Genomic DNA, 99,140 nt, shown 5'->3' with positions numbered 1-99,140 from the left:
CCGCCGGCCTGCGCCCGCGTCCCGGCGCCCTGCCCGCGGCCACCGCGGCCACCGGCTGCGGCGCCCGCACCGGCGCCCGTACCGCTCTGGGCGCGCTCGCCCTGCGTACGGCCGCCGCTCTGCGCACGGGTGCCGGCGCCCGAGCCGCCCCCGGCTCCGCCGCGGCCCGCGCCGGCGCGTCCCGCGCCCGCGCCGCGCCCGCCGCTGCCCTGCGGACGCCGCTTCGGCTTCGCGGACGCCTGCTGCTGCTGCGGGACCTCGATCACGATGGCGACCCCGGAGGGCTCGCGCGCACCGGTGATCCGGGTGAGCTCGTCGTCGCTGGACTTGACCCGCGCGGTCTGCGGCACGATGCCGGCGGCCGACATGAGCTGCGTCATCTCCCGCTTCTCGTCGGGGAGTACGAGCGTGACGACGCTGCCGGACTCGCCCGCGCGGGCGGTACGGCCGCCCCGGTGCAGGTAGTCCTTGTGGTCGGTCGGCGGGTCGACGTTCACGACCAGGTCGAGGTCGTCGACGTGGATGCCGCGGGCCGCCACGTTCGTCGCGACCAGCGCGGTGACCTGGCCGGTCTTGAACTGGTCGAGCGTCCGGTTGCGCTGCGGCTGCGAACGGCCGCCGTGCAGCGCCGCCGCGTACACACCGCTGGCGAGCAGCCGCTTGGCGAAACGGTCCGCCGCGCGCTTGGTGTCGACGAAGAGGATCACCCGGCCGTCGCGGGCCGCGATGCGCGTGGCGACGGCCTTCTTGTCGGTCTCGTCGGCGACGTACAGCACGTGGTGCTCCATCGTCGTCACCGCGCCCGCCGACGGGTCGACGGAGTGGACCACCGGGTCGGTCAGGAACATCCGCACGAGCCGGTCGACGTTGCGGTCGAGCGTGGCGGAGAACAGCATCCGCTGCCCGTCCGGCTCGACCTGCTTCAGCAGCGCCGTGACCTGCGGGAGGAAGCCCATGTCGGCCATCTGGTCGGCCTCGTCGAGAACCGTGATCGACACCTGGCCGAGGTCGGCGTCACCGCGCTCGATGAGGTCCTTGAGCCGGCCGGGGGTGGCGACGAGCACCTCCGCGCCGCGGCGCAGCGTGTTGGCCTGCTTGGTGATCGACATGCCGCCGACGACCGTGGCCATCCGCAGGTTCACGGCCGTGGCGTACGGCGTGAGCGCGTCGGTGACCTGCTGCGCCAGTTCGCGGGTGGGCACCAGGACCAGCGCGAGCGGTGCGCGCGGCTCGGAACGGCGGCCCGCGGTGCGGGCCAGCAGCGCGAGGCCGAACGCGAGCGTCTTGCCGGAGCCGGTCCTGCCGCGGCCGAGGATGTCGCGGCCGGCGAGCGAGTTCGGCAGGGTCGCGCCCTGAATGGGGAAGGGCTCCGTCACACCCTGTGCCGCCAGGGTCTTGAGCAGGGCCGCGGGCATGTCGAGAGCGGCGAAGGCCTCGACGGCCGGCAGCGCCGGAGTGATGGTCTCCGGCATCGCGAATTCGCCCTGCACGGGTGTGGCCCGGCGGGCGGGGCCCTTCGCGGGGGCCTTGCCGCGAGCGCCCTGCGCGGAACGGGTGCGGGCGGGGCGCGCGGAGCGGGTGGTGGCGGCGGGGCGTTCGGAGCGGGTCATTCAGGTTTTGCCTTCCTGGGAACAAGCACAAGCCGGGGCCCGCACCTTCTCGGTGCGGGCCCCGGCTGGCGAGGTATCGCGTCGGCGAATTAGGCCGGGACGATGTTCTCCGCCTGCGGGCCCTTCTGGCCCTGCGTGACGTCGAAGGAGACCTTCTGGCCCTCCTGGAGCTCACGGAAGCCCTGGGTGGCGATGTTGGAGTAGTGGGCGAAGACGTCAGCGCCGCCGCCGTCCTGCTCGATGAAGCCGAAGCCCTTTTCCGAGTTGAACCACTTCACGGTTCCAGTAGCCATGTCATTCTCCTAAAAAACTGGGGCAGATCCGGAAATCCGCACTTCACGGATTCCACGTCGCCGCAATGAGCCCCATCCGGAGAACCGGAAAACAAAATGCGCCTGAGGAAGCATTCCCGTCAGGCGCACATAATGTTTATGGGTACCAAAACTGCAACTCCTCCACCCTAACACGATGCCGCCGGAGCACCACCCCTGACAGGCACGGAGATCGCCGTACGGGTGACGTGCCGGTCCGGCCGTTCACAGGCGTTCGATGATGGTGACGTTCGCCTGGCCGCCGCCCTCGCACATCGTCTGGAGGCCGAACCGGCCTCCCGTCCGCTCCAGTTCGTGGAGCAGCGTCGTCATCAGCTTGACGCCGGTGGCTCCCAGGGGGTGCCCCAGGGCGATGGCGCCGCCGTTGACGTTCACCCGGTCGGGGTCGGCGCCCGTCTCCTTCAGCCACGCGAGCACGACGGGCGCGAACGCCTCGTTGATCTCGACCAGGTCGATGTCGTCGATCGTCATGCCCGCCTTCGCGAGCGCGTACGCCGTCGCGGGGACGGGCGCGGACAGCATGCGGATCGGGTCCTCCCCGCGTACGGACAGGTGGTGGACGCGGGCGCGCGGGGTGAGGCCGTGGTCCGCGACCGCCCGTTCGCTGGCGATCAGCATCGCGGCCGCGCCGTCCGAGACCTGCGACGAGCAGGCGGCCGTGATCGTGCCGCCTTCGACGACCGGCTTGAGCGCGGCCATCTTCGCCGGCGTGGTGTCCCGGCGGGGCCCCTCGTCGACCGTGACGTTCCCGTACGCCACCGTCTCGCGCGCGAAGCGGCCCTCGTCGATCGCGCGCACCGCCCGCCGGTGCGACCGGAGGGCGTACTCCTCCATGTCGAGCCGCGAGATGCCCCACTTCTCGGCGATCAGCTGCGCGCCGTGGAACTGGTCGACCGGCAGGGACCCGTACCGCGCGCGCCAGCCGATCGAGCCGGCGAACGGGCCCTCGGTGAGGCCGAGGGGCTCCGCGGCCCGCCGGGACGCGAAGGCGATCGGGACCTGCGTCATGTTCTGGACGCCCCCGGCGACCACCAGGTCCTGCGTGCCCGACAGCACGCCCTGGGCCGCGAAGTGCACCGCCTGCTGCGAGGAACCGCACTGCCGGTCGACGGTGACGCCGGGTACCTCCTCGGGCAGCCCCGCCGCGAGCCACGCCGTACGGGCGATGTCGCCGGCCTGCGGGCCGACCGCGTCCAGGCAGCCGAACACGACGTCCTCGACCGCCGAGGGGTCGATTCCGGCGCGCGTGAGGAGGGCCCGCAGGACGTGCGCGCCCAGGTCGGCGGGGTGGGCGTCCGCTAGCCCTCCGCCGCGCCGGCCGACGGGGGTACGTACGGCTTCGACGATGTAGGCCTCGGCCATGGCTGCTGCTCCTTCGTATGACGAACGTCCGACAAGCGGTTCACGTACGCAGAGCGATGCCGTCCAGGACCATGGAGAGGTACTGGCGGGCGATCTCCTCGGGGCTGTGCAGGCCGCCCGGCCGGTACCAGGACGCGGCGACCCAGACGGTGTCGCGGACGAAGCGGTAGGTGAGCCGGACGTCGAGGTCCGCGCGGAACACCCGCGCCTCGACGCCGCGCTCCAGCGTCCCGAGCCACGCCTTCTCGAACTTCCGCTGGGAGTCGGCGAGGTACTGGAAGCGGGGCTGGGCGGACAGGTGCCGGGACTCCTTCTGGTAGATCGCGACGGCGGCGCGGTGCCGGTCGATCTCCCGGAAGGACTCGGTGACGAGCGCTTCGATGGTCTCCCTCGGCCCGAGCCCGGCGGCGAGCACGGCGTCGTACCCCTCCCACAGCTCGTCGAGGAAGGTGGAGAGGATCTCGTCGAGCATCGATTCCTTGGAATCGAAGTGGTAGTAGAGGCTGCCGGCGAGCATGCCGGCGGCATCCGCGATCTTGCGGACGGTCGTGGCGTTGTAGCCCTGGGCGGCGAACACCTCGGCTGCGGTGCCGAGGAGTTCGCTGCGCCGCTCGGGCGCGGCGGTCACCTGGTTCTTCTTCGTCTGGGGCACGCTGCCATTGTCCGCCCGGGCGCGGTCCCGCTAGGCACGCCGGCTGCTGACGGAGACCGTCTCGCCGGTCATGTACGAGGAGTAGCCGCTCGCCAGGAAGACCACGACGTTCGCGACCTCCCACGGCTCGGCGTACCGTCCGAACGCCTCGCGCCCGGTGAGTTCCGCGAGCAGTTCGGCGGAGGTCACCTTCACCAGGTGCGGATGCATGGCGAGGCTGGGGGCGACGGCGTTGACGCGCACGCCGTACGCCGCCGCCTCGACGGCCGCGCAGCGGGTGAGCGCCATGACACCGGCCTTGGCGGCGGCGTAGTGGGCCTGGCCCGCCTGGGCGCGCCAGCCGACGACGGAGGCGTTGTTGACGACGACGCCGCCCCGGCCGCCCGCCTTCATGGAGCGCAGAGCGGCCCTGGTGCAGCGGAAGGTGCCGTTCAGGGTGACGTCGAGGACCTTGGTCCACTGGTCGTCGCTCATGTCGACAAGTTCGGCCGTGCCGCCGAGGCCGGCGTTGTTGAAGACGATGTCCAGGCCGCCGTGCTCCTGTACGGCGAGGTCGAACAGGGCGCGCACCTGCGCTTCGTCGGTGACGTCGCACGGCAGGGAGGCGACGTTCGCGGCGCCGTACTCCCCGGCGAGCGCCTCCTCGGTCTCCTTCAGGCGGCGGGCGTGCGCGTCGCCCAGCAGGACGCGCGCTCCCTCTTCGAGGAACCGGCGGGCCGTGGCGCCCCCGATGCCGGCGCCGGCGGCGGCGGTGACGACGGCGGTGCGGCCGTGCAGCAGGCCGTGCCCGGGAACGTACGCGGGGCGCGGGGCGCGGGAGTCCTCGACGCTGCTCATGGCCGTACGTTAACCTACCAAACACTTGTTAGGGAAGGATGTGCCCGATGCCCACGCCCCCCGCCCACGAGCCTCCCGTCCGCTACGAGCGACGCGGGCCCCTCGCGTACGTCACCCTCAACCGCCCGCGCTACCGCAACGCCCAGAACTCCGCGACGACCTACGCCCTGGACGCCGCCTTCTACCGCGCGGCCGACGACGCCGAGGTCAAGGTGGTCGTGCTGGGCGGGGCGGGCGAGCACTTCTGCGCCGGCCACGACATCGGCACGCCGGAACGCGACGCCCACCTGCCCTTCGAGCGCAGGGCGGGCCTCTGGTGGGACCACAGCGACAAGCAGGGCGCCGAGTCGCGGTTCGCGCGCGAGTCCGAGGTGTACCTGGGGATGTGCCGGCGCTGGCGCGAACTGCCGAAGCCGGTCGTCGCGTCCGTCCAGGGGGCGTGCGTCGCGGGCGGGCTGATGCTCGCCTGGATCTGCGATCTGATCGTCGCCTCCGAGGACGCGTTCTTCGCCGATCCGGTGGTGCGGATGGGCATACCCGGCGTCGAGTACTTCGCGCACCCCTGGGTGATGCCGCCGCGGATCGCCAAGGAGTTCCTCTACACGGGCGACCGGATGCCCGCGCGGCGGGCGTACGAGATCGGCATGGTCAACCGTGTCGTGGAACGGTCCGAACTGGCGGAGCGCACCGAGGAACTCGCTCTGCGGATCGCGCGCATGCCGCGCCTGGGACTGGCGCTCACCAAGCGGGCGGTCAACCAGGCGGAGGACCTCCAGGGCATGCACGCCGGCATGGACTCCGTCTTCGGGCTGCACCACCTCGCGCACGCCCACAACGCCGAGACGGCCGCCGACCCGCTCGGCGGGATGGACGTCTCCGCGATGAAGAGGGCGAGCTCCTGATGGACCTCCGGCACACCCCCGAGGCGGACGCCCTGCGCGCCGAGGCACGCGCGTGGCTGGCCGCGCACGTGCCCTCGCGGCCGCTGCCCTCCCTGGAGACGGCGGAGGGGTTCGCCGCACACCGCGCCTGGGAGGCACGACTGCACGCGGACCGCTGGTCGGTCGTGTCGTGGCCGCCCGAGTACGGCGGCCGGGGCGCCGACATCTTCGGGTGGCTGGTCTTCGAGGAGGAGTACTTCGCCGCGGGCGCCCCGGGCCGGGTCTCGCAGAACGGCATCAACCTGCTCGCTCCGACGCTCTTCGACCATGCCACGCAGGAGCAGCGCGCCCGGGTGCTGCCGTCCATGGCGAGCGGCGAGGTGATCTGGGCGCAGGCGTGGTCCGAACCCGAGGCGGGATCGGACCTGGCGTCCCTCACGTCCCGCGCGGTACGGACGGACGGGGGGTGGCTGCTGTCCGGACAGAAGACGTGGTCGTCGCGCGCCGCCTTCGCGGACCGCGCCTTCGGGATCTTCCGCACGGACCCCGGCGCGGCGAAGCCGCACCACGGTCTGACGTACCTGATGTTCGACCTGCGGGCGCCGGGGGTCACGGTCCGGCCCGTCGCCCGGCTCGACGGCAGGCCGGCGTTCGCGGAGCTGTTCCTGGACGACGTGTTCGTACCGGACGAGGACGTCGTCGGGGAGCCGGGGCAGGGCTGGCGGATCGCGATGTCCACGACCGGGAACGAGCGGGGGCTGACCCTGCGCTCCCCCGGCCGTTTCCTCGCCGCCGCACAGCGGCTCGTACGGCACTGGCGCGCGGCGGCGGACCCCTCGGACACCGCACTGAGCGACCGGGTGGCGGACTCGGTGGTGGGGGCGCGCGCCTACCAGTTGTTCACGTACGCCAACGCGTCGCGTCGCGCGGCGGGCGCGTCCGCCGGGGCGGAGTCCAGCCTCAACAAGGTCTTCTGGTCGGAGTACGACATCGCCCTGCACGAGACCGCGCTCGACCTCCTGGGCCCGGACGGTGAACTGGCGGACGGCGCATGGGCCGAGGGGCACCTGTTCTCGCTCGCCGGGCCGATCTACGCGGGAACGAACGAGATCCAGCGCGACATCATCGCCGAGCGGCTGCTCGGCCTGCCGAAGGGCCGTCGCTGATGAGATTCCTGCTGACCGGCGAGCAGGCCGCTTTCGGCCGTTCCCTGGACGCGATGCTGACGGCGGCGGACACGCCGTCGGCCGTACGGGCGTGGGCGGCGGGAAACGCCGTTCCCGGGAACGCGCTGTGGGCGCGTCTGGGTGCGGCGGGCGTCTTCGCACTGGCCGTTCCCGAGCAGTACGAGGGGGTGGGGCCGCTGCCGGTCGAACTGGCCGTGGCGTACGCCGAACTCGGCCGGCACGCCGTGCCCGGCCCGGTGGTGGAGACCGCGGCGGCCGCCGCGCTGCTGGCGCGCCTGGCGGAGCACGGTGAGACGGGTCCCGCGAAGCGGCTGCTTCCGGCGCTGGCCGGCGGCCGGGCGAGCGCCACGCTGACGCTGCCCGGGGGCGGCCCGTACGCGCTGGACGCGGACACGGCGACGTACGTCCTCACCGTGCACGGCGGCGAGCTGCGGCTCGCTCCCGGGTACGGCGTGCTGCACGCGTCCTCGGACCCGGCGCGGCGGCTGTACCGGCCGGAGCCGGGTGGCGAGCGGCTGGCCTCGGGGCCCGCGGTGGCGGCCGCCGCCGCGTACGCGGCCGACTGGGCGGCCTTCGCCACGGCGGCGCAGGCCCTGGGCACCGGGCTGGCCCTGCTGGAGCGGACGGTGGCGTACACCCGGCAGCGGACGCAGTTCGGCACGCCCATCGGCGGGTTCCAGGCGGTCAAGCACCGGCTGGCCGACACCCTGACCGGGCTGGAGTTCGCCCGGCCGCTGCTCTTCGGCGCGGCGCTGTCCATGACGAGCGCCGACATCGCGGCCGCGAAGCTCACGGCCGGCGAGGCCGCGTACGCCGCTGCCCGTACGGCACTGCAACTGCACGGGGCGGTCGGCTACACGCAGGAGCTCGACCTGTCCCTCTGGCTGCGCAAGGCGCGGCCGCTGCGGGACGCGTGGGGGACGCCGTCCCAGTGCCGGCGCCGGGTGCTCGCCGCTTCATGACTCCTCGCGGGGAGCCTCCTCCCCGTTGCCCCGGCGGATCGTCCGCACCGGGCCGCCGGGGCGCCAGGCACGTACGACGAGTTCCTCGCCCTCGACGGAGGTCGCGACCACTTCGGTGGGCCGGACCCGGAACAGGTGGAACGGCTCGGGCGGCGCGACCTCGCCGGAGAACCGGGCGATCTCCCCGGGATCGGTGACCTCCACCGCCAGGCCGCTGATCCGCACGTCCCCGTCGCGCATGTCGTCGCCCGGTCCGGGGTTCGCCTGGAGGGCGAAGCGCGGGTCGCGCCGCAGGTCCTGGGCCTTGCGCGAGTTCGGCATCATGCCGAGCCACAACTCGCCGTTCGAGAAGGTCGCTTCGAGTCCCGTCACCCGGGGCGATCCGTCCTTGCGGATCGTCGCGACGACGTGGTGCCTGTACTGCTGGAACCGGCGGCGCACGGCCTGCTCGAACTCCGGTTGCGCGGCGTGGAAGTCTGCCCAGTTGCTGTCGGCCATGCCGCCATTGAAGCCGGAATACCGGACATCTTCTGTCGCACATCGACGGCGTCCATGTGGATCAACACTTGTAGGCCAACAGACGTTGACACGCTCGCGCGACCCGCCCTACATTGACAACACACGTTGACCAACAACCGTTGGCACTTGGAGGGTTCGTCATGAGCGGCACGAGCGGTACAACTCCTCAGCGCCACGTCGTCGTAGTGGGCGCGGGCCCCACCGGGCTGCTGGTCGCCGGTGATCTGGCGGCGGCGGGCGTGCCCGTCACAGTGGTGGAGCGACGGCCGGCGGGCGTCAGCAATCTGACCCGCGCCTTCGGGGTGCACGCCCGCACCCTGGAGCAGCTGGACGCGCGCGGCCTCGCCGACGAGCTGCTGACCACCGGCCGGACGGTCACCCGGCCGCGGCTCTTCGGCTCCCTCGAAGCCGACCTGTCCGCACTCCCCTCACGCTTCCCCTTCCTGCTGGTGACCCCGCAGTACGAGGTGGAGAAGCTTCTGCTGCGCAGGGCGCAGGAGAACGGCGCCGCGTTCCTGTACGGAACGGAGGTCACCGGGATGGTGCAGGACGGCACGGGGGTGTCACTCGACGTGCGGCGCGAGGACGGCGCGACCGAGACGCTGCGCGCCGCCTACGCGGTGGGCGCCGACGGGGTGCGCAGCGCGGTCCGCGAGGCGCTGGGCATGCCCTTTCCCGGCCGTGCGGTCATCAAGTCGATCGTGCTGGCCGACGTACGACTCGCCGAGGAGCCCGGCCGCAAGGTCGCGATCGACAGCCGGGGAACGGCGTTCGGTTTCTACGTCCCGTTCGGGGACGGGTACTGGCGCGTGGGCGGGTGGGACCGTGCGCGCGGCGAGGTTCCCGACACCGCGCCGGTCGAGCTGGACGAGCTGCGCGCGATCGTGCGGCAGGTGTTCGGCAGTGACTTCGGTATGCACGACGCCCGTTGGCTCTCCCGCTTCCACAGCGACGAACGGCAGGTGCCGCGGTACCGGGTCGGCCGCGTCCTGCTCGCCGGCGACGCGGCGCACACGCACTCCCCGGCCGGGGGCCAGGGCATGAACACCGGGCTCCAGGACGCGGCCAACCTCGGCTGGAAGCTGGCCGCGGTGGTGAACGGGCAGGCGCCGGACGAGCTGCTGGACTCGTACCACGACGAACGGCACCCCGTCGGCCGGGCGGTGGTGCGCAGCAGTGGCGCCCTCGTCCGCCTCGCCATGGCGCAGGGTCCGCTCCGGCGCGGTCGGCGCGCCCTGCTGACGGCCGCCGTCGCTCATGTGCCGCCCGTGACCCGCAGGGCGGTCGGCCGGATCACCGGCATCGGTTACGCGTACGGCGCTCCGCGCGGCACCCACCCGCTCACCGGCAGGCGGGTGCCGGACCTCTCGCTCGTGGAGGGCCGCCTGTACGAACTGCTGCGCGCGGGCCGGTTCGTGCTGATCACCCCGCGCGGTACGGACACCGTCCACGGGCAGGAACTCACCGTGGCGCACTGGGCGAGCGACCGCCGTACGACGCTGCTCGTACGCCCGGACGGACACGCGGCCTGGGCATCGGAGACCGCTGTGAACCCGGGTGGCGGTGGCGTCGCGGTGACGGTCGCCGGGATGCGGGTCTCCTGGAGGTCCGGTACACGCACGCCGGTACCGCGCGGCTGACGGGCGGGACCACCGCCCGTCCGGGCCCCGCCGCACGACGCCGCCTCACCGCGCCCCGCCGCCTCACCGCGCCCCGCGCCGCACCCGCCGGCCGGCCGGCCGGACGGGGGTGGCTGCACCGGAAGTCGATGCCCCTCGGGGCGGCGGCGCAGCCGCAGTAGGCTCAACCAGCAGTCGGTTCGCCGGAGGGCGTCAGCGTGACGACCGCCGCGTGGCCGGTGGTGGACAGGGCGCCCGGTGAGGCGGTCACCACGGCGTCGTAGCGGGCGAGGGTGACGCCGTCGAACGTCGCCGTTCCGTCCAGGGCGACGATCACGAGGGTCCCGTCCGGCGGGACCGCCACGTCCAGGCCGCCGCGCAGCGACGCGACCCGGGCGGCGGTCCGGCCCCGGCGGTGCATGACATTGAGGTTCACGACCCGCCCGCCGAGCAGCCGGCAGTCGGTGGCGGCGTCCCCGGCGAAGTGCTGGGGGACGTACCGCTCGTCGACGAGCCGTCGCGTCCCACCCACCGTGAGGTCCATGCCCGTGCCCTCGGTCATCGTCAGAATCCGGTCCACCTCCGGAAACTCCGAGAACGGGCCGTCGCCTTCCACCTCCGCCAGACTGATCCGCCAGTCGAAGCCCGCCGTTCCGCCGCCCGCGGGGAAAGCGGCGATCTCCCGGGTGAGCCCGCCGCCGTTCTTCCACGCCACGGCCTCCCGGCCGGCCGCCCTGAGCACGTCGCGCGTCATCGCGCGATGCCCTGCGCCCGCGCCGCCGCGAGCCAGGCCGGGAACTCCCCGACCAGCCGGTCGTACAGCTCCGCGTCCGGGACCTCGCGCGGGTCGAGTCCGGCGTGGAAGTAACCCGCGTTGTCGACCGGACGCCTGGCGGGGACGGCCAGTTCGTCGAGTTTGCGCAGGAAGTCGAACTGCGTGCTGCGCGTATTGCCGAAGCCCACGAACTGCCAGAACAACGGCAGCTTCGCGGCCTTGCAGACGTACCGCTCGGCCGCCAGCTTGTTGATCGGCCCCCCGTCGGTCTGGAAGACGACCAGGGCGGGCGCCGTCGATCCGCTGTCGAGGTAGTGGTCGATCACGGCGTCCATGGCCAGGTGGTAGCTCGTCTTGCCCATGTGACCGAGCCCGGCGACGATCTCGTCGATCCGGCCCCGGTGGTTGTCGAGGGCGATGTCCGTGGTCGCGTCGACGTCCGTGGAGAAGAAGACGAGGGGCACGCTGCCGTCGTCGTCCAGGTTGGCCGAGAGCCCGAGGACCCGGTCGGCGAGGGCCTGCACGCTGCCGTCCCGGTAGTACGGCTTCATGGAACCCGAGTAGTCGAGGACCAGGTAGACGGCGGCGCGCTGCCCGCTCAGCCCGTGCTTGCGCAGGGACACCCCCGCACTCTTGTAGAAGCTGACGATCGCGGGCGCGGTCTCCTCGACCTTGTGGAGGCTTATCGCCACGTCGGGTCTCTCCGTTCCGTACAGGCGGGGGTGAACAGGCGTCAGGGGCAGGGCTGCTGAGATTACGCGACCGACGCCGGGGGCCACCGGGAGTTCCGCCCCAGCGCTGCCCCGGGACCGCTACGGGCCGGTACGTTATGTTGATCGGCGCCGACCCCCACCGGCCCTCCCGTCAGCCCGGAAGTGCAAGGAGTCGGCCGTGGAAGCCGCTGTCACGACGTGTTACCGCCACCCCAAGTACGAGACGTACGTGAGCTGCGCGCGCTGCGAGCGGCCCATCTGTCCGGACTGCATGCGTGAGGCGGCCGTCGGTCACCAGTGCCCCGAGTGCGTGAAGGAGGGCCACAGATCGGTGCGCCGGGCGCGCACGGTCTTCGGCGGCCCGGTGGCGGGCGCGGCCGCGCCCGTGGTGACGTACGCGCTGATCGCCCTGAACGTCCTCGCCTACCTGACGGAACTGGCGGATCCCGGCGTCGTCCACCGGTTCGGCATGCTCGGCCGGGGCCTGCTGGGCCCGGAGAGCGGGGCCTACCCGGGCCCGACCGTCGTGGGCGTCGCGGAGGGCGAGTGGTACCGGCTGCTCACCGGCGCCTTCCTCCACCTGTCCCCGGCCGGCGGCAGCTTCGGGATCATGCACATCGTCATGAACATGCTCTGCCTGTGGAACATCGGCAGGGCGGTCGAGGACCAGCTGGGCCGGGCGCGCTACGCCGGGCTGTACGTGCTGTCCGCGCTCGGCGGTTCGGTGCTGGTCCACCTGCTCGCGCCGCACAGCCTCGTCGTGGGCGCCTCGGGAGCCGTCTTCGGCGTCTCGGCCTCGTACTACGTGATCTCCCGCCGCCTCGGCCATGACATGGGGGCCGTGAACCGCTTCCTCGCCGGGCTCATGATCTGGATGGTCGTGTCCGCCCTGTTCACCTCCTGGGAGGCCCATCTGGGCGGCCTGCTCACCGGCGGCCTGGTCGCCCTGGCGCTGGCGTACGCGCCCCGGAAGAACCGCACCGTGATCCAGGCGGCGGCGGGGGCCGGGGTGCTGGTCCTGCTGGTCGCCCTCGTGCTGCTGAAGAACCAGTCGCTGACCTCGTTCACGGGCTGAATGCGCGCACGGGCGGCCCCCGGCGGGTACACGCAACGGCCCACGGGCCGACCCCGGCGGGCACACGCAACGGCGCCCGCCCAGTGTCCGGTCGGGGACAGGGCGGGCGCCGCATTCAGTTCCGTACGCCGTTGTACGGGACGTTCTGGGGGCGTGCGTCAGACGGTCAGTGCGCGGTCCGTCGGCTTCACCGGGGCGGGCAGCTCGCTCGTCCCGGTCAGGAACCGGTCCACACCACGGGCCGCCGAGCGGCCCTCGGCGATCGCCCACACGATGAGCGACTGGCCTCGGCCCGCGTCACCGGCGACGAAGACACCGTCGACGTTGGTCGCGTACTGCGCGTCCCGAGCGATATTACCCCGTGCGTCGAGCTCCAGGCCGAACTGCTGCACCAGGCCGTTCGCCTGGTCCGTGCCGGTGAAGCCCATCGCCAGGGTGACCAGCTGCGCGGGGATCTTCCGCTCGGTGCCCGGCTTCTGCTCCAGCTTGCCGTCCTTGAACTCCACCTCCACGAGGTGCAGGAACTGGACGTTGCCGTCCTCGTCGCCCTCGAAGTGGGTCGTCGAGACGGAGTAGACCCGCTCGCCGCCCTCCTCGTGCGCGGAGGTGACCTTGTAGAGCATCGGGAAGGTCGGCCACGGCTGGTTGGCGTTACGGTCCTCGCCCGGCTTCGGCATGATCTCCAGCTGCGTGACGGAGGCCGCGCCCTGGCGGTGGGCGGTGCCCACGCAGTCCGCGCCGGTGTCGCCGCCGCCGATGACCACGACGTGCTTGCCCTCGGCGGTGATCGGGGAGACCGTCAGGTCGCCCTCCTGCACCTTGTTCGCGAGCGGCAGGTACTCCATCGCGAAGTGGATGCCGTTCAGCTCGCGGCCCGGGACCGGCAGGTCGCGGGAGACCGTCGCACCGGCGGCGATGACCACCGCGTCGTACCGGCGCCGCAGCTTCTCGGCGTCGATGTCACGGCCGATCTCGACCTCGGTACGGAACTTGGTGCCCTCCGCGCGCATCTGCTCGATGCGGCGGTTGATGTGCACCTTCTCCATCTTGAACTCGGGGATGCCGTAGCGCAGCAGACCGCCGATGCGGTCGGCGCGCTCGTACACCGCGACCGTGTGGCCGGCCCGGGTCAGCTGCTGGGCGGCGGCGAGACCCGCCGGGCCCGAGCCGATGACGGCGACGGTCTTGCCCGAGAGGCGCTCCGGCGGCTGCGGCGTGACGTCGCCGTTGCCCCACGCCTTGTCGATGATCGAGACCTCGACGTTCTTGATGGTGACGGCCGGCTGGTTGATGCCGAGCACGCACGCCGACTCGCAGGGAGCCGGGCACAGCCGCCCGGTGAACTCCGGGAAGTTGTTCGTGGCGTGCAGCCGCTCGGAGGCGGCCGCCCAGTCCTCGCGGTAGGCGTAGTCGTTCCACTCGGGGATGAGGTTTCCGAGCGGACAGCCGTTGTGGCAGAACGGGATGCCGCAGTCCATGCAGCGCCCGGCCTGCTTGCTGATGATCGGCAGCAGGGAGCCGGGAACGTAGACCTCGTTCCAGTCCTTGACGCGCTCGCCGGCGGGACGGGTCTTGGCGACCTCGCGGCCGGTGGTCAGGAAGCCCTTGGGGTCAGCCATTGGTCGCCGCCTCCATCATCTTCTCGGTGGTCTCCTGCTCGGAGAGACCGGCGAGCTCAGCGGCGTCCTTGGCGGCGAGCACTGCCTTGTACGTGGACGGGATGATCTTGCTGAAGCGGGTCACCGCGGTGTCCCACTCGGCCAGCAGCTTCGAGGCGACCGTGGAGCCGGTCTCCTCCTCGTGGCGGCGCACCACATCGTGCAGCCACAGCTTGTCGGTGTCGTCGAGGGCCTCGACCGCCCCGGCGTTGCCGGAGTTGACGTTGTCCGGGTCGAGGTCGATGACGTACGCGACGCCGCCGGACATGCCGGCCGCGAAGTTGCGCCCGGTCTCGCCCAGGACGACCGCGCGGCCGCCGGTCATGTACTCGCAGCCGTGGTCGCCCACGCCCTCCGAGACGACGGTGGCGCCGGAGTTGCGGACGCAGAAGCGCTCGCCCGTCCTGCCGCGCAGGAAGAGCTCACCGCTGGTGGCGCCGTACGCGATCGTGTTGCCGGCGATCGTCGAGTACTCGGCGAGGTGGTCGGCGCCCCGGTCGGGCCGGACGATGATCCGGCCGCCCGACAGCCCCTTGCCGACGTAGTCGTTCGCGTCGCCCTCCAGCCGCAGCGTGACCCCGCGCGGCACGAACGCGCCGAAGGACTGGCCCGCGGAACCGGTGAAGGTGATGTCGATGGTGTCGTCGGGCAGACCGGCCCCGCCGAACTTCTTCGTCACCTCGTGACCGAGCATCGTGCCCACGGTCCGGTTGATGTTGCGGATCGCGACCTGCGCGCGGACCGGACCGGCCGCCTCGGCGCTGTCCACGGCCAGGGCGTCGGCGGCGAGCTTGATCAGCTCGTTGTCGAGCGCCTTCTCCAGCGCGTGGTCCTGGGTCGTGATCTGGTGGCGCACCGCGCCTTCCGGCAGGTCGGGCACGTGGAAGAGCGGCTCCAGGTCGAGCCCCTGCGTCTTCCAGTGGTCCACGGCCGCGTCGGTGTCGAGCAGCTCGGCGTGGCCGACGGCCTCTTCGAGCGTACGGAAACCGAGCTCGGCCAGCAGCTCGCGCACTTCCTCGGCGATGAACTGGAAGAAGTTGACGATGTACTCGGCCTTGCCGGAGAACCGCTCGCGCAGGACCGGGTTCTGCGTGGCGATGCCGACCGGGCAGGTGTCCAGGTGGCAGACGCGCATCATGACGCAGCCGGACACGACGAGCGGCGCGGTCGCGAAACCGAACTCCTCGGCGCCGAGGAGCGCGGCGATGACGACGTCGCGGCCGGTCTTCAGCTGGCCGTCGGTCTGCACGACGATACGGTCGCGCAGCCCGTTGAGCAGCAGCGTCTGCTGGGTCTCGGCGAGGCCGAGCTCCCAGGGACCGCCCGCGTGCTTGAGCGAGGTGAGCGGCGAGGCGCCCGTGCCGCCGTCGTGGCCGGAGATCAGCACGACGTCGGCGTGCGCCTTCGACACACCGGCGGCGACCGTGCCGACGCCGACCTCCGACACCAGCTTCACGTGGATGCGGGCGGCCGGGTTGGCGTTCTTGAGGTCGTGGATCAGCTGAGCCAGGTCCTCGATGGAGTAGATGTCGTGGTGCGGCGGCGGCGAGATGAGACCCACGCCGGGCGTCGAGTGCCGCGTCTTGGCGACCCACGGGTAGACCTTGTGGCCGGGCAGCTGGCCGCCCTCGCCGGGCTTGGCGCCCTGCGCCATCTTGATCTGGATGTCGTCGGCGTTGACCAGGTACTCGCTCGTCACACCGAAGCGGCCGGAGGCGACCTGCTTGATGCTGGAGCGCCGTGCCGGGTCGTACAGCCGCTCGGCGTCCTCGCCGCCCTCACCGGTGTTGGACTTGCCGCCCAGCTGGTTCATGGCGATGGCGAGGGTCTCGTGCGCCTCCTGGGAGATGGAGCCGTACGACATGGCGCCGGTGGAGAAGCGCTTGACGATCTCGGACGCCGGCTCGACCTCGTCGATGGAGATCGGCGCACGGCCGCTCTTGAAGGCGAACAGGCCGCGCAGGGTCATCAGCCGCTCGGACTGCTCGTTCACGCGGTCCGTGTACTGCTTGAAGATGTCGTACCGGCGGTTGCGCGTGGCGTGCTGGAGGCGGAAGACCGTCTCCGGGTCGAACAGGTGCGGCTCGCCCTCGCGGCGCCACTGGTACTCGCCGCCGATGTCCAGCGCGCGGTGCGACGCGGCGATGCCGGAGGCGGGGTACGCCTTGGCGTGCCGGGCGGCGACCTCCTTGGCGATGACGTCGAGACCGGCGCCGCCGATCTTGGTCGCCGTGCCGTTGAAGTACTTCTCGACGAACGCCTCGTCCAGGCCGACGGCCTCGAAGACCTGCGCGCCGCGGTAGGAGGCGACGGTCGAGATGCCCATCTTGGACATGACCTTCAGGACGCCCTTGCCGAGGGCGTAGATCAGGTTCCGGATGGCCTGCTCGGGCTCGGCGCCCTCGATGAACGTACCGGCGCGGACGAGGTCCTCGACGGACTCCATGGCCAGGTACGGGTTGACGGCGGCGGCGCCGAAACCGATCAGCAGCGCGACGTGGTGCACCTCGCGCACGTCGCCGGCCTCGACGAGCAGCCCCACCTGGGTGCGCTGCTTCGTACGGATGAGGTGGTGGTGCACGGCGGAGGTGAGCAGCAGCGACGGGATCGGCGCGTGCTCGGCGTCCGAGTGCCGGTCCGAGAGCACGATCAGGCGGGCGCCGGCCTCGATGGCGGCGTCGGCCTCGGCGCACATCTCCTCGAGACGGGCGGCCAGCGCGTCGCCGCCGCCGCTGACGCGGTAGAGGCCGGACAGCGTGGCGGCCGTCATGCCGGGCATGTCACCGTCGGCGTTGATGTGTATGAGCTTGGCCAGCTCGTCGTTGTCGATCACCGGGAACGGCAGCGTGACGTTGCGGCACGTCGCGGCGGTCGGCTCCAGGATGTTGCCCTGCGGGCCGAGCGAGGAGCGCAGCGAGGTGACGAGCTCCTCGCGGATGGCGTCCAGCGGCGGGTTGGTGACCTGCGCGAAGAGCTGGGTGAAGTAGTCGAAGAGCAGCCGGGGCCGCTCGGACAGCGCTGCGATGGGCGAGTCCGTGCCCATGGAGCCGAGCGGCTCGCCGCCGGTGCGGGCCATCGGCGCGAGGATGACGCGCAGCTCTTCCTCGGTGTAGCCGAAGGTCTGCTGGCGACGGGTGACCGAGGCGTGCGTGTGCACGATGTGCTCACGCTCGGGCAGGTCCTCCAGCTCGATCTCGCCGGCTTCCAGCCACTCCTGGTAGGGCGCCTCGGCGGCGAGGCCGGCCTTGATCTCGTCGTCCTCGACGATCCGGTGCTCGGCGGTGTCGACGAGGAACATCTTGCCGGGCTGGAGGCGGCCCTTGCGGACGACCTTCGCCGGGTCGATGTCCAGCACGCCCACCTCGGACGACAGCACGACGAGCCCGTCGTCCGTCACCCAGTAGCGGCCGGGACGCAGACCGTTGCGGTCGAGCACGGCGCCGACCTGGGTGCCGTCGGTGAAGGTGACGCAGGCCGGTCCGTCCCAGGGCTCCATCATCGTGGCGTGGTACTGGTAGAACGCGCGGCGGGCCGGGTCCATGGAGTCGTGGTTCTCCCACGCCTCGGGGACCATCATCAGCACGGAGTGCGGCAGCGAGCGCCCGCCCAGGTGCAGCAGCTCCAGAACCTCGTCGAAGGACGCGGAGTCGGAGGCGTCGGGCGTGCAGACGGGGAAGATCCGCTCCAGCTTGTCCGCGCCGAACAGGTCGGAGGCGAGCTGGGACTCGCGGGCCTTCATCCAGTTGCGGTTGCCCTTGACCGTGTTGATCTCGCCGTTGTGCGCGACGAAGCGGTACGGGTGGGCGAGCGGCCAGCTGGGGAACGTGTTCGTCGAGAACCGCGAGTGCACGAGCGCGACGGCGGTCGCGCAGCGCCGGTCGGACAGGTCCGGGAAGAACGGCTCCAGCTGCCCGGTGGTGAGCATGCCCTTGTAGACGATGGTGCGCGCGGAGAGCGACGGGAAGTAGACACCGGCCTCACGCTCGGCGCGCTTGCGCAGGACGAAGGCCTTGCGGTCCAGCCGCAGGCCGGTCGACGTGCCGTCCGCGACGAAGATCTGGGAGAACGCGGGCATGGTGGCCCGGGCGCCCTTGCCGAGCAGCGAGGGAGTGACGGGAACCTCACGCCATCCCAGGACGTCGAGGCCCTCCTCGGCGGCGATCGCCTCGATCCGCTCGACGGCCTGTGCGGGGCCGTCGGCGGGCAGGAAGGCGATGCCGACGGCGTACGCCCCGGCCTCGGGAAGGTCGAAGTCCGTGACCTCGCGCAGGAAGGCGTCCGGGACCTGGAGCAGGATGCCGGCGCCGTCGCCGGAGTCGGGCTCGGATCCGGTGGCACCGCGGTGTTCGAGATTGCGCAGTACGGTCAGCGCCTGCTCGACCAGCTCATGGCTGGCCACACCGGTGAGGGTGGCCACAAAGCCGACGCCGCAGGCGTCGTGCTCGTTACGGGGGTCGTACATCCCCTGCTGGGCGGGGCGACCGTCCATGGGCGACCAGGCGTCGGAACGCATCGGCACTCCCGTCGTCGTCGTGGCATATGCAACTACCGAGGGACGACGTTGGCCCTCCGTGAAATTTCGTGCAGGTTACATGATGGCTGGCTTCTCGCTAAGTGGATAGCGCATTCCAACATGCGGACACCGCTCAGCGGTGCGGGTGACTCGAAGGCGGACGAACCGGTGTCGATCCGGCCGTCGCGGCGCAGGCTTCATTGCCTGCGGGTGTCGTGGGGTCTTGCCCGCATATTACGTAGGCGAAACCATCCGGCAACAGATTACTTATGTGGAGACCCGCATAGCGCCTCACCCTACGGCTGTTCCGAACAGAGCGCCCAGGGCGTACGTCACACCCGCGGCGCAGCCGCCGAGCGCGAGCTGCCGCAGACCGCTGAACCACCAGGTCCGCGCGGTCACCTTCGCGACGAGCGCCCCGCACGCGAAGAGCCCGGCGAGCGCCAGCAGCACCGCGGGCCACAGCGTCGAGGCCCCGAGCAGGTACGGCAGCACGGGCAGCAGGGCGCCCAGCGCGAACGCCCCGAACGACGATACGGCGGCGACCAGGGGCGAGGGAAGGTCGCCGGGGTCGATGCCCAGCTCCTCACGGGCGTGGATCTCCAGCGCCTGCTCCGGGTCCCTGGACAACTGCGTGGCGACCTCACGGGCCAGCCCCGCGTCGACGCCCCGCGAGACGTAGAGCGCGGCGAGCTCCTCCAGCTCGTCCTTCGGGTGCTTGCGCAACTCACGCCGCTCGACGTCGAGTTCCGCCTCCACGAGCTCGCGCTGCGAGGCCACCGACGTGTACTCGCCGGCCGCCATGGAGAAGGCGCCCGCGGCAAGACCCGCGAGCCCGGTGATGACGATGGTCTGCTGGCCCACGGACCCGCCCGCCACACCGGTCATCAGCGCCAGGTTCGAGACCAGGCCGTCCATGGCCCCGAACACCGCCGGGCGCAGCCAACCGCCATTCACGTCACGGTGCGTGTGGTTGTCGCGGTGCGCCTCGTGGAGCGTCGCCTCGGTCTCGATGATGGCCATTCCGCCCGTTCCCCTCTCGCCGGAGGCGGGGCCGTATGCGGCCCGCTCACCCCCTCAACACCATCGAAAGTACGCACGATTCGAGCGCCCCGCCAGCAAGGAAGGCCGTACTTACCCGCAGCTCAGACCCCACGCCGACTGGGTGACGCTGGCGATTCGGAGCCTTCGCCGGGCCCGCGCGTGGCACAGATCCCAGAACGAGCCCAGGGAGTTGATTGCATGCAGTCCCGCACCGATCACGGCCGCGCGCTGGAGGCCCTGCGCGAACTTCACGCCGTACGCGCCCTCCGTGACAGGGGGCGGGGCGCCCTGCTCGGCCTGGCGGTGGGCGACGCCCTCGGAGCCCCCGCCGAGAACATGAAACCCTCCGAGATCCGCCGCCGTTGGGGCCGTATCGAAGGCTTCGTGTCCGCCGACCCCGCCGGTACGGACGACACGGAGTACGCCATCTTCTCCGGGCTCCTCCTGGCCCGCCACGGATCGGCGCTCACCGTGGCCCACGTCGAGAACGCCTGGCACCTGTGGATCGCCGACCTGGACGAAGGCCCGTTCCGCGGCGCGGGCTTCAGCGAGCGCGGCACGCTGGAGAACCTCCGCCGCGGGCTGGCCGCCCCGATCTCCGCCCAGCACCGCCACGCGTGGAGCGACGGCCTGGCCATGCGGGCCGCCCCGTTCGGCGTCTTCGCGGCGGGCCGCCCCGCGGAGGCGGCGCGGCTGGTGGCCATCGACGGCTGTGTGAGCCACGAGGGCGAGGGCATCTACGGCGGGCAGGCGGTGGCGGCGGGCGTCGCGGCGGCCATGACGGGCGGCTCCCCGTCCGCGATCACCGCCGCCGCCCTGTCCGTCGTCCCGGCCGACTCCTGGACGGCCCGCTCCCTGCGCCGCGCGGTGGCCGCGGCCCCGGACGGCGAAAGGGCGGTGCGCTCGGCGGTGGTGATCGGCGGCTACCCGTGGACGGACCTGGCCCCCGAGGCGGTGGGGCTGGCCTTCGGGGCGTTCGCGGCGGCGCTGGGCGACTTCCGGGGCTCGGTGCTGACCGCCGTCAACATGGGCCGCGACGCCGACACGACGGCGGCGGTGGCGGGCGCCCTGGCCGGGGCGATGTGCGGGGCGGGGGCGATCCCGCCGGCCTGGGCGTCGGTGATCGCCCCGGCGCGGGGCAGCTGCCTCCCGTCCATGCGCGGCCACCACGTCCTGGACGTGGCCGACCTGCTCACCCCGGACGACGACGAACCCCCGGACCACCGGGCGGCCGGCCGTCGGACCGCGTCATGACGCCCGCCGACTTCCCCCACGAAGCGGTCACCGTAGTCCTGCTGCCGACCGCCACCGCCTCCCGCCGGATCGAGGGGCTGCTCCTCGGCCTGGCCGCGGGGGACGCCGCAGGATGGCCCGCCGCGCGCCACCGCGCCGCCCGGATGCCCGACTGGACCCGCCGCCTCACCCGCGAGCTGGACACCTTCGCCGAGCAGAACGCCACCACCACCCTCCCCGTCCCCATCGCCCTCAACCAGCCGCCCGAGCCCCTGCGCCTCGGCCCCTCGGACGACGCGGAATGGGCGGCGTTCACCGCCGGCACGATCCTCGCCGCCGCCCCCGGGAAGATCCACGCGGCGGTCGACCGCGCCTGGACGGCGCTGGCCGCCGAGGTCGCCGCCGCGGCCGACCGCGCCCCCGAGGTGGAATCCGCCGTACTGCCCCTGCGCGCCCGGATCTCCGTACGCGCCGGTCTCGGCAACCTCGCCACCGGCCTGCGCCCGCCCGCGACCGGTCACGACAACCCGCACTACTTCGACGACGCCGCCTGCATCCGGGCCGCCGTCCTCGCCGTCGTCCACCCGGGCGACCCGGCCGCCGCCGCCGAGCTGGCCGAGTTCGACGCCCGCTACACCCAGGACGGCGACGGCGTTCACGGCGCCCGGGCGACGGCCGCCGCGGTGGCGGCGGCCCTCGGCGGCGCCGGGGTCGACGAGGCCGTGGACGCCGCCCTGGCCCAGCTCCCGGAGGCCACCGAGATCGGCCGCAACGCGGCCCACGCCGTCCGCCTCGCCAGACAGGCCCGCCCGGACGCCTCCATCGGCGCCTTCGCCCTGGTCCCCACCCTGGAACACCAGATCGTCGACCACGTCTACAGCTACGGCATCGCCGCCGCCGAAACCGTCCCGGTGGCCCTGGCCCTGGCCACCGCGGCCCGCGGCCGCGTCACCGAGGCCGTACCCGCCGCCGCCTGCCTGTCGCGCGTCGCGGACTCCGCCCCGGCCCTCGCCGGAGCGCTGACCGGCGCGCTGTGCGGCGGCGACGCCCTCCCGGCCGGCTGGCGCGACACCTGCCGCACCCTGGTCGGCTGCGCACTCCCCCGCCTGGCCGGCACCGACCTGGTCGAACTGGCCGCACACCTCACCACGCACCTCTCGAAGGGATGACTCCATGGCGACGTTCCCCCCGCTCACCCTGGAAGACCGGACCACCGGCAGCCTGATCGGCGCGGCCGTGGGCGACGCGCTGGGCGGCCCGGTCGAGGGCTGGTCCCCGGACCAGATCAGCGAACGCCACGGCGGCCGGATCCACGGCATCGTCGGCCCGTTCCACGAGAACTGGCGTACGGCGCGCCCGATCGCCCCGTACCACAAGGGCGACGGCCACATCACCGACGACACCCTCATGACGCACGCCCTGGTCCGCGTCTACGACGTCGTACGCGACCACCTCGACGCCTACTCCGTCGCCGAGCACCTGGTCCCCGAGCTCATCGAATCGCCCGTATGGGTACCGGAGTTGGAGGCCGAGGCGCTTCCCCTCCAGCGCGTCTTCCTCGCCGAGAAGTGGATCGTCGCCCGCCTCCACTACGGCCATGTGGACCCGCGCGAGGCCGGCGCCGGCAACATCGTCAACTGCGGCGCGGCGATGTACATGGCCCCGGTCGGCCTCGTCAACGCGGGCAACCCGGCCGCCGCGTACGCCGAGGCGATCGACGTGGCGGGCGCGCACCAGTCGTCGTACGGGCGCGAGGCGGCCGGCGTCTTCGCCGCCGCCGTGGCCGCGGCCTGCTCGCCCGACGCGACGCCGGCCACCGTCGTCGACACCTGCCTCGCCCTCGCCAAGGACGGCACGCGCTCGGCGATCGAGGCGGTGGCCGAAGCCGCCGTGCGCCACCACGACTTCGAATCCGCGCTCGCCCCGCTGCGCGCCGCCGTGGCGCCGTTCGACACGGTGGGCCCGGACTACCGCAAACCGTCCCTGGCAGCCCGGCGCCCCTCCCGCCTGCACTCCATCGAGGAACTGCCCATCGCCCTCGGCATGCTCCTGGTGGCCGGCGGCGACTACCGCCACGCCGTCCTCGGCTCGGTCAACTACGGCCGCGACTGCGACTCGATCGCCACGATGAGCGGCGCGATCTCCGGTGCGCTGTACGGCGAACCGGCCGTCCCGCCGGACTGGGCGAAGACGGTCGCGGAGGCCAGCCGCACCGACCTGCACGCCCCGGCCCGCACCCTGGCCGCCGTGACCCGCGAGGTCTACGCCCGCGACACCGAACGCCGCCGGGCCCACGAAGCGGCCTTCGCCGCGCTCACGTCATGACCCGCCTGACCTGGGTGCAACCGGAGGACCTGCTCACCCACGAACTGCGCCAGGCGGCGGAGGACGGCCGCGACGCCTCGGCGATCCGCACCCGCTGGCAGAAGGCGGGCGGCCCCCCGACCCCACCCGCCACGGGCGCGTCCCCCACCCCCGCACCCCCGCACCTGCGCGCCCTGGCGGAAGAACTCCTGACCGCCCTCTCCGCACTCCCCACCCCCACGGACCTCACAGAACCCACCCCCCTGAAGGCAATCAAAGCCACCTGCCCCACCTGGCCGACACACCCCCCAGCAACAACGCCCCACACCACGCCCGCAGAAACCACAACAACCGGACCCACAACCACCCGCAGCACAAACACCGGACCCACGCCCACCAGCGCCACGACCATCGGCGCCACGACCACCCGCACCACGCCCACCAGCGCCACGACCATCGGCGCCACGACCACCCGCACCACGCCCACCAGCGCCACGACCATCAGCGCCACGACCACCCGCACCACGCCCACCAGCACCACGACCATCGGCGCCACCACAACCATCGGCGCCACCACAACCACCGCGAGACATGTCACGCTGCCAGGAGGGGACGTGCCGGGGCGCTCCCCGCAGGGCGTTGAACGCAACCACGCCCCAGGGACCGCAGCGGTGGCCGAACGTTCGACGCCCGAGGAGACGCCCCGGCGCGTCACCGACCCCAACGCCCCAGCGAAAGCCCCGCACACCACCCCCGCAGAACGCGCGCACGCCGCGAACCGCCCCGCAGCCCCCGCAGAACGCACGCACGCCCCAGATCACCCCGCAGCCACCCCCCTGCTCAACCGCCTGCACGCGGCCTGGCTGGGCCGAGCGGCCGGCTGCCTCCTGGGCAAGCCGGTGGAGAAGCTCCCCCTCCCCGCCATCCGCCGACTCGCCGCCGCCACCGGCAACTGGCCCCTCAACACCTGGTTCACCGCAAACGGCGTCCCCCACCACCTCCTGACCCGCCACCCCTGGAACCGCCGCTCCGCCGCCACCTCCCTGGCCGAGAACATCAACGGAATGCCCGAGGACGACGACCTCAACCACCCCGTCCTCGGCCTGCTCCTCCTCCAGCGCCACACCAAGGCGTTCACCACCGCCGACCTGGCGACGCTGTGGCTGGACGAACTCCCGGCCGGCCGCGCGTTCACCGCCGAACGCATCGCGTACCGCAACCTCCTCCTCGGCCTGACGCCCCCTCACACCGCCCGCCACCACAACCCGTTCCGCGAGTGGATCGGCGCCCTGATCCGCGCCGACATCCACGGCTGGACGCACCCCGGCAACCCGGCGGCCGCCGCCGAACAGGCCCACCGCGACGCCACCCTCACCCATACGGCCAACGGCGTGTACGGCGCCATGTTCATCGCCGCGACGATCGCCGAAGCCGCCGCCGGCACCACCGACGTACACCGGTGCCTGCGCACGGGCCTGACCGTCGTCCCCCCGAAGTCCCGCCTCTCCCAGGCGGTCCGCCACGGCATCAACGCGGCCACGAAGGCGTCCAGAGCCTCGTTCGACACCGTGGTGGACGATCTGCACGCCGCCTACGGCCACCACCACTGGGTGCATGTGCTGCCGAACGCCGCCCTCATCGCGGCGGCCCTCACGCACGCCGACGGCGACTTCACCGGCTCCATCTGCCGCGCCGTGTCCGGCGGCTGGGACACCGACTCCAACGGCGCCACGGCCGGCAGCATCGCCGGCCTCCTCGCAGGCTCCCCCGAAGCCCTCCCCAGCCGGTGGACGGCGCCCCTCCGCAACCGCCTGGCGACCTCTGTCACCGGCTTCGACGGCATCGGCTTCGACACCCTGGCCCACCTCACCCACACGGAGGCGCTCCGCCCATGACCGCTCCGACCAGCGAACCCACACCCACCACCCGCACTGCACCCACCGAACCCACCACACCCACTGCACCCACCACACCCCCCCCCCCCCCCCTGACCAACCTCCGAGTCCTTGACCTGGCCACGCTCTTCGCCGGCCCACTGGCCGCCACCATGCTCGGAGACTTCGGCGCGGACGTGATCAAGGTGGAGCACCCCACCAAACCGGACCCCTCCCGAGGCCACGGCCCGTCCAAGAACGGCATCGGCCTGTGGTGGAAACTCCTGGGCCGCAACAAGCGCACCATCACCCTGGACCTCTCCGCCCCCACCGGCCGCGACGCCCTCCTGCGCCTCGCCGCCACCACCGACGTGATCATCGAGAACTTCCGGCCCGGCACCCTGGAGAAGTGGGGCCTCGGCCCGGCCGAACTCCACGCGGCCAACCCCCGCCTGATCCTGGCCCGCGTCACCGGCTTCGGTCAGTGCGGCCCGTACTCCCACCGCCCCGGCTTCGGCACGCTCGCCGAGGCGATGAGCGGCTTCGCGGCCATCACCGGTGAGCCCGAGGGCCCGCCCACGCTGCCCCCGTTCGGCCTGGCCGACTCGATCGCCGCACTCGCCACCGCCTACGCCGTGATGACGGCGGTGGCCGCCCGCAGCACGACCGGCCGGGGCCAGGTCGTCGACATGGCCATCATCGAACCGATCCTCACCGTCCTCGGCCCGCAGCCCCTCTGGTACGACCAGCTCGGCTACGTCCAGCCCCGTACCGGAAACCGCTCCCGCAACAACGCCCCCCGCAACACCTACCGCACCGCCGACGACGCCTGGGTGGCCGTCTCCACGTCGGCCCAGTCGGTGGCCGAACGTGTGATGCGCCTGGTCGGACGCCCCGACCTCATCGACGAGCCGTGGTTCGCCACCGGCAGCGGCCGTGCCGAGCACGCCGACGAACTCGACGAGGCGGTCGGCCACTGGATCGGCCGCCGCACACGCGACGAGGCGATGGCGGCGTTCGAGAAGGCCGAGGCCGCGATCGCCCCCGTCTACGACGTCCGGGACGTCATGGCCGACCCGCAGTACCGCGCGCTGGACACCATCACGGAGGTCCAGGACCCCGAACTCGGCCCCCTGCGGATGCAGAACGTCCTCTTCCGCCTCTCCGAGACGCCTGGTGCGATCCGCTGGGCCGGCCGGCCGCACGGCGCGGACACCGACTCCGTACTCACGGAGGCGGGCCTCACCCCGTCCGAGATCGCCGCCCTCCGCGCGACCGGCGGCACCCGATGACCCGGCCCCACACCACACCCACCACAGCCACCACAGCCACCACAGTCACCGCAGCCACCACTCTCACCACACCCACCGCCCTGACCCCCCTGACCTGGCTCTACGTACCCGGCGACCGCCCCGACACGGTCGCCAAGGCGCTCCGGTCCGGCGCCGACATCGTGATCGTCGACCTGGAGGACGCGGTCGCGCCCGACCGCAAGGAGTACGCCCGCTCGGCGACGGCCGAGCTGCTCACCGAACGCCCGGCGACCCCCGTCCACGTGCGGGTGAACGCCCTCGCCGGCCCGCACGCCGAGGACGACCTGCGTGCCCTGGTCGATCTCCCCGGTCTCGCGGCGCTGCGCCTGCCGAAGATCACCGGCCCGGCCGAGGTGCGGCGGATCGCCCGGCGCGTGCCCGGCGTGCCGCTGTACGCGCTCCTCGAATCGGCGCTCGCCGTCGAGCACGCGCACGCGATCGCGGCAGCCCACCCGCACCTGCGCGGGATCGCCCTGGGCGAGGCGGACCTCCGCGCGGATCTCGGTGTACGGGACGACACCGGGCTCGCGTGGCCGCGCAGCCGGGTGGTGGTCGCGGCCCGGGCGGCCGGGCTCGACCCACCGGTCCAGTCGGTGCATCCGGACGTCCGGGACCTGGAGGGACTGGCGGCGTCCTGCGCGCGAGGCCGGGCCCTGGGCTTCCTGGGCCGTACGGCGCTCCATCCGCGCCAGTTGCCGGTGATCGAGCGCGCCTTCCTGCCGGCACCCGAGGAGGTCGAGGCGGCGGAGGAAACCGTCAAGGCCGCCGCAGCGCGGGGAGGCGCGCTGGCGCTCCCCGACGGCCGCTTCGTGGACGCGGCCGTGGTGAAGGCCGCTCAGCGCACCCTGGCCCTCGCATCCCGGACCCGCCCCCACTGACCGCGCCGGCGACCGCGTTCATCGACCGCCCACCCGGCTCGGGGGCTTCACTCCCCGCCGCGTCGGCCGTAGACCACGCGCAGGCGTGCGACCGCGCCTAGTCCTTGGCTTCGGCCTCGGCCCGGCCTCCGGGACCGAAGCCGTCGGCACCCGCATCACGAGCGGAACCGGAACCTGATCCGTCTCCCGCGTCCGCGTCCGCGTCGCCGCCGTCCCCGTCCCCGTCCCCGTCGACGGCACGCTTGTCCGCCGAGGCCGGCTCGACGACCTCTTCACGCCCCGGCCGCAGCTTCGCCGAGATCACGAAGTACGCCACCGCGCACACGAAGACGGCGATCGAGGTCCACACGTTGAGCCGCAGCCCCAGTACGTGGTGCGCCTCGTCGACCCGCATGTACTCGATCCAGCCGCGGCCGGTGCAGTACAGCGCGACGTACAGCGCGAACACGCGGCCGTGCCCGAGCTTGAAGCGGCGGTCGGCCCAGATGACGACGAGCGCGGCGCCGATGCACCACAGCGACTCGTAGAGGAAGGTCGGGTGGTAGACACCGGCCTCGCGGTTCACGCCCTCGGAGATCTCCAGGCCCCAGGGCAGGTCCGTCTCGCGCCCGTACAGCTCCTGGTTGAACCAGTTGCCCCAGCGGCCGATCGCCTGGGCGAAGGCCAGGCCGGGAGCCATGGCGTCGGCCCAGGCCGGCAGCGGGATGCCGCGACGGCGGCAGCCGATCCACGCGCCGACCGCGCCGAGGGCGACGGCGCCCCAGATGCCCAGGCCGCCTTCCCAGATCTTGAAGGCGTCGACCCAGTCCCGGCCCTCGCTGAAGTACAGCTGGTAGTCGGTGACGACGTGGTAGAGCCGGCCGCCGACGAGGCCGAACGGCACCGCCCAGACGGCGATGTCGGCCACCGTGCCGGCTTTGCCTCCCCGGGCGATCCAGCGCTTGTTGCCGTACCAGACGGCCAGGAAAACGCCGGCGATGATGCAGAACGCGTAGCCGCGGAGCGGGATCGGTCCGAGCTCGATCACACCGGTCGACGGGCTGGGAATATAGGCAAGGTCCATGGCAGGGTCGACGCTACCCTGCCGGGTGGGAGGTACGGCAACCCACCCGGCAACGTCTGCATAACGGCACCCGCGCACACCCCCGCCCCCGCGGGCCCTACGGAGTGCCCTGCGGCAGCGCGCCGGCGGGCGGAACCGCTGCCCCCGGCACGGACCCACCGGACGCCGAACCACCCGGCGCGGCCCCGCCCGGCACGGAACCACCCGACACGGACCCCGGCGCAGCCGCGCCCGGCGCGGCGGACCCGGGCGGCGCCGGCGCCGGCGACGTGGCGGACTCCGAGGGGGTCGCGGTCGCCGTCCCCGCCTTCTTGCCCTTGTTCGCCTCGGCGACCCACTTCTTCAGGTTGTCCGGCGAGATCTGCTCGTTGCCCTTCTTCGGGAAGATCGACTCCCCGTTGAGCTGCACGGTCGGCGTCCCCCGGAAGTTGCCCTTCTGGAACGCCTCGTTGGACTTCTGCACCCAGCCGTTGTGCGTCCCGTCGGCCACGCACTGCTTGAACGGTTCCGTGACGAGTCCGTCGACCTTCCCCGCCAGTTCGATCAGACGGCTGTCCTTGCTGAACGCGTCGTCGGGCTCCGGCGGCTGGTTCTGGTACAGCACGTCGTGGTACGGCACGAACTTGCCCACGTCCTGGGCACAGGCCGCAGCGTTGGCCGCCTTCAGCGACCCGGATCCGCCCATGTTCCCGTCGATCAGCGTGGCCAGGTGGTACTGCACCTTGATCTGGCCCGCCTTCTCCAGCTCGTGGATGGTGTCCCGGAAGGCGTTCTCGAACTGGGCGCAGGCGGGGCAGCGGAAGTCCTCCCACACCGTGAGGGTCGACGGCGCGTCCGTCGCCCCCACCGGGATCAGCGGATCGCCCTTGTCGTCCGTGCCCTTGGGCGTCACCACGGCGCTCGCGCCGTCGTCTCCGTCCGAGCCGGAGTTCGCGGCGAGGATGCCCACCACGGCGGCCAGGCCCAGCACGCCGACCACGGCGCCGGCGACGATCAGTGTCCGCCGGCGCCTGTCGCGCGCCTTCTGCGCCTCGCGCTCCTGGATCAGGCGCTCGCGGGCGGTTCGTTTTCCGTCACGGTTCTTGTCGCTCACACCCGCAGCAACGAACCGGGGAGGCGCGGGCGCGCCTCCCCGGTCCAGGTCCACCCGTACGAGCTACACCGCCCAGGTGTTCGTGTCAGGCGTGCGTGCCGTCCCTGCGCACACCGCGCGCGAGTTCACCCGCGAGGGCCCGTACGGCCTCCAGGCCCGCCGCGGCGTCCGGCGCGTCGAGCATCCGCTGGACGAACGCCGACCCGACGATCACGCCGTCGGCGAAGGCCGCGACCTCCTTCGCCTGTACGGCGTTGGAGACCCCGAGCCCCACGCACACCGGCAGCTCCGTCGTCGCCCGCGTCCTGCGCACCAGGTCCTGCGCCTGTGCGCCCACCGACTCGCGCGTGCCGGTCACGCCCATCAGCGAGGCCGCGTAGACGAATCCGGACCCGGCCGCGGTGATCGTGGCGAGGCGCTCGTCCTTGCTGCTCGGCGCGACCACGAAGACCGTGGCGAGGCCGTGCTTCTCGGCGTGTTCGCGCCACAGCGCGGACTCCTGGACCGGCAGGTCCGGCAGGATGCAGCCGGCGCCGCCGGCCTCCGCCAGCTCCGCGGTGAAGCGCTCGACGCCGTACCGGTCGATCGGGTTCCAGTAGGTCATGACGAGCACCGGGGCCCCGGTCGCCGCGTGCGCCTCGCGGACCGTGCGCATCACGTCGGCGATCTTGACACCGCCGCGCAGCGCGATGTCGTCGGCGGTCTGGATGACCGGTCCGTCGAGCACCGGGTCGCTGTGCGGCAGCCCCACCTCGACGACGTCCGCGCCGCCGGCCACGACCGCCTTGACCGCGTCGATCCCGCCGTCGACGGTCGGGAACCCGGCGGGGAGGTAGGCGATGAGGGCGGCCCGGTTCTCCGACGCGGCCCGCTCCAGGGTGTCGCTCAGCAGCTGAATGTTCCCGCTCACTTGGTGTCCCTCTGGATCTCGGCGGCGCCGTTGTCGGAGGAGGCGTCGGCCTCGACCGCCGCGTCGGTGTCGTACAGGCCGAAGTAGCGGGCGGCCGTGTCCATGTCCTTGTCGCCACGCCCGGACAGGTTGACCAGGATCAGCCCGTCCTCGCCCAGCTCCCTGCCGAGCTCCAGCGCGCCGGCGAGCGCGTGGGCGCTCTCGATGGCCGGGATGATGCCCTCGGTGCGGGACAGCAGGAGCAGTGCCTGCATCGCCGCGTCGTCGGTCACCGCCCGGTACTCGCCCCGGCCGCTGTCCTTGAGGTAGGCGTGCTCGGGGCCGATGCCCGGGTAGTCGAGGCCCGCGGAGATCGAGTAGGGCTCGGTGATCTGGCCCTCCTCGTCCTGGAGGACGTACGACCGCGAGCCGTGCAGGATGCCGGGCTCGCCGGCGGACAGGGTGGCGGCGTGCTCGCCGGTCTCGATGCCGTGCCCGGCGGGCTCGCAGCCGACGAGCCGCACACCGGCGTCCGGGATGAAGGCGTGGAAGAGCCCGATGGCGTTGGAGCCGCCGCCGACGCAGGCGACGGCCGCGTCGGGCAGCCGGCCCGCGCGCTCCAGGATCTGGCGGCGGGCCTCGACCCCGATGACGCGGTGGAAGTCGCGGACCATGGCGGGGAAGGGATGCGGTCCGGCGACGGTGCCGAAGAGGTAGTGCGTACGGTCCACGTTGGCGACCCAGTCGCGGAACGCCTCGTTGATGGCGTCCTTCAGGGTCCGGCTGCCGCTCTTCACCGCGACGACCTCGGCGCCGAGCATCCGCATGCGGGCGACGTTGAGTGCCTGGCGCTGGGTGTCGATCTCGCCCATGTAGATGGTGCATTCGAGGCCGAAGAGGGCGCAGGCGGTGGCGGTGGCGACGCCGTGCTGGCCGGCGCCGGTCTCCGCGATCACCCGCGTCTTGCCCATGCGCTTGGTGAGCAGCGCCTGACCGAGCACGTTGTTGATCTTGTGCGAGCCGGTGTGGTTCAGGTCCTCGCGCTTGAGGAAGATCCGTGCTCCGCCCGCCTGTTCGGCGAAGCGCGGGACCTCGGTGAGGGAGCTGGGGCGGCCGGTGTAGTCGACCATGAGCGCGTTCAGCTCGGCCGCGAAGGCCGGGTCGGACTTGGCCTTGTCGTACTCGACGGCGACCTCGTCGACCGCGGCGACGAGCGCCTCGGGGATGAACTTGCCGCCGTACGCGCCGAAGTAGCCCTCGGTGCTGGGGACGGTGCCCTCGGGGTCCGGAATGAAGAAGTCAGAAGACATCCGACGTACTCCTCAGAAGGGGCTGGCGCCCCATGGAAGATCAACGGGTGGAAGTGACCGTATGCGCCGCGCGCGCTGCCACGCGCGTACGCCTCGGAGGCATCCGGGCGTACGGGTGGGGCGTGTCGCTACAGCGCGTCCTCGGTGCGCCATCGCATGCCGTTGATCTGGCCGGGCTCGGACCCGATGTGGTACCGGACCCGCCGTCCGCGCACCCGCCGCGCCGGAGCCCGGCACCCGCGCGGACGGCACCCGCGCGCCAGCGGCGCGTGCGGGTCGCGCGCCCGCGCCCCGGCGAGCGGGCGAAGGCCCGGCCGGGTGCGCGCGGTACGGCGGAGTGCGGTCATCGGGGCCGGACTCAGCTCCGGCCGTGGCGCAGGGCCGGGTGGGCGCCCGCGGCGACCAGGTCGGCGACGGCGCCCTTGGGGTCGCGGCCGGTGACCAGCGACTCCCCGACGAGCACCGCGTCGGCGCCAGCGTTGGCGTACGCGATGAGGTCGTGCGGGCCGCGGACGCCGGACTCGGCGACGGTGACGATGCCCGCCGGGACCTCGGGGGCGACGCGCTCGAACGTGCCGCGGTCGACCTTGAGGGTCTTCAGGTTGCGGGCGTTGATGCCGATGATCTTCGCGCCGGCCTCGACCGCGCGCTCGACCTCTTCCTCGTCGTGCGCCTCGACCAGCGGGGTGAGCCCGATGGACTCGGCCCGCTCGATCAGGGAGACCAGGGCCTCCTGCTCCAGCGCCGCGACGATCAGCAGGGCCAGGTCGGCGCCGTACGCCCGCGCCTCCCAGAGCTGGTAGGCCGTGACGATGAAGTCCTTGCGCAGCACCGGGATGTCGACCTTGGCGCGTACGGCCTCCAGGTCGGCCAGCGAGCCGCCGAAGCGGCGCTGCTCGGTGAGCACGGAGATGACGGCCGCGCCGCCCGCCTCGTAGTCGGCGGCGAGTCCCGCGGGGTCGGCGATCGCGGCGAGCGCGCCCTTCGACGGGCTGGAGCGCTTGACCTCGCAAATGACCTGGACTCCGTCGCCGCGCAGGGCGGCGACTCCGTCCTTGGCCGGGGACGCCTTGGCCGCGCGGTCCTTGAGCTCGTCGAGACTGACGCTTGCCTGCCGCTCCGCGAGGTCGGCGAGCACGCCTTCGATGATCTCGTCGAGCACACTCACGCGAGCGGCCCCCTTCCGGGAGGGTGATGGTGGACCAGGATCAGCCATACCAATGCTATCCGCAGAGGGCGTCAGGACTCGCATCGAGTGGCGATCAGTCCCACTACCTGGAACTTCACGGCGCGAGCGCCGAGCCGAACGGCAGGTTCCGGACGACGCTGAACACCGCGGCGGCGCCGCCCAGGCTCCACCACCAGACGGGTTTGAGGGCGATGCGCATCGGGACCCCGCGGCCGGCGCGAACCATCCAGACGGCCCACAGCACGGCGAACACGCCGTACCCGACGACCGCCATCGCGTTGGCGCCGAGCGCGCCCACGAGGTCGCCGGTGGCGACGCCGTGCGCGCTGCGCAGCCCGCCGCAGCCGGGGCAGTAGATGCCGGTCAGCCGCAGGAGGGGGCAGACGGGGTAGTGGCCGGGTTCGTTCGGGTCGACCGCGCCGACGTAAGCGAAGGCCGCGAGGACGCCCGCCATGGTGGCGGCCGGCGCGGCGAGCCGACGGGCGAGGCCCACCGGCGCGGGGCGCGCGGGACCCGGTGAGGGCTGCGGCGAAGGGGCCGGGGCGGGCTGGGGCACGGTATCCACCCGGTGATTGTCCCCGCTCATGAGGAAAGGCGCAGCCCGTCCGGGGCTGCGCCTCGCATCAGAACGGCGTCGGATCCGCCGGTGGGACCGGTCCCGGTCAGTGGACCCGGATCTGGCTGTGGGGCTGCGCCCGGCCGGCCTCTTCACGGGCCTGGCGCATCTCGTCGGACTCCTTCGGCATGCCGAGGCCCGCGGCCTTCATGACCATACCGACGACACCACCGAGCAGTATCACGACGATTCCCGCCCAGAAGCCGAGCGGATTGGCGAGCACCGTGAAGGCACCCGAAATGCAGAAACCGATGAAGGAGATGGTGACACCGGTCCAGGCGGCCGGGGTGTGTCCGTGGCTGCTGCCCGCCATGAGTTGCTCCTCGTTGCTGTTGCTCTGTGGTGAGGTGATGAGTCCGTGAGTCGTACGCTCGCCGCTCATTGTCCCGCACGACGACCGGCGGCGTGATCTCGGGGTCACGCGTCGCGCGTCGGGTCCTCGCCGCGGTCCAGTGCCTTCCAGAGGTCCTCGGGCCGGTCCGGGTCCGGTGCTACGGGCGCCCTGCGGGCCCGGGGGCTGCCGTCGCGCTCGTAGCGGCCGGACATGGAGGGCCACTTCCGGCCGCACCACAGGGCGAGCAGCCCCGCCACCAGGATGAGCAGCCCGCCCACCGCGGTCACGTACGGCCATGCCGTGTGGGTGAGGGAGGCGGCCGTCGCCGCGGCGTCCCCGGTGGTCTCGGCGGCCTTCTCGTCGAGGGCCGCGCCGCCGGAGGCGCCGAGCACGGCGCTGACGGCCGCGCCCGCGCCGCTCAGGGCGAGGAGCCCCGCGACGAGCAGGCGGCCCGCCCGGCGGACGGCGAAGACGGCGACGAGCGCGGCGAGCCCGACGATGGCCAGCGCCGCGGGGGCGCCGGTGACGTCCTGCCCCTCGACGGCCAGCGGCAGCGCGCCGCCCGGCACCGCGGCCGCGCCCTCGGCCCAGGTCCGGCCGGAGGCGAGGAGCACGACGGCGGCGCCGGCGGCGCCGAGCAGCAGCGCGGCGGCGAGACCGCGGCGGCCGCCCGTGGAGGCGGCCGGCGCGCTCTCGCTGCGCGGAAGCGGTACAGGTGCGGGGGATGCGGCAGTCACGTACCCACTATCCCTTACGTCCCGAACGCGAGCAGAGGCGGTTCGCCGTGTGCACCGCGCGCAGCACCGCGGCCGCCTTGTTCCGGCACTCGGTGTCCTCGGCGACGGGGTCCGAGTCGGCCACCACGCCGGCCCCGGCCTGCACGTACGCCGTACCGTCCCGGAGCAGGGCGGTGCGGATGGCGATGGCGGTGTCGGAGTCGCCGGCGAAGTCGAGGTAGCCGACGCAGCCGCCGTACAGGCCGCGCCGGGACGGCTCCAGCTCCTCGATGATCTGCATCGCGCGGGGCTTCGGCGCTCCGGACAGCGTGCCGGCGGGGAAACAGGCGGTCAGCACGTCGAAGGCGCTGCGCCCCTGCGCGACCCGGCCGGTCACGGTCGACACGATGTGCATGACGTGCGAGTACCGCTCGACGGACATGAAGTCGACGACCTCGACGCTTCCCGGCTCGCAGACGCGGCCCAGGTCGTTGCGGCCGAGGTCGACGAGCATCAGGTGCTCGGCGCGCTCCTTCGGGTCGGCGAGCAGCTCGTCGGCGAGCGCCTGGTCCTCCTGGGGCGTGGCGCCGCGGTGCCGGGTCCCGGCGATCGGGTGCACCATGGCGCGCCCGTCCTCGACCTTGACCAGCGCCTCGGGGCTGGATCCGACGACGTCGAAGCCGTCGAAGCGGAAGAGGTACATGTACGGCGACGGATTCGTCGCGCGCAGCACCCGGTAGACGTCCAGCGCGCTCGCCGTGCACGGGGTCTCGAAGCGCTGGGAGGGCACGACCTGGAACGCCTCGCCCGCGCGGATGCGCTCCTTGATGTCGTCGACGGCGGCCTGGTACGCCTCGCCGCCCCACAGCGCGGTGTACGGCGGCAGCTCGGAGGGGGGCAGGGCGGCGGGCGCGGTGGGCACGGCCCGGCTGAGGTCGGCCTCCATCGCGTCGAGGCGGGCGACGGCGTCGGCGTACGCCTCGTCGACGCCGGTGGCGAGGTCGTTGTGGTTGATCGCGTTGGCGATCAGCAGCACCGAGCCGTCCCAGTGGTCGAGCACGGCGAGGTCCGAGGTGAGCAGCATGGTCAGCTCGGGTAGGCGCAGGTCGTCGCGGCCGTGCTCGCCGATCCTCTCCAGGCGGCGTACGACGTCGTACCCGAGGTAGCCGACCATTCCGCCGGTGAACGGCGGCAGGCCGCCCGCGAGGTCGCGCGGGGTGTGCAGGGCGTCGATGGTGGCGCGCAGCGCGTCGAGCGGGTCGCCGTCCACCGGTACGCCGACGGGGGGCGTGCCGAGCCAGTGCGCCCGGCCGTCGCGGGCGGTGAGGGTGGCGGCGCTGCGGACGCCGACGAACGAGTAGCGGGACCAGGAGCGGCCGTTCTCGGCCGACTCCAGGAGGAAGGTGCCCCGGCGCTCGGCGGCGAGCTTGCGGTAGAGGCCGACCGGGGTGTCGCCGTCCGCGAGCAGCCTGCGGCTGACGGGGATCACACGCCGGTCGACGGCCAGCTTGCGGAAGGTCTCGATGTCCATGGCCGGTGACCTTACTGCGCGAGCGGGAGGAGGACGTCGGAGTCGAAGCAGGTGCGGTCGCCGGTGTGGCAGGCCGCGCCCACCTGGTCGACCCGGACGAGGACGGTGTCGGCGTCGCAGTCCAGTGCGACCGACTTGACGTGCTGGAAGTGCCCGGACGTGTCGCCCTTGACCCAGTACTCCTGACGGCTGCGCGACCAGTACGTGCAGCGGCCCGTGGTGAGGGTCCGGTGGAGTGCCTCGTCGTCCATCCACCCGAGCATGAGCACCTCACCGGTGTCGTACTGCTGGGCGATGGCCGGGACCAGGCCGTCGGGGCTGCGCCTGAGGCGGGCGGCGACGGCGGGGTCGAGGCTGGTGGGGCGGGGCGAACTGGTCATGTCCGCCATTGTGCCGCGCCCGGGGGCCGGAGCAGCGACGCCGTCCGGTCACTGGACGCGCGGCGCCGTGGCCCCGGCGGAGCAACGGCCGTACCCTGGCGGGCATGTCGAACCATGCCAAGCGCGAACGACTCCTCCTGGCCGACCTCCTGGAGGCGGCGGGCCCCGGCGCACCGACGCTGTGCGACGGCTGGACCACCCGTGATCTGGCCGCCCACCTGGTGGTGCGCGAGCGCCGCGCGGACGCCGCCGGCGGCATAGTGCTGGCGGCGCTCAAGAGCCGACTCGACCGGGTGCAGGCGGAGTTCGCCGAGAAGCCGTACGAGGAGCTGATCCAGCTCATCCGCACCGGACCGCCGCGGATGTCGCCGTACGCCCTCAAGCAGCTCGACGAGGCGGCGAACACCGTCGAGTTCTACGTCCACGCCGAGGACGTCCGGCGGGCGCAGCCGGACTGGACGCCGCGCGAACTCGACGCGGTCTTCTCCAACGCGCTGTGGTCGCGGGTCGAGAAGGCGGCGCGGGTCCTCGGCCGCAAGGCGCCGGTGGGCGTGGTGCTACGCCGGCCCGACGGGCAGACGGCGGTGGCGCGGCGCGGGACGCCGGTGGTGACGGTCACGGGTGAGCCGGGCGAGCTGGTGCTGTTCGCCTTCGGGCGGCAGGAGGCCGCGCAGGTGGAGCTGGAGGGCGACAAGGACGCGATCGAGCGGCTGCGCGCGGCGAAGCTCGGCATCTCGATGTGACCGCTCCTCCCCGCCTCGCGGCGGGGAGGAGCGCGTTGCGCGGGGCCGGGGCCCTAACGCACCGGGTGGCCCGCCTCGCGGAGCTCGTCCTTCACCTGGGAGATGCGCAGGTCGCCGAAGTGGAACACCGACGCCGCGAGGACCGCGTCGGCGCCCGCCGCGATCGCGGGCGGGAAGTGGGCGAGGCGGCCGGCGCCGCCGGAGGCGATCACCGGCACGGTGACGTGCTTGCGCACCGCCGCGATCATCTCCGTGTCGTAACCGTCCTTGGTGCCGTCCGCGTCCATGGAGTTGAGCAGGATCTCGCCCGCGCCCAGCTCGGCCGCCCGGTGCGCCCACTCGACCGCGTCGATCCCGGCGGACTTGCGGCCGCCGTGCGTCGTGACCTCGAAGGAGCCGGACTCCGTACGGCGGGCGTCGACCGAGAGCACGAGGACCTGCCGCCCGAAGCGCTCGGCGATCTCGCGGATCAGGTCGGGGCGGGCGATGGCGGCGGTGTTGACGCCGACCTTGTCCGCGCCGGCCCGCAGCAGCCTGTCGACGTCGTCGGCGGTGCGCACGCCGCCGCCGACCGTCAGGGGGATGAAAACCTGCTCGGCGGTGCGGCGCACCACGTCGTACGTCGTCTCCCGGTTGCCCGAGGACGCGGTGATGTCGAGGAACGTCAGCTCGTCGGCGCCCTCCGCGTCGTACAGCTTCGCCATCTCGACGGGGTCGCCGGCGTCGCGCAGGTTCTGGAAGTTGACGCCCTTGACGACCCTGCCGTTGTCGACGTCCAGGCAGGGGATCACTCGGACCGCGAGGGTCATGATTCCTGACCTCCTCGGTCTCCTCGGTACGCCTCGACCTCGACCTCGACGACCAGGCTCGGGTCCACGAATCCGGAGACGATGATCATCGACGCCGCGGGGCGGACGTCGTCGAACAGCTCCTTGTGGGCGCGGCCGACGTCGTCGACGTCACGGGCGTGCGTGATGTACATGCGGGTGCGTACGACGTCCTCGCGGGCGAGGCCGAGCTCCTCCAGCGCGCCGAAGGCGACGTTGAAGGCGGTGACGGTCTGGTCGTACGGCGCGCCGCCGCTGATGACGCCGTCGACGACCGACGTGCAGCCCGAGACCAGGACGAGCCCGTTCGACAGCTCCACCGCGCGGGAGTAGCCGAACTGGTCCTCCCAGGGGGCGCCGGTCGTCACCCTGCGTACGGAACCGGAGGAGGACACCGTCATGCGGACACCGCCGCCAGGGCCTCTTCCAGCGTGAACGCCTTGGCGTACAGGGCCTTTCCGACGATCGCGCCCTCCACGCCCTGGGGGACGAGCGACGCGATGGCGCGCAGGTCGTCGAGGGAGGAGACGCCGCCGGACGCGACGACGGGCTTGTCGGTCGCGGCGCAGACGTTCTTCAGGAGGTCCAGGTTGGGGCCCTGGAGCGTGCCGTCCTTGGCGATGTCGGTGACGACGTACCGCGCGCAGCCCTCGGAGTCTAGGCGCGCCAGCGTCTCGTAGAGGTCGCCGCCGTCGCGGGTCCAGCCCCGGCCGCGCAGCGTCGTGCCGCGTACGTCGAGGCCGACCGCGATCTTGTCGCCGTACTCGGCGATGACCTTGGCGACCCACTCGGGCGTCTCCAGCGCGGCCGTGCCGAGGTTGACGCGCTTGCAGCCGGTGGCGAGCGCGGCGGCGAGGGAGGCGTCGTCGCGGATGCCGCCGGACAGCTCGACCTTGATGTCCATGGAGCGGGCGACCTCGGCGATCCGCTCCCGGTTGTCGCCGGTGCCGAACGCCGCGTCGAGGTCGACGAGGTGCAGCCACTCGGCGCCCGCCTGCTGCCAGGCCAGCGCGGCCTGGAGCGGGTCGCCGTACGACGTCTCCGAGCCGGACTCGCCATGGACGAGGCGTACGGCCTGGCCGTCACGGACGTCGACGGCGGGGAGGAGTTCGAGCTTCGCGGGGTTCGCGGAGGACATCACAGGGTTCCGATCCAGTTGGTCAGCAGCTGGGCGCCGGCGTCGCCGGACTTCTCGGGGTGGAACTGGGTGGCCCACAGCGCGCCGTTCTCGACGCCCGCCACGAAGGGCTGGCCGTGCGTGCTCCACGTCACCCGGGGCGCGCGGATCTTGGCGTTGGTGACTTCCAGGCTCCAGTCGTGCACGGCGTACGAGTGCACGAAGTAGTAGCGGGTGTCGGCGTCGAGGCCGGCGAACAGTTCGCTGTCCGCGGGGGCGTCGACCGTGTTCCAGCCCATGTGGGGGACGACGGGCGCCTGGAGCGGGCCGACGGTGCCGGGCCACTCGTCGAGGCCCTCGGTCTCCACGCCGTGCTCGATGCCGCGCTCGAAGAGGATCTGCATGCCCACGCAGATGCCCATCACCGGGCGGCCGCCGGAGAGCCGGCGGCCGACGATCCAGTCGCCGCGCGCCGCGCGGAGCCCCTGCATGCAGGCGGAGAAGGCGCCGACGCCGGGGACGAGCAGTCCGTCGGCGTTCATGGCCTTGTCGAAGTCGCGGGTGATCTCGACGTCCGCGCCGACGTGGGCGAGCGCCCGCTCGGCGGACCGGACGTTGCCGAAGCCGTAGTCGAAGACGACGACCTTCTTCTTGTCGCTCATTCCCAGAGTCCTTGGATTCGCATGACGCCGGCGACCAGGCACATCACGGCGCCGATGCCGAGGAGCACGATGACGCCCTTGGGCAGCTGCTGCTTCCAGAAGGAGTACACGCCGCCCAGGAGGAACAGGCCGACGACGATCAGGATGGTGGAGAGGCCGGTCACAGGGCGCCCTTGGTCGAGGGGAGGATGCCGGCGGCGCGCGGGTCGCGCTCGCTGGCGTACCGCAAGGCGCGGGCCAGGGCCTTGAACTGGCACTCCACGATGTGGTGCGCGTTGCGCCCGTACGGGACGTGGACGTGCAGGGCGATCTGGGCCTGCGCGACGAAGGACTCCAGGATGTGCCGGGTCATCGTCGTGTCGTACTCGCCGATCATCGGCGCCATCTTCTCGGGCTCGGTGTGCACGAGGTAGGGGCGGCCGGAGAGGTCGACGGTGACCTGGGCGAGGGACTCGTCCAGCGGCACCGTGCAGTTGCCGAAGCGGTAGATGCCGACCTTGTCGCCGAGTGCCTGCTTGAAGGCGGCGCCGAGCGCGAGGGCGGTGTCCTCGATCGTGTGGTGCGAGTCGATGTGCAGGTCGCCGTCGGTCTTCACGGTGAGGTCGAAGAGGCCGTGGCGGCCGAGCTGGTCGAGCATGTGGTCGTAGAAACCCACGCCGGTCGACACATCGACCTTGCCGGTGCCGTCGAGGTCTATCTCGACGAGGACCGAGGTCTCCTTGGTGGTGCGCTCGACGCGTCCTACGCGACTCATGAGCTGTGCTCCTTCTTCAGTGCGCGTACCGCATCGAGGAACGCGTCGTTCTCTTCGGGGGTGCCGGCGGTGACCCGCAGCCATCCCGGTACGCCGTTGTCACGGACCAGCACGCCCTGGTCGAGGATCTGCCGCCACGCCTCGTGCGAGCCGGCCGCGCCGTCGAAGCGGCCGAACTGGACGAAGTTCGCGTCCGACTCCGTCACCTCGTAACCGATGGCGCGCAGCTCGGTGACCAGGCGGTCCCGCTCGGTCTTGAGCTGCTCGACGTACCCCAGCAGCGTATCGGTGTGCTCCAGCGCGGCGAGCGCGGTGGCCTGGGTGACGGACGACAGGTGGTACGGCAGGCGCACGAGCTGTACGGCGTCGACCACGGCCGGGTCCGCCGCGAGGTAGCCGAGCCGCAGTCCGGCGGCGCCGAACGCCTTGGACATGGTGCGGGAGAGCACCATGTTGGGGCGGCCCTCGATCAGCGGCAGCAGGGACGGGTGGTGGCTGAACTCGCCGTACGCCTCGTCGACGACGACCAGGCACGGCTTGGCCGCCTGGGCGGCCTGGTACAGCGCGAGGACGGTGCCGGCGTCGACCGCCGTGCCCGTGGGGTTGTTGGGCGAGGTGATGAAGACGACGTCGGGGCGGTGCTCGGCGACGGCCTTCTCGGCCGCCGCGAGGTCGATGGTGAAGTCCTCGTTGCGCGGCCCGGAGATCCAGCCGGTGCCGGTGCCGCGCGAGATGAGGCCGTGCATGGAGTACGACGGCTCGAAGCCGATCGCGGTGCGGCCGGGCCCGCCGAAGGTCTGGAGCAGCTGCTGGATGACCTCGTTGGAACCGTTGGCCGCCCAGACGTTCTCCATGGCGACCTCGTGCCCGGCGGTGCGGGTGAGGTAGCGGGCCAGTTCGGTGCGCAGCTCGACGGCGTCGCGGTCCGGGTAGCGGTTGAGCTCACGGGCCGCGTCGCGCACCCGCTCCGCGATGCGCTCGACGAGCGCCTCGGGCAGGGGGTACGGGTTCTCGTTGGTGTTGAGGCGTACGGGCACGTCGAGCTGCGGCGCGCCGTACGGGGACTTGCCGCGCAGCTCGTCGCGGATGGGCAGGTCGTCGATGCGGACGCTGCGGGTCATTCCGTCGGCACCTTCCACCCGAAGCGCGCCTTGAGGGCCGCGCCGTGCGCCGGCAGGTCCTCCGCCTCGGCCAGCGTCACCACGTGGTGGGTGACCTCGGCGAGGGCTTCGCGCGTGTAGTCGACGATGTGGATGCCGCGCAGGAACGACTGGACCGACAGGCCCGACGAGTGGCAGGCGCAGCCGCCGGTCGGCAGGACGTGGTTGGAGCCGGCGCAGTAGTCGCCGAGGGAGACCGGGGCGTACGGGCCGACGAAGATCGCGCCGGCGTTGCGGACCCGGGCGGCCACGGCGGACGCGTCGGCGGTCTGGATCTCCAGGTGCTCGGCGCCGTACGCGTCGACGACCTTGAGGCCGTCCTCCAGGCTGGAGACGAGCACGATCGCGGACTGCCGGCCGGCGAGCGCGGGCAGGATGCGGTCCTCGACGTGCTTGGTCGCGGCGACCTGGGGCTCCAGCTCCTTCTCGACGGCGGCCGCCAGCTCCTCGGAGTCGGTGACCAGCACGGCGGCGGCGAGCGGGTCGTGCTCGGCCTGGCTGATCAGGTCGGCGGCGACGTGCACCGGGTCGGCGGTGTCGTCCGCGAGGACGGCGATCTCGGTGGGTCCGGCCTCGGTGTCGATGCCGATCCGGCCGGTGAAGTAGCGCTTGGCGGCGGCGACCCAGATGTTGCCGGGGCCGGTGACCATGTTGGCGGGGGCGCACTCGTCGGTGCCGTACGCGAACATCGCCACGGCCTGCGCGCCGCCCACGGCGTACACCTCGTCGACGCCCAGCAGCGCGCACGCGGCCAGGATCGTCGGGTGCGGCAGGCCGCCGAAGTCGGTCTGCGGCGGGGACGCGAGCGCGATCGACTCGACGCCGGCCTCCTGCGCCGGGACGGCGTTCATGATCACGGAGGACGGGTAGACGGACCGGCCGCCCGGCGCGTACAGGCCCACGCGCTCGACCGGCACCCACTTCTCGGTCACGGTGCCGCCGGGCACGACCTGGGTGGTGTGCTCGCTGCGGCGCTGCTCGCGGTGGACGATGCGGGCACGCCGGATCGACTCCTCCAGCGCGGCCCTGACCTTGGGGTCGAGCTGCTCCAGGGCCGTCGTCAGCGCTTCGGCGGGCACGCGTACGCGCTCCAGCTTCACGCCGTCGAACTTCTCCGCGTAGTCGATCAGCGCCGCCGTTCCCCGATGGTGCACGTCCTCGCAGATGGGCCGCACCTTGTCGAGGGCGGCCTGTACGTCGAAGTCGGCACGGGGCAGCAGGTCGCGCAGGTCGGCGCCCTCGGGGAGGGCGTCGCCACGCAGATCGATTCGAGAGATCACGCTGCCAATTCTCTCAGACCGCATCCGGCCGCCGAGCCTCCGTATCACTGGCTGATACACGTCCCAGGAGTCTTTCGTCACCACTAGCGTTCAGCTCGTCACCCAGAGGGAAGAACGGCTGTACGAATCGGCGAAAGGGGCGGCCTTGACCGAGCCGCAGCAAGACGTCGAAGTGCCCGACTGGCTCACCGCCTCGGAAAGCGGCATGTGGCAGGCGTTCCGCACCGGCAGCACGTACGACCTCCGCACCCGCAACCCCGTCCTCGACGACCCGTTGTCCAACCGGCCGTGGCCCGCGGAACGCAGCGTCCGCGCGCGGGTCGTGGCGCTGCTGCTGCTCAGCGGACCGCCCGCGGTGCCCGGGCGGGTCGCCGCGCTCAAACTCAGCGGCGTACAGATCACCGGCACGCTCAAGCTCTCCGGCGGGCGCGTCGAGCCGTACGTCGAGCTCAGCAACTGCCGCTTCGAGAAGGAGGTGCTGCTGCCCGAGTGCCACTTCACCACCCTGCGCATGGTGGGCTGCTCGATTCCCCGGCTGGAGGCGGCGCGGCTGCACACGGAGGGCGACCTGCACCTGCCGCGGTGCAGCGTCCCCGGGGGCATCCGGCTCACCGACGCGCAGATCGGCACCGATCTGCTGATCAACCAGATCGTCGTACGCCAGGACCGCAACGGCCGTTCGATCGCCGCCGACGGCCTGTGCGTCGCCCAGGACCTCCAGGCCGAGATGATCGAGTCGCACGGCGAGTTCAGCCTGCGCGGCGCGAAGGTCGGCGTGTCGCTGAGCCTGCGCGGCAGCCGGCTGCGGCGGCCGTACGGCGTGGAGGGGCGGCGCGCCCTCAACGCTCCGCAGCTCACCGTGGAGCGCACGCTCTACCTGACCCCGGCCGGCATCGGCCCCCGGGGGGCGGCCCCGGGCACCACCCCGCCGTACGGCATCGGGAACACGCCGGTGCGCGGCACGCGCGTGCAGCGGTTCGAGTGCGAGGGCGGCCTGCGGCTCGACGACGGGCGGTTCGGGGACGCGGTGGACTTCGACGGGGCGCGGTTCGTCATGACGCTCGGCCAGGAGCTGTCGCTGCGCCGGGTCCAGACGCCCGAGCTGCGGTTCCTGTGCGAGCGGCCCGAGGAGGGGAAGGTCGTGCTGTCCGGCGCGAAGGTCGGCAACCTGGTCGACCGGGCGGACAGCTGGCCGCGTCCCGGCGGGCTGACCATGCACGGCTTCACGTACGACAGCCTCGTACCGCGCGGGCTGTTCCCGCTCGCGATGCGGCTGGACTGGGTGACGGCCGCGACGCCCGAGTACGCGCCGGAGCCGTACGAGCGGCTGGCGGCCGTCCTGCGCAGCAGCGGGGAGGACGCCGACGCCCGCGAGGTGCTCCTGGCCAAGCAGCGAAGACGGCGCGAGACGCTGCCGCTCGCGGGGAAGCTGTGGGGCTACCTCCAGGACTGGACGGTGGCGTACGGCTACCGCCCGGGGCGGGCGGCAGTGTGGATGGCCGTGCTGTGGGCGGCGGGCGCGGTGGCGTTCTCGCTGCTCGACCCGCCCGCGATCAATCCGGACCAGCATCCGGAGTGGAACGCCTCCCTCTTCGCCCTCGACCTGCTGCTGCCCGTGATCAATCTGGGCCAGGAGGGTTTCTGGCGGCTCGACCGCGCCTGGCAGTGGGCGGCGGCGGGGCTGATCCTGCTCGGCTGGATACTGGCGACCACGGTGGCGGCGGGGGCGTCCCGGCTGCTGCGGCGAGGCTGAGCGACCGCGCCGGACACCCGGGGGCGGGGGTCGCGCCGGACACCCGGCGGGGGTCGCGCCCGCCCTCCCGTTCCCCCACGGTCTTTACCGGCCCTTGACCGACGGCGGCGCAACCTTTCCAGCCGATACGAAAGCTTCACCGCCGCCCACTGGCGCTGCCCTCACCTGCGGTTTTCAATGGTTCACACCATGCCATTCCTTCGCGCTCTGATCAGCACCGCGCGCATGATCCGCCACACCCCGAAGCTGGGAGCCGGACTGCCCGCCGACGACGAGGTGCTGCTCGACGTACCGGACGAGCGCCTCGGGCCGACGCTCGTCGCGGCGGCTGTCGGGGACCACGGGCCGGCGGCCAAGCTCATGGCCGCCACGCGCGAGGGGGCCGAGTGGGAGAACCGCGACCGGTACACCACCCGTCTGGCCACCTTCGCGTACAGCCGCGGGGACTGGCTCGGCGACTGGCTCGCCGCCTCACCGCGCGATCCCGACGCCCTGCTCGTGAAGGCGGAACTCGCGGTGCGCAGGGCGTGGGAGTCGCCCGCGCGCGCGGAGCGGCTGCGCGACGTCGGCCCGCTGATCGAGGCGGCGGCGGACGCCGCGCCGCGCGATCCGGTGCCGTGGCGCATCGCCCTCGACCACGCGCGCGGCACGCATGCCGCGCATTCGGCGTTCGAGGAGCTGTGGGGCGAGGCCGTGGGCCGCTCCTCGCACCACTACGGGTGCCATGTCTCGGCACTGCTCTACCTGTCCGCCCAGTGGTACGGCTCGCACCGCGAGTGCTTCGACTTCGCCGAGCAGGCGGCCGAGGACGCCCTGCCGGGCTCACTGGTGCAGGCGCTGCCCGTACGGGCGGCCTTCGCCCACCTGCTCAGCGGTGACGGCGCCGGGACGGGCCCCGCCGCGGCGGCCGGGCCCCTGGTGATCGGGCCGGAGCGCGTCGACGCGGCGGCCGACCTGGCCATCGCGCTGTCCGCCGAGTACGCGGCCGGCGACCCGTGGCCGGCCGAGGTCCGCAACCTGCTGGCGTACGTCCTGGTCACCCGGGGCCGGTGGGCCGAGGCGCTCGAACAGTTCCGGCTGATCGGCCCGTACGCGACCTCGTTCCCCTGGGCGTACCTGAGCGACGACGTACTGGGCCGGTTCCTGGAGCTGCGGGACACCGTGCGGATCCAGGTCGCCGCGACGACTCCTCTGCGGCCTTCGCGCGGGACGGCCCGCAGGGCCCGTTCCGGCGGCCATTACGCTTGAGCGCTGTGACCACCGCTCGCCTTCCCCTCTTCCCGCTGAACTCGGTGCTGTTCCCCGGCCTGGTGCTGCCGCTGAACATCTTCGAGGAGCGTTATCGCGCCATGATGCGCGACCTGTCGAAGGGCGCGGACTCCGGCGGCTCCGCACCGCTCGATTCCTCCGCGTCCTCCCCGGACAAGGACGAGGACGAGCCGCGCCGCTTCGCGGTCGTCGCCATCCGCGACGGACGCGAGGTCGCCGCCACCGCGCCCGGCATGCCGGACGCCACGACCCTGACCGAGCGGGGCCCCGCGGCGGGCTTCGGCCCGGACCCGATCCAGGCGTTCCACCGGGTGGGCTGCGTCGCGGACGCGGCGACGATCCGGGAGCGGGAGGACGGGAGCTTCGAGGTACTGGCCACCGGGACGACCCGCGTGCGCATCCTGTCCGTCGACGCGAGCGGCCCCTACCTCACCGCCGAGGTGGAGGAGCTGCCCGAGGAGCCGGGCGACGACGCGGGCGCGCTGGCCGAGGGGGTGCTGCGGGCGTTCCGCAGCTACCAGAAGCGGCTGGCGGGCGCGCGGGAGCGCTCTCTGACCACGGGCGCGGAGCTGCCGGACGAGCCGTCGGTGGTCTCGTACCTGGTGGCCGCCGCCACGGTGCTCGACGTCCCGGCGAAGCAGCGCCTGCTCCAGGCGCCCGACACCGCGACCCGCCTGCGCGAAGAGCTGAAGCTGCTGCGCTCGGAGACCGCGGTGATCCGCCACCTCCCCTCGCTGCCCGCCGTCGAACTGACGCGGACGCCCACCAGCCCCAACTGACCGGAGGCGGAGCCACCCGTGGCGAAGAAGAAGCGACAGGCCGGCGGAACCCCCGCGACGGTCGCCCTGACCGAGGCGGGCACGGCGTACGTCCTGCGCGCGTACGAGCACGACCCGGCGTCCCCCTCGTACGGCGAGGAGGCGGCGCAGGCGCTGGGCGTCACGCCGGACCGCGTCTTCAAGACCCTGGTGGCGGACATCGACGGCGCGCTGACGGTGGCGGTCGTGCCGGTGGCGGGTTCGCTGGACCTCAAGGCACTGGCGGCGGCGGTCGGCGGAAAGCGCGCGGCGATGGCGGACCCGGTGGCTGCCGAGCGCACCACGGGCTACGTACGGGGCGGCATCTCGCCGCTCGGCCAGCGCAAGAAGCTGCCGACGGTCCTGGACTCCTCGGCGTCGTCGCACGAGACGGTGTGCGTCTCCGCGGGGCGGCGCGGCCTGGAGGTCGAGCTCTCGCCGGCCGACCTGGCGGCGCTGACGGACGCGGTGATCGCCCCGATCGGGCGCGGCTGACCGGCCGGCGGAAGGCGTTCACCGGCGTACGGCCGGGGCGAGCCGACGCCGGCCCGGCTTCGGCCCCGGCCTCCCCCTTCCGCGTACTGACCGCCGGCGCCCGCGTCAGCTCGGTGTGTTGTCCCCCGGAGCGGGGGCCGGCGCGGGTTCGCCGTACGGCGCTCCCCACTCGGGCTCCGGATCACGCGGCCCGAACAGCGCCGTCAGCCCCAGGTGAACGAGGAGCGCGGCCATCGGCCAGGCGAGGAGCGCCCCCTTGGCCCCCAGTTTGAGCGGCGCGTCGAACGGCACGCCCTGGCCGACCTCGCGGGCGCGCGCGACGACGTCGTCCGTCGGGCCGAGCCACACGCCGGTGCCCCAGGCCAGCAGGGAGCCGAGGAGCCCGCCGAGGGCCAGCGCCACGACGATCGGGACGCCCCCGCGCCGGTTGAACCAGAAGACGAGGGCCGCGCAGAGCGCGCCGAACCCCAGCGCGAGCAGCACGAACGTGCCGTCCGCACCGATCGCCTCCTCGCTCTCGGTGTTCTTGAGGAAGACGGCCTTGTCGGTGGAGACCAGCGGCACGCGCGGCGCCAGCCACAGCCACAGCAGCCCGAGCCCGACGCCGAGGACCGTCAGCGCCACGACCACCACGGCGGCCCTGAGCACATCGGCGGAGGAGCTGGGGCTCTCGTCCTGCGCGCCGGCCGCGAGGTGATCGGCGCCGGGACCGGCGTGGGGCGGGTTCGGGGGCTGCGGAGCGGGCCCGGCTTCGGACTTCTGCCAGGGGTCGTTCGGCGGCTGGTGGTGAGGCGGCGTCAGAGGAGCGGTCACCCTGCCATCGTGCCAGGCGGGCCCGGCCCGCGCCGCACCGGACCGGCGCGGCGGGCTAGCGGACCGCGGCCCGGCGGTACGCCCAGGTGGCGACCGCCAGCGAGACGACGCCCACGACCGCGCACACGGCCAGGTCCAGGAGAACCGACGCCCAGTCCGGACGCGTGTCGAAGGTCCTGGCGAACGCCTCGACGCCGTACGTCGAGGGCAGCAGGTCCCGGGCGTACGCGATCGGCACCGGCAGCCGCTCGGCGGGCAGCACCCCGAGCAGCAGCGCCGCCGACATGCCGAGCTGTCCGAGCAGCGTCGCGAGTTCCTGGCGCGGCGCGAGCAGCCCGAGCGCCGCGCCGAGCCCGGCGAGCGCCGCCCCGGCGAGCGGGACGACGGCGACCAGCACCCACAGGTGGGTGAGCGGCAGCTGGAACAGCACGCACCCGACGACGGCCGTGACGAAGGTGCCCGGCACGGTGAAGGAGGCGTACGCGCCCGCCGCCCCCAGGACCACCGCCGCGGGCGGCACAGGCAGTGTGGCGTAGTGGTCGAGGCCGCCGCTGGCGCGCAGCTGCCCGAAGTACTGGGCCAGCAGGTTGAGCGCGACGAAGGCCACGACGAGCACGCTCGACCCGGCGACGACGGCCCGCGCCTCGTCGCCCCCGTCGACGACCCCGCGCATCAGGACCATGATCCCGACGGACTGGAACGTCGCCACGAAGAGCAGCGGGATACGGGCCACCCGCGCCCGGGACAGCTGGGCCCGGTAGACGGCGGCCAGCGACGGCAGCAGGCGCGCCCGGGGAGCGAGTGGCGCGGGCGCCTCGCCGGACGCACCGGCTTCCCTGTCCGCGTCCCTCGCGGTCCGGATCCGCATGGAGCCCGTCTCGGCCTCCGCAGGCACGACACTCACGCTTTGACCAGCCCCTTCGTACCGTTCGTGCTTCCGCCGAGCGCCAGGTAGACGTCTTCCAGGCTCGGCGTCGCGAGGGTGAAGTCGTCGAGCGCGGAGAACGCCTTGCCCCCGGTGACGGCGGCCACGGCCGCGCGCGCCTCGTCGGGGGTGAGCCGCAGTACCCAGCGCCGGCCGGACTCCTGCGCGGACTCCCGCAGCGCGGCGACCTCGGGCACGTCGAGCGGCGCCCGCTCCCGCCACACCAGGTCGAGCCGCACCTCGCCGGCGACCCGCGACTTGAGACCGGCCGGGCTGTCGCACGCGATCACCCGGCCGCTCTCCAGCACCGCTACGCGGTCGAGCACCGTCTCGGCCTCGATGACGTTGTGCGTGACGAGCAGCACGGTGGCGCCGTTCTCCGCGCGCCGCCGGTCGACGGCGGTCCACACCGCGCGGCGCGCGACGGGGTCCATGCCGGTCGTCGGTTCGTCCAGGACGAGTACGGGCCGTTCGCCCACCAGCACGGCGGCGAAGCAGGCGAGCCGCCGCTGTCCGCCGGAGAGTTTCTTGAGCGGGCGCCCGGCGATGCCACCGAGCCCGAGCTCTTCGATCACGTCGTCCCGCTCGGCCCGCGCCGCCTTCGCGGTGAGCCCGCGCAGGCGTCCGGTGGTCTCGGCGGCGAGCGACACGGTCAGCTCGTCCAGCGCGGTCGATTCCTGTCCGAGGTACGCGACGAGCCGCGAGGCGCGCTCCGGATGCCGGACGAGGTCGTGTCCGAGCAGCTCGACGCCGCCGGAGTCCGGGCGCATCAGCCCGGTGAGCTGCCGGACGAGAGTCGACTTCCCCGCGCCGTTGGGGCCGAGCAGCCCGAAGATCTCGCCCCGGTGTACGTCGAGGGAGATCCCGTCGGTCGCGCGCACGGCCGGCGTCGCGGGTGCGCCGCGCCGGCCGCGGGCGGCGGGATACGTCTTGACCAGGTCCCGCACGGCACACACGACTCCCGTGCCGCGTCGCCCCTGTGCTGTGCCCGTATTCACGAGGAACGAGCCTACGGGGTTCCGGGCCGGGCGCCGCCCCCGGGGCGGCGTCGGACCTCGAAACCGGGGGATCCCCCTGGCATCCCCCCGCTCCTGCCGCTACTCCCCCGCGGGCACGTGCTCGGCCGCCGCCCGTACGTCGATCTCGCGCCAGAAGCCCGCCCTGATGGCGTACCGGTCGTGTTCGTCGATCTGGTCGTCCTTGTGGGCGAGCAGGCCGAATCTCGCGGCGTAGCGCAGCAGTTCGCCGTCGATCCGGTGCGGGATCCTCGGGTACATCGTCGACAGTTTCTGGGTGTGGCCGGGGTCGGGCAGCCGCTCCATCCACCGGCGGGCGAAGACCTGGCCGACCTCGAAGGGGTCGCCGCCGACCGTGGTGATGTCCTCCTCGCGGTCCGCCCAGCGCTGCTCGGCGCTGGTGAGCTGCGCCAGCGTCGGCAGCGAGGCGGTCTCGGGCGGCTCGCCGAGCTGGCCCCCGTTGCCGGCCCGCTCGGCCCAGCCCTTGTCGGACGACCACCGCAGGGTCACACCGGCGGCGGCGCCGGGCGCCGGCTGCGCGGTCCCGTTGGCATGGGGGTGCTGGGCCGGCTGGGCGCCGGGCCCGCGCAGGCCGGCGAGGTCCTTGGGGGTGGGCACGCCGCGGGTGGCGTGCCCCGGGTGCGCCTCCGCGGAGCCGTTCGCGGCGGTGACGGGCGCGGGATCCGGTGCGGGGGCGTCCGGCGCGCCCGGGGAGCCGTTGCGTACGGGCGCTCCCGCGGCGTCCGCCTCGGTGTGGTGCGTCCGGTCCCGCGCCGCCCGTTCGGCGCGTTCGGCGCGCTCCGCGGAGGCGGCGAGCGCCGATTCCGGCAGCGGGGCCGAGAGGATCGCGGCGATCTCCGGCCGGGGCACCGGCGGCGGCGCGCAGATGCCGGTGAGGTCCTTGGCCCGTACGGCCTTGGTGATCCAGGCCCGGTCGAGGACGCGGCGCTCGTCGGCCTCGGCGACCAGGTCCTCGGACTGGTTGTAGTCCCCGTCGGCGGCCTGCACCGCCCACAGGTGCACCGCCACCCCGTGTTCCTTGGCGGACATCAGCCCCGGTAGCAGATCCCCGTCCCCGGTCACCAGCACGATGTCCGAACATGCGCGATTTCTGGCCAGCTCGGTCAGCTCCGCGTGCATCGCCGCGTCGACGCCCTTCTGCGCCCACCGCCCGTCGCTGCGGGTCAGGGCGCCGAGCCTGACCGTCACGCGCGGCATGACCCGCAGCCGCCGGTGCTCGGGCTGCGGAACGCGGTCGGGGGCGCCGTCGAACCAGTAGATGCGCAGCAGCGGCTGTTCCGTATCCGCCTCGGCCCGTTCTCGCAGGCCCTGGATGAGAGCCGCGTGATCCACGGTGATGCGGGAGCGGGCCGGTTCTCCGGCGAGCAGGCTCGCGGCGGCGCCCAGCAAGTAGCCGGCGTCCACCAGGACGACGCAGCGGTCCACGGCGTTCCACCCTCTTTCGGGAACCTCGGGATCGGAAGGTGCTTCGGGAAATGCTCGGGAAACGGGGAGTGCTTCGGGCTTCCTTCGAGTCTGCCCGACTGCGTGAGGGTTAACGGCCGGAACTCGATCATCGGCGTGGCGGATGGCGAAGTTGCCGCGGGACAGCCCCAATTACGCACGGTAATGATCCAAAATGCGAGCTATGTCGCTCTGTGTGAACCTGGTCCCGGCCCTGGCCCCCAGACCCCCACAGGAGGCATCACCATGGCCAAGAACAAGAATCGCAAGCAGGGCGGTCCACAGGACCGTGCGGCCTCGGTGGCGCGTGGAGCCGACCAGACCAAGGACAGCGCCTTCGGTTCCCACTCCCAGCCGCAGACGCACGCCCAGGGAAGCCCCGCCGACGTGGCCCGCAAGCACCAGCGGCGCTTCGGCCACAACTGATCACGGCGAGTGATCACGCTGTTGTTTGAGTACGCAAGGAAGAAGGGGCGCCCCCGTCACGACGGGAGCGCCCCTTCTCGGTGATCCGGTGCTCAGCCGGCCAGGCAGGACGGGCCGAGCAGCACCTTCAGGTCGCCGAAGAGCGCGGGGTCCGGCTGCACGCGGTGCCGGTCGAGCCGCAGCACCGTCGTCTTGCGCGCCCCCTGGAGCTTGATCCGCACCTCAGTGTTCCCCCGGTGGTGCTTGAGGATCTCGCCGAGCTTGGTGACCATCGGCGGCGTCACCTTCACCGTCGGGATCGTCAGAACGACCGGCGCGTTGGTGCCGGCGGACGACACGTCCGGGACCATCAGCTCCATCGCGACGAGCCGCGGGACGTCCTCGCGCTTGTCGAGGCGGCCCTTGACGAACACCACCGTGTCCTCGACGAGCTGGGTCGAGACGAGCTGGTACGTCGCCGGGAAGAACATGCACTCGATGGAGCCGGCCAGGTCCTCGACCGTCGCGATCGCCCAGGCGTTGCCCTGCTTCGTCATCTTGCGCTGGAGGCCGGAGATGATGCCGCCGACGGTGACGATCGCCCCGTCGGAGTGCTCGCCGCCGGTGAGCTGGGAGATGGCGGCGTCGGCCTTGTCGCTCAGGACGTGCTCAAGACCGAAGAGCGGGTGGTCGGAGACGTACAGGCCGAGCATCTCGCGCTCCTGCGCGAGCAGGTACGACTTCTCCCACTCGACGTCGGAGAACTCGACGTCGAGTCCGAAGCCCGGCTCGTCGCTCTCCTCCTCGCCCATGCCGCCGAAGAGGTCGAACTGCCCCTCCGCCTCCTTGCGCTTGACCTGCACCACGTTGTCGATCATCGGCTCGTGGTGTGCCACCAGGCCCTTGCGGGTGTGACCCATCTCGTCGAAGGCGCCGGCCTTGATGAGCGACTCGACGGTCCTCTTGTTGCAGACGACCGCCTCGACCTTGTCGAGGAAGTCGGGGAAGGAGCTGTACTTCCCCTTGGCCTTGCGGCACCGGATGATCGAGTCCACGACGTTCTGGCCGACGTTGCGGATGGCGGTCAGGCCGAAGAGGATCACGTCGTCGCCCTGCGCGGCGAAGTTCGACTCGGACTCGTTCACGTTCGGCGGGAGCACCTTGATGCCCATGCGCCGGCACTCGTTCAGGTAGACGGCCGACTTGTCCTTGTCGTCCTTGACCGAGGTGAGCAGCGCCGCCATGTACTCGGCGGGATGGTTCGCCTTGAGGTACGCCGTCCAGTAGGTGACCAGCCCGTAGGCCGAGGAGTGCGCCTTGTTGAACGCGTATCCGGCGAAGGGGACCAGCACGTCCCACAGCGCCTGGATCGCCGCGTCGGAGTAGCCCTTCTTCTTCGCGCCCGCCTGGAAGAGCACGAAGTTCTTCTGGAGCTCGTCGGGCTTCTTCTTGCCCATGACGCGGCGCAGGATGTCGGCCTCGCCGAGCGAGTAGCCCGCGATGATCTGGGCGGCCTTCTGCACCTGCTCCTGGTACACGATCAGGCCGTACGTCAGGCCGAGGACCTCCTTGAGGGGCTCCTCCAGCTCCGGGTGGATCGGCGTGATCTCCTGCTGGCCGTTCTTGCGCAGCGCGTAGTTCGTGTGCGAGTTCATGCCCATCGGGCCCGGCCGGTACAGGGCCGAGACGGCGGAGATGTCCTCGAAGTTGTCGGGCTTCATCAGCCGCAGCAGCGACCGCATCGGCCCGCCGTCGAACTGGAAGACGCCGAGCGTGTCACCGCGGCAGAGCAGTTCGTACGTCGCCGGGTCGTCGAGCGGGAGGCTGAGCAGCTCCAGGTCGATGCCCTTGTTGGACTTCACCATCTTGACGGCGTCGTCCATGATCGTGAGGTTGCGCAGGCCGAGGAAGTCCATCTTCAGCAGGCCGAGCGACTCGCAGCTCGGGTAGTCCCACTGCGTGATGGTCACGCCGTCGGTGTGGCGCACCCAGACGGGCACGTGGTCGGTGATCGTCTCGCTGGACATGATCACGCCGGCCGCGTGCACGCCCATCTGCCGGACCAGGCCCTCGACGCCCTTGGCGGTGTCGATGACCTTCTTCACGTCCGGTTCGTTCTCGTACATCGCCCGGATCTCGCCCGCCTCGCTGTAGCGCGGGTGCTTGGGGTCGGTGATGCCGTTGAGGTCGATGCCCTTGCCGAGCACGTCGGCGGGCATGGCCTTGGTGAGCCGGTCGCCCATCGCGTACGGGTAGCCGAGGACGCGCGCGGAGTCCTTGATCGCGTTCTTGGCCTTGATCTTGCCGTACGTGCCGATCATGGCGACCTTGTCGGCGCCGTACTTCTCGGTGACGTACCTGATCACCTCACCGCGCCTGCGCTCGTCGAAGTCGATGTCGACGTCGGGCATGGAGATGCGCTCGGGGTTGAGGAACCGCTCGAAGATCAGGCCGTGCTCGATCGGGTCGAGGTCGGTGATGCCCATGGCGTACGCGACGATCGAACCGGCCGCCGAGCCCCGGCCGGGGCCGACCGCGATGCCGTTGTTCTTGGCCCACATGATGAAGTCGGCGACCACGAGGAAGTACCCCGGGAAGCCCATGTCGATGATGATCTTCATCTCGTACTCGACCTGCTTGAGCCGGTCTTCCGGGATGCCGTTCGGGAAGCGGCGGGCCATGCCGCGCATGGTCTCCTCGCGGAACCACGTCACCTCGGTGTACCCCTCGGGCACATCGAACTTGGGCATCAGGTTCCGCTCCTTGAACCAGCCCTCCGTGTCGATCTGCTGCGCGACCAGGAGCGTGTTGGCGCAGCCCTCCTGCCAGGCGTCGGAGGAGTCGACGGCGTACATCTCCTCGGTCGACTTCAGGTAGTAGCCGGTGCCGTCGAAGCGGAAGCGGTCGGGGTCGGAGAGGTTCTTGCCGGTCTGGATGCACAGCAGGGCGTCGTGCGCCCCCGCCTCGTGGGAGTAGGTGTAGTGCGAGTCGTTGGTGACGAGCGGCGGGATGTTCAGCTTCTTGCCGATTTCGAGCAGCCCGTCGCGGACCCGGCGCTCGATCTCGATGCCGTGGTCCATCAGCTCCAGGAAGTACCGGCCCTCGCCGAAGATGTCCTTGTAGTCGGACGCGGCCTGGACGGCCTCGTCGAACTGGCCGAGCCGCAGCCGCGTCTGCACCTCGCCGGACGGGCACCCGGTGGAGGCGATCAGGCCCTCCGACCACTGGGAGATGGTCTCCTTGTCCATGCGCGGCCACTTCGTCAGCCAGCCCTCGGCGTACGCGTCGGAGGACAGCCGGAAGAGGTTGTGCAGACCGGTCCTGTTCGCCGCCCAGATCGTCTTGTGCGTGTAACCGCCGGAACCGGACACGTCGTCGCGCTTCTGGTGCGGCTGGCCCCACTGGATGCGGCGCTTGTTGCGCCGCGACTCGGGGGCCACGTACGCCTCGATGCCGATGATCGGCGTCACACCGGCCTTCTTCGCCGAGTGGAAGAAGTCGTACGCCCCGTGCAGGTTGCCGTGGTCGGTCATCGCGATGTGCGACATGCCCATCTCGTTGCAGGCGTCGAACATGTCCTTGAGCCGCGCGGCACCGTCCAGCAGCGAGTACTGGGTGTGTACGTGTAGGTGCGTGAAGGGCGGCTTGGTCACGGCGAAGGCCTCCGGCGAAACGGTCGGTGACGGGTTGGGTGGACAGCTCGGAAGTCTACGTCGGCCGACTGACAGCGCAGGGGCACTCACGAGTACGGTCGGGCGTTGGAGACGGGGAACGCCCTGTCCATTTTGTCAAAGACGTCATGCACCAGGAGGCAACCGGCGATGTCGGTCCAGCAGACAGACGCCGCGCAGCGCGGCGAGCAGATCCTCGCCGTCTTCGACACCGCGTTCGGCACGCTGCTGGCCGCGGACCCGGCCGCCTTCCGGGTGAAGTTCCGCAAGATGGCCGCCTCCGCGTTCGCCTTCTACCGGGGCACGGCCTGCCTGTTCTACGCCGACCTGGAGCGCGAGCAGCACGGCGGCCCGTACCTGGACGAGCGGACCGGACGGGTGTGGATCCACGGCGACCTGCACGCCGAGAACTTCGGCACCTACATGGACTCCCAGGGCCGGCTGATCTTCAACGTCAACGACTTCGACGAGGCGTACGTCGGGCCCTTCACCTGGGACCTCAAGCGCTTCGCCGCCTCCGTGGCCCTGATCGGCTACACGAAGGCGCTGAGCGACGAGCAGATCACCGAGCTGGTGCTGACGTACGCCACCGCCTACCGCGAGCGGATCCGGTCGCTCGCCACCGGCGCCAAGAACGACGAGGTGCCGCCCTTCACGCTCGACACGGCCGAGGGCCCGCTGCTCGGCGCGCTGCGCTCCGCCCGCTCGCTGACGCGCTTCGGGCTGCTCGACTCGATGACCGAGATCCGCGACTTCGAACGCCGCTTCGCCGCGGGCGGCGGCTCCATCGACCTCGACGCCGCCACCCGGTACAAGGTGCTGGCGGCCTTCGACGGCTATCTGGAGACCCTCCCGGAGGCCAGCCTGACCCGCCCGGACTCCTACCGGGTGAAGGACGTCGTCGGGCGGCGCGGCATCGGCATCGGATCGGCCGGCCTGCCGTCGTACAACATCCTGCTCGAAGGCAACAGCGACGCCCTGGAGAACGACGTCGTCATCTACATGAAACAGGCGCAGACCCCGGCGGTGTCCCGGCACATCACGGACGGCGCGGTCCGCGACTACTTCCAGCACGAGGGCCACCGCACGGTGATCTCGCAGCGCGCGCTCCAGGCGCACGCGGACCCGTGGCTCGGCTGGACGGAGCTGGACGGGACCGGGCAGCTGGTCGCGGAGGTCTCGCCGTACGCCGTGGACCTGGACTGGTCGGACATCGACGACCTGGACGAGATCGCCGCGGTCGTCGCCGACCTCGGCCGGGCGACGGCCACGATGCACTCGGCGGCGGACGACGAGAGCGGTCACTCGCTGGTGCCGTTCTCCACGGAACGGGCGATCGACGCGGCGATCGCGGGCGACGAGGAGAGCTTCGGGGACCTGCTGGTGGACTTCGCGCACACGTACGGGGCGCGGGCGCGCGCCGACCACCAGATCTTCGTCGACCTGTTCAGGAACGGCCGGATCCCCGGCCTCTGAGCGGCCGGTCCGCCACGGCTTTAGGACTCCCTTACAGGCGGCCGTGGCAAACTCACGTTCCATGGACGTTTCGGGGACGCAGCTGAGGGTGGTGCGCGCGGCGGTGTTCACCGCGCTCGTCGTCACCCTCTCCGCCGCTTCCCACGTCCTGCTCTCGCGGGCGCCGCTGCCGCTGACCCCGGTGGCGGGAATCGCCGCCGCCGTGTTCGCCGTCGCCTACGCCCTGGCGGGGCGCGAGCGCGGCTTCGGCGCGATCGCCGGCCTGCTGGTACCGCTGGAGCTGGCGGCCGACACCGTCTTCACCACCGGACAGCACCTGTGTTACGGAGCCGCGGGCGGTCCAGTGGCGGGCTCCCTGCGCTCGGTCGGGTTCGACGTGCTGTGCGGCGGGACCGGGGCCGACGGCGGCCTCGGCGCTCCGCTCGTGGCGGCCGCCGGCCCGGAGGGGAGCGTCGCGGCCCTCCTCGGCTCCCCCGATCCCGCGCTGCCCTGGATGCTGCTCGCCGCGCACGTCGCGGTGGGTCTGCTCGCCGCCGCCTGGCTGCGGCGCGGTGAGGCGGCGCTGGCGGGTCTGCTGCGCGGCGTGGCCGTGTCCACCTTCCGGCCGCTGCTGATCGCCGTCGCCGTGGCCGGCGCGGCCCGCCCGCCCGTACGCCCGGCGGCGCGGCCCGCCCACCGGGTCCGCACCCCCGCTCCGGGCCGCCTGTTCGTGCACTCCGTAGGACGCAGGGGCCCGCCGCGCCCGGCACTCGCATTCGCCTGAGCCCGGCCCTCACCCCTCACTCTCACTTCCCGTACGGAGAACACCGCCATGAGCGCACGCAACAACCAGGCCAACAAGGCAGCCGCCCGCGAGCGGCTGCGCGTCGAGCGCGAACGCCAGGCCAAGAAGGACAGGACCCGCCGCCAGGTGATCGTCGCCCTGTCCGTCGTCGGCGTCCTCGCCGTCGCCGGCGGCGTCGGCTACGGCGTCATGCAGGCCAACCAGCCCTCCGCCTGGGAGGCCGCCAAGAACGAGAAGAAGGTCGTCACCCCCGCCAACAGCGAGGGCGAGAACGGCACGACGGTCGTCGTCGGCAAGAAGGACGCGAAGAAGACGCTGGAGCTGTACGAGGACTCGCGCTGCCCCGTCTGCGCCACCTTCGAGCAGGCGAACGGCGAGACGATCAAGAAGGACGTCGACGCCGGCAAGTACCGGCTCAAGTACATCGGCGCCACCTTCATCGACAGGACCATCCCCGGCGAGGGCTCGCGGAACGCGCTGAGCGCGCTGGGCGCCGCGCTCGACGTCGGCCCCGAGGCGTTCCTGGAGTACAAGGGCGCGCTGTACGCGCAGAAGAACCACCCGGCGGAGCAGGACGACAAGTTCGCCGACGACGACTACCTGCTCGACGTGGCGGACGAGGTGGACGCGCTCAAGGGCAACGAGAAGTTCCGGAAGAACGTGCAGGACGGCACCTTCGACGCGTGGGCGCTGAAGATGTCGGCGGTCTTCGACGAGAGCGGCGTGAAGGGCACTCCGGCCTTGCGGATGGACGGCAGGGCCGTCACCGGTTCGGACGGCAAGAACCCGCCGATGACGGCCGAGGAGTTCAAGAGCGCGATCGACAAGGCGCTCAAGGGGTAACCCACACACGGCACTTCACCCAAGGGCGGGCGAACGTTTCGGCGTTTGCCCGCCCTTGGGCCGTACTGATCAGTAATGTACGGCCGTGACCAGTCGATTCACTTCATCCCCCAGCCGCCGCACGGTCGTCAAGGCCGCTGCCGCCACCGCTGTTTCCGTTCCCGTCGTCGCCGCTGCCGGCCCGAGCACCGCCGTCGCGGCCACCGCCGCACCGGCGCCCGCCTTCCTCCACGGAGTCGCCTCCGGGGACCCGCTGCCCGACGGCGTCCTGCTGTGGACCCGAATAACCCCCGCCCCCGACGCCGTCCCCGGTTCCGGCAAGGGGCCCGACGTGACGGTGGCCTGGGAGGTGGCCGAGGACAAGGCGTTCTCCAAGACCGTCGCCCGGGGCGCCACGACGGCGCGGGCCGCGACCGACCACACCGTCAAGGTCGACGTGCGGGGTCTCGCCGAGGCGACCACCTACTACTTCCGCTTCACCGTGGGCGACGCGGTGTCCCCCGTCGCCCGCACCCGCACCGCCCCCGCCGCCGACGCCGCCACGCCCGGGGTGCGCTTCGGAGTCGTCTCCTGCGCCAACTGGGAGTCGGGCTGGTTCTCGGCGTACCGGCACCTCGCCGCCCGCACCGACCTCGACGCGGTGCTGCACCTGGGCGACTACCTGTACGAGTACGCGACCGGCGGCTACCCCACAGCCCCCTACGTCGTACGGCAGCACGAGCCGGCGCACGAGATCGTCACGCTCGCGGACTACCGCACGCGCCACGGCAAGTACAAGACGGACGCCGACCTCCAGGCCCTGCACGCCGCGCACCCGGTCGTCGCGATCTGGGACGACCACGAGATGGCCAACGACGCCTGGTCCGGCGGCGCCGAGAACCACACGCCGGGCGCCGAGGGCGAGTGGGCCGCGCGGGTGGCCGCCGCGAAGCAGGCGTACTTCGAGTGGATGCCGGTCCGCGCCTCGACCGAGGGCACCGTCTACCGCCGCCTGCGCTTCGGCAAGCTGGCCGATCTGCACCTCCTGGACCTCAGATCCTTCCGCTCCCAGCAGGCGAAGACCGGCAGCGGCTCGGTGGACGACCCGGAGCGCACGCTCACCGGCCGGGCCCAGCTGGACTGGCTCAAGTCGGGCCTCGCCTCCTCGGACGCCGTCTGGAAGCTGGTCGGCACGTCGGTGATGATCTCGCCGGTGGCGTTCGGATCCGTACCGGCCCATCTGCTGGAGCCGCTGGCCGAGTTGATGGGGCTGCCCAAGGAGGGCCTGGCGGTCAACGTGGACCAGTGGGACGGCTACACCGACGACCGCAAGGAGCTGATCGCCCACCTCAGGGACCGGGCGATCCGCAACACCGTCTTCCTGACCGGCGACATCCACATGGCATGGGCCAACGACGTGCCCGTCAAGGCCGCGACGTACCCGCTGTCGGCCTCGGCGGCGACCGAGTTCGTCGTCACGTCGGTGTCCTCCGACAACCTGGACGACATCCTGCACGTCGCCCCGCAGACCGTCTCGCTGGTCGCATCGACGGCCGTCAGGGCCGCCAACCGCCATGTGAAGTGGGTGGACATGGACTCCCACGGGTACGGCGTCCTCGACGTCACGAGCGAGCGCTCGCAGATGGACTACTACGTCGTCTCCGACAAGACGCGGCAGGACGCCACTTCGCGGTGGACGCGCTCGTACCGCACGCTCAGCGGAACGCAGAAGGTCGAGCGGGTGAACCAGCCGGTGCGCTGACAGTCGATTTTCGGCCATCACGCAGCCTGTTACGGGTAGATCACGCCAGGAGGCGGGTGGTGTTAATTCGCCATCCGAATACGGACACACCGCCCGCCTCGGTAGCCCCACGGCTTACCCGCGCATCTCAAAGTCCGGACCAGGCCGAAAGTTTTCTTCCCGATGCCCCAATTGGTTCACGGATTGATTGGGCTTGATCGCTTCTCTGCAACTTCTGACATGCACACATAACCTCCGGGCAGCGGCGAGGAAAACCCACCCTCGTCCACCCCCGCGAGGAGTCAACGTGCGTGCTCTTGCCCGTATATCCCCCCTTCTGCGCAAGCGGTTCATCGGTACGGCGGTGATGGCCGGAACCCTGGCCCTCTCCACCCTCTCCGCCCCCGCCGGGGTCGCCGTCGCCAAGGCGCCCGCCGACAAGTGCGCCGAGGAGACCAGCGTGAGCGCCGCCCGCGAGGCGCGGCCCTCGGGCGACCAGCACGCCCACGAGCCCAACGAGGTGACCGCCGCCAAGGCCCAGGCCATGGACGCGGACCTGCGCAAGAGACTCGACAAGCTGCGCACGTCGGGCGGCGCGGCCCGGGGCTTCTCCGCCTCCGCCGTGACCACCATTCCCGTGTACTTCCACGTCGTGCACAGCGGGACCACCGGCAAGCTCTCGGCGACCGACATCAACAACCAGATGGCGGTCCTCAACTCGGCCTTCGGCGGCCAGGGCACCGGCAACGTCAACTCGAACTTCCAGTTCACGCTGGCCGGTACGGACTACACGGACAACGCCTCCTGGTACAACCTGGCGTCCGGCTCGACCGCCGAGAAGCAGATGAAGTCGACCCTGCGCAAGGGCGGCGCCGGCGCGCTGAACTTCTACACCGCCAACCTCAGCGGCGGCCTGCTCGGCTGGGCGACCTTCCCGAGCTCGTACAACTCGAACCCGAGCATGGACGGCGTCGTCGTCCTCGACAAGTCGCTCCCCGGCGGCAGTTCCGCCAACTACAACGAGGGTGACACCGCCACCCACGAGGTCGGCCACTGGCTGGGCCTCTACCACACGTTCCAGGGCGGCTGCAACGGAAACGGCGACTACGTCACCGACACCCCGGCCGAGAAGAGCGCCGCGTACCAGTGCCCGACGGGCCGTGACTCCTGCGCCAGCAAGCCCGGCGTCGACCCGGTCCACAACTTCATGGACTACACGTACGACAACTGCATGTACCAGTTCACCGCGGGCCAGGTCACGCGGATGACGGACAGCTGGACCGCCTACCGCGCGGGCTGACCACGGGGTCCTCTACCCTGACGCCATGAACGGGCCGGGGGACATCGGGGACATCGTCGACGGGCGTTTCGAGCTGCTGGAGCGGCTCGGCAGCGGGGGCATGGGCACGGTGTGGCGCGCCCGCGACACCGCCCTGCACCGCGAGGTCGCCCTGAAGGAGGTCCGGTCCCACGGCCCGCAGCCGGCCGGCGGCGCCGAGGCCTCGCGCATCCTGCGGGAGCGGGTACTGCGCGAGGCCCGTGCGCTGGCCAGGATCAGCCACCCCCACGTGGTGACGATCCATCACATCATCGACGAAGAGCCGCACCCCTGGCTCGTGATGGAACTCCTGCCGGGCCGTACGCTCCAGCACCGCCTGGAGGAAGGCCCCCTGCCGCCCCGGGAGGCGGCGCGCACCGGCCGCGAGATCCTCGCCGCGCTGCGCGCCGCCCACGCGGCCGGCATCCACCACCGGGACGTGAAGCCCGCCAACGTGCTGCTGCGGGCCGACGGCCGCGCGGTCCTCACGGACTTCGGCATCGCCGCCGTCCAGGACGCCACTCCCCTGACCATGACCGGGGAGGTGATCGGCTCGCCCGAGTACATGGCCCCCGAGCGCGTCCGCGGCGGCGCCGACGTCCCGGCGTCCGACCTGTGGTCGCTCGGCATGACGCTGTACGTCTGCGTCGAGGGCGTGAGCCCGATGCGGCGCGGCAGCACGCTCGCCACGCTGGCCGCCGTGCTCGACGACCCGGTGCCGCCGCCCCGGCAGGCCGGGCCGCTCGGCCCGGTGCTCACCGAGCTGCTGGTACGGGACGCCGCCGCGCGCCCGGCCGCCGAACGGCTCGACGCGCTGCTCGCCGCCGCCGAGGCAGGACACGCCCCGGCGCCGCCGGGCGTTCCCGTACCTCCGTCGCCGACCCGGACCGAGACTCCCGGGTCCCGCGCTCCCGTACCGGCGACGCCGCACGCCGTGCCCTCCCCCGGTCCGCACGGCGCCGCCGCGACGGTTCCCGCGCGGGCGCGCCGGGTCCGGGCGCCGCTGGCCGCCGCCGCGGTGATCGCCCTGACCCTGTTGGGCGTTGTGGCGTACACCACACTTCAGCAGGAAGAGGGGCAGACCCCGAGGGGCGTCGGCGGGGCGCCCACCGGCGAGACGCGGGGCACGGCGAAGTCACCGGCTGCGCCCACGGGCTCCGTACCGCCCACCGCGTCCTCGCCGGGGCGGCCCTCCGTCGCGGACAGCTGGGTCGCGCAGCTCCACTCCGAGCCGCTGACCACGGGCCGGGCCGCGCTCGAACGCCGCCTCGCCGCGGTCCGGCAGCAGGTGCCCGAGGCTCAAGTGCTGCGGAGTGACGACTTCCGCTCGTTCCGGCCGGGGTACTGGGTGATCTACGCCCCCGGGCCCTTCGCCGACGGCCGCGCGGCGCTGTCCTTCTGCGCCGCGCGCGGCCGTACGACACCCGGCCAGTGCGTCGGGCGCTGGGTCGCCGACAGCGCGGCCCACGGGAACCACCTGTGCCGTCCGCCGGCGAGCGCCCCGACCGGCCGCTGCACGCGCCCGTAGAGCCGCCGGGCCTGTGCCGCCCGGAGCGCCGTGGGCCAGGGCCCGTCGAGGGAGCGGCGCGGCGCCGGGGATCAGAGCGTCGCCAGGAACCCGGCCGCGACCTTCCACGTCTGCGCCGCCGCGTCGGCGTCGTAGTCCGGCAGGTCCGGGTCGGTGAAGACGTGACCGGCTCCGGGGTAGCGGTAGATCTCCACGTCCGCGCCGATCCGCCGCATCCGCAGGTACCAGGCGTTCAGCCAGTCCTCGGACTCGAAGGGGTCCGGCTCCGCGACGTGCAGCTGCACGGGCAGGTCGTGCACGGCCGCGTCCTCGGCGATGTCCGACGTTCCGTGCAGAAGCAGCAGGCCACGGGCCTTTTCGTCGCCCAGCGCCAGGTTCTGGGCGACCGAACCGCCGAAGGAGAAACCGGCGTACACGAGACCGTTCTCGGAGTGCGGGGCGGCGGCGAGGACGGCGCGGCGCAGGAGCTCGTCCCGGCCGATGCCGTCCTTGATCGCCATGCCCTGCTCCACGGTTTCGGCAGTTTGGCCCTCGAAGAGGTCGGGCACGTGCACCTGGTGCCCGGCGGCACGCAGCCGCTCTGCCGCGGCGTGCACCGCCGGGCGCAGACCGTAGACGGAGTGGAAAAGCATGATGTCCATCCCGCCATCCTCCCATTGAGCGTCGGAGTCATGGAGAACGTACTGCGCCCGTTGATCGTCATCGGCGGCTCGGTCGTGCTCACGCTGGTCGTCGGCTGGGCCGCCGACCTTCTGCTGCGCCGGACCGATGCCCGTCACCACGAGACCCCGCTGTGGGGCCTGCTGCGCCGCTGCCGTGTGCCGCTCCAGGTCCTGATCCTCGCCGCCGTCCTGAGAGGGGCGTACGAGAAGACCGCCCTGGCGATCGTCCAGAACCACCGGGCCGGCATAGGCCAGGTCCTGTCGCTGGTGCTGATAGGCGCCGGCGCCTGGCTGGTGATACGCATCGCCTCCGCCGTCGTGGAGTCGTCGTACGCCCGCTACGCGTCCTCGACGCGTGACCCGGCGCGGGTCCGGCGGGTCCGCACCCAGGTCACGCTGATCATGCGGATCGTCACCGCGGTCGTGGCGGTGGTGGCGGCGGGCGCGATGCTGATGACCTTCCCCGGCATGAAGGCGGTCGGCACGTCGATGCTGGCCTCGGCCGGCATCATCGGCATCGTCGCGGGTGTCGCGGCCCAGTCGACCCTCGGCAACCTCTTCGCCGGCTTCCAGATCGCCTTCGGCGACATGGTGCGCATAGGGGACACGGTGGTCGTCGACGGCGAGTGGGGCGTGGTCGAGGAGGTCACGCTGACGTTCCTGGCCGTACGCACCTGGGACGAGCGGCGGATCACCATGCCGGTGTCGTACTTCACCAGCAAGCCGTTCGAGAACTGGTCGCGCGGCGGCGCCCAGATGACCGGAACCGTCTTCCTGCACCTGGACCACACCGCGCCGGTGGACCTGATGCGCGAGAAGCTCAGGGAGATCCTGGGCATGTGCAAGGCGTGGGACGGCCGCGACTGGAGCCTGGCCGTCACCGACACGACGCCCAGCACCCTGGTCGTACGGGCGGTCGTCACCGCCAAGGACGCGGACGACGTGTGGACGGTCCGGTGCACCGTGCGCGAGCAGTTGATCGCCTGGCTGACCGAGAAGCACCCGTACGCCCTGCCGCGCATCGCCACCGCCCCGGCGGATCTTCCGCCGAACGGCAAGCAGCCGGTCCCCGACGACGAGCCGCGCACGGGCCGCGGCTAGGCCGCCCTCCGGGGGTGGTGGACCGCTAGCGGAGGCTGCGCACGTCCAGGTGGTGCAGCACCCGGTCCACCACCTCGGGGTCCGCGCCGGGTTCGCTGCGCGCGGAGAGCACCTCGTGCCGCGCGGCCGACATCAGCTCGCGCTGGATCCGGTGCACCGATTTGGCCCGTTCGGCGCGCTGCGCGAACGCCTCCCGCCGCTCGTCGTCGACGATTTCGGGGCTGATCCTGGCCCCGATGTCCAGGGCCCCGCGCTGGAGCCGGTCGAGGACGTCGTCCGGCAGCTCCTCCACCTCCTGGATCTCCTTGAGCCTGCGCTTGGCCGCCTTCGCCGCCCGTACCGCCAGGTCGTGTTCGAGCTCGCGCTCCGCGCCGGTGTCCGCGGTGACGCCGAGCAGGCGCACCAGGCGCGGCAGGGTCAGCCCCTGGACGAGCAGGGTGGCCATGATGACGCAGAACGCGATGAACACGATCTCGTCCCGTGCCGGGAACGGCGAGCCGTCGTCCGTCCTGAGCGGAATGGCCAGCGCCAGCGCGACCGACGCGACGCCCCGCATCCCCGACCACCACATGACGACCGTCTCGCGCCAGCTGACGGGGATGTCCTCGTCGTAGTCGCGGAGCGTGTGCAGCCGCTTGGCCAGCCAGGTCGCGGGAAGCAGCCACACCAGCCGTACGCCGACGACCACGGCGACGACCGCCGCGCCCCAGCCGAGCATCTCGCCCAGGCGTTCGTCGGCCGTGCCGAAGACGTTGTGCAGCTCAAGTCCGATGAGGCCGAAGGCGATTCCGGTGACCAGGGTGTCCACGATCTGCCAGAAGGTGTTCCCCGCGAGGCGGCCGAGCACGTCGTCGGCGTCGACGGCGTGCTCCGCGAGGTACAGCGCGATGACGAGCACGGCGAGCACACCGGATCCCTTGAACTCCTCGGCCAGTACGTAGGCGACGAAGGGGGCCAGCAGCGTCAGGCTGATCTGGAGGGTGGTGTCCCCGAGGTAGCCCATCAGCTTGTCGGTGACCCAACCGAGCGCGAACCCGACGACGACGGCCACGAGGGCGGACAGGACGAAGTCCCCGACCGCGTCCGGCCAGGAGAACGTGCCGCTCACCGCCGCCGCGACGGCCACGTGGTAGAGCACGATGGCCGTCACGTCGTTGAAGAGACCCTCGCCCTCCAGGATCGACACGAGCCGCCGCGGCAGTCCCAGCGACCCGGCCACGGCGGTGGCCGCGACCGGGTCGGGCGGGGCGACGAGCGCCCCCAGCGCGATGGCCGCGGCGATCGGCAGCCCGGGAACCAGGGCGCCGGCCACCGCGGCCACCGCCGCCGTCGTCACGAAGACGAGCGCCACCGCGAGCAGCAGGATGGGCCTGATGTTCGCGGCGAACTGCCGCCAGGAGGTGCGCTGCACGGCGGCGTACAGCAGGGGCGGCAGGACCAGCGGCAGGATGTACTCGGGCGGGACCTCGACGTTGGGCACGAACGGCAGCAGCGCCAGGACGATCCCGGCGACCGTCATCAGCACGGGTGCCGGCAGCCCGAGACGCTCCCCCAGGGGCACTGTGACGACGGCCCCCAGCAGCAGCAGGAACAGCAGGGCCAACTGGTCCACGGCGCACCTTCCGGCGGTTCGGAGTCTCGACGATCAAGACCCCAAGGGTGCCACTACTCGCGGATCCGCTGGCGGATCCAGACCCCGGCCTCCTTCAGCACGGCGGTTCCGGCCCAGGTTCCGCCGTCGCAGGCGCCCGTCTTGAAGACGGCGCCCGAGCGGTGGTCGTCGGAGTAGTTCCAGTTGGTCCAGGAGATCTTCTTGCGCTTCATCAGGTCGAGGAAGCGCTGGGACTGGGCGAAGTCGTTGGCGCCCTCGCCCGCGTAGTCCTGCGTGCCGAACTCGGTGACGAAGACGGGGAGCCGGTCGGAGGCGCGGTTGAGCGCGTCGAGGTACTCGCCCCGGTGCGAGGCGGCGTAGAAGTGGAAGGTGTACATGATGTTGGAGGCGTTCACGGGGTTGCGGACCACCTCCTGCTCGTCCGCGCCCTCCGATACGCCGAACGACGACCAGGCGCGCGTGCCGACCAGCACCACGGCGTCCGGGTCCTGGGCCCTGATGACGGGGATGATCTTCTCGGCGTACGCCTTGATCTTCGGCCAGCTCACTCCCGAGGGCTCGTTGGCTATCTCGTAGAGCACGCCGGGGTGGTTCTTGTACTTCTTCGCCATCGCCGTGAAGAAGGTCCTGGCGCGCGCGAGGTTGAAGTCCGGGTCGCCCGGGTCCAGCATGTGCCAGTCGATCACGGCGTACATGCCGCGCCGGTGGGCGCCGTCGACGAATTTCTGGGCGAGCGCGGTGAAGCGCTGCGGGTCGGTCTCGTAACCGCCCTCCTGCACGTACGTCGAGACGCGCAGCACGTCGGCGCGCCAGTCGCCGGCGAGAGCGTCCAGCGATCCGTCGGTGACGCAGCGGGCGTACCACTGCGTGCCGTGGGTGCTCATGCCGCGGAGCTGGACGGCCTGTCCCCGCTCGTCGCAGAGCTGGCGGCCGCAGACCTCGAGCCGGCCGTTGGCGGAGAGGGGGCTGGGGGCCTCGGTGGCGTCGACGGGCGTCTGGAGGGCCATCACGATGCCGAGCACGGAGGCGAAGAGCAGGGGTTTGCGCATGGGTTGTGCTCCCTTCGGGTGGGGGTTCCGGTACGGGAGTTCGCCTGAAAGTTAGGATTGTTTACAGTTGCCGTCAAGGGTGTTGGGAAAGTTTCCTAACCATTGCGGCACAGCAAAAAGGGGCCACAGCGACGAGCTGTGGCCCCGCGAGCGGTCCCGGGCCGCGCTAGAGCGCGCGGCGTACGGCCCGGTGCCCGGCGGCAGGCACGGGCCGGTCGCTCACTCGCTCTCGGCCCGGATCACGTCCAGCGCCTTCTGGAGATCGGCCGGGTACGCGCTCTGGAACTCGACCCACTGGCCGTCCGAGGGGTGCTCGAAGCCGAGCCGCATGGCGTGCAGCCACTGCCGCGTGAGGCCGAGCCGCTTGCCCATGGTCGGATCGGCGCCGTACGTGGTGTCGCCCACGCAGGGGTGCCGGTGCGCGGACATGTGCACGCGGATCTGGTGCGTGCGCCCGGTCTCCAGCTTGATGTCGAGGAGCGAGGCGGCCCGGAAGGCCTCGATCAGGTCGTAGTGCGTGACGGAGGGCTTGCCCTCGGCCGTCACGGCCCACTTGTAGTCGTGGTTGGGGTGGCGCCCGATGGGGGCGTCGATGGTGCCGCTCATCGGGTCGGGGTGGCCCTGGACCAGCGCGTGGTACTTCTTCACGACGACGCGGTCCCGGAACTGCGCCTTGAGCAGCGTGTACGCCCGCTCCGACTTGGCCACGACCATGAGGCCCGACGTGCCGACGTCGAGGCGGTGCACGATGCCCTGGCGCTCGGACGCGCCGGAGGTCGAGATGCGGTAGCCGGCGGCGGCGAGGCCGCCGATCACGGTGGTGCCGGTCCAGCCGGGGCTGGGGTGCGCGGCGACGCCGACCGGCTTGTCGATGACGACGATGTCGTCGTCGTCGTGCACGATCTCCATGCCCTCGACGGGCTCGGCGACGATCTGTACGGGCGCTGCGGCCTGCGGCATCTCGACTTCGAGCCAGGCCCCGCCGCGGACCCGCTCGGACTTCCCGACCACCGACCCGTCGACCTGGACCTTCCCGGCGGCGGCGAGCTCGGCCGCCTTCGTGCGGGAGAACCCGAACATCCGGGAGATGGCGGCGTCGACGCGCTCGCCCTCGAGGCCATCGGGAACGGGCAGGGTGCGGAACTCGGGAATGGTACTCACCCGTCGAGTATGCCTTGTCAGTCCTTGTGGACGGTGCCGTCGGGGTCCAGACCCCGGAACGACAGGATCACAATGAGGATGCCGCCGCACACGATGGCGGAGTCCGCGAGGTTGAAGACCGCGAAGTTCGCCGGGGCGATGAAGTCCACGACGGCGCCCTTGAAGACACCGGGCGAACGGAAGATCCGGTCGGTGAGGTTGCCGAGCGCGCCGCCGAGCAGCAGCCCCAGGGCGATGGCCCAGGGCAGGCTGTAGAGCTTGCGCGCGAGCCGGGCGATCACCACGATCACGGACGCCGCGATGGCCGTGAAAATCACGGTGAACGCCTCGCCGATGCCGAAGGCGGCGCCCGCGTTCCTGATCGCCTCGAACCGCAGCAGGTCGCCGACGACCTCGATCGGCTCGTGGTGCTCCAGCTTGGCCACCACGAGCATCTTGGTGCTCAGATCGAGCAGGTAGGCCACGAGCGCCACACCGAAGAGCACGGCGATCCGGCGCTTGCCCCTGCTCGCCGGCTGCTCGTCGGGGGCCGCCGCATCGGAGGACTCCTCCGGCTCGGGTCCCCCTGCCTCAGGGGTATCCGGCGTACCGATGATGCGCTCCGCCTCTGCCACGTGAGTCCCTCAACCTAGGTGCCTGACTGAGCACGAGGGTACGGCACACACGTACGGACGGCCTCGGTGACCGGTCGGGTCCGGTGGCGCGCTCAGGAGCGGCGCTCCTGCTTCTGCTTGTCCTCCACGCACAGGGTGGCGCGCGGGAAGGCCTGCATGCGCGCCTTGCCGATGGGCTTGCCGCAGACCTCGCAGAGCCCGTACGTACCGGCGTCCAGGCGCTCCAGGGCCCGCTCGGTCTGCTCCAGGCGCTCGCGGGCGCTGGCGGCCAGGGCCAGCTCGTACTCGCGGGAGATGTTCTTCGTGCCGGTGTCGGCCTCGTCGTGGCCCGCTCCGTCGCCGGAGTCGCGCATCAGACCGGTCACCGCCTCCTCCGACGCGCTGATCTCGGCCCGCAGGCCGGAGACGTCCTTCTCCAGCTCGGCCCGCGCCTCGGCGACCTCCTCGGGCGTCCACGGGTCCTCCCCCGGCCGGACGGCGAGTTCGCCGGGGGCCGCCGGGGCGGCGGTAAGGGTCGGCGGGGCGGCTGTCGCCGTCACGGGGGCCGCCTTCTTCGCGGCCGTGGCCCTGCTCGCGGTCTTCTTCGCAACCACCGTCTTGGCTCCTGTCTCTTCCGCGGCCTGGGCCGCCCCCTCGGCCGCGGGAGCGGCCTTCTTCGCAGCCGCCTTCTCGGCAGGCGCCTTCCCGGCCGTCGCAGCCGTCCCGGCCTTTTTGGCGGGCGCCGCCTTCTTCGCGGCCGCCTTCGTGGCCGGTACCGCCTTCTTGGCGGCCGTCTTCTTCGCGGCGGTCTTCCTGGCAGCGGCCTTCCTCGCGACGGCCCCCTCCGCGAAGGCGCCGTTCTCCGCCGTGCCGGTCCCCTCTGCGCTCTCTGCGGCGGTCTTCTTAGCCACCATGGCCGCGGCCCCTTCACATATTGTGATCTTGCTCGCGCATCGTGCTGGGACGATAAGTCGACTCCAGCCCCGCGGCAACGGGGCACGCCGCCGGTCGGCCACCGCCGCGTGCCGGGCGCGACGAGCCTGCATCGGTTGTGCCCAGCTCTCCGCCGGGTAATCCGCCCCGCGGCACGCGGCTGCGGCGCGGGGCGGCGCGTTGGCCATTCGGGCTAGCGGCGTACGGCCGGGCGGCGCGCGAAAACCGGGCGGTCCCCCGGCCCCGCGGCCCGTACACTGGGCGAAGCGAAAGGCCTCGAAGGGGACGAGTAGCGCCGTACGCAGCCAAGAGCGATCCGGGGACGGTGTGAGCCCGGCGGCGAGCGCGGCGTGAAGCATCACCCCTGAGCCGCCGGAAGAACGCCTTGCCCGTGGGCCCCGCCCACGGCGCAGGGCCAGTAGAACCGGCATCGCTGCCCCAATGAGGGGGTCGCGGGCGCCGCCCGTGGCCAAGGAGGGTGGTACCGCGGGAGCCCAGCGCTCTCGTCCCTCCGACGGAAGTCACAGTCCGCCGGAGGAATCGATGTCGCTGTACCGCCAGGTGCCCGCCCAGGTCGACCTTCCCGCGCTCGAGCACGCCGTGCTCGATTTCTGGCGCGAGAACAAGGTCTTCTCCAAGAGTCTCGAACAGTCCGAGGGGCGCCCCGAGTGGGTGTTCTACGAGGGCCCGCCCACCGCCAACGGCATGCCGGGCGCGCACCACATCGAGGCCCGCGTCTTCAAGGACGTCTTCCCGCGCTTCCGCACCATGCGCGGCTACCACGTGGCCCGCAAGGCCGGCTGGGACTGCCACGGCCTGCCCGTGGAGCTCGCCGTCGAGAAGGAACTGGGCTTCAACGGCAAGAAGGACATCGAGGCGTACGGCATCGCGGAGTTCAACGCCAAGTGCCGCGAGTCCGTCACCCGCCACACGGACGCCTTCGCCGAGCTCACGACCCGCATGGGCTACTGGGTCGACCTCGACGACGCGTACCGGACCATGGACCCGTCGTACGTCCAGTCGGTCTGGTGGTCCCTGAAGGAGATCTTCAACAAGGACCTCCTGGTCCAGGACCACCGCGTCGCCCCCTGGTGCCCCCGCTGCGGCACCGGCCTGTCCGACCACGAGCTGGCGCAGGGGTACGAGACGGTCGTCGACCCCTCGGTCTTCGTTCGCTTCCCGCTGACCTCGGGCCCGCTCGCGGGCGAGGCGTCGCTGCTGATCTGGACGACGACCCCGTGGACCCTGGTGTCGAACACGGCAGTCGCGGCCCACCCCGACGTCACCTACGTCGTCGCCACGAACGGCGAGGAGAAGCTGGTCGTCGCCCAGCCCCTCCTGGAGAAGTCCCTCGGCGAGGGCTGGGAGACGACCGGGCAGACGTTCACCGGCGCGGAGATGGAGCGCTGGACGTACGAGCGCCCCTTCGCCCTGGTGGAGTTCCCGTCCGAGGCCCACTTCGTGGTCAACGCCGACTACGTGACGACCGAGGACGGCACCGGCCTGGTCCACCAGGCCCCCGCCTTCGGCGAGGACGACCTGCGGACCTGCCGGGCGTACGGCCTGCCGGTCGTGAACCCGGTGCTGGCCGACGGCACCTTCGCCCCCGAGGTCGCCCTCGTCGGCGGCCAGTTCTTCAAGAAGGCCGACGAGGCCCTCACCGAGGACCTGGGCGACCGCGGTCTCCTCTTCCGCCACGTCCCGTACGAGCACAGCTACCCGCACTGCTGGCGCTGCCACACCGCGCTCCTCTACTACGCCCAGCCGTCCTGGTACATCAGGACCACCGCGGTCAAGGACGCGATGCTGCGCGAGAACGAGAAGACGAACTGGTTCCCGGAGTCGGTGAAGCAGGGCCGCTTCGGCGACTGGCTCAACAACAACATCGACTGGGCGCTGTCCCGCAACCGCTACTGGGGCACCCCCCTGCCCATCTGGCGCTGCGAGGACGACCACCTCACCTGCGTCGGCTCGCTGGCCGAGCTGTCCGACCTCACGGGCACCGACCAGTCGGACCTGGACCCGCACCGCCCGTACATCGACGCGGTCACCTTCCCGTGCACCGGCGAGGGCTGCTCGCTGACGGCGACGCGCGTACCCGAGGTCATCGACGCCTGGTACGACTCGGGCTCGATGCCGTTCGCGCAGTACGGCTACCCGTACGAGAACAAGGAGCTCTTCGAGCAGCGCTACCCGGCGCAGTTCATCTCGGAGGCGATCGACCAGACCCGCGGCTGGTTCTACACGCTCATGGCAGTGGGCACGCTGGTCTTCGACAAGTCGTCGTACGAGAACGTCGTCTGCCTCGGCCACATCCTCGCCGAGGACGGCCGCAAGATGTCCAAGCACCTGGGCAACATCCTCCAGCCCATCCCGCTCATGGACCAGCACGGCGCGGACGCGGTGCGCTGGTTCATGGCGGCCGGCGGCTCCCCGTGGGCGGCCCGCCGGGTCGGCCACAGCACGATCCAGGAGGTCGTCCGCAAGACCCTCCTCACGTACTGGAACACGGTCGCCTTCCAGGCCCTGTACGCCCGTACGTCGAATTGGGCCCCCAGCGCCGCGGACCCGTCCCCGGCGGACCGCCCGGTCCTCGACCGCTGGCTCCTGTCCGAGCTGCACGCCCTGACGGACCAGGTCACGCAAGCGCTGGAGTCGTACGACACCCAGCGGGCGGGCAAACTGCTCTCCGCCTTCGTCGACGACCTCTCGAACTGGTACGTACGCCGCTCGCGCCGCCGCTTCTGGCAGGGCGACAAGGCGGCGCTGCGCACGCTGCACGACGTGGTGGAGACGGTCACGCGCCTGATGGCCCCCCTCACGCCGTTCATCACCGAGCGGGTCTGGCAGGACATGATCGTTCCGGTCACCCCGGACGCCCCCGAGTCCGTGCACCTCTCGACGTGGCCGGAGCCGGACCTCTCGTCGATCGACCCGGTCCTGTCCCGCCAGATGGCGCTCGTACGCCGCCTGGTCGAACTGGGGCGCGCGACGCGGGCCGAGTCGGGCGTCAAGACCCGCCAGCCCCTCTCCCGCGCCCTGGTGGCCGCCTCGGGCTTCGAGACCCTGACGCCGGAGCTCCAGGCGCAGATCACCGAGGAGCTCAACGTCTCCTCGCTCGCCTCCCTCTCCGAGGTCGGCGGCTCGCTGGTCGACACGACCGCCAAGGCGAACTTCCGCGCGCTGGGCAAGCGCTTCGGCAAGGGCGTCCAGGCGGTGGCCAAGGCGGTGGCGGAGGCGGACGCGGCCGCGCTCTCGCTGGCCCTGCGCGAGGGCACGGCGACGGTCACGGTGGACGGCGAGAAGGTCTCCCTCTCCCCCGACGAGGTGATCATCACCGAGACGCCACGCGAGGGCTGGTCGGTGGCCTCCGACTCGGGCGCGACGGTCGCCCTCGACCTGGAGATCACCCCCGGCCTGCGGCGCGCGGGTCTGGCCCGTGACGCGATCCGCCTGATCCAGGAGGCCCGCAAGAACAGCGGCCTGGACGTCGCGGACCGTATCGCCGTCCGCTGGTCGGCGGACTCCGCCGAGACGGCGGAGGCCCTCACCGAGCACGCGGGCCTGATCGCGGACGAGGTCCTGGCGCTGGACTTCGCGGCGGCGGAGGCGGACGCGTCGTACGGCGAGCCCTTCACGGACGAGTCCCTGTCCCTGACCTTCCGCCTGCGCAAGACGGAGGCGTAACGCCCCACTGAAGGGCCCGGCCGAAGACACCGGCCGGGCCCTTCGCCATCCCCCACGGAGCCCCCACCTCCGGGCCCCATCCCACGCCCGGCCGCCGGCCCCAACGCGTCCGCGCGGCCGATACAGCCGACCGGCGCCGACGCACCAGAGCCACGCCCCCGGCCCTTCGCTTCCGCCGGCTCATGCAGCCTGCCCTGCGCCTGCTGAGCGGTGACTGCGGCCTCTGTCCGAGAGCCGGGGCTGCGGCCCCCGGCCCCTCCCCCGGCCCATTCAGCCCGCCCCGCGACCGGAGCCGGGGTTGGGGCTCCACGTGCGAACCGAGGTCGCGGCCCCAGTCCCTTCCCTCCGCCATCCGGCCCGCCCACGCCCGAGGACCAGGCCGTGCCCCGGCACGGTCGACGGCACGCCCGTGCTCGCCTTCACCGCCCCGTGGGGAGCCCGGCATCCCGGCCCCCTCCTTGCCCAGGTCCATCAGCCCGCCCCGCACGGGACCGGGATCGCGGCCCCCCGGCCCCTGCCCTTCCCCCAGCCGATTCAGCCCGCCCCGCACGGGACCGGGATCGCGGCCCCCGGCCCCTCCCCTTCCCCCGGCCGATTCAGCCCGTCCGGCGCTTGAGGACCGGGGCCGGGGCGGAGCCCCGGTTCGGGAAGGGGCGGGCAGGGGAAGGCCCGCCGCAGGCGCCCGCCCGCGCCACCCGCCCAAAAGGGCCGGGCCCCGGGGAAGAAATCCCCGGGGCCCGGCCCTCAGCCTGCCGACGGCTACGCGCACATCGCGCGCACGGCCGTCAGTTGTCGTCCTCGTCGATCAGGAAGCCGCGCATCGGCGACGGCGCCTGCTGCATCGGCTGCGGCGCCTGCGGCCGGACCGGAGCCATCGGCTGGGTCATCGCCGGCGACATCTGCTGCTGGCCGCCGTACGACGGACCGTTCGAGGACGGGCCGCCGTGGCCGCCCATCGACGGGTTGCCGCCCATGGAGTGACCCATCGCACCCGCACCGGCCGGCGCCATCGACCCGCTCATCTGCGGAGCCGGCGGCAGCGACGCGGTCGCCGGGGTACGCGGCGGAGCCAGCGAGTCGTCCGCCTGGGTCTCCAGCTGACGCAGCTGGCTCTCCAGGTAGGACTTCAGACGGGTCCGGTACTCGCGCTCGAAGCCGCGCAGGTCCTCGACCTTGCGCTCCAGCGTCGCGCGGGCCGACTCCAGCGAGCCCATCGCCACGCGGTGCTTCTCCTGCGCGTCCCGCTCCAGCGCGTCCGCCTTCGCACGGGCGTCCCGCTCCAGACCCTCGGCGCGGCTGCGGGCCTCACCGACGATCTTGTTGGCCTCGGAACGCGCCTCGGCGATCGCCTGGTCGGCGGTCTGCTGCGCCAGCGAGAGGACACGGGCGGCGCTGTCGCCGCCGGGGCCCTGACCGGGCTGCGGGAGCTGCGGACCGTGGCCGCCCATGGGGCCGCCCATCGGACCGCCCATGCCCTGGCCCATCTGGCCCTGCATCTGGCCCTGGCCCATCTGGCCCTGCATCTGGCCCTGACCCATGGGACCCTGCCCCATCGGACCGGGACCGTGCTGGCCCTGCGGACCCTGGCCGAGCTGGCCCTGGTGCTGGCCCTGCTGACCGTGGCCGCTGGGACCCGCGGGCAGCTGCGGCGCGCCACCGGGCAGCTGGGGCGGACCCATCTGCGGCGGCTGCTGCTGGACCGGCGGGCCGGATATGGCGGCGGGCACGGGCGCGCCGGGACGATCCTGCTGCTCCGGCGGCTTGCGCATACCCTGCTGCTGCTGGTTCTGCGCGGCGGCACGCGTCGCGGCGGCCAGCTTCGCGCGAAGATCCTCGTTCTCGCGCAGCAGGCGCGTCAGTTCAGCTTCGACCTCGTCGAGGAAGGCATCGACCTCGTCCTCGTCATAGCCTTCTCGGAGGCGGACGGTCGTGAACTGCTTGTTCCGCACGTCCTCGGGGGTCAACGGCATCTCTTCTTCACCTCTACGTAGTCGTCGGCAGTCGGCAAGACCGTATCGCTCACAGCCTGATCACGATGCTGATCAGGATGTAAACGATGATCATCAGAACGAAGAAGGACAGGTCGAGTGCCACGCCCCCGAGACGCAGCGGCGGAATGAACCGCCGCAGAAGCTTGAGCGGTGGATCGGTGACAGTGTAAGTGGCCTCCAGAACGACCACCATCGCCTTGCCGGGTTCCCATGAGCGTGCGAACTGGAAGACGTAATCCATGACCAGCCGAAAGATCAGGACGATCAGGAAGCACATCAGCGCGATGTAGATCACCTGTAGTGCGACGCTCATCTCGCGCTTCCCTCTCCCCGTGCTCTCGTGGCTCCGGCCTCCCGGCCGGTTTCGTTCCGGTGACGTGTCTCAGCTCTGGTTGAAGAAACCGCCCTCTGCGATACGGGCCTTGTCCTCCGCCGTGACATCGACGTTAGCAGGCGACAACAGGAACACCTTCTGCGTCACTCGCTCAATGCTGCCATGCAGGCCGAAGACGAGTCCTGCCGCAAAGTCGACAAGTCGCTTCGCGTCGGTGTCGTCCATCTCGGTCAGGTTCATGATCACCGGAGTGCCCTCACGGAAGTGTTCCCCGATGGTACGGGCCTCGTTGTAGGTCCGCGGGTGCAGCGTGGTGATGCGGTAGGGCTCCCGCTCGGACACGACCTTGGGCATGATCACCGGTGCGTTCTTCTCCAGGTTCGGACGTTCAGGTGTGATGGATGCCACGGGGGCAATACGGGCCGGTCGTCCGATTTCCGCGGATAGCGGAGCGGGGTGGGGCACCGGCTCACGCTGCGCCGGCGGCTGCACCACGCGGACCGGCTCTTCGTGCCGCTCCTGGTGCGGGGGCTGGTGCCGGCGGTGCTCCCGCTCGGGCTCCGGCTCGGGTTCGAAATCGTCATCGGGATCGAAACCCCGGCCGTCGTACCCATCGTCCTCCACGAGGCCGAGGTAGACCGCCATCTTGCGCATAGCGCCGGCCATTCTCTGAGTCCTCCGCTCTGTGGTGGATCGCCCTTGTTGCCAACGTGCAGCGTCACCAAGTGCCCGCGATCCACTCGGCCCGCCCACCTATCAGTGGGAATGACCATATTTTCTGCTGTGGTCCGACTTGCTTCGCGACGTTACCCGAGCCGGGGTCGGACTCCGAGTACCGCAGTACCGACGCGTACATGTGTCGCTCCGGCGGCCACGGCCTGCTCGAGATCCGTACTCATCCCTGCCGAGACCATGTTCGCAGCAGGATGAGCCCCGCGCAGGCTGGATGAGAATTCCATCAGCCGCTCGAACGCCGCCTGTTCGCGCCCCGCGTACGGCCCGGCCAGCGGCGCGACCGTCATCAGACCGCCGAGCCTCAGACCGGGGGCCCCGGCCACCTTCGCGGCCAACTCCCCGATGCCGTCCGGCGCGACGCCGCCGCGCTCCCCCCGCTCCCCCGACTCCGCGTCGAGCGCGACCTGGATGAGGCAGTCGAGCTCACGGCCGGCCCGTACCGCCGCCGTCGACAGCGCCGTGACGAGCTTCGCCCGGTCCACCGACTGCACGACATCGGCGTAACTCGCCACAGAACGGACCTTATTGGTCTGAAGCTGTCCGACGAAGTGCCACGTGAGCGGCAGGTCCGACGACTCGGCCGCCTTGGGGCCGGCCTCCTGGTCCTTGTTCTCCGCGACGTGCCGCACGCCGAGTTCGGCGAGCAGGCGCACATCGCTGGCCGGATACGTCTTGGTGACCACGATCAGGGTCACCTCGTCACGCGCCCGCCCCGCCGCCGCGCACGCGGTGGCGATACGTTCCTCCACCCGCTCCAGGTTGGCCGCGAGTTGAGCCTTGCGGTCCGTCATGCCCTTTCCTCCCCCGCGGCCTTGCCGGCGTCCGAAGCGCCGTCCAGCCAGACATATCCGGCAAGCCGCCCCGTGGTGCGGTCCCGGCGGTACGAGAAGTGGTCGCGCGACTCCAGCGTGCAGACCGGCGACTGCGCCCGGTCGCGCACGCCGAGCGCTTCGAGCTGGGCGTGCACGCCGGCGGTCACGTCGACCGCCGGAGTGCCCCAGCTCGTCTCCGACCAGGCCGCGGGCACGGCGCGCACGACCTCGTCCCGCATGCGCTCCGGGACTTCGTAGCAGCGCCCGCACACGGCGGGACCCGTCCGTGCGGTGATACGGGAAGGATCGGCGCCCAGTGTGATCATCGCCTCGACGGCCGCGGGAACCACTCCCGCGACCATGCCGGGGCGTCCCGCGTGAGCGGCGGCCACGACACCGGCGACGGGGTCGGCGAGCAGAACGGGGGTGCAGTCCGCGGTGAGCACGGCGAGGGCCAGCCCGCGCCGCGCGGTCACGACCGCGTCGACGGACGGGACGGCGTCGCCGTCCCACGGACCGTCGACCACGGCCACGTCCCGCCCGTGCACCTGGTTCATCCAGACGACCAGGCCCGGGTCGATCCCGAGCGACTTGGCGGCCAGGTCCCGGTTGCCGAGCACGGCGGCCGGGTCGTCCCCGACCGCGCCGCCGAGGTTGAGCTCCTCGTACGGAACGGCGCTCACCCCGCCCCACCTGTCGGTGAAGGCGAAGTGGGCGCCGCCCACGTGTATCGCGTCGTGCTGCACTGTCACTTCAAGAAGTCCGGGACATCCAGCTCTTCGGCCTGGCTGTCGTACGGACGGGCCGGCGGTACGTGCGGCGGAGCGACCGGCGTGTTCGGAAGCTCGGCCACCGGCGCGGGCTCGGCCTGGACCGGAGCGGGCTCCTCGCGCTCGCGCGGAGGGACCGTGCCGATGCCGCTCGACGGCCGCGAGGTCTCCGCCTGCCGGGAGGGCGCGGGCTCCTCGCGCTTGGCGGCCCCGGAGCTGGCGCCCAGGACGTTCTCGCGGCGGGCCGGCGGCTGTCCGCCGTCGAACCCCGCGGCGATGACGGTGACCCGTACCTCGTCTCCCAGCGCGTCGTCGATCACCGCGCCGAAGATGATGTTGGCCTCGGGGTGGGCGGCCTCGCTCACCAGCTGCGCGGCCTCGTTGATCTCGAAGAGACCGAGGTCGCTGCCGCCGGAGATGGAGAGCAGCACGCCGCGGGCGCCGTCGATGGACGCCTCCAGGAGCGGCGAGGAGATCGCCATCTCGGCCGCCGCCACCGCGCGGTCGTCGCCGCGCGCCGAGCCGATGCCCATGAGGGCCGAACCGGCCTCGGACATGACCGACTTGACGTCGGCGAAGTCGAGGTTGATGAGACCGGGGGTGGTGATGAGGTCGGTGATGCCCTGGACGCCGCTCAGCAGGACCTGGTCCGCCGACTTGAAGGCGTCCAGCACGCTGACCTGGCGGTCCGAGATGGACAGCAGCCGGTCGTTCGGGATGACGATGAGGGTGTCGACCTCTTCGCGGAGCTCGGCGATGCCGTCCTCCGCCTGGTTCGCGCGGCGCCGGCCCTCGAAGGTGAACGGGCGGGTGACCACGCCGATCGTGAGGGCGCCGAGCGAGCGCGCGATGTTGGCGACGACGGGGGCGCCACCCGTTCCGGTGCCACCGCCTTCGCCGGCGGTGACGAAGACCATGTCGGCCCCCTTGAGGACCTCCTCGATCTCCTCACGGTGGTCCTCTGCCGCCTTGCGGCCGACTGCCGGGTTGGCCCCGGCGCCGAGGCCGCGGGTCAGTTCACGTCCGACGTCGAGCTTGACGTCGGCGTCGCTCATCAACAGGGCTTGCGCGTCGGTGTTGATCGCGATGAACTCGACGCCCTTGAGACCGACCTCGATCATTCGGTTGATGGCATTGACACCACCGCCGCCGACACCGATGACCTTGATGACTGCGAGGTAGTTCTGCGGTGCTGCCACGTCGAAGGCCTCTCGCCTCGAGTTACGTGCCGCCGCGGAGTTGCAGCGCCGCGACGACTGATGCCGATTGGGACGGTCCGAACGCCGACCCGAACCCTAACGGTGAAGTTTAGGGTTACCAGTGTGTCTGTTCCTTGGACTCTCCGAACAGGACACTAAGTCGACAAGTGGCGCACGTTCAACGAACACGCCGAACCTCCCGTTTTTCTTTTCACCCTATGTGATCACCCATATCGCTGGCCAACCAGGGTGCTGGCCAGCACGTATGACCGTCAACTCCCCGACACTGCCGGGGCGGTGGGCGCGCTCACATTGAAGTGTCCGGCCTCCGGAGCTGCTTTCATGAGGGCTTTCAGCGCGCGCGCCTTCGCCGCACCCTGCTCGGCGCTGCCCCAGACCACCGTACGGTCCCCGGTGAGCCCCAGGGTGATGGAGTCGTACGAGCGCACCTGGACGGTCCGCACGGCGCCGGCCACGGACGACGGCAGGTCGCCGGTGACCCGCACCGCCTCCCGCAGCAGCCGGTCCGTGCCGAAGCGGCGCAGGCTCGGTGAGTCGCCGGCGGCCATTTCCAGCAGCGGCACACCCGCGGGAGCCCTGGCGACCGTGGCGAACTGCACACCCTCGTCGTCCACTTCGATGAACTTCGCACCCTTTTCGACGAGCAGTACCGGCTTGCGTTCCGTCACGTCCAGGCCGATGGTGTGCGGCCACGAGCGGACGACGTCCACCGAGTCGATCCGGGGCAGCTTCCGGCGCAGCCGCTCCTCGATCTCGTCCGTGTCGACCGAGACCAGCGGCGCGCCGACCGGCACGGCCGCGGCGCCGAGCACCTCATCGGGCGTCAGAACCCGCGTGCCGGACGGCTCCACCCGCTCGACGCGCAGCCAGGAGGAGCCGTACAGCACCCAGATGCCGCCCGCGGTGAGCAGGACCGCCAGGACGAGCGCCAGGATCAGGACACCGCGTCCGGGCAGCCGCGGCAGGCGGCCGGCCCCGTCCCGACCGGGACCGCCGTGCGGCGGGCGGGCCGCCGACGATCCCCGCGGCTGTCGTGCACCGCGCTGGGCGGTCGTCGGTCCGGCCACTGCCTGTCGCCTCCTGGCACCTGCGTCGGTGGGCCGTTCAGCCGGCCCTGCGTGCGGCGATCGCCTCGTACACCATGCCGACGAGCAGGTCGTCGGCGTCCCGGCGGCCGAACTCGGCGGCGGCGCGGGACATCTCGTAGAGCCGGTGCGGGTCCGCGAGGACCGGCAGCACCTGGCTCTGCACCCACTCCGGCGTCAGCTGCGCGTCGTCGACCAGCAGGCCGCCTCCGGCGTTGACCACCGGCTGGGCGTTGAGCCGCTGCTCGCCGTTGCCGATGGGCAGCGGGACGTAGGCGGCCGGGAGCCCGACGGCGGAGAGTTCGGCGACGGTCATCGCGCCCGCGCGGCAGAGCATCATGTCGGCCGCGGCGTACGCGAGGTCCATCCGGTCCACGTACGGTACCGGGACGTAGGGCGGCATCCCCGGCATGTTGTCGACGCGCGGCAGTTCGTTCTTGGGGCCGACCGCGTGCAGGATCTGGATGCCGGAGCGCTGGAGCACCGGCGCGACCTGCTGGATCACCTCGTTGAGGCGGCGCGCGCCCTGCGAGCCGCCGGACACCAGCAGCGTCGGCAGGTTCGGGTCGAGGTTGAAGGCGGCACGCGCCTCGGGGCGGACCCGGGCCCGGTCGAGGGTGGCGATGGTGCGGCGCAGCGGGATGCCGATGTAGCGGGCGCCGCGCAGCTTGCTGTCGGGGGTGGAGACGGCCACGGCGTGCGCGTAGCGCGAGCCGATCTTGTTGGCGAGGCCGGGCCTGGCGTTGGCCTCGTGGACGATGATCGGCACGCCGAGGCGCTTGGCCGCGAGGTAGCCGGGCAGGGCGACGTAACCGCCGAAGCCGACGACGCAGTCGGCCTTCGTGCGCTCCAGGATCTGCTCGGCGGCCTTGATGGTGCCGCGCAGCCGTCCGGGGACGGTGATCAGTTCCGGGGTGGGTTTGCGGGGCAGCGGGACCGCGGGGATCAGCCCGAGTTCGTAGCCGCGCTCGGGTACGAGCCTGGTCTCGAGTCCGCGCTCCGTGCCGAGGGCTGTGATGCCCACGGAAGGGTCCTGCCTCCGCAGTGCGTCCGCGAGGGCGAGCGCGGGCTCGATGTGGCCGGCGGTCCCCCCACCGGCGAGTACGACATGCACCGAAATTCACCGCTCTCCGGACGGACGCTTCTTGACGCGCCGTCTCATCGTCTTCCATCTCACCCCGGCCCCTTTGCCAAGGACTGTCCTTCGCATGGCGAGGGCGGCCTTCGCAGCGGGATCCTCTCGCGCGAAGGCGATCAGCAACCCTACGGCGAACATGGTCGGCAGCAAGGAGGAGCCCCCGTACGAGAACAGCGGGAGCGGGACACCGGCGATCGGCAGCAGACCGAGCACCGCACCGATGTTGACCACGGCCTGGGCCGTGATCCAGGTGGTCACGCCTCCCGCGGCGTACCTCACGAAGGGGTCCTCCGTGCGTCCGGCCACGCGGATACCCGCATAGCCTAGAGCCGCGAAGAGGGCGAGTACCGACAGCGTCCCCGCCAGACCCAGTTCCTCACCGGTGATGGCGAAGATGAAGTCGGTGTGCGGCTCTGGGAGTTGACCCCATTTCTCCACACTTGCCCCCAGCCCGGAACCGAACCATCCGCCCGAGGCGAGAGCATAGATTCCGTGCACCGCCTGCCAGCATTCACCCTTCGGACCGAGATCGGTCGCGCCCGTGCACGCGAGGCGTGACATCCGGTTGGCGTTGCTGCTGATGAGCACGAACCCGACGAAGGCGGCGAAGCCGAGCACGCCGGCGAAGAGCCGGGTGGGCGCTCCCGCGAGCCACAGCAGGCCGAAGAGGATGGCGGTGAGGAGGATCGCCGTGCCCATGTCGCCGCCGAGCATGATCAGGCCGAGCAGCAGGAAGGCGACGGGCACGAGGGGCACCAGCATGTGCTTCCACTGGGTCAGCAGCCGCCTCTCCTGCTTGCGGGCGAGCAGGTCGGCCCCCCACAGGACGAGGGCCAGCTTTCCGAACTCGCTGGGCTGGAGCATGAACGGGCCGCCGAGCGAGATCCAGTTCTGGTTGCCGCCGATGGCGACCCCTATCCCGGGGATCTGGACGAGGACCATCAGGAAGACGGTCACGGCCAGCAGCGGGTAGGACAGCGCGCGGTGCAGCTTGGCGGGCATCCGGGAGGCGGCGAGCAGCAGGGCGGTGCCGATGACCGCCGCGACGAACTGCTTGCGGAAGAAGTACGACGCGGGCAGCGACAGCTCGAGCGCCTTGATCATCGAGGCGGAGTACACCATCACGAGGCCGAGCACGGTGATCAGCAGGGAGCTGCCCAGAATGAGGTAGTACGCCGTGAGCGGCCGGTCCCAGGTGCGCCGCGCCTGCTCGTAGAGCCTGCGCAGCCGGTTCTCGCCGGGCGGTCCGTCGCGGAACGGGCTTCCGCGCCGTGCGGCGGGCGGGCGGCGGGCGGGGCGCGTCCCCGCCGACCGGGCCCCGGCCGTCCCCGAACGCCCGCGCAGCACACCGCGGCCGCGCGGGGCGATGTCGTCGGCCAACATCTCCTGTCCCCTCCACTCGTGCGCTGCGCCGGCCGGTCCGTGGCGCGGGGACCGGTCCGCTAGTCGCGCTCCGGAGCCAACTCGCGTACGGCGGCGGCGAACGCCTCGCCACGCTTGTTGTAGTTGGTGAACATGTCCATGGAGGCGCAGGCCGGGGCCAGCAGGACCGTGTCCCCGGGCCGCGCGAGCCGCGCGGCTTCCCCGACCGCCGCCGACATCGCCCCAGTGTCGGTCCGGTCGAGGTCGACCACCGGTACTTCGGGCGCGTGTCGCGCGAGGGCTTCGCGGATCAGGGCGCGGTCGGCGCCGATGAGGACGGCGGCGCGCAGGCGCTTCGCCGACTTCTGGACGAGCTCGTCGAAGGTGGCTCCCTTGGCGAGGCCGCCCGCGATCCACACGATGGGGTCGTACGCCGCGAGGGACGCCTCGGCGGCGTGCGTGTTGGTGGCCTTCGAGTCGTCGACGTACGCGACGCCGGCCACGTCCGCGACGTGCTCGATGCGGTGGGCGTCGGGGCGGAAGGCGCGCAGGCCGTCGCGCACGGCGGCGGGCTCGACGCCGTAGGCGCGGGCGAGGGCCGCCGCCGCGAGGGCGTTGGCGACGTTGTGCGGGGCGGGCGGGTTGACGTCGGAGACGTCCGCAAGCTCCTGGGCGTTCTTCTGGCGGTTCGCGACGAAGGCGCGGTCGACCAGGATGCCGTCGACGACGCCGAGTTGGGAGGGCGCGGGCGGGCCGAGGGTGAAGCCGATCGCGCGGCAGCCCTCCTCGACGTCGGCCTCGCGGACCAGGGCCTCGGTCGCCGGGTCGGCGGCGTTGTAGACGCACGCGACCTGGTTGCCCTCGTAGATCCGGCCCTTGTCGGCGGCGTACGCCTCCATGGAGCCGTGCCAGTCGAGGTGGTCGGGGGCGAGGTTCAGGACGGCCGCGGAGTGGGCCCGCAGCGAGGGCGCCCAGTGCAGCTGGTAGCTGGAGAGCTCGACGGCCAGTACGTCGTACTCCTCGTCGCCGAGGACGGCGTCGAGCAGCGATACGCCGATGTTGCCGACGGCGGCGGTCCGCAGGCCGGCGGCCTCCAGGATGGAGGCCAGCATGCGCACGGTCGTGGTCTTGCCGTTGGTGCCGGTGACGGCGAGCCAGGGGGCGGCGTCCGGGCCGCGCAGGCGCCACGCCAGTTCGACGTCGCCCCAGATCTCCACGCCCGCCTCGGCGGCGGCCAGGAACAGCGGCTTGTCGGGCTTCCACCCGGGGGCGGTGACGACGAGTTCGGTGCCCTCGGGGAGGGTCGCGCCGTCACCGAGGCGCACGGTCGCGCCGAGCGCCTCGAGTTCGGCGGCCTGGGCCCGCGCGCGCGCGTCGTCGCCGTCGTTGACGACGGTGACGTGGGCCCCGAGACCCCGCAGCACACGTGCCGCGGGGATCCCGGAGACGCCGAGACCCGCGACGGTCACCCGCTTGCCGGTCCAGGTCGCTTCTGTCACTTGTCGGCCGCCCAGCCCGCGTAGAAGAGCCCGAGGCCGACGATCACGCACATGCCCTGGATGATCCAGAAGCGGACCACCACGAGGACTTCGGACCAGCCCTTGAGCTCGAAGTGGTGCTGGAGCGGCGCCATCTTGAAGACGCGCTTGCCGGTCAGCTTGAACGAGCCGACCTGGATCACGACGGACATCGTGATGAGGACGAACAGGCCGCCGAGGAGCGCCATCAGGAACTCGGTGCGCGAGCAGATCGCCAGACCCGCCAGGGCGCCGCCGAGTGCGAGCGAGCCTGTGTCACCCATGAAGATCTTGGCGGGCGAGGTGTTCCACCACAGGAAGCCGAAGCAGGCGCCCATGAGGGCGGCGGCGACGACCGCGAGGTCCAGGGGGTCGCGCACTTCGAAGCAGGCGTCCGGGTTGGTCAGGCTCAGCGCGTCGGCGCAGGACTCCTGGAACTGCCACAGACCGATGAAGGTGTACGCGCCGAAGACCATCACGGAGGCGCCGGTGGCGAGTCCGTCGAGGCCGTCGGTGAGGTTCACGCCGTTCGACATCGCCAGGATCATGAACAGCGCCCAGACGACGAACAGCACCGGGCCGATGGACCAGCCGAAGTCCTGGACGAAGGACAGCTTGGTGGACGCCGGGGCGAGGCCGCGGAAGTCCTTGAACTGGAGGGCCAGCACCGCGAAGGCGATGCCGACGATCAGCTGTCCGGCCATCTTCGCCTTGGCCCGCAGGCCCAGCGAACGCTGCTTGACGATCTTGATGTAGTCGTCGAGGAAGCCGACCAGGCCCATGCCCGCCATGAGGAAGAGCACCAGCAGACCGGAGGCGCTCGGCTTCTCGCCGGTGATCACCTTCGCCAGGGCGTACGCGATGAGCGTGGCCAGGATGAAGGCGATGCCGCCCATGGTGGGGGTGCCGCGCTTGCCGTGGTGGCCGCGCGGACCGTCGTCCCGGATGAACTGCCCGTATCCCTTGCGGGCCAGCAGTTTGATCAGCAGCGGGGTGCCGATCAGGGTCAGGAAGAGCCCAATGGCTCCCGCGAAGAGGATCTGCCTCATCGGCCGGCGACCTCACCCTCGGCTCGGTGGTCGAGGAGCGCCTGCGCGACCCGCTCGAGACCGACCGACCTGGAAGCCTTCACCAGCACGACGTCTCCCGGACGCAGCTCACTGCGCAACAGGTCGACCGCCGCCTGCGCGTCGGACACGTGCACCGACTCCTCACCCCACGAACCCTCGTTGTAAGCGCCCAGCTGCAGCCAGGACGCTTCCCTGCCCCCGACCGCCACGAGCTTGCTGACGTTGAGCCGGACGGCGAGCCGTCCGACCGCGTCGTGCTCGGCGAGCGAATCGTCACCCAGCTCGGCCATCTGTCCGAGCACCGCCCACGTACGACGCCCCTGGCCCATGGCCGCGAGCGCGCGCAGGGCGGCTCGCATGGATTCGGGGTTCGCGTTGTAGGCGTCGTTGACGACTGTCACGCCGTCAGGACGCTCGGTGACCTCCATGCGCCAGCGGGACAGCGTGCCCGCCTCGGAGAGCGCGGTGGCGATCTCGTCGACGGACATGCCCAGCTCATGGGCGACGGCGGCCGCGGCGAGCGCGTTCGACACGTGGTGCTCACCGTACAGCCGCATGGTCACGTCACTGCACCCGGTGGGTGTGTGAAGGATGAAGGAAGGCTGTCCGGTGCCGGTGAGCCGGACGTTCTCGGCCCGTACGTCCGCATCTGCGGCTTCACCGAAGAGCACGACGCGGGCCTTGGTCCGGGACGACATGGCCCGTACGAGCTGGTCGTCGGCGTTGAGGACGGCCACACCGCCCGCGTCCGCCGGCGGCAGCGCCTCGACCATCTCGCCCTTGGCCTGCGCGATCTGCTCGCGGCCGCCGAACTCGCCGATGTGGGCGGTTCCGACGTTCAGTACGAGGCCGATGTGCGGCGGGGTCAGCTCGGTGAGGTACCGGATGTGGCCGATGCCGCGCGCGCCCATCTCCAGGACCAGGTGCTCGGTCTCCTCGGTGGCGCGCAGGGCGGTGAGGGGCAGGCCGATCTCGTTGTTGAGGGAGCCGGGCGTCCAGACCGTGGGGGCCTTGTGCTCCAGCAGCTGGGCGATCAGGTCCTTGGTCGACGTCTTGCCGGCGGAGCCGGTGAGGGCGACGACCCTGGTGCCGAGGCGTCCGACGACGGCGCGGGCCAGGGCGCCCAGCGCCTCGGTGACGTCGTCCACGACGATGGCCGGCACGCCGACCGGCCGGGTGGCCAGTACGGCGGTCGCGCCGGCGGTCACGGCCCGCTCGGCGTAGTCGTGGCCGTCGACCTTCTCGCCGGCGAAGGCGGCGAACAGGCTGCCGGGGAGCACCTCGCGGGAGTCGATGACGACGGGCCCGGTGACCTGGAGGCCGCTGTCCGGTATGTCGTGCGCCTGCCCGCCGGTGATTCCGGCGATCTCGGCGAGGGAGAGTGCGATCACGGGGTCACCCCGCTGTCGTGGAGCGCTCCGGCGCTGCGGATGGCCGCGCGGAGCACCTGGCGGTCGTCGAAGGGGCGTACCACTCCGGCGAGGTCCTGTCCCTGCTCGTGGCCCTTGCCCGCGACGAGGACGGTGTCGCCGGGCTTGGCGCGGGCCACCGCCGCGGCGATGGCCGAGGCCCGGTCGGCGTCGACGAGCACGTCGCCGCGCTCGTGCGCGGGCACCTCGGCGGCGCCGGCGAGCATGGCGGCGAGGATCGCGAGGGGGTCCTCGGAGCGCGGGTTGTCGGAGGTCAGTACGGCGGTGTCGGCGAGGCGGGCCGCGGCGGCGCCCATCGAGGGCCGTTTCTGCTTGTCGCGGTCGCCGCCGCAGCCGAGCACGATGTGCAGCTCGCCCTGGGTGACCTTGCGCAGCGCGCGCAGGACCGATTCGACGGCGTCCGTCTTGTGGGCGTAGTCGACGACGGCGAGGTACGGCTGGCCCTCGTCCACGCGTTCCAGACGCCCCGGGACGCCGGGGACGGCGGCGATGCCGTCGGCGGCGGTCTGCGGGTCGACGCCCGCGACGGCGAGCGTCACGATCGCGGCGAGGGTGTTGGCGACGTTGAACGGGCCGGCCAGGGGCGCGGTCGCGGAGACGCGCTCCCCCTTGGGGCCGACGACCGTGAAGGTGCTCGTGACGGGGCCCACTTCGACGTCCTCGGCGCGCCAGTCGGCGTCGGGGTGGCCCTCGGCGGAGAAGGAGGTGACCGGGACGCCGGACTCGGTGATGAGCCTGCGGCCGTACTCGTCGTCGTGGTTCACGACGCCGGTCCTGCTGCGCTCCGGGGTGAAGAGACGTGCCTTCGCCTGGAAGTAGTCCTCCATGTCGGAGTGGAATTCCATGTGCTCGGGGCTCAGGTTGTTGAAGACGGCGACGTCGAAGACGCACCCGTCGACCCGGCCGAGCACCAGCGCGTGGCTGGAGACCTCCATGGCGACCGCCTCGACGCCGCGTTCGCGCATGACGGCGAACAGGGCCTGGAGGTCGGTGGCCTCGGGGGTGGTGCGCTCGGACTTGATGCGCTCGTCGCCGATGCGCATCTCGACCGTGCCGATGAGACCGGTCTTCCGGCCGGCCGCCCGCAGACCGCCCTCGACGAGGTACGCCGTGGTGGTCTTGCCGGACGTGCCGGTGATGCCGAGCTGGAGCAGGGCGTCGCCGGGGTGGCCGTAGATCTCGGTGGCGAGCTCACCCATCCGGCCGCGCGGGTCCTCGACGACGAGGACCGGGAGGCCGGTGGCCCCGGCTCTGGCGGCGCCGGTGGGGTCGGTGAGGATCGCGGCCGCGCCGAGACCCGCCGCCTGGGTGGCGAAGTCGGCGCCGTGGAGGCGCGCTCCGGGCAGGGCGGCGTAGAGGTCGCCGGGCCTGACCGCGCGGGAATCGTGCGTGATACCGGTGACCTCGGCCGCGTTCTCGACGGCTCCGGCCTCGGCACCCAGCCGTTCGGCCAGCTCCCCGAGGGGTGTCGGGCGGACCTCGGCCGGCCGGGGCGCTCCGGGGTACGTCACCGGGGCGTCCTTCTGGGTGGTTTGGGACTGATCAGCGTGTGGCACGGCGGTGAGCGTACCGGGCGTACCCGGCCCCTCGCGAAACGAGGGGTCCCGGCGCCCGGCGCCGCCGGCCGGGGGAGGCGGCGCGAGACCCGATGAGGAGGGGCCGCTGCGCGCGTCGGGGTCTTCGTGGTTCCCGGGGTTACGGGTGCTGGTTGTCACTGGTGGTCCTGAGTCACTCGCCGGGTGTGAAGGACACCGGCAGCCGGGCGGGCTTGCTGCCGGTCGGTGCGACCTGGAGGGTCTTGAGTGCGAACTCCATCACCTGCTTGTAGATGGGGCCGCAGATCTGACCGCCGAAGTAGCTGCCCCTGGTCGGGTTCTGAATGGCGCAGTAGACGGTGATCCTCGGCTTGTCGGCGGGTGCGAAACCGGCGAAGGACGCGGTGTAGCCCTTGTAGCGTCCGGTGGCCGGATCCACCCGGTTGGAGGTGCCGGTCTTCCCGCCGACGCGGTACCCGGGGATGCGCGCCCTGGTGCCCGTACCCTCCTCGTCGTCCACGACCGACTCCAGCATGGTGGCCAGGGTCTTCGCGGTCTTCTCGCTGACGACCCTCGTCTTCTTCGGCGCCGGCGCGGGGGTGAAGCGCCCGTCGGGGCCCTTGGTGCCGCGTACGAGGGTTGGCTGGATCCGTACGCCGCCGTTGGCGATCGTCGAGTAGACGGAGGCCGCCTGCATGGCGTTGAGGGACAGCCCCTGGCCGAACGGGATCGTGTACTGCTGCGAGGTGCTCCAGTCCTCGGGCGCGGCCAGGATCCCCGACGTCTCGCCGGGGTAGCCGAGGCCGCTGGGCCGGCCGATGCCGAACTTGTTCAGGTAGGAGTGCAGGACCCGGTTGGCCGCGCGCCGGGTCTTGCCGAGCTGCTCGGTCGCGAGGATCGTGCCGATGTTGCTGGACTTGGCGAGTACGCCGTTGAGCGTGAGGTACCAGGTCGGGTGGTCGATGTCGTCCTTGAACAGCCGGTCGCCCCGGTGCAGCCGGTTCGGTACGACGACGTGGGTGCCCGGTGCCGCCGCGTTCTCCTCCAGCACCGCCGCCATGGACATGACCTTGGCGGTGGAGCCGGGTTCGTACGCGTCCTGGAGGGCGGCGTTGCCCATGGCGGCGGCGTCGGCCTGCGAGAGGTCGTTCGGGTCGAACCCGGGCGCGTTGGCCATGGCGAGGACCTCGCCGGTGCGGGTGTCCTGGACTATCACGTACCCGCGGTCCGCCCCGGACTTGCGCACCTGCTCCGAGATGGCGTCCTGGGCGGCCCACTGGATGTCCCGGTCGATGGTCAGCTCGATGTCCGAGCCGGGCACGGCGGGCACCTCGCGGGCGCCCACGGTGGGCACCCTGCGGCCGCCGGACTGGGCGTACGTGATCTCCCCGTCCCGGCCGGCGAGCTCCTCGTCCAGCAGGGTCTCCAGACCGCCCGCGCCCTTGCCCTCGGCGTTGACGTAACCGAGTATCCCGGCGGCGAGGTCGCCGTTGGGGTAGACGCGCTTGCTGCTCGCCTCCTGGAAGACGCCGGCGAGCACGTTGACGCCCTTGCCGCCCCTGGCCCTGTCCTCGGCGGCCTTGTCGGCGAAGACGCTCTTGAGGTCCTTGATCTGGTTCCAGATCTGCGGCGTCTGGCGGCGGGCCAGTACGGCGTACTTGCTCTTGGGCGCCTTCAGCTTCTTCGCCAGGTCGTCCGCGTCCTTGCGGAGGATCGGCGCGAGGAGCGCGGCGGCCTGCTCGGGCGCGTCGGGGACCTTGGTGAACCCGCGGGTGAACATCGACGGGTCCGCGGTGATGTCGTGCGCGTCGACGCTGGTGGCCAGGGCGATGCCGCCGCGGTCGGTGATCTGGCCGCGCTCGGCGGCCAGCGTGGAGCTGGAGTAGCGGTTCTTCTCGGCCTTGGCGGTGTACGTGCTGGCGCCGACGGCCTGGACCTGGAGCAGCCGTACGACGAAGGCCAGCATGACCAGGGTCAGCCCGACGCCGACCAGGCGCAGCCGCGGCCTGGGGCTGCCGAGCACGAGGGACCGCGCGGGCTTCGGGGCGGGGCGGGGCCGCGCCACCGGGGGGCGCGGCCTGGGCCGCGCGGGGGGCTTGGGTCGTCCGCCGCCGTGCGGCCGCCCGGGGCCGGGCACGCGACGGCGCGGTGGTTCCTGGGGGGGCACTGCGTCACCTGCCGGGGGTCGTGGTCGGCTTCACGGACGGGACGGGGTGGCTGCGGGCCGGCCGGTCACGGCTGCGGGGCCGGGCCGGGAGCGGGTGGGCCGGCCGGGGCCGGCGGGGCGGCCGCCGGGGGCGGGGACGCGGGCGGCGCCGGGACGGCCGGGTCCGGCGGGGCTGCCGGGGCGAGCGGGGCCTGGGTTGGCGGGGAGGGCGCGGTCCGGGCGGGCGGGGAGGGGAACACCACCGGGGGCGGACCGGGAGCCGTGAGCGGCGCGCGGCGGGCGAACGCCGCGGCCGACGCCCGGGAGGGCACGCCCCGGACCGTGCCGTCGGGGCCGAGGAAGGCGGGGCTGCCGCCCGGCACCATGCCGAGTTCGCGGGCCCTGCGCTCCAGCGCGCCGGGCGCGGACCGGTCGTCCACGTCCTGCTGGAGCGCCTGCTCCTCGTCGGTCAGTTCGGTGGTCCGCTTCTTCAGTTCGCTCAGCTTGAACGAGCCCTCGTTGAGCGAGGAGTTCAGCAGCAGCAGGGTGATGAGACCACCGCCGAGCAGGAGTACGACCAGCAGTACGAAGGGGGTCCTGGCCGCCTGGTTGGGCCCCGACGGCATCAGCCGCGACAGTCGCGCGGCGCGCCCCTTCAGCTGCTTGGCCGGTTGGGTCACAGCACGTCCTCCCGGATGCGCTGCGCCCCCCGCAGCCGGGCGGGGGCGGCGCGGCGGTTCTCCGCGATCTCTTCCTCGGTCGGCAGTTCCGCGCCGCGCGTGAGCAGTTTCAGCCGGGGCTGGTACCGCTCGGGCACGACCGGCAGGCCGGGCGGCGCGGTGTTGGCGGCGCCTGCCGCGAACACCTGCTTGACCAGGCGGTCCTCCAGCGAGTGGTACGACAGGACCGCGATCCGGCCGTCCACGGCGAGCGACTTCACCGCCGCCGGAATGGCCCGCTCCAGCACGCTGAGCTCACCGTTGACCTCGATGCGCAGCGCCTGGAACGTGCGCTTGGCGGGGTTGCCGCCGGTGCGCTTCGCGGCCTGCGGCAGGGCGTCCCGGATCAGCTCGACGAGCCGGGCACTGTTGCTGAACGGCTCCTTCTCGCGCTCGCGCACGACCGCGGAGACGATTCTCTTGGCCTGCTTCTCCTCGCCGTACTGGCGCAGGATCCGCACGAGCTCCCCCGGCGGGTAGGTGTTGAGGACCTCGGCGGCGCTGACGCCGGTCGTCTGGTCCATGCGCATGTCCAGCGGGGCGTCGTGGGCGTACGCGAAGCCGCGCTCGCGCTCGTCGAGCTGCATGGAGGAGACGCCGAGGTCGAACAGGACGCCCTGCACCCGGGGGACGCCGAGCCGGTCCAGCACCTCGGGCAGCTCGTCGTAGACCGCGTGCATCAGGGTGGCCCGGTCCCCGAAGGGGGCGAGGCGCTCGCCGGAGAGCCGCAGCGCCTCCTTGTCACGGTCCAGGGCGACGAGCCGTGCCTCGGGGAAGGCGTTGAGCAGGGCCTCGCTGTGTCCGCCGAGGCCGAGGGTGCAGTCGACGACCACCGATCCCGGCTGCTGGAGGGCCGGGGCCAACAGGTCCAGGCATCGCTGGAGCATCACCGGGACGTGTCGGGTCTGGCTCATGCGCCCTCTCAGGTACCGGCGCGGTCCGTACGTACGGCCTGGTCCCCACCCGCTCGAAAGGGGACGGCCTGCCGGCGCCGGGGAAGTGGCGTCGGCCGACCGGCGAGCGGGAGGAGGCCGGGCCGTACGTACGCCGCGCACGCGGGGAAGTTCGGAATGTGCGAGATGTGTCCGTATCGCAGTAAGGGACGCGTCACGCCACCCACTTCGCGTCACTTTAGTCGACTCGTCCTGCCGGTCAATCAACGGGCCTGCGCGCGGCGCGGGCCTGTTTTCACTCGTACGGAGGATGCCTGGTGACGCCTGTGGGTTACCTCACAACAAGCCGCGTTGACGTTCTTTGTCCCTATCTCACAGCGGGCTCGGCCACCCCGTGACCATTAACGTCTATGGCATGTCGACTTTCGCGCAGGTACCCGCCGAGTCCAACGCCGAGAAGCGTGTCGAGGCACGTGTCGAAGGCTCAGTCACCGATCGCCTGGTCGAGGCGAACCGGGCGTACGCCGCGGACTTCCGCGACCCCGGGATGGACGCGCGGCCCGTGCTGGGCGTCGCCGTGGTCGCCTGCATGGACGCCCGCCTCGACCTGCACGCCGCCCTCGGCCTGGAACTGGGCGACTGCCACACCATCCGCAACGCCGGCGGTGCGGTCACCGACGACGTGATCCGCTCGCTGACCATCAGCCAGCGCGCGCTCGGCACCCGCAGCGTCGTACTCATCCACCACACGACGTGCGGCCTGGAAACCCTCACCGAGGACTTCCGGCAGGAGCTGGAGCACGAGGTCGGACAGCGCCCGTCGTGGGCCGTCGAGGCGTTCCGGGACGTCGACCAGGACGTCCGCCAGTCGATGCAGCGCGTGCGGACCTCGCCGTTCCTGCTGCACACCGACGACGTGCGCGGCTTCGTGTTCGACGTGAAGTCCGGTCTGCTGCGGGAGATCGATCCGGTCAAGTGAAGCCGTCCGTTCGGTGAAGTGGTCGGACGAAATACGGCAACCCCCGACATATCCCTCCCCGTTGTCCACAGGCGAGTGACACGAACGGGTAACGGCAACAACAATGCGGGTGTGACATCGCTCCGGAACCTCCGAGCGTGATGTCCGTGTTCCGGGGTGGGCCGCTGCGTCGTCGTGGCGTCGGCCCGTGATGAACGGGCCGAGGAGGGCCGGGTGACGACCTATGACGATCGAGCGAGCCTCACAGATCTGACCACCACAGCGGAGCGTGTCCGCAGGTCGGTGGAGAGTGTGATCGAGGGCAAGCCGGAGGTCGTACGGCTTTCGCTGACCGTGCTCCTCGCCGAGGGGCATCTGCTGATCGAAGACGTGCCGGGCGTGGGCAAGACGATGCTCGCCAAGGCGCTGGCGAGATCCGTCGACTGTTCGGTACGGCGTATCCAGTTCACGCCCGACCTGCTGCCGTCGGACATCACCGGTGTGAGCATCTACGACCAGCAGCGGCGCGAGTTCGAGTTCAAGCCGGGCGCGATCTTCGCCCAGATCGTGATCGGCGACGAGATCAACCGCGCCTCGCCGAAGACCCAGTCCGCGCTGCTGGAGTCGATGGAGGAGCGCCAGGTCACCATCGACGGCCAGACGTACGAGCTGCCGTCGCCCTTCATGGTGGTCGCGACGCAGAACCCGGTGGAGATGGAGGGCACGTACCCGCTGCCCGAGGCCCAGCGGGACCGCTTCATGGCACGGGTCTCCATCGGCTATCCCAGCGCCGAGGCCGAGTTCCAGATGCTGGACGTGCACGGGGCGGCGTCGCCGCTCGACGACCTCCAGCCGGTGGCGCACGCGCACGACATCCTGAAGCTGATCGACGCGGTCCGCAGCGTGCACGTGGCCGACGCGGTACGGCGGTACGCGGTGGAGCTGGTCTCGGCCACCCGCACCCACCCCGACCTGCGCCTCGGCGCCTCGCCGCGCGCCACGCTGCACCTGCTGCGCGCGGCCAAGGCGTCCGCCGCGCTGAGCGGACGCGACTACGCGCTGCCCGACGACGTACAGGCCCTCGCGGTGGCGGTGCTCGCGCACCGGCTGCTGCCGACGGCCCAGGCGCAGCTGAACCGGCGTACGTCCGAGCAGGTCGTGCGGGACATCCTCCAGCGCACCGCCGTGCCCACGGCGGAGGGCGGCAGGGCGGCGCCGCCCCCCGTCGCGGCGTACGGCGCGCAGCAGCCCGGCGTACGGCGGCTGTGATGGAGGCAGGGGGGCCCGCGGCGGGTGACGGCGACGACGCGGGCGGTGACAAAGGCGGGCTGCGGGCCGCGCTGTCGGGGCTGACGACGCGCGGACGGTCGTTCCTCGCGGCCGGCGTGGCCGCCGCCGTGTGCGCGTACGTCCTCGGCCAGGGCGACCTGCTGCGGATCGGGCTGCTGCTCGCCGTGCTGCCGCTGGTCTGCGTGGCCGTTCTGTACCGCACGCGCTACCAGGTCGCGGGCAGCAGGCGGCTGACGCCGTCGCGCGCGCCGACGGGCTCGGAGGCGCGCGTGCGCCTGCGGCTGGACAACGTCTCGCGGCTGCCCACCGGTCTGCTCATGCTCCAGGACCGGGTGCCGTACGTGCTCGGGCCGCGCCCCCGGTTCGTCCTGGACCGGGTAGAGGCGGGCGGCCGGCGCGAGGTGTCGTACCGGGTCCGGTCCGATCTGCGCGGGCGCTACCCGCTCGGCCCGCTCCAGCTCCGGCTGACGGACCCCTTCGGCATGTGCGAGCTGACCCGCTCGTTCAGCGCGTACGACACCCTGACGGTCGTCCCGCGCGTCGAGGAACTGCCCGCGGTGCGGATGACGGGCGAGGCGTCGGGGTACGGCGACGGGCGCAACCGCTCGCTCGCGCTGGCCGGCGAGGACGACGTCATCCCGCGCGGCTACCGGCACGGCGACGACCTGCGCCGCGTGCACTGGCGTTCCACCGCGCGCTACGGCGAGCTCATGGTGCGCCGCGAGGAACAGCCGCAGCGCGCCAGGTGCACGGTGCTGCTCGACACCCGGCGAAACGCGTACCGGGGGGCCGGTCCCGACTCGGCCTTCGAGTGGGCGGTGTCCGGGGCGGCCTCCGCTCTGGCGCACATGCTCGAACGCGGCTTCTCGGTACGGCTGTTGACCGACACCGGCAACTCGGTCCCCGGTGAGGGCGCCGACGGTTTCGCCGGGGCCACCCAGGAGACGGCCGACTCGGCCGGGCTGATGATGGACACGCTCGCCGTGGTCGGACACTCGGACGGCCCGGGGCTCTCCGCCTCGTACGACGTGCTGCGGGGCGGCAACGAGGGGCTGCTGATCGCCTTCTTCGGCGAGCTCGACGAGGAACAGGCGGCTGTCGCGGCGCGCATGCGCCGGCGCAGCGGGGCCGCCGTCGCCTTCGTGCTGGACAGCGAGACCTGGGCGCGGGGGCGGGCGCCCGGCCAGGACCGCGCGGTGGACGCCGCGGGCCTCGCGGCACGCGTGCCGGCCGAGGCCGAGGAACGGGTCAGGCCGCTGCGCGAGGCGGGGTGGACGGTGCTGACCGTACCGCCCGGGATGCCGCTGGCCGATCTGTGGCGGATGGCCGAACGACAGCGCGCCGGCGCGGGGGCCTCCCCCTCGGGCGGCGCGGCGGGCACGACGGGGAGCTGGTCATGAGCGGTCGCGGACGCCTGGCGCTGTGCGCCACGGCGGCCAGCCTGATGGCGGCGGGCGCGCTGCTGCCGCTGGTCGACAAGGACGCCTGGATCCTGACGGCTGCGCTGCTGGTGGCGGTCCAGGCGGGGGTGGGGGCGCTCGCGCGGCGGGTGCCGCTGGCCCGCACGCTGACCGTGGCGGTCCAGGCTGTGGTGGCCCTGATGATGCTGACGCTCGTGTTCGCGCGGGACGCGGCCGTCGGCGGGGTGCTGCCGGGGCCGGAGGCGGTCCAGGAGTTCACGCGGCTGCTGACGACCGGCGCCGACGAGGTCGGGCGGTACGCCATCCCGGCGCCGGCGACCGAGGGCATCAGGCTGATGCTGGTCGGCGGTGTGCTGCTGATCGCGCTCGCGGTGGACGCGATCGCGGTGACGTTCCGCAGCGCGGCCCCGGCCGGGCTGCCGCTGCTCGCGCTCTACTCGGTGGCCGCCGGGCTCTCGCCGGGCGGCGCGAGCTGGATGTGGTTCCTGCTGGCCGCCTCCGGTTACCTGCTGCTCCTGCTGGCCGAGGGCCGGGACCGGCTCTCGCAGTGGGGCCGCGTCTTCAGCGGTGCGCCCCGCGCCGGCGGGCGCACGGCGGCCGGCGGGTACGAGAGCGCGGGCGGCTCCGCGCTGGCCCCCGTCCGTACGGGCCGTCGTATCGGCGTAGTGGCGCTCGGCGTGGCACTGGCGGTCCCCGCGGCACTGCCCGCCCTGGACGGCGGCCTGCTGAGCACGGCGGGCAGCGCGAGCGGCGGCGGCTCGGGCGGCGGCACCATCTCCGCGGTCAATCCGCTGGTGTCGCTCCAGAACAGCCTCAACCAGCCCGAGGACCGCGAGGTGCTGCGGTACCGCACGAACACGGACAGCACCAAGGACCTGTACCTGCGGATCGTCGCGCTCGACCAGTTCGACGGCGCCGCGTGGAAGTCGTCCGAGCGCCGGATCGAGGACGTGCCCGACCGGCTGCCGCGCCCGCAGGGGCTCGCCGCCGGCGTCCGCGTGACGGAGATCAACTCCAGCGTCTCGGCCGCCGGCTGGTACGCGCAGAGCTATCTGCCGCTCCCCTACCCGGCGACGCGGGTGGACATAGGCGGCCGCTGGCGTTACGAACCGGCCGGCCGCACCGTCGTGGGCGACCGGGGCCAGACCACCCGGGGCGTGCGGTACACGGCCGGGAGCCTGGTGGTGCGTCCGACCGCCGGGCAGCTGGCCTCGGCGACGCCGCCGCCCGCCGGGCTGCTGCGCGATTTCACCAAGGTGCCCGGTTCACTGCCCGAGGTCGTCGAGGCGACCGCGCTGCGGATCACGAAGGACGCGTCGAACGACTACGAGCGCGCGGTGGCGCTACAGGACTGGTTCGCGTCCGAGGGCGGCTTCCGGTACGACACAGAGGTGCGGTCGGGCAGCGGCACGGCGGCGATCACCCGCTTCCTCCGGGACAAGGAGGGCTTCTGCGTCCACTTCTCGTTCACGATGGCGGCGATGGCCCGCACGCTCGGCATCCCGGCGCGGGTGGCGGTGGGCTTCACGCCGGGCACGGCGCAGGGCGACGGGACCATGTCGGTCGGGCTGCGCGACGCGCACGCCTGGCCCGAGCTGTACTTCGAGGGTGTGGGCTGGACCCGGTTCGAGCCGACGCCGACCCGTGGCTCGGTGCCGGACTACACCCGCGACCAGACACCGTCCGAGACCGCCTCCGAGGCGGCGCAGGCCCGGCCGAGCACCTCCAGCGCGCCCTCGGCGGCGCCGAGCGTGACGGACAGCTGCCCGCCGCAGATGCGGCGGCAGGGCGAGTGCGGCGCGGCGGTGCAGCAGGGAGGCGGGGGATCCACGACCCCGTGGTGGGTCCTGTTCGGCGGACTGCTGTGGGTGACGGCCGTGGTGTTCGGCGTACTGGTGCTCGCGCTGGTGCTGTCGCTGCCGCTGCTGTGGCGGATCCACGTCCGTTCGCAACGGCTGGGGTCCAAGGGGCGTACGCCCGTGGACGCGGCCGCCCGTACGCTCGCCGGCTGGCGGGAGATCACTGACGCGGCCTGGGACCACGGCATTGCGCCGGACGAGTCCCAGACGCCCCGCAAGGCGGCCGCGCGGATCGTGCGCCTCGGCAAGCTCGAAGGGGCCTCGGCCGAGGCCGTGCACCGGGCGGCGGGCGCCGTGGAGCAGGTTCTGTACTCTCCTCGGCCGCCCGTGGTGGGCAGCCTCACCGAGGAGGCCCGGCTGGTGCGGGCCGGGCTGCGGGCCGCGGCGGGCCGGGGAGCGCGCCTGCGGGCGGTCCTCGTGCCGCGCTCGGCCGTCCGGGTGGTCTGGGCGCTCTCCGCGCGCTGGGCCGCCGTGACGAACCGGTGGGAGGCCGGCCGCCGAGGGCTGGAGCAGTGGGCGGGCGGCCTGCGCCGCCGCCCCTCACGGCAGCGCGGCTGACGCGGCGGGGGCGGGCCGGCCGCGTGCGGGCCTGCCTGCCCGGACCGGTGGTGAAGCGGTGGAAGCACGCCCTGCCAGGGCCACGGGCTGCGAACGCAGTGAGGGGGGGGCGCGGGGGGGGGGGGGCCCCCGCCGCCGGTGGGGAAGGTGGGGGTGGGTGTACCCCTGGTGGGGGGGGGGAAAAGGGCCGGGTGGGTTTAGCAAGACCAAGAAACGC

General features: G+C 72.2%; 86 protein-coding genes. 29 read left to right on the top strand and 57 right to left on the bottom strand.

Annotation, left to right across the window (positions count from 1 at the left end):
- The 5 genes from ACWGH0_RS16250 to ACWGH0_RS16230 all read right to left on the bottom strand — a co-directional run.
- The coding region (locus ACWGH0_RS16250; RefSeq protein WP_453404790.1) for a DEAD/DEAH box helicase at positions 1-1,610 on the bottom strand (1,610 nt) is incomplete at its 3' end.
- 89 nt (positions 1,611-1,699) lie between these two features.
- On the bottom strand, positions 1,700-1,903 hold the full coding sequence (locus ACWGH0_RS16245) for a cold-shock protein (protein WP_015607926.1): 204 nt from the start codon (positions 1,901-1,903) through the stop codon (positions 1,700-1,702).
- A gap of 243 nt (positions 1,904-2,146) precedes the next feature.
- Complete coding sequence (locus ACWGH0_RS16240) at positions 2,147-3,304, bottom strand: acetyl-CoA C-acetyltransferase (RefSeq protein ID WP_453404789.1); 1,158 nt, start codon at positions 3,302-3,304, stop codon at positions 2,147-2,149.
- 40 nt (positions 3,305-3,344) lie between these two features.
- Complete coding sequence (locus ACWGH0_RS16235) at positions 3,345-3,956, bottom strand: TetR/AcrR family transcriptional regulator (protein WP_453404788.1); 612 nt, start codon at positions 3,954-3,956, stop codon at positions 3,345-3,347.
- A gap of 30 nt (positions 3,957-3,986) precedes the next feature.
- Complete coding sequence (locus ACWGH0_RS16230; RefSeq protein ID WP_453404787.1) at positions 3,987-4,793, bottom strand: SDR family oxidoreductase; 807 nt, start codon at positions 4,791-4,793, stop codon at positions 3,987-3,989.
- Positions 4,794-4,840: 47 nt separating this feature from the next.
- Here ACWGH0_RS16230 and ACWGH0_RS16225 point away from each other — a divergent pair, with 47 nt between their 5' ends.
- Genes ACWGH0_RS16225 through ACWGH0_RS16215 form a run of 3 tightly spaced genes read left to right on the top strand, consistent with a single transcriptional unit; the run spans position 4,841 to position 7,823 of the window.
- Complete coding sequence (locus ACWGH0_RS16225) at positions 4,841-5,695, top strand: enoyl-CoA hydratase (RefSeq protein WP_453404786.1); 855 nt, start codon at positions 4,841-4,843, stop codon at positions 5,693-5,695.
- Positions 5,695-6,840, top strand: a complete 1,146-nt coding sequence (locus ACWGH0_RS16220; protein ID WP_453404785.1) for an acyl-CoA dehydrogenase family protein — start codon at positions 5,695-5,697, stop codon at positions 6,838-6,840. Before ACWGH0_RS16225 ends, ACWGH0_RS16220 begins: the two co-directional genes overlap by 1 nt.
- Positions 6,840-7,823 carry an acyl-CoA dehydrogenase family protein gene (locus ACWGH0_RS16215; protein WP_453404784.1) on the top strand — a complete coding sequence of 328 codons (984 nt, stop codon included), beginning with the start codon at positions 6,840-6,842 and terminating at the stop codon, positions 7,821-7,823. Before ACWGH0_RS16220 ends, ACWGH0_RS16215 begins: the two co-directional genes overlap by 1 nt.
- Here the strand turns inward: ACWGH0_RS16215 and ACWGH0_RS16210 are convergent.
- Complete coding sequence (locus ACWGH0_RS16210; RefSeq protein ID WP_453404783.1) at positions 7,818-8,321, bottom strand: pyridoxamine 5'-phosphate oxidase family protein; 504 nt, start codon at positions 8,319-8,321, stop codon at positions 7,818-7,820. The genes ACWGH0_RS16215 and ACWGH0_RS16210 overlap by 6 nt on opposite strands.
- Positions 8,322-8,482: 161 nt before the next feature.
- On the opposite strand from ACWGH0_RS16210, the gene ACWGH0_RS16205 reads away from it, so the two are divergent.
- Positions 8,483-9,982, top strand: coding sequence for an FAD-dependent oxidoreductase (locus ACWGH0_RS16205; RefSeq protein WP_453404782.1), 1,500 nt, complete (start codon positions 8,483-8,485; stop codon positions 9,980-9,982).
- A 163-nt stretch (positions 9,983-10,145) separates the two neighbouring features.
- Here ACWGH0_RS16205 and ACWGH0_RS16200 read toward each other — a convergent pair whose 3' ends face one another.
- Positions 10,146-10,715, bottom strand: coding sequence for a HutD/Ves family protein (locus tag ACWGH0_RS16200; protein ID WP_453404781.1), 570 nt, complete (start codon positions 10,713-10,715; stop codon positions 10,146-10,148).
- The gene (locus ACWGH0_RS16195; protein ID WP_453404780.1) at positions 10,712-11,428 is read right to left on the bottom strand and encodes a VWA domain-containing protein; all 717 of its coding nucleotides are present in this window, start codon (positions 11,426-11,428) and stop codon (positions 10,712-10,714) included. The genes ACWGH0_RS16200 and ACWGH0_RS16195 overlap by 4 nt, the downstream gene beginning before the upstream one ends.
- A 199-nt stretch (positions 11,429-11,627) precedes the next feature.
- Between ACWGH0_RS16195 and ACWGH0_RS16190 the strand changes: the two genes are divergently transcribed.
- Complete coding sequence (locus tag ACWGH0_RS16190) at positions 11,628-12,524, top strand: rhomboid family intramembrane serine protease (protein ID WP_453404779.1); 897 nt, start codon at positions 11,628-11,630, stop codon at positions 12,522-12,524.
- 158 nt (positions 12,525-12,682) lie between these two features.
- Here the strand turns inward: ACWGH0_RS16190 and ACWGH0_RS16185 are convergent, their stop codons facing one another.
- The 3 genes from ACWGH0_RS16185 to ACWGH0_RS16175 form a co-directional block, all read right to left on the bottom strand.
- Entirely contained in the window at positions 12,683-14,143 is a 1,461-nt protein-coding gene (locus tag ACWGH0_RS16185) for a glutamate synthase subunit beta (RefSeq protein WP_453404778.1), read from the bottom strand.
- Positions 14,136-18,695 carry a glutamate synthase large subunit gene (gene gltB / locus ACWGH0_RS16180; RefSeq protein ID WP_453404777.1) on the bottom strand — a complete coding sequence of 1,520 codons (4,560 nt, stop codon included), beginning with the start codon at positions 18,693-18,695 and terminating at the stop codon, positions 14,136-14,138. The genes ACWGH0_RS16185 and gltB overlap by 8 nt, the downstream gene beginning before the upstream one ends.
- Positions 18,696-18,986: 291 nt before the next feature.
- A complete protein-coding gene (locus ACWGH0_RS16175; protein ID WP_453404776.1) occupies positions 18,987-19,718 on the bottom strand; it encodes a VIT1/CCC1 transporter family protein in 732 nt (243 codons plus the stop codon).
- 219 nt (positions 19,719-19,937) lie between these two features.
- Between ACWGH0_RS16175 and ACWGH0_RS16170 the strand changes: the two genes are divergently transcribed.
- From ACWGH0_RS16170 to ACWGH0_RS16145, 6 genes are all read left to right on the top strand, one after another.
- Entirely contained in the window at positions 19,938-20,993 is a 1,056-nt protein-coding gene (locus ACWGH0_RS16170; RefSeq protein WP_453404775.1) for an ADP-ribosylglycohydrolase family protein, read from the top strand.
- Positions 20,990-22,141, top strand: a complete 1,152-nt coding sequence (locus ACWGH0_RS16165) for an ADP-ribosylglycohydrolase family protein (RefSeq protein ID WP_453404774.1) — start codon at positions 20,990-20,992, stop codon at positions 22,139-22,141. Before ACWGH0_RS16170 ends, ACWGH0_RS16165 begins: the two co-directional genes overlap by 4 nt.
- 4 nt (positions 22,142-22,145) lie before the next feature.
- Positions 22,146-23,297, top strand: coding sequence for an ADP-ribosylglycohydrolase family protein (locus ACWGH0_RS16160; RefSeq protein ID WP_453404773.1), 1,152 nt, complete (start codon positions 22,146-22,148; stop codon positions 23,295-23,297).
- A gap of 578 nt (positions 23,298-23,875) precedes the next feature.
- Positions 23,876-25,171, top strand: coding sequence for an ADP-ribosylglycohydrolase family protein (locus tag ACWGH0_RS16155; RefSeq protein WP_453404794.1), 1,296 nt, complete (start codon positions 23,876-23,878; stop codon positions 25,169-25,171).
- On the top strand, positions 25,168-26,442 hold the full coding sequence (locus tag ACWGH0_RS16150) for a CaiB/BaiF CoA transferase family protein (protein ID WP_453404772.1): 1,275 nt from the start codon (positions 25,168-25,170) through the stop codon (positions 26,440-26,442). Before ACWGH0_RS16155 ends, ACWGH0_RS16150 begins: the two co-directional genes overlap by 4 nt.
- Positions 26,439-27,341: an HpcH/HpaI aldolase/citrate lyase family protein gene (locus ACWGH0_RS16145; RefSeq protein WP_453404771.1), complete on the top strand. Its 903-nt coding sequence runs from the start codon at positions 26,439-26,441 to the stop codon at positions 27,339-27,341. The genes ACWGH0_RS16150 and ACWGH0_RS16145 overlap by 4 nt, the downstream gene beginning before the upstream one ends.
- 97 nt (positions 27,342-27,438) lie before the next feature.
- On the opposite strand, the gene lgt is transcribed toward ACWGH0_RS16145, so the two are convergent.
- The 11 genes from lgt to hisI all read right to left on the bottom strand — a co-directional run bounded on the left by lgt (position 27,439) and on the right by hisI (position 36,462).
- Positions 27,439-28,404 carry a prolipoprotein diacylglyceryl transferase gene (gene lgt / locus ACWGH0_RS16140; RefSeq protein WP_453404770.1) on the bottom strand — a complete coding sequence of 322 codons (966 nt, stop codon included), beginning with the start codon at positions 28,402-28,404 and terminating at the stop codon, positions 27,439-27,441.
- Between the two features lie 97 nt (positions 28,405-28,501).
- Positions 28,502-29,497: a thioredoxin domain-containing protein gene (locus tag ACWGH0_RS16135; RefSeq protein WP_453404769.1), complete on the bottom strand. Its 996-nt coding sequence runs from the start codon at positions 29,495-29,497 to the stop codon at positions 28,502-28,504.
- 85 nt (positions 29,498-29,582) lie between these two features.
- Entirely contained in the window at positions 29,583-30,407 is an 825-nt protein-coding gene (gene trpA, locus ACWGH0_RS16130; RefSeq protein WP_453404768.1) for a tryptophan synthase subunit alpha, read from the bottom strand.
- Positions 30,404-31,696, bottom strand: coding sequence for a tryptophan synthase subunit beta (trpB, locus tag ACWGH0_RS16125; protein ID WP_453404767.1), 1,293 nt, complete (start codon positions 31,694-31,696; stop codon positions 30,404-30,406). The genes trpA and trpB overlap by 4 nt, the downstream gene beginning before the upstream one ends.
- A 128-nt stretch (positions 31,697-31,824) precedes the next feature.
- Positions 31,825-32,043, bottom strand: coding sequence for a tryptophan biosynthesis modulator TrpM (gene trpM / locus ACWGH0_RS16120; RefSeq protein ID WP_453404766.1), 219 nt, complete (start codon positions 32,041-32,043; stop codon positions 31,825-31,827).
- An 11-nt stretch (positions 32,044-32,054) separates the two neighbouring features.
- Positions 32,055-32,864 carry an indole-3-glycerol phosphate synthase TrpC gene (gene trpC, locus ACWGH0_RS16115; RefSeq protein ID WP_453404765.1) on the bottom strand — a complete coding sequence of 270 codons (810 nt, stop codon included), beginning with the start codon at positions 32,862-32,864 and terminating at the stop codon, positions 32,055-32,057.
- A 115-nt stretch (positions 32,865-32,979) separates the two neighbouring features.
- Positions 32,980-33,471, bottom strand: coding sequence for a DUF2752 domain-containing protein (locus tag ACWGH0_RS16110; protein ID WP_453404764.1), 492 nt, complete (start codon positions 33,469-33,471; stop codon positions 32,980-32,982).
- Between the two features lie 76 nt (positions 33,472-33,547).
- The gene (locus ACWGH0_RS16105) at positions 33,548-33,814 is read right to left on the bottom strand and encodes an HGxxPAAW family protein (protein ID WP_453404763.1); all 267 of its coding nucleotides are present in this window, start codon (positions 33,812-33,814) and stop codon (positions 33,548-33,550) included.
- Between the two features lie 104 nt (positions 33,815-33,918).
- Complete coding sequence (locus ACWGH0_RS16100) at positions 33,919-34,572, bottom strand: TIGR02234 family membrane protein (protein ID WP_453404762.1); 654 nt, start codon at positions 34,570-34,572, stop codon at positions 33,919-33,921.
- Between the two features lie 7 nt (positions 34,573-34,579).
- Positions 34,580-36,082 (bottom strand): anthranilate synthase component I, encoded by a 1,503-nt coding sequence (locus tag ACWGH0_RS16095; RefSeq protein ID WP_453404761.1) that lies wholly within the window; start codon positions 36,080-36,082, stop codon positions 34,580-34,582.
- Between the two features lie 11 nt (positions 36,083-36,093).
- Complete coding sequence (gene hisI, locus ACWGH0_RS16090; protein ID WP_453404760.1) at positions 36,094-36,462, bottom strand: phosphoribosyl-AMP cyclohydrolase; 369 nt, start codon at positions 36,460-36,462, stop codon at positions 36,094-36,096.
- Positions 36,463-36,566: 104 nt separating this feature from the next.
- On the opposite strand from hisI, the gene ACWGH0_RS16085 reads away from it, so the two are divergent.
- Positions 36,567-37,205, top strand: coding sequence for a TIGR03085 family metal-binding protein (locus tag ACWGH0_RS16085; RefSeq protein WP_453404759.1), 639 nt, complete (start codon positions 36,567-36,569; stop codon positions 37,203-37,205).
- Positions 37,206-37,258: 53 nt separating this feature from the next.
- Here ACWGH0_RS16085 and hisF read toward each other — a convergent pair whose 3' ends face one another.
- The 8 genes from hisF to hisD are packed head-to-tail and all read right to left on the bottom strand — an operon-like array spanning position 37,259 to position 43,005.
- Entirely contained in the window at positions 37,259-38,014 is a 756-nt protein-coding gene (gene hisF, locus ACWGH0_RS16080) for an imidazole glycerol phosphate synthase subunit HisF (protein WP_453404758.1), read from the bottom strand.
- Complete coding sequence (locus tag ACWGH0_RS16075; protein ID WP_453404757.1) at positions 38,011-38,433, bottom strand: RidA family protein; 423 nt, start codon at positions 38,431-38,433, stop codon at positions 38,011-38,013. The genes hisF and ACWGH0_RS16075 overlap by 4 nt, the downstream gene beginning before the upstream one ends.
- Entirely contained in the window at positions 38,430-39,170 is a 741-nt protein-coding gene (priA, locus tag ACWGH0_RS16070; RefSeq protein WP_453404756.1) for a bifunctional 1-(5-phosphoribosyl)-5-((5-phosphoribosylamino)methylideneamino)imidazole-4-carboxamide isomerase/phosphoribosylanthranilate isomerase PriA, read from the bottom strand. The genes ACWGH0_RS16075 and priA overlap by 4 nt, the downstream gene beginning before the upstream one ends.
- Entirely contained in the window at positions 39,170-39,811 is a 642-nt protein-coding gene (gene hisH / locus ACWGH0_RS16065; RefSeq protein ID WP_453404755.1) for an imidazole glycerol phosphate synthase subunit HisH, read from the bottom strand. Before hisH ends, priA begins: the two co-directional genes overlap by 1 nt.
- Positions 39,808-39,975: a hypothetical protein gene (locus ACWGH0_RS16060; RefSeq protein WP_167518286.1), complete on the bottom strand. Its 168-nt coding sequence runs from the start codon at positions 39,973-39,975 to the stop codon at positions 39,808-39,810. Before ACWGH0_RS16060 ends, hisH begins: the two co-directional genes overlap by 4 nt.
- Positions 39,972-40,565, bottom strand: coding sequence for an imidazoleglycerol-phosphate dehydratase HisB (gene hisB, locus ACWGH0_RS16055; protein WP_453404754.1), 594 nt, complete (start codon positions 40,563-40,565; stop codon positions 39,972-39,974). The genes ACWGH0_RS16060 and hisB overlap by 4 nt, the downstream gene beginning before the upstream one ends.
- A complete protein-coding gene (locus ACWGH0_RS16050) occupies positions 40,562-41,686 on the bottom strand; it encodes a histidinol-phosphate transaminase (RefSeq protein ID WP_453404753.1) in 1,125 nt (374 codons plus the stop codon). The genes hisB and ACWGH0_RS16050 overlap by 4 nt, the downstream gene beginning before the upstream one ends.
- Positions 41,683-43,005 (bottom strand): histidinol dehydrogenase, encoded by a 1,323-nt coding sequence (gene hisD, locus ACWGH0_RS16045; protein WP_453404752.1) that lies wholly within the window; start codon positions 43,003-43,005, stop codon positions 41,683-41,685. Before hisD ends, ACWGH0_RS16050 begins: the two co-directional genes overlap by 4 nt.
- Positions 43,006-43,150: 145 nt before the next feature.
- On the opposite strand from hisD, the gene ACWGH0_RS16040 reads away from it, so the two are divergent.
- From ACWGH0_RS16040 to ybaK, 4 genes are all read left to right on the top strand, one after another.
- Entirely contained in the window at positions 43,151-44,758 is a 1,608-nt protein-coding gene (locus ACWGH0_RS16040; protein WP_453404751.1) for an oxidoreductase, read from the top strand.
- A 177-nt stretch (positions 44,759-44,935) separates the two neighbouring features.
- Positions 44,936-46,006 carry a hypothetical protein gene (locus tag ACWGH0_RS16035; protein ID WP_453404750.1) on the top strand — a complete coding sequence of 357 codons (1,071 nt, stop codon included), beginning with the start codon at positions 44,936-44,938 and terminating at the stop codon, positions 46,004-46,006.
- Between the two features lie 5 nt (positions 46,007-46,011).
- Positions 46,012-46,806, top strand: coding sequence for an LON peptidase substrate-binding domain-containing protein (locus ACWGH0_RS16030; protein ID WP_453404749.1), 795 nt, complete (start codon positions 46,012-46,014; stop codon positions 46,804-46,806).
- An 18-nt stretch (positions 46,807-46,824) separates the two neighbouring features.
- Positions 46,825-47,319 carry a Cys-tRNA(Pro) deacylase gene (gene ybaK / locus ACWGH0_RS16025; protein WP_453404748.1) on the top strand — a complete coding sequence of 165 codons (495 nt, stop codon included), beginning with the start codon at positions 46,825-46,827 and terminating at the stop codon, positions 47,317-47,319.
- Between the two features lie 105 nt (positions 47,320-47,424).
- Here ybaK and ACWGH0_RS16020 read toward each other — a convergent pair whose 3' ends face one another.
- From ACWGH0_RS16020 to ACWGH0_RS16005, 4 genes are all read right to left on the bottom strand, one after another.
- Positions 47,425-48,132 carry a hypothetical protein gene (locus ACWGH0_RS16020; RefSeq protein WP_453404747.1) on the bottom strand — a complete coding sequence of 236 codons (708 nt, stop codon included), beginning with the start codon at positions 48,130-48,132 and terminating at the stop codon, positions 47,425-47,427.
- A gap of 55 nt (positions 48,133-48,187) precedes the next feature.
- Positions 48,188-49,036: an ABC transporter permease gene (locus ACWGH0_RS16015; RefSeq protein ID WP_453404746.1), complete on the bottom strand. Its 849-nt coding sequence runs from the start codon at positions 49,034-49,036 to the stop codon at positions 48,188-48,190.
- A complete protein-coding gene (locus tag ACWGH0_RS16010) occupies positions 49,033-50,013 on the bottom strand; it encodes an ABC transporter ATP-binding protein (protein WP_453404793.1) in 981 nt (326 codons plus the stop codon). The genes ACWGH0_RS16015 and ACWGH0_RS16010 overlap by 4 nt, the downstream gene beginning before the upstream one ends.
- A gap of 141 nt (positions 50,014-50,154) precedes the next feature.
- Positions 50,155-51,519, bottom strand: a complete 1,365-nt coding sequence (locus ACWGH0_RS16005) for an NYN domain-containing protein (RefSeq protein WP_453404745.1) — start codon at positions 51,517-51,519, stop codon at positions 50,155-50,157.
- Positions 51,520-51,783: 264 nt separating this feature from the next.
- Between ACWGH0_RS16005 and ACWGH0_RS16000 the strand changes: the two genes are divergently transcribed.
- A complete protein-coding gene (locus ACWGH0_RS16000) occupies positions 51,784-51,963 on the top strand; it encodes a hypothetical protein (RefSeq protein WP_453404744.1) in 180 nt (59 codons plus the stop codon).
- Between the two features lie 92 nt (positions 51,964-52,055).
- Here ACWGH0_RS16000 and dnaE read toward each other — a convergent pair whose 3' ends face one another.
- Entirely contained in the window at positions 52,056-55,595 is a 3,540-nt protein-coding gene (dnaE, locus tag ACWGH0_RS15995; RefSeq protein WP_453404743.1) for a DNA polymerase III subunit alpha, read from the bottom strand.
- Between the two features lie 168 nt (positions 55,596-55,763).
- Here dnaE and ACWGH0_RS15990 point away from each other — a divergent pair, with 168 nt between their 5' ends.
- From ACWGH0_RS15990 to ACWGH0_RS15965, 6 genes are all read left to right on the top strand, one after another.
- Positions 55,764-57,089 carry a DUF2252 domain-containing protein gene (locus ACWGH0_RS15990; protein WP_453404742.1) on the top strand — a complete coding sequence of 442 codons (1,326 nt, stop codon included), beginning with the start codon at positions 55,764-55,766 and terminating at the stop codon, positions 57,087-57,089.
- A gap of 61 nt (positions 57,090-57,150) precedes the next feature.
- A complete protein-coding gene (locus tag ACWGH0_RS15985) occupies positions 57,151-57,852 on the top strand; it encodes a hypothetical protein (protein WP_453404741.1) in 702 nt (233 codons plus the stop codon).
- Between the two features lie 48 nt (positions 57,853-57,900).
- Complete coding sequence (locus ACWGH0_RS15980; RefSeq protein WP_453404740.1) at positions 57,901-58,716, top strand: DsbA family protein; 816 nt, start codon at positions 57,901-57,903, stop codon at positions 58,714-58,716.
- A gap of 85 nt (positions 58,717-58,801) precedes the next feature.
- Positions 58,802-60,457, top strand: coding sequence for an alkaline phosphatase D family protein (locus ACWGH0_RS15975; RefSeq protein ID WP_453404739.1), 1,656 nt, complete (start codon positions 58,802-58,804; stop codon positions 60,455-60,457).
- A 286-nt stretch (positions 60,458-60,743) separates the two neighbouring features.
- Complete coding sequence (locus ACWGH0_RS15970; RefSeq protein WP_453404738.1) at positions 60,744-61,736, top strand: zinc metalloprotease; 993 nt, start codon at positions 60,744-60,746, stop codon at positions 61,734-61,736.
- A 25-nt stretch (positions 61,737-61,761) separates the two neighbouring features.
- Positions 61,762-63,282, top strand: a complete 1,521-nt coding sequence (locus ACWGH0_RS15965) for a protein kinase domain-containing protein (protein ID WP_453404737.1) — start codon at positions 61,762-61,764, stop codon at positions 63,280-63,282.
- 71 nt (positions 63,283-63,353) lie between these two features.
- On the opposite strand, the gene ACWGH0_RS15960 is transcribed toward ACWGH0_RS15965, so the two are convergent.
- Entirely contained in the window at positions 63,354-63,923 is a 570-nt protein-coding gene (locus ACWGH0_RS15960) for a dienelactone hydrolase family protein (RefSeq protein ID WP_453404736.1), read from the bottom strand.
- A 30-nt stretch (positions 63,924-63,953) separates the two neighbouring features.
- Between ACWGH0_RS15960 and ACWGH0_RS15955 the strand changes: the two genes are divergently transcribed.
- Positions 63,954-65,045, top strand: coding sequence for a mechanosensitive ion channel family protein (locus tag ACWGH0_RS15955; protein ID WP_453404735.1), 1,092 nt, complete (start codon positions 63,954-63,956; stop codon positions 65,043-65,045).
- A 25-nt stretch (positions 65,046-65,070) separates the two neighbouring features.
- Here the strand turns inward: ACWGH0_RS15955 and ACWGH0_RS15950 are convergent, their stop codons facing one another.
- From ACWGH0_RS15950 to ACWGH0_RS15930, 5 genes are all read right to left on the bottom strand, one after another.
- Positions 65,071-66,657 (bottom strand): Na+/H+ antiporter, encoded by a 1,587-nt coding sequence (locus tag ACWGH0_RS15950; protein WP_453404734.1) that lies wholly within the window; start codon positions 66,655-66,657, stop codon positions 65,071-65,073.
- A 53-nt stretch (positions 66,658-66,710) separates the two neighbouring features.
- Positions 66,711-67,664 (bottom strand): glycoside hydrolase family 5 protein, encoded by a 954-nt coding sequence (locus ACWGH0_RS15945; protein ID WP_453404792.1) that lies wholly within the window; start codon positions 67,662-67,664, stop codon positions 66,711-66,713.
- 261 nt (positions 67,665-67,925) lie between these two features.
- Entirely contained in the window at positions 67,926-68,867 is a 942-nt protein-coding gene (locus ACWGH0_RS15940) for an RluA family pseudouridine synthase (protein WP_138897745.1), read from the bottom strand.
- A gap of 17 nt (positions 68,868-68,884) precedes the next feature.
- On the bottom strand, positions 68,885-69,481 hold the full coding sequence (lspA, locus tag ACWGH0_RS15935; protein ID WP_453404733.1) for a signal peptidase II: 597 nt from the start codon (positions 69,479-69,481) through the stop codon (positions 68,885-68,887).
- A gap of 92 nt (positions 69,482-69,573) precedes the next feature.
- Positions 69,574-70,374, bottom strand: coding sequence for a TraR/DksA family transcriptional regulator (locus tag ACWGH0_RS15930; RefSeq protein ID WP_453404732.1), 801 nt, complete (start codon positions 70,372-70,374; stop codon positions 69,574-69,576).
- 562 nt (positions 70,375-70,936) lie between these two features.
- Here ACWGH0_RS15930 and ileS point away from each other — a divergent pair.
- Positions 70,937-74,080, top strand: coding sequence for an isoleucine--tRNA ligase (ileS, locus tag ACWGH0_RS15925; protein ID WP_453404731.1), 3,144 nt, complete (start codon positions 70,937-70,939; stop codon positions 74,078-74,080).
- Between the two features lie 785 nt (positions 74,081-74,865).
- On the opposite strand, the gene ACWGH0_RS15920 is transcribed toward ileS, so the two are convergent.
- The 16 genes from ACWGH0_RS15920 to rsmH form a co-directional block, all read right to left on the bottom strand.
- Positions 74,866-76,050 carry a DivIVA domain-containing protein gene (locus ACWGH0_RS15920; protein ID WP_453404730.1) on the bottom strand — a complete coding sequence of 395 codons (1,185 nt, stop codon included), beginning with the start codon at positions 76,048-76,050 and terminating at the stop codon, positions 74,866-74,868.
- Between the two features lie 49 nt (positions 76,051-76,099).
- Positions 76,100-76,384, bottom strand: a complete 285-nt coding sequence (locus ACWGH0_RS15915; protein WP_138902161.1) for a YggT family protein — start codon at positions 76,382-76,384, stop codon at positions 76,100-76,102.
- Between the two features lie 69 nt (positions 76,385-76,453).
- Entirely contained in the window at positions 76,454-77,071 is a 618-nt protein-coding gene (locus ACWGH0_RS15910; protein ID WP_453404729.1) for a cell division protein SepF, read from the bottom strand.
- A 140-nt stretch (positions 77,072-77,211) separates the two neighbouring features.
- Positions 77,212-77,931: a YggS family pyridoxal phosphate-dependent enzyme gene (locus tag ACWGH0_RS15905; RefSeq protein WP_453404728.1), complete on the bottom strand. Its 720-nt coding sequence runs from the start codon at positions 77,929-77,931 to the stop codon at positions 77,212-77,214.
- A complete protein-coding gene (gene pgeF / locus ACWGH0_RS15900) occupies positions 77,928-78,704 on the bottom strand; it encodes a peptidoglycan editing factor PgeF (protein ID WP_453404727.1) in 777 nt (258 codons plus the stop codon). The genes ACWGH0_RS15905 and pgeF overlap by 4 nt, the downstream gene beginning before the upstream one ends.
- Entirely contained in the window at positions 78,701-79,921 is a 1,221-nt protein-coding gene (gene ftsZ, locus ACWGH0_RS15895) for a cell division protein FtsZ (RefSeq protein ID WP_453404726.1), read from the bottom strand. The genes pgeF and ftsZ overlap by 4 nt, the downstream gene beginning before the upstream one ends.
- A gap of 272 nt (positions 79,922-80,193) precedes the next feature.
- Entirely contained in the window at positions 80,194-81,009 is an 816-nt protein-coding gene (locus ACWGH0_RS15890) for a cell division protein FtsQ/DivIB (protein WP_453404725.1), read from the bottom strand.
- A 37-nt stretch (positions 81,010-81,046) separates the two neighbouring features.
- The gene (gene murG, locus ACWGH0_RS15885) at positions 81,047-82,141 is read right to left on the bottom strand and encodes an undecaprenyldiphospho-muramoylpentapeptide beta-N-acetylglucosaminyltransferase (RefSeq protein ID WP_453404724.1); all 1,095 of its coding nucleotides are present in this window, start codon (positions 82,139-82,141) and stop codon (positions 81,047-81,049) included.
- A 6-nt stretch (positions 82,142-82,147) separates the two neighbouring features.
- The gene (gene ftsW, locus ACWGH0_RS15880) at positions 82,148-83,548 is read right to left on the bottom strand and encodes a putative lipid II flippase FtsW (protein ID WP_453404723.1); all 1,401 of its coding nucleotides are present in this window, start codon (positions 83,546-83,548) and stop codon (positions 82,148-82,150) included.
- A 59-nt stretch (positions 83,549-83,607) separates the two neighbouring features.
- Positions 83,608-85,041: a UDP-N-acetylmuramoyl-L-alanine--D-glutamate ligase gene (gene murD / locus ACWGH0_RS15875; protein ID WP_453404791.1), complete on the bottom strand. Its 1,434-nt coding sequence runs from the start codon at positions 85,039-85,041 to the stop codon at positions 83,608-83,610.
- Positions 85,023-86,093: a phospho-N-acetylmuramoyl-pentapeptide-transferase gene (gene mraY, locus ACWGH0_RS15870; protein WP_453404722.1), complete on the bottom strand. Its 1,071-nt coding sequence runs from the start codon at positions 86,091-86,093 to the stop codon at positions 85,023-85,025. Before mraY ends, murD begins: the two co-directional genes overlap by 19 nt.
- Entirely contained in the window at positions 86,090-87,505 is a 1,416-nt protein-coding gene (locus tag ACWGH0_RS15865; protein ID WP_453404721.1) for a UDP-N-acetylmuramoyl-tripeptide--D-alanyl-D-alanine ligase, read from the bottom strand. The genes mraY and ACWGH0_RS15865 overlap by 4 nt, the downstream gene beginning before the upstream one ends.
- A complete protein-coding gene (locus ACWGH0_RS15860; protein ID WP_453404720.1) occupies positions 87,502-89,100 on the bottom strand; it encodes a UDP-N-acetylmuramoyl-L-alanyl-D-glutamate--2,6-diaminopimelate ligase in 1,599 nt (532 codons plus the stop codon). Before ACWGH0_RS15860 ends, ACWGH0_RS15865 begins: the two co-directional genes overlap by 4 nt.
- Before the next feature lie 172 nt (positions 89,101-89,272).
- Positions 89,273-91,246, bottom strand: a complete 1,974-nt coding sequence (locus ACWGH0_RS15855; RefSeq protein WP_453404719.1) for a peptidoglycan D,D-transpeptidase FtsI family protein — start codon at positions 91,244-91,246, stop codon at positions 89,273-89,275.
- 65 nt (positions 91,247-91,311) lie between these two features.
- Positions 91,312-91,905 (bottom strand): FtsB family cell division protein, encoded by a 594-nt coding sequence (locus ACWGH0_RS15850; protein ID WP_453404718.1) that lies wholly within the window; start codon positions 91,903-91,905, stop codon positions 91,312-91,314.
- Positions 91,902-92,858 carry a 16S rRNA (cytosine(1402)-N(4))-methyltransferase RsmH gene (rsmH, locus tag ACWGH0_RS15845; RefSeq protein ID WP_453404717.1) on the bottom strand — a complete coding sequence of 319 codons (957 nt, stop codon included), beginning with the start codon at positions 92,856-92,858 and terminating at the stop codon, positions 91,902-91,904. Before rsmH ends, ACWGH0_RS15850 begins: the two co-directional genes overlap by 4 nt.
- A 394-nt stretch (positions 92,859-93,252) precedes the next feature.
- Between rsmH and ACWGH0_RS15840 the strand changes: the two genes are divergently transcribed.
- The 4 genes from ACWGH0_RS15840 to ACWGH0_RS15825 all read left to right on the top strand — a co-directional run bounded on the left by ACWGH0_RS15840 (position 93,253) and on the right by ACWGH0_RS15825 (position 98,923).
- Positions 93,253-93,816, top strand: coding sequence for a beta-class carbonic anhydrase (locus tag ACWGH0_RS15840; protein WP_453404716.1), 564 nt, complete (start codon positions 93,253-93,255; stop codon positions 93,814-93,816).
- 213 nt (positions 93,817-94,029) lie between these two features.
- Positions 94,030-95,064 (top strand): AAA family ATPase, encoded by a 1,035-nt coding sequence (locus ACWGH0_RS15835; RefSeq protein WP_453404715.1) that lies wholly within the window; start codon positions 94,030-94,032, stop codon positions 95,062-95,064.
- Positions 95,064-96,485 (top strand): DUF58 domain-containing protein, encoded by a 1,422-nt coding sequence (locus ACWGH0_RS15830; RefSeq protein WP_453404714.1) that lies wholly within the window; start codon positions 95,064-95,066, stop codon positions 96,483-96,485. The genes ACWGH0_RS15835 and ACWGH0_RS15830 overlap by 1 nt, the downstream gene beginning before the upstream one ends.
- Entirely contained in the window at positions 96,482-98,923 is a 2,442-nt protein-coding gene (locus ACWGH0_RS15825) for a transglutaminase TgpA family protein (protein ID WP_453404713.1), read from the top strand. Before ACWGH0_RS15830 ends, ACWGH0_RS15825 begins: the two co-directional genes overlap by 4 nt.
- Positions 98,924-99,140: the final 217 nt, after the last annotated feature.

This window comes from Streptomyces sp. NPDC054887 (assembly GCF_053610585.1).
This window is presented reverse-complemented; position numbering and strand designations above follow the sequence as displayed.

Excerpts from the sequence above, each read along its gene's own strand:
- ACWGH0_RS16085 (WP_453404759.1), top strand. The coding sequence starts at position 36,567 with ATGTCGAACCATGCCAAGCGCGAACGACTCCTCCTGGCCGACCTCCTG.
- ACWGH0_RS16145 (WP_453404771.1), top strand. The coding sequence starts at position 26,439 with ATGACCCGGCCCCACACCACACCCACCACAGCCACCACAGCCACCACA.
- ACWGH0_RS16240 (WP_453404789.1), bottom strand. The coding sequence starts at position 3,304 with ATGGCCGAGGCCTACATCGTCGAAGCCGTACGTACCCCCGTCGGCCGG.
- hisF (WP_453404758.1), bottom strand. The coding sequence starts at position 38,014 with ATGACCCTCGCGGTCCGAGTGATCCCCTGCCTGGACGTCGACAACGGC.
- ACWGH0_RS16165 (WP_453404774.1), top strand. The coding sequence starts at position 20,990 with ATGACGCCCGCCGACTTCCCCCACGAAGCGGTCACCGTAGTCCTGCTG.
- ACWGH0_RS15930 (WP_453404732.1), bottom strand. The coding sequence starts at position 70,374 with ATGGTGGCTAAGAAGACCGCCGCAGAGAGCGCAGAGGGGACCGGCACG.
- ACWGH0_RS15910 (WP_453404729.1), bottom strand. The coding sequence starts at position 77,071 with ATGGCCGGCGCTATGCGCAAGATGGCGGTCTACCTCGGCCTCGTGGAG.
- ftsW (WP_453404723.1), bottom strand. The coding sequence starts at position 83,548 with ATGTTGGCCGACGACATCGCCCCGCGCGGCCGCGGTGTGCTGCGCGGG.
- ACWGH0_RS16245 (WP_015607926.1), bottom strand. The coding sequence starts at position 1,903 with ATGGCTACTGGAACCGTGAAGTGGTTCAACTCGGAAAAGGGCTTCGGC.
- rsmH (WP_453404717.1), bottom strand. The coding sequence starts at position 92,858 with ATGAGCCAGACCCGACACGTCCCGGTGATGCTCCAGCGATGCCTGGAC.
- ACWGH0_RS15825 (WP_453404713.1), top strand. The coding sequence starts at position 96,482 with ATGAGCGGTCGCGGACGCCTGGCGCTGTGCGCCACGGCGGCCAGCCTG.
- ACWGH0_RS16095 (WP_453404761.1), bottom strand. The coding sequence starts at position 36,082 with ATGGACATCGAGACCTTCCGCAAGCTGGCCGTCGACCGGCGTGTGATC.
- ACWGH0_RS16000 (WP_453404744.1), top strand. The coding sequence starts at position 51,784 with ATGGCCAAGAACAAGAATCGCAAGCAGGGCGGTCCACAGGACCGTGCG.
- mraY (WP_453404722.1), bottom strand. The coding sequence starts at position 86,093 with ATGAGGCAGATCCTCTTCGCGGGAGCCATTGGGCTCTTCCTGACCCTG.
- trpM (WP_453404766.1), bottom strand. The coding sequence starts at position 32,043 with ATGACCGCACTCCGCCGTACCGCGCGCACCCGGCCGGGCCTTCGCCCG.
- ACWGH0_RS16215 (WP_453404784.1), top strand. The coding sequence starts at position 6,840 with ATGAGATTCCTGCTGACCGGCGAGCAGGCCGCTTTCGGCCGTTCCCTG.
- ACWGH0_RS16225 (WP_453404786.1), top strand. The coding sequence starts at position 4,841 with ATGCCCACGCCCCCCGCCCACGAGCCTCCCGTCCGCTACGAGCGACGC.
- ACWGH0_RS16105 (WP_453404763.1), bottom strand. The coding sequence starts at position 33,814 with ATGGCGGGCAGCAGCCACGGACACACCCCGGCCGCCTGGACCGGTGTC.
- ACWGH0_RS16185 (WP_453404778.1), bottom strand. The coding sequence starts at position 14,143 with ATGGCTGACCCCAAGGGCTTCCTGACCACCGGCCGCGAGGTCGCCAAG.
- ACWGH0_RS16220 (WP_453404785.1), top strand. The coding sequence starts at position 5,695 with ATGGACCTCCGGCACACCCCCGAGGCGGACGCCCTGCGCGCCGAGGCA.
- hisI (WP_453404760.1), bottom strand. The coding sequence starts at position 36,462 with ATGACCAGTTCGCCCCGCCCCACCAGCCTCGACCCCGCCGTCGCCGCC.
- ACWGH0_RS16170 (WP_453404775.1), top strand. The coding sequence starts at position 19,938 with ATGCAGTCCCGCACCGATCACGGCCGCGCGCTGGAGGCCCTGCGCGAA.
- ACWGH0_RS15905 (WP_453404728.1), bottom strand. The coding sequence starts at position 77,931 with ATGACGGACCGCAAGGCTCAACTCGCGGCCAACCTGGAGCGGGTGGAG.
- ACWGH0_RS16110 (WP_453404764.1), bottom strand. The coding sequence starts at position 33,471 with ATGAGCGGGGACAATCACCGGGTGGATACCGTGCCCCAGCCCGCCCCG.
- priA (WP_453404756.1), bottom strand. The coding sequence starts at position 39,170 with ATGTCCTCCGCGAACCCCGCGAAGCTCGAACTCCTCCCCGCCGTCGAC.
- ACWGH0_RS15990 (WP_453404742.1), top strand. The coding sequence starts at position 55,764 with ATGTCGGTCCAGCAGACAGACGCCGCGCAGCGCGGCGAGCAGATCCTC.
- ACWGH0_RS15960 (WP_453404736.1), bottom strand. The coding sequence starts at position 63,923 with ATGGACATCATGCTTTTCCACTCCGTCTACGGTCTGCGCCCGGCGGTG.
- trpB (WP_453404767.1), bottom strand. The coding sequence starts at position 31,696 with ATGTCTTCTGACTTCTTCATTCCGGACCCCGAGGGCACCGTCCCCAGC.
- ACWGH0_RS16210 (WP_453404783.1), bottom strand. The coding sequence starts at position 8,321 with ATGGCCGACAGCAACTGGGCAGACTTCCACGCCGCGCAACCGGAGTTC.
- ACWGH0_RS15920 (WP_453404730.1), bottom strand. The coding sequence starts at position 76,050 with ATGCCGTTGACCCCCGAGGACGTGCGGAACAAGCAGTTCACGACCGTC.
- ACWGH0_RS16075 (WP_453404757.1), bottom strand. The coding sequence starts at position 38,433 with ATGACGGTGTCCTCCTCCGGTTCCGTACGCAGGGTGACGACCGGCGCC.
- ACWGH0_RS15840 (WP_453404716.1), top strand. The coding sequence starts at position 93,253 with ATGTCGACTTTCGCGCAGGTACCCGCCGAGTCCAACGCCGAGAAGCGT.
- ACWGH0_RS15985 (WP_453404741.1), top strand. The coding sequence starts at position 57,151 with ATGGACGTTTCGGGGACGCAGCTGAGGGTGGTGCGCGCGGCGGTGTTC.
- ileS (WP_453404731.1), top strand. The coding sequence starts at position 70,937 with ATGTCGCTGTACCGCCAGGTGCCCGCCCAGGTCGACCTTCCCGCGCTC.
- ACWGH0_RS15955 (WP_453404735.1), top strand. The coding sequence starts at position 63,954 with ATGGAGAACGTACTGCGCCCGTTGATCGTCATCGGCGGCTCGGTCGTG.
- ACWGH0_RS16035 (WP_453404750.1), top strand. The coding sequence starts at position 44,936 with ATGGTTCACACCATGCCATTCCTTCGCGCTCTGATCAGCACCGCGCGC.
- ACWGH0_RS16200 (WP_453404781.1), bottom strand. The coding sequence starts at position 10,715 with ATGACGCGCGACGTGCTCAGGGCGGCCGGCCGGGAGGCCGTGGCGTGG.
- ACWGH0_RS15965 (WP_453404737.1), top strand. The coding sequence starts at position 61,762 with ATGAACGGGCCGGGGGACATCGGGGACATCGTCGACGGGCGTTTCGAG.
- ACWGH0_RS15945 (WP_453404792.1), bottom strand. The coding sequence starts at position 67,664 with ATGGCCCTCCAGACGCCCGTCGACGCCACCGAGGCCCCCAGCCCCCTC.
- hisH (WP_453404755.1), bottom strand. The coding sequence starts at position 39,811 with ATGAGCGACAAGAAGAAGGTCGTCGTCTTCGACTACGGCTTCGGCAAC.
- ACWGH0_RS16150 (WP_453404772.1), top strand. The coding sequence starts at position 25,168 with ATGACCGCTCCGACCAGCGAACCCACACCCACCACCCGCACTGCACCC.
- ACWGH0_RS16230 (WP_453404787.1), bottom strand. The coding sequence starts at position 4,793 with ATGAGCAGCGTCGAGGACTCCCGCGCCCCGCGCCCCGCGTACGTTCCC.
- ACWGH0_RS16050 (WP_453404753.1), bottom strand. The coding sequence starts at position 41,686 with ATGACCCGCAGCGTCCGCATCGACGACCTGCCCATCCGCGACGAGCTG.
- ACWGH0_RS16205 (WP_453404782.1), top strand. The coding sequence starts at position 8,483 with ATGAGCGGCACGAGCGGTACAACTCCTCAGCGCCACGTCGTCGTAGTG.
- ACWGH0_RS16175 (WP_453404776.1), bottom strand. The coding sequence starts at position 19,718 with ATGGCCATCATCGAGACCGAGGCGACGCTCCACGAGGCGCACCGCGAC.
- ACWGH0_RS15980 (WP_453404740.1), top strand. The coding sequence starts at position 57,901 with ATGAGCGCACGCAACAACCAGGCCAACAAGGCAGCCGCCCGCGAGCGG.
- ACWGH0_RS15915 (WP_138902161.1), bottom strand. The coding sequence starts at position 76,384 with ATGAGCGTCGCACTACAGGTGATCTACATCGCGCTGATGTGCTTCCTG.
- gltB (WP_453404777.1), bottom strand. The coding sequence starts at position 18,695 with ATGCGTTCCGACGCCTGGTCGCCCATGGACGGTCGCCCCGCCCAGCAG.
- ACWGH0_RS15830 (WP_453404714.1), top strand. The coding sequence starts at position 95,064 with ATGGAGGCAGGGGGGCCCGCGGCGGGTGACGGCGACGACGCGGGCGGT.
- hisB (WP_453404754.1), bottom strand. The coding sequence starts at position 40,565 with ATGAGTCGCGTAGGACGCGTCGAGCGCACCACCAAGGAGACCTCGGTC.
- lgt (WP_453404770.1), bottom strand. The coding sequence starts at position 28,404 with ATGGACCTTGCCTATATTCCCAGCCCGTCGACCGGTGTGATCGAGCTC.
- ACWGH0_RS16160 (WP_453404773.1), top strand. The coding sequence starts at position 22,146 with ATGGCGACGTTCCCCCCGCTCACCCTGGAAGACCGGACCACCGGCAGC.